Source organism: Flavobacterium proteolyticum, assembly GCF_015223105.1.
GTDB classification, from domain to species: domain Bacteria; phylum Bacteroidota; class Bacteroidia; order Flavobacteriales; family Flavobacteriaceae; genus Flavobacterium; species Flavobacterium proteolyticum.
This window is the reverse complement of the sequence record NZ_JADFTZ010000002.1, coordinates 1-115,343: the sequence shown is the minus strand read 5'-3', so window position 1 is coordinate 115,343 and position 115,343 is coordinate 1. Positions and strand designations below refer to the sequence as shown.

Genomic DNA, 115,343 nt, shown 5'->3' with positions numbered 1-115,343 from the left:
ACAGTATAAAGACGAAGAAGAGAATGTTGTGTTCATGTATAACACTAGAAAACTTCGCTTGATTTTTTATAAAGAAGAAGCTTTTAGATTAGGCTACATGACAACGACAAATCCAATTGTAAAGTTGTTTAATACAACTGTAATTGGTAAGAATTGGAGTGATGTTTTTCCTCTTTTAGAAAAAAATAAAATTAAACCATTTGAAACGGATACAGTAGAAGGAATGATTAGTTATTTTAATGAAGAAAACTGGTTGTTTTTCCACGTAGATTATAACGAAATTGTTAAAATTGAAGTAGGTGCCGTTTTTAGTGATAAAGACGAATTTGACTGGAGATTTTAATTCAACAGAAATAATAAAAAAAGCCGCTAAGTTAATTTTAGCGGCTTTTTTATTTTATTGGTTTATCTTAATTAATTCTATTTCAAAAATTAAATCAGCGTTAGGTGGAATTACTCCGCCAGCACCCCTTTCACCATATGCTAAATTAGAAGGAATATAGAATTTGTATTTAGAACCTTCAGACATTAATTGAACACCTTCTGTCCAACCTTTAATTACTTGGTTTAAACCAAAATCGATAGTTTCTCCTCTTTGAACACTACTGTCAAAAACTTTTCCATCTAAGAACATTCCTGTGTAATGTACTTTTACATTACTTGTAGCAACTGGTTTGTTTCCTGTTCCTTCTTGTAATACAATATATTTTAAACCACTAGGTGTAGTTGCTGCATTTGCAAATTCTTTTAAAGCTTTTTCTTTGGCTTCTTTTTGTTTTTCTACAGCTAATTTTTCTGCGGCTTCTTTTTTCACGAAGTAATCTGCAAACGTTTTTTCGGCATTGAATTTTTTAGCTTCTTTTCCTACTCTAATAATCTTTACAGAAGTAATTATATCATCTTGTACAATTTTATCAACAATGTCTAATCCGCTAGTTACATGTCCAAAAACGGTATGTTTTCCATCTAACCAAGGTGTTGCTTTGTGAGTGATAAAAAATTGACTCCCGTTTGTAGCAGGTCCCGCATTTGCCATTGATAAAATTCCTTTTCCTGAATGTTTTAAATCTGGTACAATTTCATCATCAAATTTATAACCCGGTCCACCAGCACCGGTACCTTCAGGGCAACCACCTTGAATCATGAAATCAGCAATTACCCTATGAAATTTTAATCCATTATAAAATGGTTTTCCTTTGTATTTAGCATTTGTTTTTTGGTTTTTTCCTTCGGCAAGAGAAATAAAATTAGCTACTGTTATTGGTGTTTTTTTGTATTCAAGTTCAACTACAATTTTACCTTTTGTAGTATTTATTTCTGCAAAAACACCTTCTTTACTTTTGTCTTGAGCAACTGAAAAAGTAATGCAACTTATTGCAATAAGTACTATATTAAAAATATTCTTCATTGTATAAATATTAGTTTATTGGTTTGTTTTCTAAAAGCTCTACTTCAAATACAATATTTGCATTTGCAGGAATAACGTCGCCCGCACCTTGTGGTCCATAACCCAAATCAGAAGGGATGTATAACATCATTTTATCTCCATAGCTCATCATTTCAACTCCTTCGTTAAAACCTGGAATGAAAGGTAAACTGCCTATAGTTACTGGATAACCCGCATATCCATTTTGGTTGGCTCTGTTTTGATCAAATTTTCCGTAAAGTTTAGCAACATCTTCATAACTAGTATCAAAAAGTTGGCCATTTTCTAAATAGCCTGCATAATGAATTAAAACTTGTGTTCCATTTGTTGGTTTTTTACCTGAACCTTTTTTGATAATTTGATAAATCAATCCTGATTTAGTTTTAGTGCCTGTAGCTTTAAGAGAAGTAATTTCTTTTACTTTATTTTCGATATTTTGTTTTGCTTTTTCTTCAGCCTCTTTAATTTCTTTTTCAACAGAAGAATAATAGTTTTTAAAAATTTTTACAGCATCAAATTTCTTGGCATCATTTCCGATTCTGACAATTGTAATTTTTTCAATAATATCGTCTGCTTCAATTGTATTGATTACTTCCAATCCTTCAACTACTTCTCCAAAAACGGTATGCATATTATCTAACCATGGTGTTTCTTTATGTGTGATAAAAAATTGACTTCCATTGGTACTTGGTCCAGCATTTGCCATCGACAAAATTCCGGCTTTTGAGTGTTTTAAATCGGGATGAAATTCATCTTTAAATTTATAACCTGGTCCTCCAGAACCATCACCATTAGGATCTCCACCTTGAATCATGAAATCTGAAATTACGCGATGAAATTTTAATCCATCATAAAAAGGTTTTCCTTTAAATTCTTCACTCACAAAAGGATTTTTTCCTTCTGCTAAGGTTACAAAGTTAGCAACGGTATTTGGAACTTTTTCAAATTCTAACTTTACAATAATGTTTCCTTTTGCAGTTTCAATATCGGCATATAAACCTTCTTTTAGGTTGTCGTATGATTTTGAACAAGAAGCAAAGAAAGTAGCAATGCTTAGTAGTAAAATTGAGGTAATCTTCATTTGTATTTAGTTTTTAGCTTGTGTGTCTAATTTAATATCGTTTAAACTTACAGTGCAAATAAGAGGTTCGTTTGTTCCAATTTTTTTATCATCGCCATGATAACCATATGCCATATGAGATGGGAATAAAAAGGTAACTGTTTCTCCTTTTTTCATTAATTTAATACCGTCACGTAACCCCATCATGATGTTTTCTTTATCTACATAATAGGTTTGTGGTTTTGTTTCGGACATGCTATAAATGATTCTGTTTTTTAAATCTTTTATTTCATAATCAAAGAAAGCAATATCACCTCTTTTTGGAGATGGTGTTACTTCTTCCACTTTGGTTTCGTATTTGTACCAATAGCCTTTATTTGAAGCTATGTATGATTTAAGTGAATCGTTTTTAATAATTGCTTCAATTAAATCTTCTTCATCTGCGATTAAAACTTTATTTCGCTCGATTGATTCTTTTATAAAAGTTCCTGATGTATGTGAAATAGGTTCTCTGGCTTGTTGCTGTTGTGAACAACTTGCTAAGAAAATCATCGATCCAAAAAGGAATAAATTTTTAATTTTCATTTGGTTACTTTTTTTCTTTTGCTAAAATAGCAATAAATTGTTGTACAGTTTCTTCTAATGATAAAAAAGATTTTCCACCTGCAGCATTGATGTGTCCACCGCCATTAAAGTGATTTCGTGCAAATTGGTTCACATCAAAATCTCCCTGTGAGCGGAAAGATATTTTGATAATGCCTTCTTCTTTGTTTTCGATAAAAATAGCGGTAAATTCAATTCCTTTGATACTTAGTCCATAATTTACGATGCCTTCAGTATCTCCTTTTTGATGTCCAAATTCGTTTAGTTCATCTTGCGTTAAGGTGATGTAAGTTGTTTTGTATTCAGGAAGCATTTTTAGGTTTTGAAGTGCTTTTCCTAACAATAGCAAACGGTTGTAAGAAGAATTATCAAAAAGTAAATTGTGAATTTCACTATTATTGATGCCTTGGTCAATTAAATCGGCAACACATTTGTGCGTTTTGCTTGTTGTTTTTGGAAAACGGAAACTTCCAGAATCAGTAACAATTCCTGTATATAAACATGTTGAAACTGTTTTGTTGATTAGATTTTCAAAACCTAATTGATGAATAAAATCATACACCATTTCACAGGTAGAACCATAAGTAGTGTCTGAAAAAGTATAGGTTGCATAGCCATCTGGCGCTTGGTGATGATCAATCATTACACTTGGAACGGTTAGTGTTTTTAACACATTTTCCATTTGGTCACCAGTACGATGCAATGCATTAAAATCTAATGTAAAAAGTAATTCTGTTTTTTCTAAAATGGCTTTACAAGTATCAAAACTACGTTCAAAAATGATAACTTTTTCGCTTTCGGGAAGCCAAGCTAAGAAATCGGGAAATTCGTTTGGAGCCATAACAATTACTTCGTGTTGTAATTGTTTCAGGGTGTGATATAAGCCTAAAGTTGAACCCATAGCGTCTCCATCAGGATTTCTATGAGGTACAATTGTAATTTTTTTTGGTGTAGCTAAAAGCGATTTTATAGCTTCAATTTCGTGTATTTGCATCATACTGCGAATATATTATTTTGTAAGCTATTCTGCAATTATTATGCCTAACGTTTTAATGCGAAATGTCCTTTAATGGTTTTACCGTTTGTTAATTCGATTGTAAACCAATAATCGGTTGATGGAAGAATTTCTCCATTGAAAGTGCCGTTCCAACCTTCATTTGCTCCAGAGACTTGTTTTATTAATTTTCCATAACGATCAAAAACAGTGATAATACTATTTTCTAAATTTCGTTTATCTAGATTTTTAATATTCCAAGTATCGTTATATCCATCACCATTTGGTGTGAAATATTTTGGATAATCTAAAATGTAAAACGTTTCGAAAACTATACCACAACCTTTTTTATCTTGAACATAAACGGTGTATTCGCCAGCGCTTAAATTGCTAAAAACATTAGAATCTTGATAGTTAACGCCATCTAAAGAAAATTCATAATCGCCTAAACTTGAAGCGGCAACTTGAATAATTGCTGAATTATTTTCTTGAAAATCGTTAATAATTATGTCTTCAATTGTTGCAATTCCTGATGCTTCAATAGTAAACGTTTTTGTTTTAGAACAGTTTAAAGCATTGGTAAGTGTTACTTCATAAATTCCACCTGAATTTACAGTAATTTGCTGAGTGAATTGAGGCGGATTTGTATTCCATTCATAAGATGAAAATCCACTTCCTGCATCTAAAATTAATGACTCATTTTCACATAATCCAATGGTTTCATCTACTAAAACAGTGTCAAAAGTGTTTACTCTTAAATTCACAGGATAATCTGAATAACAGCCTTGAACATTCATTACTCTTGCATATATCGTTTGGTTGTAAGCAATTGTATTTGTAAAGTTGGAAGGTAATTCTGTTGTGCTTGTTGGTAGTTCAAAAAATGAAACTATATAATTTGAAGGAAGATTGATAAATAATTGATTTTTAATTGTATCTAAATTGAAAATAGTTTTTCCGTCCTGAGTAGTATCTGCATCACATTCTGTAAATGTGTTTTGATTAATGGTTAATACTTCTGCGTATTCAATTTTTATAGCACCTGTTGTTTGACAAGTTGGGCCATAATTGATTTCAACCGAATAATCTCCTGCAGAAGTAATGTTATAAGTTGCGCTTGTTGCACCAGGAATTGCGATGTTGTTTTGAAACCATTGGTAGCCAGTTGCTCCAACTTGCGTAGCATCAACTACTAAATTTTCACCTTGACATAAAGGGTTTCCATTTGCTATTAAACGGTCATCACCAATATCAATTGTAAAATTAAAACTTCCTCCTCCAAGGAATATGGCTGAATCATAACGATAATTTCCTTCATCTGCTATAACTAATTTAATATGATAAGTTTGGCCAGGAATTACATCTGATTGTGCAGTTAAAACGGTAGTTTGGCCATTAAAATTGGTAGGATGAGTAGTTCCGTTAAAAGCATCAAAATAGGCTGCATTAGCTGGCGGACAAATTGTTCCAGGGCCACGAACAGTATTCACTTTAACAGGGGTTGTGGTTCCCGGAATAACGGCTAAATTTTGATAACTAATATCTCCATTTCTTTTTAGTAAAAAAGCAAATCCATCTGTAAAATTACATTGATTAGAAGATGGGTTTGTTAAATATTGTTCTGATGAAAAAATGTAATCAAAGCTGATTTTGTTTCCTAAAGGAATAAAATCAAACTCTAAAACAGTAGCATTAAAAGTATTGCTTAAACCTAATGCTTCGTTTAAGTCTGCATCGCCATCCCAACCCATGCTTCCACCATCATCTGATAGGTAGGAATTTGGTCCTGGCGCATTATTGATTTTTCCTGTTGAAAGAATAATTCCGTTTTGAAAAGGAAATGTAGTTCCTGTAGCATCAAAATAGCCAAAACTTTTTTCGCCAGAAGCAAAATTTCCTCCTGAAACACTAACATTAAAAACGTTAGCACAAGGGCTGTTAATTAATATATCTTCAACTAAATCTTGTGGGGTATATCCTTCATCAACCGAAATATTTTGAGCGTTTCCAAATTGGAATCCAAACCCAATAATTATAGTAAAAAAAGTGTATTTTAATCTACTCATAGCATCGGCAAAGATACTACAAATCGCGCTTTTTAAGAATGTAATAAGATGTTAAAATAAATATAAAAGTCCAGACTAAAACAATGCTAATTTGTGAGAAATGAATGCTGTAATCTTTTGCGGTTTGGGCACCTCCAACTGCATTTTCAATTGTTTTAATAGCGCTTAATCGAGTGATAGGTTCTTTTATTAAATTACTCATCGATTCTATAGGGAAGTACTGAATAATAGTGTCTCCAAAGTTTTTATGTTTGTCATCACCTCCTAAAATTACAAATTTTAATAACCAATAAAAGATGTTTTCACCTACGAACCAAACGAACAAAAAACCTAGAGCAAAAGCACTTCGCTTTACTAAAATTCCTAAGAACAAACAGAAAGAGAAAAAGGCAAAAAGTTTGATAAAAAATGCTAACAAATATTCTAAATCACTTAAAACGATTGATAATTCATTGTATGATGAGAAGGAATAACCTAAAATTAAAGACATTATGAATACAAAAATTGTTGAAGCAGCAGCGAAAGAGCCAACAACTAGAAATTTAGAAAGTATAAATTCTTTTTTGCTTAATCCGTCAATAAGGTTTTGTTTTAGTGTTCCGTAAGTGTATTCGTTTGCCATCATCGAAACAATAACTATGGCTAAAAATATTTTGAAAAATGCCGCAACATAAGTGTTAAAATGCCATATGTAGGGAAAGTTGAAAATCCCTTGGTCAGCAATTCTAATTTCGAAAGTTCCAATACTAAATTTTATTGAGGCAATTAAGGCAATGAAACTTAGTAAAATAAAATAGGTTAGTAGTAAAACGCGGCTGGCTTTGTTTTTCCAAATTTTTTGAAATTCTATAGAAAGTAATCTTTTCATCAGATGGTTAGTTTTTTGTTAATTCAAGGAATTGTTCTTCAAGGCTGTTTTTTCTTTTTACCAAATGTTCTAAAACAATTTTTTGCTCAAATAAATAGGAATTCAAATCTTGAGCGGCAATGTCTTGTTTTAAGTATACCAATAGTTTCCCATCTTCTTCAATAGTGTTTTCTACAAAAGAGTGTTCGTCTAAAACGGTTTTTAATCGAAGCATATCGTTTGATTTTAGTTCGAAGAAACTGTTGTTTTCAATCATGTTGTGCACGGTTCCTTGATACAACATTTCGCCTTTTCGTAAAACTACCACATGACTACACACTTTTTCTACTTCGTCTAATAAATGCGAAGCCAATAGAATTGTTGTTCCTTGTGATGCAATTATTTTAATAATATCTCGAATTTGACGAATTCCTTGCGGATCTAAACCGTTGGTAGGTTCGTCTAAGATTAAAATTTCTGGGTCGTTTAATAGGGCAGAAGCAATAGCCAAACGTTGTTTCATTCCTAAAGAAAAGGTTCTGAATTTATCGTTTTTGCGTTCTAAAAGCCCTACTAATTCTAACTTTTCATCCACTTTTGAAAATGGCGTTCCTTTGATTTTACAAACTAATTCCAAATTTTCTTTGGCAGTCATGTACGGATAAAAGTTGGGTCTTTCGATGATGGCACCTACTTTTTTCAAGGCGTCATGTGTTGCAACTTTTCCTCCAAACCATTCAAAATCGCCTGAAGTTTTGTTTACAACATTTAATACAATTCCTAAAGTGGTTGATTTTCCTGAGCCGTTTGGACCCAAAATACCGTAAACATTTCCTTTTTTGATTTCGAAAGAAACATTTTTAACGGCGTGTAAGTGTTTATTGAAAATCTTGTTGAGATTCGAGATTTTTAAAATGGTTTCCAAGTTTGTTCGTTTTTTGATTTATAAGTAAGACGAACGAATTTTAGATTTGTTACGGATTGAAGTGAATGTCAATAAAAAATCCCTAACATTATGGCTTAGTTAGGGATTTTAAGGTATTGCTTGGGGCAAAAATTAATATTGAATAAAGTTGTTGATTTTAACTTTTGTAGCTTTTAAATCGTGCATTAAATTGTACAAACCAAAGAAAGTTCTGTTGATATAAATAAAATGCTTCGAACCGCGATTTCCGTTCATGTTACGTAATTCCGTGTTTTTTGAATAACGTTCACCTAAATCGGCAATTTGCCCGAAAAATTCTTCGTCTGAAAAATCAAATTCTTCAACATGGAAAGGTCGTGCAAATAAGCTTAATAATTCATGGAACATTTCGGTGAAGAATTCAATTTCTTCTTTTGTGTCTTCTTTTCTTAAAATTTCTAATTCGTATAATTTCGATTGGAAGAATTCTGGATTGTTCAAGTTTTCTTTTTTCGCTAATTCGAAATACGGTACATAAAAATCATTTGGAACTTCTTTGATACAACCAAAATCTAAAGCTACTAATTTCGTGTCTTTAGTAATTAAGAAGTTTCCAGGATGCGGATCGGCATGCACTTTTCTCAAATTGTGCATTTGGAACATATAAAAATCCCAAAGCGTTTGGCCTAAAATATTCGATTTCTCAGCATCAGTATTATGAGCGGTGAATTCTGATAAATGTTCGCCCGTCATCCAATCCATCGTAATGATTTTCTCAGAAGACCAATCTGGGTAGTACTTTGGAAAAATTAAATTTGGAATGTTTTGGCAAGCTTCGGCCATTTCCATGCTTTGTTTTACTTCGTTGATGTAATTGGTTTCTTCAATCAATTTATCTTCAACTTCCTTGAAATATTTATCTGAATCTTTTCCTTTAATGTTGAACATTTTTATGGCAATAGGTTTTACTAAAGCCAAATCCGAACTAATACTTTCTGCCACTCCTGGATATTGAATTTTCACAGCAAGTTTTTTCCCATCCTTGGTAGCTTGGTGCACTTGACCAATGCTAGCCGCATTTATAGAAGTGGCATTGAAGGTATCATATATTTCGTTTGGTTGTTTACCAAAGTAATTCTTAAAGGTTTTGTTTACCAAAGGAGCCGACAACGGCGGAACCGAAAACTGCGCCAACGAGAATTTTTCCACGTAAGCTCTTGGTAAGATATTTTTATCCATACTCAACATTTGTGCGACTTTCAAAGCACTTCCTTTTAGTTGCTTTAAGCTGTCGTAAATGTCGGCTGCATTATTTTTGTTGAGTGATTCCTTAGCTTCTTCTTCGGATTTGGTGATTTTATCTCCGTAATATTTGAGATAATTCACACCGACTTTAGCTCCGGTTTGAATTAACTTAGAAGCGCGTTGGATTTTTGATGTTGGGATACTATCGATTGTTTTCATGTGCTTACATTTTAAATGAGCCTCTTTCGTGCCACATGAATTTTCCAAAATCTATAAGACTTTTGAATGGAGTAGTATCCATCAAATCAAAACTGGTATTGACAGATTTTTCGATGAAAATATCGGTTTTTTCGAATGAAATTGATGTGTCCTCAATCCAAAACTTCAAAGTGAATATGAATTGGAACCAAGCCATTTCACTCATGGTTTTCTCTTGAATTTCGATTAACTTTTCTTGTTTTAAATCTATTTTTTCAATGTCTAAAGTATCGTAAAACTGTTTGAAGCTTTTTCTTAATTCACTCAATTTTGACAAACTTTTCAATTTGTTTTTGTCTTCTTTCAATAACGCAACCACGAAACTTCTATTAGCGGTTAACATTTCAAAATAAGTAAAATAGAAACTCAACAATTGCGTGCGAGCATCGTATGAAGCAAATTCTTCACTTTTTCCTAATAATTCTAATGTGTTATCGAAAAGCGAAGTGAAAAAGTTTTGCTCAATTTGGTTAAATGAAGCGTAGTGTTTGTAAAACAAACCTTCTTCAAAACCAGCATGTTTGGCAAACAAATAAACCGATTGCGGTTGCTTGTTGTGTTCTAAGAAATAATCGATGTATAAACTTAAAATGCCTTCTTTGTTTATTTCTTTCTTTTTTGCCATGATTTTAAATATTTTTCTCAAAGGTACAGAATGTTTAATTTAAAATCAAAAAAGTTAAACAAAATATTTTGTTAAAGTTCTTTCAAAAAAAACCTCAATTGCGAATTTGCAATTGAGGTTTAATAATTTGTATGTAAATGGCTTACGATTTCTGCTCTTTATTGAAGTAAACTAAATAATAATACATTTGTTTTTCTTCGTCCCAACCTTTCTCCACGAATTTCTCCGCACTTTCTGGGTTGATGAAATCCAATTTGATTTGGATATTGGTGTCCAATTGAATCGTGTTTTTCAAAGAACGACGCACATCTGTTACTGCAGCATTTGCAATTGGAAAACTTGAAACATCTTCGATGCTGTATTTGGCACCTTTATCCACTTTATAATTTTTGAATTCTGGAATGAATTCAGGATTTTGCATTACTTCGTTTAAGAAAGCCGTTTCTTCAAACTCATCATTTTTTGCAAAGTGATTGATAGCACGGTTCATGAACAACACTTCTTGTTGCTTGTCTTCAGCAGGTAAAACTACTTCTTTGGCAAACTCTTGACAGAATTTCAAGTATTTCTTCGTCATGAAGTTTTCGTCTTGAAACGCATCAACCGATAAGAAATGTTCTAACCAATAGCGTGCATCGTAACGGTTGCTATCTACAGTTAAAATTTTGTAACCTTCTTCTTTTTTGTAATTGAAAATGATACAACCTTTGTCTAATTTATTTAAGTTGATTCCTTGTTGTAAAATCATTTCTAAATTGCTTCCGTTTTCTTCGAATTGTAAAAAATCGGTTTGTACTTCACTTTTGAAAACTCCTATAGCATCTACTACATTATTATCAATAGAAACGTGTGTGAAATAAGCAACATACACTTCTCCATTTTTAATATGAGGATGATTCGATTGTTCAAAAAGGTGTTTTGTGATTTTTTTAGAAACGTTGTGAATTTCGCCTGGGTTGTTAAAAACTTCGGTAGCAAAATTGTACATTTCGTTGTATTCTAAATCTACTTCATGAGCAAACTGAAAGTAGTTTTCTTCTTTTTCTCTAAAAGGTTTAAAGAAAAATTCCTTCAATAAAGGCATAATTTCATCATTCAACCCGTATGGGTTTTCAGATAAGAAAATAGCTTCGTTTCTACTTTTATTTCCTACTCTATGAATCGATAGGTTTTCGATATGTGCGTTAAATAAGTTGATCATTATTAATGTGTCAATTTGTCAATTAGTCTATAAGCCAATTAACATTGTTAGTAATTAAGTTTTATAATTGGCACATTGCCATATTAGCACATTGGCTAATTAATTCCAATTTTCTTCAAATCCCATGTCTTCGAAGCTGTCATCGCCATCAAACATGTCGAAATCATCATCATCGAATTCGTCTTCAAAGTCACCGTAGATATCGTCATTTGATAAATCACCTCTCAATCCGCTTTGACCTGCTTCTGCTGGTAATTCGCCATGAGAAAATAATAACGCAGGATAGGTTTCGCCAGCTTCTTTTTCTTCTTCAATTGCTGCTAATTCCACGAAGAATGTCCACATACTAAAGAAATCATACACATAGACCATTTTTGTATTGTCTTGGTGCATCAAATCATCAATTTTGAAATCCACCATCGTTTTCATTTCGCCAGGAACTTCGCCTGTGTCAAACAATGGAATTTCGTCTTCTTCGTTCCAAGTCCAGTCGTCTTCACAAGTAAAGAACGAACCTGTTTCTGTTCCATCAAAGCCAAAAGCGTTTACGATAGCATTGTGCAAATCTTCTAGCGTGTTGTCGCTTTCAATGGCAATATCTCTAAAAATATCTTCTTCAGCATCGAGAATCACTCGGAATTTGTAAATCATAATCTTTGAAATTTTAAGAACTGCAAAAGTAATTATTATTTACGAGAAACTTTTTTGCTTTTGCGATTTGTTGATAAGATTTTAAAATATGGATAAGGAGGTTTCAGTAGTCAATCGCTCTAAGGTTTCTAAGCCGTAAAACGAATTTCCTTTTTTGTTTAATTTCGGACTCCAAACTGCTACGGTGTAATGATTTGGGAAAACAGCAACCACGCCACCGCCAACACCACTTTTTCCAGGAAGCCCAACTTTAAACGTAAATTCGCCCGCTTGATCATAAAAACCACACATTTGCATTAAAGCGTTCATGCGTTTGCATTTGCTAGTGGAAAGGAATTTTTTATCACTTTTTGGAATTATACCATTATTTGCAAAAACTTGAAAACACTTGGCTAAATCAACGCAACTCATTTCTATTGAACATTGATGATAATAAAAGTCTAAAACTGCTTCAGGTTCGTTTTTGATGTTGCCAAAGGATTTGATAAAGTTAACTAAAGCCGCATTTCTATATCCAAAAGCTTTTTCAGATTGTGCTACATTTTCGTTGTAATTGATATTTGGATTTTCGGTTAGTTCTTTTACGAAATCAAGAAGAAAGGCTTTTGGATTTTCAAAATGATCTAACATCAAATCGGCTACAACTAAAGCTCCAGCATTGATAAACGGATTTCTTGGAATTCCATTCTCATTTTCCAATTGTACCAACGAATTAAATGAATTTCCAGAAGGTTCATAGCCAACACGTTCCCATAAATCGTTTCCAATTTTAGAAAATATAAGCGAAGTCGTAATGACTTTTGAAATACTTTGAATTGAAAATTTTTCTAAAGCATCGCCTTTTGTAAATACGTTTTGATGTTTGTCAACCAAAGCAATTCCGAATTTATTGGCATCAACTTTTGCTAATTCTGGAATGTAATCGGCTACTTTTCCAGTGTTTTCGATTTGGATGACTTCGTTGTAAATTCCGTCTAAAATATCTTGGTATGCCATGAAACTAATTTTGGTAAAAGTAATTAAAATTAGGAAAGCTACAATTCATCCTCAAAAAATGACAGTTCGGTTAGTTTCAATTTTAATCAAGTTTTTTCAGTAGCAACTTTGCTTCATCAAAAACAAATAAGATGAAATCAATTCTAAATTTATTAATCGTATTAACTTCACTAATTTCTTTTGGGCAAACCGAAATCAAAGGGCAAATTGTTGATGAACAAGGACTTGCAGTTTTAGGAGCTAATGTTTTTATTATTGGCACATATGATGGAACTACTTCTGATGAAAAGGGAAATTTTAGTTTCAAAACAACGGCTTCAGGAAATCAGAAATTACAAATTAGTTTTTTGTCGTATGAAACGATAATTTATGATTTTGTGGTTGAAAAATTTCAATCAAAAGTTTTTACAATTAAAGAAAGCCTCAATACTTTAAATGCTGTTGAAGTTACCGCTGGAACCTTTAAAGCTGGCGATAATAGTAAAGCAACAGCGCTAAAGGCAATGGATATTGTAACCACAGCTGGTTCGGCGGGAAATATTATTGCAGCATTAGAAACTTTGCCAGGAACACAAACGGTTGGTGAAAACGGAAGATTATTTGTTCGTGGTGGTGAAGCAGACGAAACCCAAACCTATGTTGATGGGATTCGTGTAGGACAACCATATGGAGCAAGTGCTAATAATGTACCAACAAGAGGAAGATTTTCACCTTTTTTGTTTAGTGGAATTACATTTTCTACTGGTGGTTATAGTGCGGAATTTGGTGATGCTTTGTCTAGTGTGTTATTAATGAATACTATTGATGAACCTATTCAGAATCAAACAGATATTTCAATTATGACGGTGGGTGTCGGATTAGGTAAAACTAATAAATGGGAAAAAAGTTCTTTTACATTTAATACGAGTTACATCAATTTAGCACCTTATCAAAAAATTGTTCCTCAAAACTTAGATTGGAATAAACCATTTCAGTCGCTGTCAGGAGAAAGTATTTTTCGTTATAAATTTAAAAGTGGAATTTTAAAAGTTTATGGTGCTTTTGATTATTCTACATTTGATTTGAATCAGAAAGACATCAATTTTGAGGATAAAATTCGTTTTGATTTGCAGAATAATAACTTTTACTTCAATACTTCATATAAAGGTTATTTGAATGATAATTTACAACTTCAAACCGGATTTAGTTATGGTTACGCACAAAACAAAATTGGAATTTCAGCGGATAAAGTTGCGAATAACGAACGAACATTACATACTAAATTTAAATTAAGAAATTCATTCTCAAATCGATTCAAATTGAGTGTTGGTGCCGATTTGTTTCACACGAATTTTGATGAAAATTTCAATGTTTTTGGTTATGGATATCAAAATAATACTATTGCATTCTTCTCTGAAGCTGAAATCTTATTATCAAGAAAAATAGCTTTTAATCTTGGATTACGTTCTTCAAATGCTTCTATTGTTGATGAGTTTACAGTGGAACCAAGAATTTCTTTCGCTTACAAAGTAGCTGAGAACAGTCAGTTTTCAATGGCTTATGGTAATTTCAATCAAACTGCACGACAAGATTACTTAAAATTTGATTCCAATTTAGATTACGAAACCACATCTCATTACATTTTGAATTATATGTACAACAAACAAGGAAGAATGTTTCGAGCAGAAACTTATTATAAAGACTATAATAGCTTGGTGAAGTACAATGGAACTCAGGCTGGATTTGATAGCAATTATAATAATGAAGGATTTGGTTATGCCAAAGGATTGGATTTGTTTTGGAGAGATAGTAAAACTATTAAAAATTTAGAATATTGGGTTTCCTATTCGTTCATAGACTCCAAACGTGATTTTAGAAATTATGAATCACAAGTTACACCATCTTTTGTTGCCAATCACAATTTTTCATTGGTTACAAAGTATTTTGTGAGTGACTGGAGATCGCAAATTAGTGCTACTTATTCTTATAATTCAGGAAGATCTTTTGATAATCCAAATGTAACAGAATTTATGTCTGAAAAAACAAAATCATTTAACAATTTAAGCTTGAGTTGGGCTTATTTGGTTTCTCAGCAAAAGATACTTTTTTTATCGGTTACAAACTTGTTGGGTACTGAAAATATATTTGGGTATCAGTATGCAAATACGCCAGATTTAAATGGGCAATTTCAACGTCAAGCTATCACACAGCCCGCTAGTCGCTTCATTTTTGTGGGGTTCTTTTGGACAATAAGTGATAATAAAAAGTCAAATAATTTGGATAATTTGTAGTAAAAAGTAAAAATAAAAAGGATTTCTAATTACTATTCACTTATCACTAATTCCTAGAAAAATACAATTCATCCTCAAAAATCAACAATTCGGTAAGAATCAATTTTAAAAGAATAAAATCTGACGGAAATTTGAATCATCAAAATAAAACAATTCAAGAACAAGTGCAATTTCAAAATCAAAAACAAAAAATCATTAACTGTAAAAAAGAATATATCATGACAAAAATTATCACTATCATCGCATTGTTTGTAGCATCATTAGTAAGTGCTCAAGGACAATTTGAACAAGGAATGGGTAAAGCTTTACAAACCTGGAAAGAAGGAAAACCTGCAGAAGCAGTTGCGCAATTAGAACGAATTGCTTCGGTTGAAAAAACAAATTGGTTACCAAATTATTACATTGCTTTCATTAATACTGCACAAGCTTTTGGTGAGAAAGACAAAGCAAAAATGGAATCTTTATTAAGAGTAGCTCAAAAAGCACAAGATGTTTGTAACGAATTAGCACAAGATAATCCAGAAGTTTTAGTAATGCAAGCTATGATTCACACCGCTTGGATTGTTTATGATCCAATGACAAACGGACAAAAATTATCGGGAGATGTAATGTACATTTTAAATAAAGCTTACAAAATTGCTCCTGAAAATCCGAGAGTTGTATTCCAAAAAGCTTCGTTTGAAATTGGAATGGCACAATATTTTGGACAAGATACAAAACCAATGTGTGTTCAAATTGAAAAAGCAATCGAACTTTTTGCTACTTTTAAACCTGAAACAGCTTTTCATCCAAGTTGGGGATTGGATAGAGCACAAGCAGAATTAAAAAAATGTAAATAAAATCAACTATGATTGATAAATTAATAAAACAGTTTCCGAGAGCTACTTTTATTGTGCTACTTGTATTTGTAGTTTTAGTCATCATAAAAGTACTTTCTGGAGGTTCTGTAGAGTGGAATGAAGGATTAGCTTTGCAATTTTTTTACACCATGCTTTATGGATATACACTTTATTATGCCAATGCAATCATTTTTATAAAGTTAGATGATGTTTATCAGACAAGTAGGTTTTCAAGAAATAGAATTTTTTTAGGATTTTCTCTTTCGTTTATTGTATCAGTAATTGTGATTTTTTTACTTCGAATAGTAGAAGATGTAGTAATAGAAGAGAAAACAATTCAAGAATTTTTAGCAAATGAAAGACCTTCTAATTACATTGTTTCAGTCGTAATTACGTTTGTTGTAACCTTAGCCATTCATGCGATTTATTTTTACAAAGCTTATCAAGAAAACAAAGTCAAAGAACAAAAAATTATTGCAGGAACCGCTTCGGCACAGTTTGAAAGTTTAAAAAATCAAATAGATCCACATTTTCTTTTTAATAGTTTAAATGTATTGAGTTCGTTAATTGAAGAAAATCCAGAAAGTGCTCAAAAATTCACAACTTCGCTTTCCAAAGTATATCGCTATGTTTTGGAGCAAAAAGATAAAGAATTGGTTTCGGTAGCTGAAGAATTACAATTTGCCAAAACGTACATGAATTTACTGAAAATGCGATTTGAAAACAGCATCACATTTGAAATTCCGGAAGGTTTTGAAAATGAAGAAGCTAAAGTAGTTCCGCTTTCGTTACAGTTATTATTAGAAAATTGCATCAAGCACAATGTAGTTAGCGAAGCAAAACCGCTTCACATCAAAATTAGTATTGAAAATGGTCAGTTAGTCATTGCTAACAATCTTCAGAAAAAAGAAGTTTTACAAGACCGAAAAGGCGTAGGATTACAAAATATTGTGAATCGCTACGGAATTTTAACCAAAAGAAAAGTATTGGTAGAAGAAAACGAAAAAGAATTCAAAGTCTTGCTACCAATTTTAACCAAACAAATAAATATTATGGAAACAACATACAATTATAATGAACAAACGGCTTATGACCGAGCGTCAAGAAGAGTCAAAGAAATAAAAGAGTTTTACGGAAGTTTAATTTCTTATTGCATCGTAATTCCGGTTTTAGTTTTTATCAATTTTAGAACTTTCTCAGGATTTCAGTGGTTTTGGTTTCCGATGTTAGGTTGGGGAATGGGATTGGTTTTTCATGCTTTCCGAGTTTTCGGTTACGGAAGTTCTTGGGAAGAACGAAAAATTCAAGAGATTTTGAAAAAAGATCAGGAGAAAAACAATAAATGGGAATAATTAAATTTTAAAAAATAAGAAATCATGAGTTTACAAGATAGAATCAATAGTAGAATGGATAAAGAAGCGTTTAAAAACTTTATTCCATCCAATGCCGAAGAAGCAAGATATTATGAAGCAGTTAAAAGAGTTAAGAAAATCAAAGGATTTTATACGCACGCTGTCGTTTATTTGGTCATCAATATTATGATTGTGATTATCAATATTCAAAATTTAAAAGATGGCGAAAGTTATTTTCAAGCGCATAATTTCTTCACCGCTTTCTTTTGGGGATTAGGATTGTTAGCACACGGGTTATCTGTATTTTTGCCTGATTTTATCATGGGAAAAAACTGGGAAGAACGCAAGATTAAGGAATTTATGGAGAAAGAAAAAGCGAATAAGTGGGAATAATTAGTCACAGTTTTCAGTCGCAGTTGACAACACAAGAACTTGAAACCTGAAACTTAAAACCTGAAACAAAAATACAATGAACATATTAATTATCGAAGACGAAAAACCAGCAGCACGATTGTTGCAACGCAAGGTTGAAAAATTAGGTTTGCAAATAAACACAATGTTACACTCTGTGGAAGAAGCTATTGCATGGTTTCAAAACAATCCGCATCCTGATTTGATTTTTTTAGACATTCAATTGTCTGATGGTTTGTCGTTTGAGATATTTGAGTACTTTGACAAAGCTCAGCAACACATCAAAAGTGCGGTGATTTTCACAACCGCTTATGATGAGTACGCTTTGCGAGCTTTCAAATTGAATAGTATTGATTATTTATTGAAACCAATCGATGAAGAAGATTTGGAAGTCGCTGTCAATAAATTTAAAGCTAGAACTCAATCGCAAAATATTTCATTAGATTTTGAAGCGATTAAGCGAATGTTAGTCAATCCAGTGGAAAAGGAATACAAAAAGCGTTTTTCAGTAAAAATTGGCCAACAATTAAAAGTGATTTCCATTGATGAAGTAGAATGTTTTTACAGCGAAAACAAAGGAACTTATATTCACACTTTAGACAACCGTGATTATTTAATTGATTCGACTTTAGAAGTTATAGAAGCAGAAATCAATCCAAAAGAATTCTATCGAGTAAGCCGAAAATTCATAGTTCCTCTGAAAGCAGTGAAGGAAATTCAAGTGTATTCGAATTCAAGATTAAAAATCATTTTACCAACATACAAAGACGATGAAGTCATTGTTGCAAGAGAACGTGTTGGTGATTTTAAAGAGTGGATAGGGTAGTTACTTCAAATTTAGAAAGTCAATTTTATTACCAATTGATTTTTTTTTCATTTCATTTTCTAGTTGGTAAAAATCTGATTTAATCACTCTTTTTGAAATGGAATTGTTTTCAAGAATCATTATTTCGTCACAAGTATCATTTAATGTTGAGAAAATGTGAGAAGAAATAATTATCGTTTTTCCTAGGTCTTTTAATTTATGAATGATTTCGGTTATTATGATATTACTTTGAATGTCAACTCCATTAAAAGGTTCGTCTAAAATGAAATATTTGTTTTCTTGAAGCAAAATAGCTGTTAGGGCTAATTTCTTTTTCATCCCAGTAGAATATTTTGATGCATATTCATTTAGTGGTAAGTCAAAAATTTTATTTTTTTCGAAGTCAATTGTATTGATATTTCTTGCATTACATAATAATTGAATATATTCTTTTCCAGTAATTTTTGGAAAAAAGTAAGGTTCGGTTACCAATAAACCTAAATGATTTTTTAATATAGGTAAGTCAGATTTTATTTCGCCATTATACGTTTCTAAACCTGCAATACAATTAAATAAAGTTGTTTTTCCGGCACCATTTTCTCCAACTAATCCGTATACTTTACCGCTTTCAAAAAGTAAATTTATAGACTGTAATACAACCTTGTTGCCATATTTTTTTGATAAATTTTCAATTTGAATCATTTGAGAAGCTGTTTGAGTTGTTTTAATGATTGAAGGTAAAAATATGGAATTACAATAGCTAACAATGGTGGAAAATAAATGCAAAAGCCAAGTAATACACTTTGAATAATATTCATTTTATCTGGATAGGCGGCATATTTTGCTAAAATAATAGTTATTAGGAATAAGTATCCAAATGCTAAAAAAGTTACAATCGCTTCTATTTTATCGAAAAATAAAATGACTAAAATTGTAGTAAATGGAAGAACTATGAAGGAACTATATAAAATAGAAGTCTTAATTTTTTCGATTAAAAAAGATTTTGGATTTAAATTATAACTCCACACAAAAAACGAAGTTTCGGGAACGGAATAATAAGAAAAAAAGATTAGAAAAACTGAAATTAATGCTGCTATCCCAAGATTTAGATTTGTAACTTCAATTGCTTTAAATAATAAGAATATTGAAATAAGGAAAATATAAAAAGTATTTCTAAAACCAATAGTAAATTCGAAAGGCTTTTTTGAAAAAGGAGTTGGAATTATAAAATTATAAATAGATTTTAAACTTATAAACCCTAAAATGATTGCTAAAATTAAATAAGCAGGAATAAATAGAAAATTATTAAGATAGATTAAAAAAGCAATGAAAGGTAGAGCAATTAGAATGTTTTCGGAAATTCTAATGAGTTTATAATCTGAGGATTTAAAACAGTATTTTAAAAATCTATTTCGAGTAACTTCACTAAGTTTTAGAATCAGAATACAATAGGTTAAAATATAAAGATAATTTGCATAATCTACTTTTTCAAAAAGGGTTTTGGAACCCAAAATGAAAGCAAAAATCAGAATAAAATAACCTAAAATTATAGGCATTCCATATTCAATAAACGAACGATTTATCATTTTATATTGAAGATGGAAATAGTATTTCATTATTTACTAAATCTATGCAAAGTAAATGTCATTGCCGTCAATAAAAAGAACGCCATGATTTGATGTGCTAATCCTAACCAAAGTGGTACATGGAAAAGCAAGGTAAAAATTCCTAAAAGAAATTGGATAAATACAAAAACCAATAACGTTTTAACTCCGTTCTCTTGCGTTTTATCTAAAGTAAATTTTCTACTTTTTATGAATAAGAAAATAATCATTCCCACTACTACATAAGCGAATGTTCGGTGAATGAATTGAACGCCACTTTTTCCTTCTGTAAAAGATAACAATAAATTTGATTGTTCTAATTTTATACTTTCATGAAAGAATTGTCCATCACTCATTAAAGGCCAATGGTTGTGAATTAATCCTGCATTTAAACCTGCAACAAAACCTCCGTAAATGATTTGAATGATTAAAATTACTAAAGCAATACGAGCTATTTTTCGCAATTCTAAAACTGGTAATTTTCGCTCTGGATAAATTAAATCTAAGGCAACCCAAAGTGTATAAGCAAACGTAATAAAAGCAAATGTTAAGTGAATCGCTAATCTGAAGTGACTCACATCGGGCATGTCTTTTAAACCACTGGCTACCATGAACCAACCCAAAAATCCTTGAAAAGCGCCCATTCCTAAAAGAATAAAACATTTTTTGATGGTTTCGTTATCTAATTTCTTTTTGATTAAGAAATAAACAAACGGGATAATGAAAACCACACCAATAATGCGACCAATAAAACGGTGAAACCATTCCCAAAAGAAAATAAATTTATAATCCTCTAATTGAAAATCTTTGTATTGATTTACTTTTTGGTATTCTGGAAATTTCTTGTATTCTTCAAAAGCTTCTATCCATTTTTCTTCCGACATAGGAGGGAAGGTGTCGTTAATTAAATGCCAATCGGTCATGGATAAACCAGAGTTGGTTAGACGTGTAATTCCGCCAACAGTTACCATGATAAATAACAAAACACATCCTGAAAGTAGCCAGTAAATAACTGATTTATTAGTTTTCATATTTCTTGATATTCAAAAAGCACCCCAAATTTACGCAATGCTAATTTGAAAAGTGCTTTAACAGATTATAATTTTTATACTTTTTTCAATCCCATTTTTGAAGCTTTGTTCAAGATAAAATCTTTCGCAGCTTCGTATTCGTTTGGAATTTCGCCTTCTAAAATGGCTTCTTTTACCGCTTCTTTCAAAATCCCAATTTCTCTACAAGGTTTCAAACCAAATAATTCCATAATTTCTTCGCCCGAAATAGGAGGTTGAAAAACACGAACTCTATCTTTTTCTTCCACTTCTACTATCTTCTCTTTTACAATGTCGAAGTTCTTGTGGTATTTTTGAAATTTCTTTGGATTTTTAGTCGTGATATCCGCTTTGCATAAGGTCATCAAACTATCGATATCTTCTCCAGCATCAAAAACCAAACGACGCACTGCGCTATCCGTAACAATATCTTCTGCAATTACAATTGGGCGCGAACTCATCGTAACCATTTTTTGCACAAATTTCATTTTGTGATTCAAAGGCATGTGCAAACGTTCAAATATTTTTTTGACCATTTTTCCACCCAAAAATTCATGTCCGTGAAACGTCCAACCTTGTTTTTTGTTGAATCTTTTGGTTGGTGCTTTGCCAATGTCGTGTAATAAGGCCGACCAGCGTAACCAAACATCATCAGTATTCGGGCAAATATTGTCTACTACTTCTAACGTATGATAAAAATTGTTTTTGTGCGTATGACCTTCGACTTCTTCTACATTATTCAAAGCCGTTAATTCAGGTAAAATAATGTCCAATAAACCCGTTTGATACAAATGTAAAAATCCGATTGATGGTTTATCTGAAGCTAAAATTTTATGCAATTCATCAACAATTCGTTCGCCTGAAATGATATTGATTCTATCTTTATTTTTTGAAATCGCTTCTAAAGATTTTGATTCTATTTCGAAATTCAATTGCGTAGCAAAACGAATGGCGCGCATCATACGCAATGGATCATCAGAATACGTAATGTCTGGATTTAAAGGTGTTTTGATGATTTTATTTTTCAAATCTTCTACACCATTAAATGGGTCAACTAAATCACCAAAGTTTTCAGAATTCAAAGAAAAAGCTAAAGCGTTTATCGTAAAATCTCTTCTTTCTTGGTCGTCTTTTAATGTCCCATTTTCTACTAGAGGATTTCGGCTATCGTGTGTGTACGATTCTTTTCGAGCACCTACAAATTCCACGTCAATATCATCGTAGCGTAACATCGCAGTTCCATAATTTTTAAAAACTTGCACTTTTGGATGAAACGGAATTAATTCGGAAACTTTTAAAGCCAATTCAATTCCGCTACCAACGGCAACGATATCGATGTCTTTTTTGTGGTCTCTGTTGAGTAATATATCGCGAACAAAACCACCAATTACATAACATTCCAAGTTGAGTTCTTGGGCTGCTTGCGAAATGATTTTGAAGATGTTATGTTCTAAATGTTGTTTGTAATTCATTTTCTTAATTAGTCAATTTGACAATTCGGCAATGCGCCAATTAATTATCAAACAACATCATTGGCTAATTGACAAATTGAAATATTGGCACATTTTACTTGCGAATCACTTTTACCTGGCTATCTAAACCTAATTTAATAATCGTAGAAGGATTTTTGCAAACTTTATCGTGGTGCAAATTTACTACATAGTCCACACCTTTTATAATTTCGGGACTAATTTCTTTGAAAGTTTTTGGTGTAGGTTCGCCTGAAATATTTGCTGACGTAGAAACCAATGGTTTTTTCATGCGTTCCATTAGTTTAAAACAGAAAGGTTCCGTAACTAATCGAACTCCTAACGTGTTATCTTCAGCAACGATATTTTTAGCTACATTTCGAGGATTATCTAAGATTAAAGTTGTCGGTTTTTCAGATAAATCTAGAATTTGCCAGGCCACATCAGGAATTTCTTTGAAAACGTTATACATCATGCGTTCTCCGTTCATTAAAACAATCATGCTTTTGGTTTCTTCCCGTTGTTTTAACGCGTAGATTTTTTTTACAGCTTCTTCATTTGTGGCATCGCAACCAATTCCCCAAACGGTGTCGGTTGGATATAAGATAATGCCACCATTTTTAATGACTTCGAATGCGTTGTGTACTTCAGTATTGATATCCATTAATTTTTTAATTTGGTAATTTAAAATAATCTCCAACAATTGTATTCATCTCTTCTGGTAGAAATTTTATTAGTCCATTTCCTGGATAAAAAGTTAATTCGCCAAAAATGATATGGTTTTCAATCAAGTAAAAGTCAACTCGAACAAAAGGGAAATTTTCAGCTAATTTTTCTACAACTTCTATCATCTCTGTTAATTTTTCAGGTCTTGTTGTTTCATCTTCATAAAACAATTTTTTTTCGGTACAAAAATTAAGCTTTTCCCAATCGGTATTATAATAGCACCTGTAATTTTTTATTTGTCTTTCAATATCTATTTGAATAAACTTTATTTTACCATCAAAACAGAAAAATTTGTAATCATTAATTACTTCTTTTTCAAATTCTTCAAGAAATTTTTCGGCAATAATTAAAGGTTTTATGCCTTTATAAGCCCATTCTTTTCCTTTATTATAGAAGTTTTTCTTTTGCCATTTCTCTAATATTTTTTTTGTTTTAACTATATCTAGAGATGATTTGTCTTTTACACAAATATTATAACCACTACCATGAACACATTTTAATACAAATTTATTTGGTAGTTTTTCAAAATCAATTTCATTAGGGGTTTCGTAAACGCCTAGTAAAGTATTTAAATATTTTTCTCCAATTTTATCAGAAACGAATTCTCTAACATTGTATTTGTCAACTAGTTTTCTAAGAATTGGATTTTTATAATTTAATTTATACCACTGAATTTTTTCATTAAAAGTCTTTGGGTTTTTTAAATTTAGTTTATTCCCTGTTACATATTCATATTGTAAAGGGATGTAGATTTTAGGTGGCAAAAATTTAAAGTTTTTTAATAATCTTAAAATTATTTTTTTATAATTTCTCATGTTTAAAAAATGATTGTAAATATATGTTTTTTTACTTAAAATATCTTTTATAAATTAAATAAGAAACTATATTTGTTTTAAAATAAAATAATAATGAGACTTATTCAATTAACTGCCTCAATGGGCTGGAGAGGCCATGAACAAAAAATCATTTATTTATATGAAGCGTTTAAGGAGTATGGATATGTAGAGGATCAATGGATTATATGTCCTGAAAACTCAGAGGTTTTTAAAGTTGCTACTGAAAAAGGAATGAACGTAATTTCTTTTCCATATAAGTCTGAGTATGATTTTAAATTTGCTAAGCAGTTAAGTTTGATTTCAAAAGAAAAAAAAGCAGATGTAATTTTTATTCATAGTAGTCAGTCTCATACTATGGCTGTATTATCTGCAATTTTTTATGGATTAAAAACGCCACTAGTTTTATGCAGAACTTTAATAAGACGAGTAGATACAAATTTCTTACGAAAATGGAAATATAATTATAAAGGAATAAAAAAAATAATTTGTGTTTCAGAACCAGTTGTTGAGGTTTTAAAATATGCAGTTAAAGATCATTCGAAGCTATGTGTTGTGGGAAGTGTTACCGATATTCATAAATTTAAAAAGCAATCTAAGATAGGTGCCTTACATCAAGAATTTAATATTCCAACTGATTACAAAATAATAGGTAATATCGCTGAGTTTACAGGTTTTAAAGATCATAAAACTTGGGTAAATACCGTTGCGGAACTTGTTAAACGTGGTGTTAAAGCAAAGTATATTTTAGTAGGAAAAGGTTCTTTGGAAAATGAAGTTAGAGAACAAGTAGCAGCTTTAGGTTTACAGAATGATATTATTTTTGCAGGTTTTAGAAAAGATATTCCTGAAATTCTTCCTGAATTTGACCTGTTTTTGTTTACATCTAATAATGAGCCGACAGGTGGAGTACTTTTGGAATCCTATGCTTGTAGAGTTCCTATTGTAGCCGCAAAAGCGGGAGGAATCCCTGAAGTTGTGATTGATAATGAAACAGGTTTGTTGGCAGAAGTCGGGAATCCAATTTCATTTGCTGATAAAGTAGAGCAAATGATGAATGATAAACAATTACAAGAAAAATGTAGTACTAATGGATATCAATTCTTAATTGATAATTTCACGAAAGAAGTAATTGCAAAAAAAATGTTTAATGAATTGAATGAAGTGGTACTTTTTAACCAAAAATAAAAATGTTCTTTTTTAAACGTAAGTGTATTAAATTGTATTTGAATTTGCTTAAATTTATTAATGCAAGTGACGAAATGATTTCTATATATCAGTATTACTTAAAAAATGGAAAAAAACCAGATTTAGTTAATCCAAAAGAGTTTATGGAAAAAACTTTATGGCTAAAACTAAATTATTATACTGAAAGTTATGGTAAATATGCTGATAAATATGATGTTCGAAATCATGTTGAAAGAACAATAGGAGGTAAATATTTAAATGATATTTTTGGGGTTTATGATTCAGTTTCTGAAATAAGTTTTACAGATTTACCTCAACAGTTTGTTTTGAAAGGAACACATGGTTCAGGCTATAATATTATTGTAAAAGATAGAGATAATCTGAATCTTGAAAAAGTTAAAAAGAAATTAAACCAATATCTTTCTGAAAATTACTATCACAAATTTCGTGAAAAGATTTATAAAGATTTAAAGCCTAGAATTTTAATTGAAAAATATATCACTGAAATTGATAGTGAGGAACTTATAGATTATAAATTTCATTGTTTTCATGGTAAGCCTAAATATGTATTTGTGCAAAAGAACAAATCGGAAAACATAAGAAAATGTTTTTATGATTTAAATTGGAATAAAGTACTACCCGAGACCTATAATTCTTCTTTTTATAAAGCCGATTTTAAAAAGCCTGAAAATTTTGATGAAATGGTTCAAATTGCAGAAAAATTATCAGAAGGTTTTGTTTTTTTAAGAGTTGATTTATATTCTATAGGGCATAAAATTATTTTTGGTGAATTAACTTTTTTTTCAAATGCCGGACTTATCAGAAGTTCAATAGAAAGATTTAATATAGAATTTGGAGATTTAATTCAGTTGCCTAAATAGTTTTTTAAAAAATTATTTTATTTTTTAAGTTTGAATTGAATCAATCCCCAATTTACTTCAATTCTATTACAGGTTGTTTGAATTCCTAAAATATTTTGAATTCCTTCATAAATAATGCTGCCACTAGCTTTATCTAATCCAAAAAAGAGTTTAAAAAACAAAATCATTTCTTCTTTACTATTAAAAACAAATGGATATTCATTGTATTTACATTCAACAATTTTGTTTTGAATGTTTGGATATTTTTCAAAATAATCTTCATGAAAGAAATCACCTTGATGACCTAAAGAATTATATTCATTAACAAATTGATTTAAAAAGACATCGATTGATGTTTCTTTTTTTACATCTGCAAAAATTAAATTTCCATCAGATTTAATTACTCTTAAACATTCTTCTACAAATTGCGGAACATTTTTTAAATGATGCATGCCACTAAGTGAAAAAACGGCATCAAAACTGTTTGATTTAAAAGGTAGTTTTTCTGGAGAAACGAGTTTTATGTCATTATTTGTAAATCCCTCAGAAAAATCCGTTGATGTTACATTTAAATGATTTGGTAAAAAATGCTTTAAATAACCACCGCCAGAGGGAATATCTAAAATTTCATTTAAAGATGAAAAATTTAAAGATGAAATTAAGTTGTTGAATTCATGAAATCTAACATGTGGATAATTTTGCATTGCAAAATGATAATCTAGTGCTCGTTTCTGAAAAATCAACCTGTAGTCGTTCATTTGTAATTGTATAATATTAGTTGAGTTTTTATAAGAAATGAAAATAAATAAAGTAATCACAAATGTATATTTTTTTTAAATTTTATTCACCTCCTGTTTAATATTTATCTATTTTTTGTTTTTAAAAAAACAATTAAATAATAAATGCGAAAGTATTTGTTTAATACCGATTTTGAATAAATTTGTTTTCATTCTCAAGAAGGTTTTACGATCCATTTTTTTGGTTTAGTATCTTCTTTTTAATCTAGTGTATTAAGATGAGTTTTATTAATCGTATTAATTTGAAACTTAATTCAATATTCTGTTTTTCAGATGTTAAGTTTTGTAAGTGTAAATATTATAAGTATAATAACAAAAAATTGAATTTAGAAAATCCTTCTGAATTCATGGAAAAAATTCAATGGTTAAAATTGAATTTTTATAAAGAAGAATACGGTTGTTATGTGGATAAATTTGAAGTTAGAAAATATGTGGCCAATAAAATTGGTGAGAAATACTTGAATCCTATTTACGGAGTTTTTGATTCATTTAAAGATATTGACTTTTCAATATTACCTGAAAAGTTTATCATAAAAGGAACTCATGGCTCTGGGATGAATATTTTGGTTGTTGATAAATCAAAAATTGATTTAAGTAAAATAGAGAAAAAAATAAAAACTTTTTTAAAAACAGAATACTTTAAAGTAAATCGGGAGTATGTTTATAAAAAATTGAAACCACGTATTGTTGTTGAAGAATTAATCGATTCGGGTAATGAACAATTAAAAGATTATAAGTTTTATTGTTTTAGCGGCGTTCCAAAATATGTTTTAGTTAAAACTTCAATTAATGGCGTTGAAAAAAAATGTTTTTATGATTTAAATTGGACTAAAATTTGCCAAGAAAAGATTACTAAAGACTATTTTGAGCACGAATTTGAAAAACCGGATAATTTCAATGAAATGATAGACGTTGCTACTAAACTTTCCGAGGGTTTTATTTTTATACGAGTTGATTTGTATTCGCATAATAATAGTGTGATTTTTGGTGAATTAACTTTTTTTCCAATGGGAGGAATGAAGCGATTAAAAATGGAAAAATTAAATAAAGAAATGGGAGACGCTATACAGCTACCCTTTCAATAATTTTATCTTGTAAATTTTTAAATAGCCTTTTATTCTGTTTTTCAAAGGAATACGATAAGACAATCCTTTTTTAATAACATCCTTACAAGGATTACATTTGCCACAAGGAATATTGTCTTTTGGACTATGACAAAACCAAGTTAAATATAATATGTCTAGCCAGTTATTTTGTTTGGCAATTTTTAGCATATCTGTTTTTAAAAGATTTATTATTGGAAAATCAAAATATTTAAAAACAATATGGATGTTATTATAATGTTGGTTAGTTTCAATTTTTGAGGAAGATAGCTTGAAATAATTCTTTTCTAAAAAGTAAGCAAAAGATGATTTTTCTAGATTTTTTTCAACGCATAATTCAACGTTTGTTAAATTATTTGAATGACAAAAATTCGCAATCCACTCATATTGACTTCCGATTTTTTGATGACTTTTAATTTCTTTGAAAGCTTTTTCTATTACTGAATTATCTTCTATTTCTTCTTTCTTTACAAACCAAATTGGTTTTAAATAGTTTTTACTTTCTGGAAATTGATTAAAAAGCTTTTTAGTAATATTTTCAATAGCATTAAGTTCCTGATTTAAAGACTTTCTATCGTTATCTATAATATAAATAGGTTGTACTTCTATCTTTTCTGCCAAAACCAACTGAAGAATTCTAAAAGTAGAATCCCATCCACTTGTCCAAAGTATATAGTGTTCTTTTTGCATTTATTTCACCTTGTAAATCCCTAATCCTTTTTTAATTTGTTTGCTTACTAATACCATTTTTACATAAAGGTAATTTCTAAGACTTAAAAACCACCACTTTGAAAATGGAAGTTGAGTAGCAATGATTTCTTTGTTTTTACTTTCTGAAATAATAAAATCAGAATTAATATTGCTCCACTTGATGTTTCCGTAACCATCAAATTCATTGACTTTGTTTTTTCCATGAATTACAGAAAGCCATAATCTTTTTTCAGATAAATGAATAATTCGTGGTTCTTTTTTCCACATGTTGTGCACATAATGCCACACCGTTTTAGGATTGTCGTTTCGTTCAATTAAACTGATAAAAGGATTGAAAATATGTTCCTTTTTACCTAAAATAAAATTGGGTTCTACTTGTAAAGTGTAGCCATTAATATTGTCAATGGCTAAAAAATCTTGTTTATTGAATTGTTTCTGTATTTCGTTGATGAAATCTTTATGAATACAATCATCATTGTCAATACGCGACGTAATTAAATAGTCTTGATCAGCAGCATTTTCTTTTAGATAATTTAAAATCGCCTCATTAAATTTAGGCATTCCATCAATGTAAAAAGGAACGATTAAATCATTTTTTTGAAGGATACTTTCAATTTTTGCTCGATAGGTATCACTTGTGCTACTATCAAAAAACAAGAGCCATTTGAAGTTTTTATTAGACTGATTTATGACAGAAGGCAAGCAATAATTAGAAAATAATTCCAAGCGCTCATCCATCCATTTTTCATCTAAAAGAGCTTCGTTGTTTTTAGTTACATCCCATTCTGGATTTTTTAAATTAAAACGTGTGATTAGAAAGTGATAAAACATGGCTTTTTTTTGGTAAAAATAAACTAAATTAATAAAAAAACTTACTTTTGTAGTTACAAATGAATTTGTCCTAAATGAAAAAAATATTTCACCCTGATTATGAATATCTTCAACCTCAATTTGATTCTCTTTTAGAGAATTTTAAAACTTCGGGTGAATTAATTGGTTCTGAAAAACGAAATGTTATCAAAGTTTTTACTGTAGGAGATTTTTCAGTCAATATAAAATCATTTAAAAAACCGAATTTACTTAATGCTTTTATTTATGGATACATTCGTAAATCAAAAGCACAACGTTCTTTTGAGTATGCTCAAATTTTGTTGAGTAAAGGAATTGGTACTCCTCAACCTTTTGCGTATTATGAAAATAAAACCGTTAAAGGTTTAGAAGAAAGCTACTATTTTAGCTTACAACAAGATGTTGATTTGATGTTTCGCAATTTGATTTTTGAACCAAATTATCCTAATCGAGATGAAATCATTAAGCAATCGGCAAATTTCTTTTTTAAAATTCACAATCTAGGAATCGAATTTATCGATAATACTGCTGGAAATACTTTGATTAAAAAAGTAGGTGAGAACGAATATAATTTTTATTTGGTTGATTTAAATCGAATGAGTTTTCATGAGGAATTGTCATTAAATCAACGCGTTAAGAATATTGCTAAATTAACAAATGATAGTTACATCAATAAAGTCTTTAGTGAGGCGTATGCGCCTTTGTACGGAATTGAATCGGATGTTTTCTATACCCTTTTGATGAAAGAATCGAATAATTTTTTGGATAGTTTTAATAGAAGAAAGAAAATTAAAAAACGATTAAAATTTTGGAAAAAGTAGTATCTTTCGTTTTTTATCATCGTTAATGAAATTATCTGTAATAATTACAACATACAATTCGGAAGATTGGTTACGTAAAGTGCTAATCGGTTACAGTGTTCAAACTGAAACGGATTTTGAATTGGTAATTGCAGATGACGGTTCTACTGAAAAAACCAAACAAGTTATTCAAAGTTTTTCTTCTAAATTTAAATATCCAATTCTTCATGTTTGGCAAGAAGATAATGGTTTTCGAAAATCAGAAATTTTAAACAAAGCCATTTTAAAAGCTAATTCAGATTACCTTCTTTTTACAGATGGTGATTGTATTCCAAGAAATGACTTTGTCGCCACACATTTGAAACACCAACAAAAAGGATATTTTTTATCAGGTGGATATTTTAAATTACCTTTGTCCTTGTCTAATTTTATTTCCGAAGACGCTATTGTTGAACAAAATTGCTTTTCGATTAAATGGTTGGTTAATAATGGCTTGAAGGCTAATTTTAAAGTATCGAAGCTGACTAAGAACAAATACTTTGCAAGTTTTATGAATTGGATAACACCAACGAAGAAAACGTTCAACGGGCATAATTCGTCGGTTTTTAAAGAAGATTTATTGGCTATCAATGGATTTAATCAAGATATGCATTACGGTGGATTGGATAGAGAAGTAGGCGAACGTTTGTTTAATTTAGGAATCTTAGCGAAACAAATAAGATACGAGGCAATTTGCTTACATTTGCATCACGAAAGAGGATATGCCGACCCACAAAAAATAGCGGCGAATTTAGAAATTAGACGTTATAATATAAAACATAATATCATTAGAATTAAAAACGGAATTTTTGCAGAATAAAACCGTTTCTAAAAACATAAAGAATGAAAATATCAGTAGTTGTAAGTACTTATAATGCAGAAGAATGGCTGGAAAAAGTCTTAATTGGGTATAGTGTACAAACTTATAAAGATTTTGAATTAATAATTGCCGACGATGGTTCAAGACCTTCAACAAAAGAATTGATTGATTCTTATGCGAAAGATTATCCTGTGCCCGTTCGTCATTTGTGGCATGAAGATTTAGGATATAGAAGACAAGAAATTTTAAATGTTGCCATTGTAGAAGCGGCTCATGAGTATATAATCATGACAGATGGCGATTGTATTCCGAGAGCTGATTTTGTAGAAGTACATGCACAACAAGCAGAAAAAGGAAAGTTTTTATCTGGAGGATATTGTAAACTTCCAATGAAAACTAGTAAAGCCATTACCAAAGAAGATATACTTACACAAAGATGTTTCGATGTAAAATGGTTGAATAAAATAGAGAAATTAGACTTTTCCAATACTTTAAAATTAGGTTCAGATGGAATTATCGCTAAAATTTTAGATGTTATTTCGCCTACAACACCATCGTTTAACAATTGTAATTCTTCTGGATTTAAAGAAGATATGATTGCAATTAATGGTTATGATGAAAGAATGAAATACGGTGGACCCGATAGAGAATTTGGAGAGCGTTTAGAGAATTACGGAGTAAAAGGAAAACAAATCCGCCACAAAGCGATTGTTTTACACTTAGATCATGCACGTGGTTATAAAACACCCGAATCGTTAGCTGCTAATTTAGCTATCAGAAAAGAAGTGCGCGATAAAAAAATTAAATGGACACCTTTCGGAATTAAGAAAGAAGAAAAATAATAAGTATGCGAATATTAGTAACAGGAGCAGCAGGATTTATAGCGTCACACTTATGTGAAAAATTAGTAGCATTAGGTCACGAAGTGGTTGGATTAGATAATTTTAACGATTATTACAGTCCAGCTTTAAAGGAAATGAATGCTAAAGATTTAGAAGCAAAAGGGGTTTTCATCTTTAGAGTAGATTTGAACGATGACTTATCAAAAGTATTCGAAAAACCGTATGATTATATCTATCATTTGGCTGCCCAACCTGGAATTTCATCTGATACTACTTTAGAGGAATATGTTAAAAATAACATTTATGCTACTCAAAATTTGTTAGATGCCGTTTTAGCTTATAATCCAAATTTAAAATCGTTTGTAAATATTGCTACTTCATCTGTTTATGGAATTGAAGCTACAGTAGATGAAACGATTCCGGCGCAACCTGTTTCTTTTTATGGTTCTACCAAATTAGCAGCCGAACAATTAGTGTTAGGATTACAACGTCTTGGAAAATTGAAAGCTTGTTCTATTCGTTTATACTCAGTTTTTGGACCAAGAGAACGCCCAGAAAAATTATATACCAAATTAATTGAAAATCTTTACAACGATAAACCATTTCCATTGTTTGAAGGAAGTGTAAAACACGAGAGAAGTTTTACATATGTAGGTGATATCGTGGATGGATTAGCTGCAATTATCGGGAAAGAAGCTGCGGTTGATGGTGAAATTATCAATTTAGGTACTGATGAGGTAAATACTACACAAGACGGAATTACCGCTGTTGAGCAAATCATGCATAAAACCTTGATTATTGATAACAAGCCTCCAAGAAAAGGCGATCAGCAACGTACTGCTGCAGTTATCGATAAAGCTAGAAAATTATTGAATTACGAACCTAAAGTAACCTTAAAACAAGGACTTGAAGAACAAATAAAATGGTATAAAGAGAAGTTTATTGACTAATCTTTTTTACAAATTGCTGTAATTTATCAGCAAATAGTTCAGGATTCAATTTATCATACCACTCCAAAGCTTTTTCTTTAAAGTTTTTGGGGTGTTTGTTTTTATATAAGTCAGGAAAATAATCAGATAAGTGTACAATTTCATGTAAACCTGTTTCTTCAAAAATATTCCACGATGTTCGGTTGATCCAAGGAGCATAAATCGTAAAAGTTGGAATATTTAACGCTTTTGACATATTGGTGGCACCGCCTTCATTTCCGACTAAAGCATCACATTGCGATAATACGGCTAAGAATCCGCGTAATCCTTTTACATAAAAATCGAATACAATTTTTGATTGCGCATTAGCATCACACAAATTAAAAATTGCTTTAGCTTCTTCTTGTTGATTTGGCATATAATTAAAAACCAATTGTACATCTGCGGTAGAAGCAATTTTGTTTAATACTTCCGCCATATACGCATTAGGTAAGCTCTTGTTTTTTCCACTTCCTAAAACACTAATCATCACGATTTTTTTTGATACATCTAATTGACTTGCAATTTGATTTTTAGCGTTTTCAATTTCAGATGGAGTCAAATGAATTTTTGGAAAAATCTGCGGAATATCTTTTTTAATAGCGGTTTTGGCTAATAAAATTCGGAAAGCATTTGCTGTTCCATTACATTCCGTATCTGGAATAACAGTTTCGGTTAAGAAAAGTTTGGAATACCATTTGTAAGTTCCAATTCGTTTTTTTGCGCCACTTAAATACGTTGGGATTAAACTTTGAAACTTTCCATAAACATCAATTACGGTGTCGTATTTTTCTAGTTTTAATTCCGTTCCTAAACGGAATAATCCACTTAATCCCTTGTATTTATCTTCTTCAAAAAACAATACTTTGTCAATAAAAGGATTGTTTTCCACCACTGGGAACGTATTTTTTTGAATCAAATAATGCACTTCACAGTTTGGGTGCTGTTTCTTAATAGCTTCACAAATGACAGTACTTGCCAGTACGTCACCAATCATCTTAATTTGTATGACAAGTACTTTCATTTATTATACTGCTACGTTATATTCTCTTAAAGCATCATTCAAAGAAGTCTTCAAATCAGTTGAAGGTTTTCTTTGTCCAATGATTATCGCACAAGGTACTTGATAATCACCAGCAGGGAATTTCTTCGTATAACTTCCTGGAATTACTACTGAACGAGCAGGAACAACTCCTTTATATTCAATTGGCTCATCACCTGTTACATCAATAATTTTTGTAGAACCTGTCAAACATACATTCGCACCTAAAACCGCTTCTTTTCCTACGTGAACTCCTTCTACCACAATACATCTTGAACCGATGAAAGCGCCATCTTCAATGATTACTGGAGCCGCTTGTAATGGTTCTAAAACACCTCCAATTCCAACACCACCCGAAAGGTGAACATGTTTTCCAATTTGAGCACAACTTCCTACGGTTGCCCAAGTATCCACCATCGTACCTTCATCTACATAAGCACCAATGTTTACATAACTTGGCATTAAAATTACTCCCGATGAAATGTAAGCACCATATCTTGCTACCGCATTTGGAACAACACGAATTCCTTTTTCTGCATAATTACGTTTCAACAACATTTTATCGTGATATTCAAAAATACCAGCTTCCCAAGTTTCCATTTTTTGAATAGGGAAGTACATTACAACCGCTTTTTTAACCCATTCGTTTACTTGCCAACCGTTATTTGTTGGTTCAGCCACACGAAGTTTTCCGCTATCTAATAATTCGATAACTTCTCTGATTGCTTTTTGCGTAGTTTCTTCTTGTAATAAAGCACGATTTTCCCATGCTTGTTCTATTGTTGCTTGTAAATTGGTCATAATTTTCAAAATTTGAGTAGCAAAGATAAATCATTTGTTTGAAAGCCAAAACCAATAGTTTAAAGATTGAAGTTCATTTTGTGAAACAAATGCCTTATTTTTGTAAAAAAATGAAATGTCAAGAATTTTAGCCATAGATTACGGAATCAAACGAACAGGAATTGCTGTTACCGATGAAATGCAGATGATAGCTTTCGGGCTAACTACAATTCCATCTGAAACGGCAATTGCTTTTTTAAAAGACTATTTTTCGAAAGAAAAAGTAGAACGTGTAATTGTTGGTGAACCTAAACAAATGGATGGAACACCTTCGCAAAGTGCCGAAATCATCAATGCTTTTGTGACTAAATTTCAAGAAGCTTTTCCTGCAATGCCAGTGGATAGAGTAGACGAACGTTTTACTTCCAAAATGGCATTCCAAACCATGATTGATAGCGGTTTAAAAAAGAAACAACGTCAAAATAAAGCATTGGTTGACGAAATTGCCGCAACAATTATGCTTCAAGATTATTTACATTATAAAAAATAGTACTTTTGCATTCGAAATTTAGAATTCAGAAGTTAGAAATTAGAAAATACCGATTATGATTTTACCAATATACGGATACGGAGAACCCGTTTTACGCAAAGTAGGAGAGGACATTACTCCAGAATATCCGAATCTTAAAGAAACAATTGCTAATATGTATGAAACCATGTATCATGCACATGGCGTTGGTTTGGCGGCTCCACAAGTTGGGTTACCTATTCGCTTGTTTATTGTTGATACCGAACCTTTTAGCGATAGTGATGATGTTTCTAAAGAAGAAGCTGCTTTAATGAAAGATTTCAAAAAAACGTTCATCAATGCAAAAATAATCAAAGAAGAAGGTGATATTTGGGGATTCAACGAAGGTTGTTTGAGTATTCCAGATGTGCGTGAAGATGTTTTTCGCCATGATACGATTACCATTGAATACATGGATGAAGATTTCAATAAGAAGACAGAAGTATATGATGGTTTAATCGCTCGTGTTATCCAACATGAGTATGATCACATTGAAGGAATTTTATTTACCGATCATTTGTCAATTCTGAAAAAGAAGTTAATTGGGAAGAAATTGCAAAACATTATGGATGGTAAAGCAAGACCCGATTATAAAATGAAATACGTAAACAAAAAAGGACGTTAATTACAGTATTCAGTGTTCAGTTTTTAGTATTCAGTTTTTCTTTAAACTTTTTACTTTTTACGTTTCACTTTTTACTTTAAAATAATATATTTGCCAACCTTAATAAGTAAGAAACATGAGCATTCAAAAAATATTAGCTATTTCTGGGAAACCAGGTTTATATGAATTAAAAATTCAAACACGTACAGGATTTGTTGCCGAATCTTTATTAGACGGAAAAAAGATAACTGTTGGAATGAGAGCTAACGTAAGTTTGTTATCAGAAATTGCAGTGTACACGTATTCAGAAGAAGTGCGTTTAGCAGAAGTTTTCAAAGCAATTGCTACGAAAGAAAACGACGGTATGGCAATGTCTCATAAAGAAGACGATGCAAAATTAAAAGCATACTTCAGAGAAATTTTACCAGAATTTGATGAAGACAGAGTATATACTTCTGACATCAAGAAAATCTTAAACTGGTACAATTTGTTACAACCAAAAGGTTTCGTTTCATTAGAAGCGTTATCTAAAGAAATCAAACAAGAAGAAGAAACTCCAGCTGCTGAATAAGCATTGGAAAAATTATACTTTAAAATCCTGCGTTTTCCACGTGGGATTTTTTATTTTTACATAAACAAGTGCAAAAATCAAATTCAAGAACAATTTCAAACTTGAAACCTGAAACTTGAAACAAAAAACAACATCATGAACACACGCCAACAGCAACTACAAGCTTTCAATCGACTTTTAGATATCATGGACGATTTGCGCGAAAAATGTCCGTGGGATAAAAAGCAAACGCTCGAAAGTTTACGTCATTTAACGATTGAAGAAACCTATGAATTAGGCGACGCAATCTTAGACAACGATTTGGAAGAAATCAAGAAAGAGTTGGGAGATGTATTGTTACACATTGTGTTTTATGCGAAAATTGGTAGCGAAACCAATGCGTTTGATATTGGTGATGTAGCGAATTCCATTTGCGATAAATTAATCGATCGTCATCCGCATATTTATGGTGATGTGGTGGTGGCTGACGAAGAAGAAGTAAAGCAAAATTGGGAAAAACTAAAACTGAAAGAAGGCAAAAAATCAGTATTAGAAGGTGTACCAAAAAGTTTACCGGCGTTAGTTAAAGCAAGTCGCATTCAAGATAAGGTTAAAGGCGTTGGATTTGATTGGGAAGAACCGCATCAAGTGTGGGACAAAGTGCAAGAAGAACTAAATGAACTCCAAGTTGAGGTACAAGCTGGCAACCAAGACAAAATAGAAGCCGAATTTGGCGATGTTTTGTTCTCTATGATAAATTACGCAAGATTTTTAAAAGTAAACCCAGAAGACGCCTTAGAACGCACGAATAAAAAATTCATTAAACGTTTCCAATATTTAGAAAGCAAAGCCATCGAATTAGGCAAACCTTTAATGGATATGACGCTAGCTGAAATGGATGTTTTTTGGGAAGAAGCGAAGAAGTTGTAGTGTTCAGTGTTAAGTCTCAGTGTTCAGTTTTATCGCTTAGTTTGTCATGCTGAAAGCATCTCTTGTTTAAACACATAGTCACAATAGAAATACTTTGTGTTAATTTTTAGTCCGAAGCTTCGGACGTTTCACTTGGCATAGAAAACATTAGCGATTCGATAATTTAAAAATTTAATCATGTACTACGCAGTAATTTTTACCTCTACCAGAACCGAAGTGGAAGAAGGTTATGCCGAAATGGCAACAAAAATGGTGGAATTAGCCAAAGCCCAACCCGGATTTATTGGTATGGAAAGTGCACGAAGCGAAATTGGAATTACCGTTTCGTATTGGGAAAGCTTGGAAGCCATAAAAAACTGGAAAGCTAATATGGAACATTTGGATGCACAAGAAAAAGGCAGAACTACTTGGTACAAAAATTACAAAGTAAGAATTGCTAAAGTAGAAAGGGAATATGAGTTTTAAAATGATTAAAAATGATTCTTAATCCTTTATAACCCTCTATTTTTTTGCTTGTTCTTTATAAATAATATGAAACACTTTTTAATATTTTGTCAATTTCAGATTTAGATATTTTCTTTTTTGTTTTAGCAATAATTATTTCTTTAGTGATTGGTGTTTCATTTACTATTTTTTTTAACTTAGGATTAAGCCAATCGGAATTCCAAATTTTAATATTTTTATTTAATACTTTTTGGCAAAGCAATTCGTCATAATTTTCTTTATTGTTAATTTTTAAATTTAATCTTTGAAACCAAATCATAATAAAAGATGAATTTGGTACATCTCTGAATTTTTTTTGGATCTTTTCAACTATTTCTAATTTATTTTTACTGCCTTTAATTTTACTTATAAATATGCTCAAAATAGCTATGCAAGTTGGAACAACTCTTGGATTTTTTAATGCAATTTCTGTTACAATACTTATAAGCGAAATTAAATTATGGTCTTCTTTTTTTGATTTTTCTAGAACTGTTAAAAAATCTCTCATTTGAGAATCAATTGTTCCAGAATTTGGAAATTGTTCTGATAATAAATAAAGTTGAATTAACCATTTTTGTTTATTACCAGTAATAGTTTTATTACTAATCCAATATTTTTTATCTTCTTTAATAGAACTTTTGATTATATTATCAGAGGCCATAGTTTTGTCAGCATTTAATTTTAAACCGATACCTGATAAAATTTCTGAAAGCTCTTTTGTTATTTGTTCAGCTTCAAAGGAATTATTTGTAAAAATTCTATAATCATCTCTATATCTTAAAATGTGATAATCGTTTATTTTTTTTTCTTTTAATTGTTTTGATAAAAGTAAATCAACATAACCTAGCACTATTTCCGCAATAAAATCCATTAAAACACTACCTTGAGGAATTCCATTAGTTTGACCATAACTCATATCTTGTAAGTGATTGTCAATTGCATTTCCTAGTAAAGAATTTTTTCTATCAATCTTAGATTTTTCTTTTGTGTGAATGGCCCAAGGAATAGAATGAGTGTAAATTGAGCTATAGCAATCCGTGATGTCAGAATGTAAAACATATTTGAAATCTAATGACAAAGCAATTGATTTTTGCTCTATCATTTGCCACCAATTTAATATTTGAGCAGACTTGTTTGTTTTGTCAGTTGATTCTGAAATAGCGGGTAAACTATGGCATTCAATTTTTTTATTTTTTTGAAAATTTTCAAAACTTTTTTTAAGTAGTTTCCAATTATTTATTTCGGTTATAGTATGTACTAAAGAGACATAAATAGCTGGATTAATCAATTGAAATGGTCTCCAAGCAAATTTACCATCTTTATTAGAAAGTAGTTTATAATTTACATAATCTGATTCTCTTGGATTTTTAATTCTTAAGTCTGATAACCTTTTATTAGTTAATTCTTTATCTAATTTGTTTAATAACTCTTGAAATGAAAAATACTCAGGTAGACTAATATTACTATAACTCTCTTCCTTTAAAAGTAATGTTTTAGCATCTATATTATTTAATTCTAAAATTTGTTTCATTTATTAAGATTTTTAAAGAATAACTTACAATTCTATTATTTAAAATAGTTATTATCCAAATATATCTAAATTCCTACAACCCATGCTGTAGTTTTTCTACACATTTGCAATAAGTTATAAACAAGCAAAAAAAAATCCCGAGCTTTCACTCGGGATTCTATCTTACATATTTTTAATTTGCTGTAGCTTTTCTTTCCACAATTTCAAGTCGTCTTTGTGGCGTTCAATGCTTTTTTGAACTTCTTTAATAAAAGGATTTTCACCTTTCGAACTACTGCTAATAAACTGAATGTTGTTTTCTAACTGGAAAATTTCGCTTTGTACTTCGTCGATTTTCTTTCTTATGAAGAATTGCTCTTGTTCTAAAGCTCTGCGGTCGTCGCCTTCCGATAATTGCTCTAAACGGTTGCTAAAACGCATCATTTCGGTGTCTTTTTTAGACATGCTTAGTTTTTCAAACAAAGCATCTAAAATCTTATTGAATTTTCCTTCAATGTGTCTTCTGTTGAATGGTACTTTTCCAAAAGTTTTCCAAGTGGCAATATGAGCTTTTATCGCATCTAAATCCGCTTTGTGTTCGCCCGTTAAAGTAAACGATTTCAACTCTTCTAAGAATGCTTTTTTCTTTTCAAATGCTTCTACTTCTTCACTAGTTTCAGCATTTCTTGCTTCGTGCATTCTATCAAAATACGCATTACACGCATCTTTAAAGTCTTTCCAAATACTGTCGGAATATTTACGAGGCACATGTCCAATTTTCTTCCAATCGTCCTGAATTTTCTTCATAATTGGAGTAGTGGCTGCGAAATCGGTACTTTCTTTTAACGATTTTGCTTTTTCAACTAATTCTAATTTCTTAGTTAAATTCTCGTGTTGCTCGTGTTTGATATCTTTATAGAAAACGTTTTTGTTTGCATTAAAAGAACGCACCGCATTCTTAAAGTTAGCCCAAGTTTCCTCCGTTACTTCCGCTGGCACTTTTCCTGCTTTAAAGAACGCTTCACGCAACGCTTCCATTTTCTGAATTTGCGCTTGCCATCCACTGTGCGAATCGATTTTCTCGTTTCCAAAAGCAATGATTTGCGAAATAATTTCGTTTTTAACCGCTAAGTTGTCTGATTCTTTTGCTCTCGCTTCTGCGTATAAAGCTTCACGTTTATCGTGCATTTGTTTGGTGATTTCGCTGAATTCGTTCCAAATCGCTTCTCTGTGTTCACGATCAACTGGACCAATTTCTTCTTTCCAAACGCGGTGTAACAATTGCAATTCACGGAACGCTTTCATTACGTCAGCCTCGTTCAACAATTCTTTTGCTTTGGCAATGATTAATTGTTTTTGCTCTAAATTGTTTTTCAAATCTAAATCACGCGCTTCTTTGTCTAAGTGCATGATGTCGTAAAAACGCTCCATGTGAAAATGGTAGTTGTTCCACAAGATGTTGTATTTATCTCTTGGAATTGCACCTGCATTTTTCCAACGCTCACGAATTTCGTTTACTTTTTTGAACATATCACTAATGCTCGAATCACCAGAATCGATTAAGTTTTTCAACTCTTCGATTAAGCTTTCACGAACAGCGAAATTTTGCTCTAAATTGTTTTGTAATTGTTTGAAATGTTTGGCTTTACTCGCTTTGTATGCGTTGTAAATGCCATCAAACTTATTTTTTAATGGGAAATGATATTCAAACTCTAAACCTTCTTCGTTGTTTTGAGCTAAGAATTCCTCTTTTTTCTCGTCTATAAAATGGTGGTATTTGTCCGAAAAAGCTTTTCTAATGCCTTCTACATGGTCTTTAATTGCCATTACTTTTTCGTTGTTGACTAGTTTTTCTAGCTCATCGGTTAAGGCTTCCATCGACATTGCATCGTAATCCAATACCGGAATTTCGTGCTTTTCTTTTATCGAATCATCTTCGTTTTCTTCTGCATTAGAATTGTCTATTTCCTCTAATACCGATTGACTAATAATGGTAACGCCATCTAATTGTTCCATTTGGTCTTGTCCATCTGCGTTTTGCAGGTTATCATGTGTTGCTTCTGACATTGTGTAAATGCTTAAGGTTGCTAATAAGGTGTGAAGATACTAAAGCACTCCGAAAATTCAAAAAAAATCGTCTAATTATCGCTTATTTTCTTTGAAACGAGTGTTTTGAGCTTTCTTGCCTTCCATTTTCCCGCTATCCGCTGTACAAGGTGTCGCTCCTATCGGGGTTAGGTAGCTATCAAAAGGCTTTCTTGGGATTGATTTTTTGAAGAGTTTTTGGTTTTGTGCTGTTTCAATAAACACACAATTAAATGTGTTCTATGCAAAGTGAAACGCCGAAAATCAACGCATAGTTTTTCTAATGTGTCTATGTGTTTAAAAGAAAAATCAGCTATAATCCGCGCTTGAAAACCCTTGTCATCCGCGTGTTTACTTACTCATTCCAAATTTTCCAAGCCTTCTCAGCCTGTAAAACCAGCATTTCATAACCATTTTTAGTCACGGCGCCTTGAGCCTTAGCTTTTCTTAAAAATGCAGTTTCTTCTGGATTGTAAATTAAGTCGTAAGCAATGTGTTTTTTGGTAAATAAACTGTAATCTAAATTCGGACAATCGTCCACATTAGGATGCGTACCTACTGGAGTGGTATTGATGATTATGGTATATTCTTCAAAAATGGAAGCGTCTAATTCTTCGTATTTGTATTGAAATTCATCGGCTGTTCTAGAAACAAAATCGTATTCGATTTTTAATTTTCGTAAAGCGTAAGCAATGGCTTTGCTTGCACCTCCAGTTCCTAAAATTAATGCTTTTTTATGATGGTCTTTCAATAAAGGTTTGATGGATTTTTTGAATCCGTGATAATCGGTGTTGTAACCTTTAAGTTTTTTCTTTTTGGAAATGGTTATGCAGTTTACAGCGCCAATTTTCTTTGCTGTTTTCGATAATTTATCCAAATACGGAATAATCTCTTCTTTGTAGGGAATGGTAACGTTTAAACCACGTAACCCTTTAATTTCAGTGATTACTTTTGGAAACTCATTGATGTTTTCAATATCGTAATTTTTGTATTCGCAATTATCGAAATGACCAATTTCAAACTTCTCATTGAAATACTTTTTTGAAAAAGAATAGCTAATGTTTCGACCAATTAAGCCAAATTTCAACTGTTTTTTTGTTTTCTTTTTCATATTAAAACCATTTTGATTAAAACAAATTTAGGTAGTTTTTTTTACAATAATGTAAAGTTTTTAATAAGTTTATTTTTTTGCAAATTTCTTTTTTAAAGCTTTGATAATAACTGGAGAAACAGATAAAACGGTAATAATTAATATAACCATGTCAAAATTTTCTTTCACCCAAACCACCTGACCTAAGAAGTAACCTAAAAAGGTTAAGCTGGTTACCCAAATAAAAGCACCTAATACACAAAAAACAATGTATCTTAAGTATGGCATGCTTCCAGCTCCAGCAACAAAAGGGGCAATTGTTCTTAATACGGGTACAAATCGTGCCATGATAATTGCTTTTCCTCCGTTTTTTTCAAAGAAAGTTTCAGTATGAGTGATGTATTCTTTTTTAAGGAAAAGGATTTTCTTTTTTTGCTTTATGAGATTGCCAAATTTATTCCCCACAAAGTAGTTCAAATTATCACCAAGCAAAGCCGCAATAATTAACAACGGAATAATGATTGACATGCTCAATTGTCCTGTTGAAGCCGCAATTACGCCAATAGCAAAAAGCAAGGAATCTCCAGGTAAAAGAGGCATGAATACAAAACCTGTTTCAGCAAAAATAACTAAGAATAAAATGAAGTATACTAGATAATCGTATTGGTGAATTAAATCTTGAATTACAGTTAAAGGGTCACTCAAAAAGGCGGATAAAAAATCGATAATTTCCATTATAATGGTTGGGGTATTTTAAATTTTAAGGTTTGGGCTTGTTTGGGGTAATAGTTTTATTTAAATGCTTGTTTTACTATGATTGGATTTCGGTACCTTTTTTCTTTTTAAATAGTTTAATAATAATTGGTAAAACAGAAAGGATAATGATGGATAAAACTACTTTTTCGAAGTTGGCTTTTACCCAAGGCACTTGTCCTAAGAAGTAACCTAAGAATGTAATACTGGTTACCCAAATAATAGCACCTGTTATGCAATAGAAAATGTATCTGTAATATTGCATACTTCCAGCTCCAGCCACAAAAGGAGCAATAGTACGAACGATAGGAACAAAACGAGCCATAATAACTGCTTTTCCTCCGTTTTTTTCAAAGAAAGTTTCAGTTTGTGTGATGTACTCTTTTTTTAGAAATAGAATTTTCTTTTTCTCTTTAATTAATTCACCAAATTTATGTCCAACGAAATAATTAAGATTATCTCCTAATAACGCCGCAACAATTAGCAATGGAATTATTATTGCCATACTTAATTGTCCAGTAGTTGCAGCAATTACTCCAATAGCAAAAAGCATAGAGTCACCAGGTAATAAAGGCATGATAACAAAACCAGTTTCTACGAAAACAACTAGGAATAAAATGAAATAAATCAGGTTGTCATATTGTTGAATTAATTCTTGAATTACAGTTAAAGGATCTTTTAAAAATTCTAATAAAAAGTGTACTATTTCCATTAATTTGGGGACTATTTTTTAAACTTTGATATCGTGTTCTGAACTTCCGTTCTTTCCCAAACTACTGGGAATAATTCTTGAAACAAAGTTAGGTGTTTTGGTTCTAATTTCATTCCGTTTATTAGGTGAAGATTTCCTTTTGTAACATCGTCCATAAGAAAATACAATCCAGCCAAACGGTATTCGATTTCATATTCATCTGGTAAAACACTACTTGCTTCTAAAAGAATTTCGATAGCGGTATCAAACTCGCCTAAATATTGTAAAACGTCTGTCCAAAGTGTGAATGTGTCTAAATTAATATCTCCACTTTCAAATGCTTTTCGGTAACCATATTCTGCTTCTTCAAAGAAATGTAAAGCGCTATTTACTGCTGCAAAACGCTTCCAATATAACGAATTGTCACCGTCAATTCCAATGGCTTTGTTAACATAGTACAAGGCTTTTTGGAAGTTTTTTTGACGAATATAAAAATCAGTAATAGCAATCCAACCTTTGTCTAATAATGGGTCTTCATGTACTGTTTTTAAGTAATAATTTAATGCGAATTCTGTATTTCCTAATCGCTCATAACATTTTGCCACACGAAGCAAAACAAAGGAAGAAGGATCGTCTAATTCTAATGTAACATTATAGCAATCAATCGCTTCTTGATATTTTTTGAGTTTTTCGTATGATTTTGCTTTTTCCATGTACGCACCTAAGAAGGTTTCGTCAATTAAAGTTGCATAATCGAATGCCCAAACTGCTTTTTCGTAGTTTTTCAATGCGTAATATTGTCGGCCCAACTGATGCCAAGCTACTTCGCTATACGGATTTTTATCAATGAATCGGTTAAGATAAACGATAGCTTCCTCATTCTGATCTAAGAAATCAAAACAATAAACTACATTATAAAGAGCAGAATAATCTTCGGTATCTTCATCTAAACACTTGATGAAGTTTTCTTTTGCCATTTCTAAATTATCCATGAAAAGATATTCCATTCCAATCATAGAATAGACATCAGCATAATCATCAGTATATTTTAAAGCGATTTTTAGAAAAGAAATAGCCTTTTCGTGTTCGTCTCTTTTTGAGTAAATATTAGCTTTTTGAATGTAGATTTCTTCGTTAGTTGGTTCAATAGCGTATAACTCGTTCAGTAACTTTTCAGCAATTTCAAGTTTGTCTTCGTAAACCAACATTTCTACTTGAACTAATTTTAATCCAGTAGATTTTGGATGTTGTTCTAAACCTAATTTAAGCGCTCTTTTGGCCAAATTCATTCGACCCGTATCCATGTAATGAAGAATAATATCTTCAAACTCTTCTGAATCAAAGAAAAAAACTTTGTTGGTTTTTAACATCGATTCAAATTTAGATAAGGACAAGCTGTTTTCTTCTTCTTCGTGACTCAAATTCATAGCGCTTCGTTTTATGATTTTATCCTTATTAAAATTAAGGAATAATATTGGGGTAGTGGTTTTGGGGTTGAATTGTTTTAAACAATTTAATTAACAATTTTAAGTTTAAAATTGATTTTAGATTAAAAAAGTTCTAATTCCCATTTCCAACTTCCTACTTCATTTCTTTTTCTATCTCATTTAATACCTCAATAATAATGCCACAACCTTTTGTAATTTCCTCATTACTAATGGTTAATGGCGGTGTAATTCGAACAGCGCAACCTTCAAAAAGGAGCCAGAATAAAATAACACCTCTTTTATGACAGCGTAAAATTACTTCATTGGTTATCTCAGGTGAATCCGTCATTGCAGCTAACATAAGCCCTCGACCACGAATTTCTTTGATTAACGGATGCACTAAAAGCTTCTTGAAAAGTTGTTCTTTTTCTAAAGTTTCTTGCATTAAATTGGTTTCCGTTATTTCTTGTAAGGTTGCCAGACTTGCAGCCGCTATGACAGGATGTCCGCCAAAAGTAGTAATGTGTCCTAATTTTGGATCATGACTTAGTAAATCCATCATTTCGGCTGAAGCGGTGAAAGCGCCTACAGGCATTCCGCCACCCATTCCTTTTCCCATAACCACTACATCAGGAATAACATCGTAGTTTTGAAATCCGAAAAGTTTTCCGGTACGACCAAATCCGGGTTGGATTTCGTCTAATATCATGATAGCACCCACTTCATCACAACGTTGGCGTATTTTTTTAAGAAAATCGTTTTGAGGTTCAATAAAACCAGCACCACCTTGAATGGTTTCTAATAAAATTCCAGCTGTTCTAGTGGTGATTTTTCCTAAATCCACTTCATTATTAAACGTAATAAAATCCACATCAGGAATTAAAGGACGAAATATTTGCTTGCGTTCTTCGAATCCCATCACACTCATGCTTCCCATAGTGTTACCATGATACGCATTGTGACACGAAATCAACTGACTTCTTCCTGTTACACGACGAGCTAATTTTAAAGCACCTTCAATAGCTTCTGTTCCTGAGTTTACCAAATACGTTTTCGTAAGTGGATAAGGAAGATTTTCGGCTAATAATTTACATAATTCCGTTGCTGGATGTTGGGCATATTCGCCATACACCATAACGTGAGAATACGTGTCTAATTGTTTTTTGATGGCATCATTCACTCGTTGTGGTTGATGTCCTAAAGTGTTTGCTGAAACTCCGGCAACCATATCTAAATAGGCATTGCCATCTGTATCATAAATATAAGAACCCTTAGCGTGAGAAATTTCCATAGCTAATGGGTGAGGTGAGGTTTGTGCTTGGTATTTAAAAAAATCTTCAATCATTTTGTTGTAGAATCGTTAATGTGTTAAATCGTTTAACTGAAAATGAGTTAATTTCTTTAACCATTTAATTGATTATTTTTTTGGGGTTGTTTTTTTCTTTACTTCGGTTTTTTTCTCAGTTTTCTTTTCTTCGGCTTTTTTATTGTCGTCGTATTCCAATGTTTCTTTTTGGATTTCCATTGGTTTTTCAGCAGCAATAGCTTTCTTTTTAGCTTCGATTTGAATTTTATCGTCTAGTGCAATTTCTTCAGCTGGGAAAATATCGTCTTTGCTTAAAATCCTTTCATCGCCGCGCCATAAGAAACCTCTAAGTTTTCGAGCGTTTTCAGGAAAATCGGCTTCTGGATAAATATGACTATCGGTTTTGGTAAAGAATGTAATCGAGTTGATTTTATTCTCTTCTAATTCCAAATTGATTTTACTACAAACTGTTTTATTGATTCCGATAAATTCATTGGCATCGTTGTACATGTAATAAATGACTTCCGCATTTTTAATGACATCAACTTCTTTTAGTTTGCTATCCACAAATTTTCCATACAAATTTTGTCCTTTTATTTGGTTGTAACCATTTTTACTGAGACTATCTTTTTGTATTATAAAGGCGTTATTAAGTACTTTTAATGAATCTAATTTTTGTGTTTTATTATTTCCTATAAGATGCATGATATCGCCTGTCATTTGGTTTTCGTTGTTCCAAAGAATAGGTTTTCCAATCATTTTCGTCAATTGTGTTTTATTATTGGAATGAAGCGAATCACATTTTCCACTCATATCGCTTTTGTAAAAGCGAACATTGTTAAAAGCACGAATCACGCGATCTTCTTGCGGACCTGAAACAATGATTTTTTTTCCATGCATGAACAAAGTGTCTTTTTCTACCAATGTTTTTACCAAAGCTCTTTTGGTTAAAATCATAGAGTCTTTTTTGGTAGCAGCGTTGCGGTACAATTCTGCGTAATGACCAGTAGCGATTACTTTGTTGATGGTATCGGTAATTTTTACATTGTTGATTCCTCTTGAATAGTTTTTCTTTCGGTCGTAATACAAATCATCGCCTTCAATTATTTTGTTATCTAACGTAATTTTGGAGTTTTTGGAAAGTTTACCAATGTCGTTTGTAGTATCGTAAAATCCGTTTTCGGTATAGATTACGTTTTCTTTGCTTGTAATAGTTGAAGGTCCAAAAACATAAGCATGTCCTGAATTTTCGTAATAATCTAAGTTATTAGTTTTGATTGTACTTTCAGGATTCGTAACCGTTACGGCAGTAGTAAATTTATATTTCTTTTGGTCTACATAATAGCGACCTGATTTACTTCTCAACGTGTTTTCTTTGTTACGAATGGTACCGTAGGTGTTGTAAAACGCTTGTTGGTTTTTTTTATCGAAATAAACGGTATCTGTTGTAAGTGTAGATTCTGGTGAACGTAAAACAACATCACCTGTGGCAAAAGCAAATTCTTTATCACCATTGTATTCTGCATAACGGCTGTTCATGGTAATCGTGTCACCTTGATTCATTTGAACATTTCCGAATGCTTTTACATAATTTTCATCTTTAAAATGATAGGCTTTGTTGCAAAACATTCTTACTCCATTGTGGATAATACGAACATTTCCTGTAAATACAATAGCTCCCGGAATTTCGGTCTGATTCATATCTACGAAATCGGAGTTTTCAATAATGATTTTTTTCTTTTCCTGAGCTACCGAAAAGGTAACTGAAAGCACTAAGAAGGCGATATATAAAAGTGTGTTTTTCAAGTCGGATTTATTTTGAGCCAAATTTAAGTAAAAACTCGAAAAGCCATTGATAATTAAGAATATTTTATCATTTAAGAGCATAAAAAAACGCTTTCAATTGAAAGCGTTTTTAGTAATTATTTCATTATCGTTTGTTTTCTGTCTGGTCCAACCGAAATTACTTTGATTGGCACTTCGACTTCCTTTTCAATGAACTCGATGTATGTTTTTAATTCTTGTGGTAATTCATCATACGTTGTCATTCCTGTTAAATCCGCTTTCCAACCTTTCATCTCGGTGAAAATTGGAGTTACATTTTCAGGTTCGATGTTGTATGGTAAATGTTGAATTGCTTGTCCTTTATAATTGTATCCTGTACAAACTTGTAACGTATCAAATCCAGAAAGTACGTCACCTTTCATCATGTATAATTGCGTTACACCATTTACTTGAACCGCATATTTTAAAGCCACTAAATCCAACCAACCACAACGACGCGCGCGTCCAGTAACAGAACCAAATTCGTTTCCTACTTTTGCCATTGTTTGTCCAGCTTCTTCAAAATCTTCTGTTGGGAAAGGTCCGCTACCTACACGTGTGGTGTATGCTTTGAAAATTCCGAAAACATCTTTTACTTTGTTAGGAGCAATTCCTAAACCTGTACAAGCACCAGCAGCAGTTGTATTTGATGAAGTTACGAATGGATACGTTCCAAAATCAACATCTAATAAAGAACCTTGAGCTCCTTCTGCTAAGATTGATTTTCCTTCTTTTAACGCTTTGTTTAAATATTCTTCGCTGTCAATGAAAGTTAATTTTTTCAAGTCTTCTACTGCCGCAAAAAACTCATCTTCCATTTCTTTTAAGTTATATTGTAATTCCACATCGTAGAAAGCAATCATAGCTTCGTGCTTGTCAGCTAAAGCTCTATATCTTTCTTTGAAATCTTCTAATTCGATATCACCAACTCTAAGCCCATTTCTACCAGTTTTATCCATGTAAGTTGGACCGATACCTTTTAAAGTAGAACCAATTTTTGCTTTTCCTTTTGATGCTTCAGAAGCAGCATCTAACAAACGGTGTGTTGGTAAAATTAAGTGTGCTTTTCTAGAAATGAATAATTTAGCAGTTACATCCATGTTGAATTTAGCTAAACCTTCAATTTCTTTTTGGAAAACTACCGGGTCGATTACCACTCCATTTCCAATGATATTAATTGCATTTTTGTGGAAAATTCCAGAAGGAATAGTTCTTAAAACGTGTTTTATTCCGTCGAATTCTAAAGTGTGTCCCGCATTTGGTCCACCTTGAAAACGTGCAATAATATCATATTTTGAGGTAAGAACGTCAACGATTTTTCCTTTTCCTTCGTCTCCCCATTGTAATCCAAGTAGTAAATCTACAGTCATTGTGTTGTTGTTTATTATTTGTAGTTAGTTGTTATTGTTGTTTTTTTGTCCCATAAAAGTAAAGCGAGTGGTTTTGAATATCAATTCCAAACATTTCTTCCATGGTTTGTTTTATTTGCTGAATTCTTGGGTCACAAAATTCGATTACCTCACCAGAATCGGTTAAAATAATGTGATCGTGTTGTTTATCGAAATACGATTTTTCGTAATGTGCTTGGTTTTGTCCAAACTGATGACGACGTACCAAACCACATTCTAATAAAAGTTCGATTGTATTGTAAAGAGTAGCTCTACTTACGCGGTAGTTCTTGTTTTTCATTTTGATATACAAAGATTCGATATCAAAATGTTCGGCAGTATTGTAAATTTCCTGAAGAATAGCGTAGCGTTCTGGTGTTTTACGGTGCGCTTTTTCTTCTAAAAATTTAGTAAAAACGTTCTTTACAATTTCTTGATTTTTGTTTTCCATCGTATTGATAAATCAAATATCGGCAAAGATAGTGTTATTTTTGCTTTGAATAAAATCCTAAATTTAATTAGAAAATTTAGTTATTAACTTTTGTTAATTATTATAAACCCTTGTCACTTTATCAATTCCATCTACTTTTTTGATGTTTTCGATTAACTTTTTTAGGATCGTATTGTTTTGAACTACTACCGCTACTTGTCCATAGAAAATTCCAGCTTCAGTGTTTAAGGCAATGCTCTGTATGTTGACATTCATTTGACTTGAAATAACTTTTGTTAGTTCATTAGTTAATCCTAAAATATCCATTCCAGTAATTTTTAAAACAGCTTTGAATTCTTCTTGCGACGAGTCAATCCATTTTGCTGGAATGATTCGATACGCATAATTGGATTGCATACTTATCGCATTCGGACAGTCTTTTCGATGTACTTTGATTCCTTCATTAATAGTGACAAAACCAAATACTTCATCACCAGGAATTGGATTACAACAGGTGGAAAGTTTATAATCTAATTTGTCTTGTTCCGTTCCAAAAACCAATAAATCGTATTTTTTACTGATTTCGTTTTTATGAATTTGTTCGGGTTGTGCTGAAGGTGTACGCTTAATGGTTTTCTTAAAGAAGTTAACCAAAGTATTGCTTTTTTGAGCCGCGTAATCTTTTAATTGTTGGTTTTCTATGGCGCCAATACCAGCTCTGTAATATAAATCCAAACTAGTTTGTAACTTAAAGAAATTCACCAACTCATTGACCGTACTTTCATTTAAAGTGATTTTTAAATGGCGCAATTTTCGGGTTAAAAGCTCTTTTCCGTCTTCGGCTATCTTTTTAGTATTTTCGTTTAAAACGTTCTTAATTTTATTCTTAGCTCTTGAAGTGGTAACAAAATCCAGCCATTGTGAAGTAGGTTTTTGATTAGCAGAAGTAATAATTTCGACCTGATCACCACTATTTAAAACATGGTTTAAAGGAACTAATTTTCCATTAACTCGAGTTCCTCTGGTTTTTACTCCAATTTCAGAGTGAATACTAAAAGCAAAATCTAACGAAGTAGCGCCTTTGGGTAACGATTTGATTTCCCCTTTTGGTGTAAAGACATAAATTTCCTTAGCATACAAATTCAGTTTGAAATCTTCTACAAAATCAACAGCATTAGCAGAAGAATTTTCCAAAGCCTCTTTCAATTGGTTCAACCAAATTTCCAGTCCGTGTTCTTCGGTTGCGCCATTTTTGTATTTGTAATGAGCGGCGTAGCCTTTTTCCGCAATTTCATCCATTCGTTCGCTTCGAACTTGAATTTCTACCCAACGCCCTTTTGGTCCCATTACCGTAATGTGTAAGGCTTCGTAACCCGTTGATTTTGGTGATGAAATCCAATCGCGTAATCTACTTGGAGAAGGACGATAATGATCAGTCACTACAGAATATATTTTCCAAGCAATGAATTTTTCATCGTGTTGGTTGGATTTGTAAATAATTCGAAGTGCAAATTTGTCATAAACTTCATCAAAAGTAACCCCTTGCGCTTTCATTTTTCTACGAATCGAATAAATTGATTTTGGGCGACCTTTAATAGTGAATTCAATTCCTTCCTCTTGCAGCGATTTACTTAAAACATCAGAAATAGCTTTTATGTATTCGTCTTGTTCTTCTTTGGTTTCTTTTATTTTACTTACAATATCGTTGTAAACTTCGGGTTCGGTATATTTTAAACCTAAGTCTTCTAATTTTGTTTTGATGTTGTATAATCCCAAACGATGGGCGAGAGGAGCATAAATGTATAAGGTTTCGGAAGCAATTTTGGCTTGTTTGTAATCGACCATACTTCCCATAGTTTGCATGTTGTGCAATCTATCCGCAATTTTGATTAGAATTACACGAACATCATCATTTAAGGTCAATAACATTTTACGGAAGTTTTCCGCTTGAACAGAAATTTCTTGATCGGTTTTAACTTTGGCAATTTTAGTTAAACCTTCGACTAATTGAGCAATTTTAGGATTGAACATTTTTTCAATGTCCTGAACCGTAATATCGGTATCTTCTACCACATCGTGCATCAATGCGGCGGCAATAGAAGTTGCTCCCAAACCAATATCTCTAGCTACAATTTTAGCTACAGCAATAGGATGGAAAATATAGGCTTCACCTGATTTTCTTCGTTGGTCTTTATGAGCATCAACAGCTACATCAAATGCTTTACGGATGATTTTTTTGTCTTCATCAGTAAGGGTTTGATAACTGATGCGAAGTAATTCTTTATATTCTTGCGCAATGGCTTTGTTTTCGGCTTCTAATTCTAACTCTGTCATACATTTTCTTTAACCAACTAAAAGTAAACTAATTTTTCTAATTGTGCAAATCTAGAAAATAGAAAAAAGAGAAAAGAAGAAAGACTAAAATCCGCGTTGTCTTTTGGCTTCGAATAACAATATAGCTGCAGCAACTGAAACATTCATAGAATCGATTTCGCCTTGCATTGGAATGATGATGTTTTTAGTGCTTTCAGTTCGCCATTTTTCTGATAAACCAGTCGCTTCTGTTCCTACAACTAATGCAGTTGGAGTGGTGTAATTTTGGGTGTGATATTCCGTTGAATCTTGTAAGGTTGCGGAATAAATACTAATGTTATTTGCTTTCAAATAAGCAATGACTTCTTCTGTGGTTCCAACAGCAATTTGTCGGGTAAACAAACAACCTACACTTGAGCGAACGATATTTGGGTTATATAAATCGCTTTTTGGATTGGCGATAATTACGGCATCAATATTTGCGGCATCTGCCGTTCTTAAAATAGCGCCAACGTTTCCGGGTTTTTCTAAGGATTCACCAACTAAAATCAATGGATTTTTAGATAGTTTTAAATCGGACAAAGCTAATGATTTGGTTTTGGCAATGGCTAAAATTCCTTCAGTTGTATCGCGATACGCTAATTTTTGATAGACTTCTTTTGAAATTTCGATAATCTCGACTTCGCTCGATTTGACAAAGTTTTTTATTTCAATATCAGAGATGATTTCTGGTAAAAATAAAATAGTTTCTAATTCATAACCACCTTTTAGTGCCAATTCAATTTCGCGTTTTCCTTCAATTAAAAAAGTACCCGTTTGTTTGCGAACTTTTGCTTTTTCTTGCAATTGCACCAACGATTTGATAAACGGATTTTGAACTGAGGTGATTTGTTTCATGTATAAGATATTATAGAGCAAAAGTACAAAAAAAGCCTCTCATTTATTGAAAGGCTTTAGGTCTTATTTTTTTTGTTGTTCGAATTTTCCTTTATAACGTTGGTACAATTCGGTGTGGTGACTTTCCAAACTGATTTGTCGTCCATCGATAAATGCGAATGAAATTACATTGGTTTTCATATCTAATGCATCACCTTCAGAAATAAATAAAGTAGCACTCTTACCTGATTCTAACGTTCCATATAGGTTGTCAATTCCTAAAATCTTAGCGGAATTACCAGTGATTAATTGTAACGCTTGTTCTTTTGTTAATCCCCAAGCGGCACACGTTCCAGCATAGAATGGAAGATTTCTAGTTTGCATACGTTCCATGTCACCTGCATTCTGTAACGCAACTAAAACGCCTGCATCAACTAATAATTTAGCGTTTTTATATGGTAAATTTACGTCTTCATCTTCTAATAAAGGTAAACTGTGTACGCGATTCAACAAAACAGAAACATTATTTTCTTTCAATAATGCACCTACTTTAAAAGCATAATAACCACCAACAATTGTCATTTTCTTGATGTTGTTTTTCTTTTTAAATAAAACGGCGTCGATGATTTCTTTTTCGCCATTTGCGTTTACAAACAAGGTTTTTTCACCCGATTGTAATCCTTTCATAGCTTCGTAAGGAATATCTTTTTTATCATTTTTACTTCCCAAATAAGCAAAAGCATTATCAAAATACTCTTGAATTGCTTTTACTTGAGGATCGTAGTTTTTGTTCATTTCAATTCCACCTGGTTCTGCCCACCAACCCGCTCTTGAATAGCTTCTTGGCCAGTTTAAGTGAATACCATCATCTGTTTTTATAGTGGCATCTTCCCAGTTCCAAGCGTCTAATTGAACGATTGATGAAGTTCCAGGAATTCTTCCGCCTCTAGGGGTAATTTGTGCTAATAAAACGCCATTTGGACGCGTTGTTTCTACTAATTTAGATTCTGCATTGTAAGCAATAATACTTCTTACGTGTGGATTGAATTGTCCAATTTCACTTTCGTCATCCGAAGCTCTTACCGCATCAATTTCTACTAAACCTAAAGTTGAATTGGGAGCAATAAATCCTGGATAAACATGTTTTCCAGAAGCATCAATCACAATATCGTGTTTAGCTGGTTTCATTACGGTTGCATCGCCTATATTGGCAATTTTTCCATCGATAATCGAAATTAAACTATTCTCGATTACTTTTCCGTTTCCTAAATGCGCTTTGGCACCTAAGATTAAAATCGATTTGCTTTGTTTTGGAGCTGGCGTTTGTTGGGCAAACCCAAACAAAGAAATAAATAAAAGAACTATATATTTTTTCATGATTAGTTGTATTTGTAGTGAGACTCTTTGCAATATTCTCCTAAAGTATCACAGTGGTAGTGACCGTTTTCTTTTTTCTTAGGCAATTGCGTTTTCATTCCTTTGTTTTTAGCGTCTAACATGAAATTGATTAGCTCAGCACGTTCTTTTTGAATCAATGCTAAAGTCTCTTTTTCTTTTTCTAAATCATAGAAAATGATTCCGTCTACTAACGTTTTTTCAGCTCTTGTGTAGATTGATAATGGGCTATCTGACCAAAGTACCACATCGGCATCTTTACCCACTTTAATACTTCCTACTTTGTTATCTACTTGAAGAATTTTTGCTGGATTTAAGGTTACGAAATTCCAAGCTTCTTCTTCTGTTACGTTTCCGTATTTAACCGTTTTAGCTGCTTCTTGGTTCAAACGTCTTGACATTTCAGCATCATCAGAATTGATAGATACTTTTACGCCTTCATTCATCATAATAGCCGCATTGTAAGGAATGGCATCGTTTACTTCATATTTATAAGCCCACCAATCAGCAAATGTTGAACCAGCAACACCGTGAGCCGACATTTTATCTGCTAATTTGTAGCCTTCTAAAATGTGTGTGAACGTTTGAATTTTGAATCCATAACGCTCGGCTAATTTCATCAACATGTTGATTTCTGATTGAACGTAAGAGTGGCAAGTGATGAAACGTTTTTTAGCTAAAATTTCGCCTAAAACTTCCATTTCGACATCAAATCTTGGCATTTTTTTATTTTTACCTGATTTGTAAGTATCCCACTCATTTTTGTATTCGATTGCTCTAGTGAAATAATCTTCATAAACTTGTTCCACACCCATACGCGATTGAGGGAAACGGCTTCTTTCAAAATCACCCCAATTCGATTGTTTTACGTTTTCACCCAAAGCGAATTTGATGTATTTTGGAGCATCTTTTACTAACATTTCATCAGGAGAATAGCCCCATTTTAATTTAATAAATGCCGCACGACCTCCAATTGGATTTGCAGAACCATGCAATAAGTTAGCCGAAGTAACGCCACCCGCTAAATTTCTGTAAATATTAATATCTTCTGAATTTACCACATCTTCAATTGTAACTTCTGCTGATGAATTTTGTCCGCCTTCGTTAACTCCGTTTGAAATAGCAATGTGTGAATGTTCGTCAATGATTCCAGCGGTTAAGTGTTTTCCTGTTCCGTCAACAACTTTTGCTCCAGCGGTTGGTAAGTTTTTACCAATTTTTGCAATTTTTCCGTTTTGGATTAAAACATCAGTTTCTTTTAAGTTTCCTTCTTTTTCACCTGTCCAAACGGTTACATTTTTGAATAAAATGGTTTCTTGTTTTGGTTTTTCAGCTGTCCCAAACGAAATATTTGGATACGTTACAGCATACATTGAAGGAACTTTTGGTTCGTCTTTTTTGTCGTCTTTCTTTTTATCCTCTTTAACTTCAGTTGCTCTTTTTGTAGCTGTCCAAGAAGTTTCGTTTCCGTTTTCTAAAACAGCTTTTCCTTGCATCATGTCTTTAACGAAAGTTCCTGAAAGTCTTACGAAATTTGCTTTTGTAGTATCTTGGTTTTTGATTACCAAATTCACCCAAGGATCATTGAATTGAATTTTTGTTCCAAAGTTGATGCTGTCTTTAACCGCCTTTGCTTCAAATTTTGAAGTTTCGCCTTCGATTTTTAGTTCAAATTTATGGTTATCAAACACTAAATCATAAGTCCCTCTGATATCAGTTGGATTAATTTTATCGATGATATTTCGATTTCCTTGTACCCAGTTTTCTAAGATGTTGCTTTTATCTTCAAAAATATCACCTGAAACAATGATGAAGTTCGCTAATTTTCCTTTAGAAATAGAACCTACTTTGTCAAATTGATTTACCAATTTAGCAGGATTTTCTGTTAAGGCTAATAACGCTTTGTCTTTTGGTAAACCATATAAAACGGCTTTTCTTAAGTTTGATAAGAATGATTTTGTTTCTTTTAAATCAGCTGTAGAAAGTATAAAAGGGACATTATTTTCAGCTAAAATTTTCAAGTTAAATGGTGCTTGATTCCAAAATTTCATATCGCTCAAGCTTACTTGTTGCGCTAAATAGGGGTCAGAAACATCATAAGCATCTGGAAAATTCAACGGAATAATGAAAGTTGCACCTGATTTTTTGATTTCGTCTATACGTTCAAATTCGTTTCCACTTCCTTTGATTAGATATTTTACTCCGAATTCATCACCTAATTTATCTGCTCTTAATGCATTTAATTTATCGCCAGCATTGAAAATTTGAAGTAATGATTTGTTCGCATTAAAAGCTTCTAAAGATAAATCTTTGTTTGTTGCGTTTCCTTGTGCATACCATTTTGCATCATGAAATACTTGACGAATTAAAGCCATACTTCCCATCATAGAAGAAGGATAACTTTGCTTTGTGAACTTACTTCTGCTGAATGTGAAATGTTGTGATACTTTATCTTTTAGCATTCTATCAGCGTTTGTGCCGAAGTCGTTTAATGTCCAAAGTAAACCAGTTCCTGCAATCACACCATCATTATGGTGACTTAGAACCGTTCCAAAGCCAGCTTCTCTTAGATTTCCTGCTGCTTTTGAATCGTAACTTAGGTTTTCATACGCATTGTATTCTGGTTTAATGTGGTCGTTCCAATAATAGCCTTCACGATTTGTGTCGTATTGTGGTGTGAAATTTCCACTTGGTCTTGGAGTAGGTTTGTTGATTCCGAATTCACTATACAATTCGATGAATGAAGGATAAATTGTTTTTCCAGTAGCATCAATTATGTTTGTTCCTTTTGGAATTACAACATTGATCCCTACTTCAACAATTTTGTTTTCTTTGATTAACAGCGTAGCTTTTTCAATTTTTTGCGTTGCTGATACATAAATAGTGGCGTTTGTAATTGCGGTAAAGTTTTTAAAACTTTGTTTTACGCCATCATTTTTTGGAAAATATTCTTGTGCATTCGTTGAAATAGAAAGCAAGAATACTAACAATAACGATAAGTATTTCATGTTTTTTAGTTTAGTAAAGGTTAAAGATAAAAAATATCTTTATTATTTTGACTTTGTAAGTGTATTTTGATATTTTTTAACGTTTGTTTCTATTAATTATGAAATAAGTAATTGTGGTAAAACTTGCAAAAATCAATGTTTTGATTGTCCAATCTGCAATTATCCATCCAAAAGAAGATTGATACATTGTCCACGAGCTAGGTAAGTAATCGCGATGTAAAGAGGTTACAACGATTACAAACTTTTCAAAGTTAAATAGAAATATAAAACCTATAAGAAATCTAATAATTGAACTTTTTTTAACAAATTTTAGAAGAAATAATAAACAAGCCGATATGTAGGTTAGTTGCTGGGTATAAACAGCAAACCCATAAGGACCATTTAATCTATTAAAAATACTTTTGCTGTTTTCTGAATTTCGATTAGCAAAAATATAAATCCAATCAAAAGTCCAATTAGCCAAATAAATCATACCACAAATTATTAATGTAATGGTAGCTGCTTGGTCAATTTCTTCATACTTAATTTTATTATGGAAAAATTTATTTTTTCTGAAGATTATAAAGAATAAATTATAAATTCCGAAACCAAAAAAGCAATATTGCATTAAATTGTAAAGACTCATGGTTTAAAGAATTCCTCTGGCTTTGATTTCAAGATATTTATTTATGGTATCTAATGTTAAGTTTTCGGGTTGGGTTAAAACTGAATAAATTCCGTATTTTCTTAGTTCGTTTACTATTAATCGTTTTTCGAAAGCAAATTTTTCAGCAATTACCTTGTCGTAAATTTCTTGAACATTATCTGCTTTTTTGTGTATCAGTTCGTTTAACTCTGTATTGTTAAAAAATACAACAACCAACAAATGGTTTTTTGCAATTCCTTTAAGGTAGGGTAATTGTCGATGTAAGCCATCTAAAGTTTCAAAATTGGTGTACAAAATAATTAAACTTCTTTGGTTGATATGTTTTTTTACATCGACATACAAACGGCTAAAATCGCTTTCAAAAAAATCGGTTTTTATGTTGTATAAATTTTCCATGATTTGTTGCATTTGGCTTTGTCTTTTTTCTGCAACAACACGATTTTCAACTTTTTTTGAGAAAGCAAAAATACCGGCTTTATCTTGTTTTTTTATAATTACATTTGATAAAACTAAAGTGGCGTTAATAGCATAATCTAAAAGGCTTAAATCATTGAAAGGCATTTTCATTACTCTTCCTTTATCAATTACCATGTAGACATTTTGTGATTTTTCGTCCTGGTATTGATTCACCATTAATTGATTTTTTTTCGCAGTAGCTTTCCAATTAATAGTTCTTAAATCATCGCCTTGTACATATTCTTTAATCTGTTCAAATTCCATAGTATGACCAATTCTCCTAATTTTCTTTAATCCATATTGGAATAAATTATTAGAGAATGCCATTAAATCGTATTTTCTTAATTGCATATACGATGGATAAGTAGGAACCATTTGATTGTTGTCGTAAGTAAATCTTCTACTTACTAATCGAAGGGGAGATGTAACGTAAATATTAAGATTCCCAAAAAAATATTCACCACGTTCTGTTGGTCTTAAAAAGTAGCGATAGTCATCTTTAGTTTGTGCTTTTATTTTTCTTTTAACCTCAAAATTTCGCTGTTGAAATTGAAACGGAATTTCGTCTATAATTTTTAAACGAACAGGAAATGTAAACTGATTGTTTAAGGCAATATAAATTTCATTTTCATCACCATTTGACAATTTTTCAGACATATTTCTGATACCAATTACTTTTTTATTTGTGCCAAATAGCAATAAGATATCAATTAATACAAATAGTATTAAAACATACAAAACATACCAAACAGCATGATATAATGAGGGGAAAAAATACGCTACTGTGAATAGCAAAATGATTCCCATCAGGCAATAAAAAAGGAAATTATTGAGATAAAGCTGTTTGAAAATGCGTTTCATTTATTTTTTAAAATTTTGTTATTTATGCTAAAGCCAGTTCAGCATGACAAACGTTCTTTAATTTTTCAGAAAATTATCTTGGAATTTCTACCGAATCTACAATTTGTTTGATGATTTCTGTACTGGTGATTCCTTCCATTTCGCGTTCTGGAGTTACTACAACTCTGTGTTGTAAAACCGGAATTGCTGCGTCTTTAATATCATCTGGCGTTACAAAATCTCTTCCGCGTAAAGCAGCAAAACCTTTAGCCGCATTTAAAATAGCTATCGATGCTCTTGGTGAAGCGCCTAAATATAAAAATGCATTTTCGCGTGTGTTTAAAACAATTTTGGCTATATATTCGATTAAGTTTTGTTCGATAAGAATTTGTTTTACTAGTTCTTGGAATTCGATTATATGACTTTGTGAAATAATGGTAGCAATAGCACTCATTTTATCACGACTTTGTAAATCATTTTCTTTTTGAAGGATGTGAATTTCCTCTTCTAAATTTGGATAATCGATATTAATTTTAAACAAGAAACGGTCTAATTGCGCTTCTGGTAAGCGATACGTTCCTTCTTGTTCAATTGGATTTTGTGTTGCAATAACCAAAAATGGTCTATCTAAAACATAAGTAGTTCCATCAGCGGTAATTTGACGTTCTTCCATAACTTCAAAAAGTGCTGCTTGGGTTTTAGCTGGAGCACGATTGATTTCGTCAATAAGTACAAAATTTGAAAAAATTGGTCCTTTTTTAAATTCAAATGTAGACTTAGATAAATCAAATACAGATGTTCCAATAATATCAGAAGGCATTAAATCGGGTGTAAACTGAATTCGGCTAAAGTCTAACGATAATGTTTTTGCTAAAAGTTTGGCACTGATAGTTTTTGCAACTCCAGGAACTCCTTCAAGTAAAACATGTCCATTTGATAAAACCGCTACTAAAAGTTGGTCAATCATTTTGTTTTGACCTACGATTACTTTTGCAATTTCAGCTTTTACTTTTTGAACATTATCTTGTAACGGTTGTAAGTTTAAACGAGACTCAAAGTTTAGATTTTCGTTTTCTTGATTATTGATTTCAAAATTATTTTCCATTATAAATTCAGTTTTTCTAAAAGTTCGTTAAACGTTATTAATTCTTTTTCTGTTGTATTAGATTGATTTCTGAGTTTTTTTATAAAGAATACTACATCTTCAATATCTTTTTTACTTTTTCCTGTTTTTTGATTCAGTCTGTTTACAAAAGTATCATCTAAATTGTAGGTGTCTATATAATACTCATTTCTAATTTTTTCAAGAAAGAATATAATCTTCTTTTCTGCTATATTTTGATGATTTCTTTCTTGATAATATAGATTTCCAATTGTTTTGGTAAAATCTACAGTTGTATTTTTTAGTTTTTCTTTAATTGGTATAATTCGTTGTCTTCTTTTTGCATTGAAAACAATAAAAATCATTAAGGTTATCCAAGCTAAAAACCAAGCCCATTTTAAAGCGGGTTGACTTAATAAATATCGCATTGGCGAACTTGACAATTCTTCGTTATCATATTGTTTTACTTTCCAATAAATGGGATTTTGCGATGGAATGTAGCCTAAAACATCTTCTGTGTATTTTATGTTTTTGTTTAACATATAATAATTGGTAAAGGCTACAGGTTGTAAATGCAAATAGAAATTTCCGTTTTTGTATGGAACTCTAATGAAATTGGCAAATTTTTCTCCTTTAGAATTGATTTGTGTTCCTAAAACTTCTGTTTTGCTACTATCGATTTTAGAGAAATAGGCATTGTTGATTCCTTTGTTAAAATAGAAGTTGTCAAGTTTTGCATTTCTTTCTAATTTGAATTTTAGCGAATCGGAGAAGTCGTTATTGTATGCAATTTCAAAACCAAGCGAATCTGCAAATTTTTCGGAAAAATTAGTATTACTATAAAAAACAGCATTTCCATGACTAGTGAAATAGAAAAGTTCGTTTTCAGAATAATCATCAATATTAGTTTGATGTTCAATTAGTAAGATTGTTCCTTTTATGTTGTATGTTGATTTTTCAACATTATAATTTTTATCAAAATACTCATAAGGAGACTCGTTGAATTTCTTTACTTTTTGAGGGCTAAAAAACGATTTGTGTTCTTCATTAAACACATAAAGACCAAAAGGACTTTTCATGTTTAGCGAATAACTTTCACTCCAATCAATTGGTTTTTCTTTTGTTGCGTCAGCCCAAATAATGCCAATTAAAATTAGCACTAAAAGAAATATGTATATTTTTAAACTCTTTGGCATATTATTTTTTAGTGATTAATTTTAAAAAGGCTATTTCTGTTTTTTCAAAGTCAGTTTCATTCAAATTAAATTCGCCATACCAGCTATATTCATAAACATAAGATAAAAATTGAAATTCATTTTTTAATTCAAGATTTGAAATTTCATTTAAGTAGTCTCCATTTGTTTTTTCAATATCCCATTCAATTATATTGCGATCAGAAAGTGTTTTTAGAAGCCACAAATAATAATATCGGGTTGCCAAACGATAGTTTTTTTCATTTTTAATTTTTGTAATTAATGTATTGAAATCTAATGAATGGATGTTTTCTTCAATGGTTTCTGAAATAGTAATTTTATTTGATGATTTGCTAAATATCCAGCCTCCTTCTTTATTGATAATGGTTTTAACTATTAGATAAACAACAAACAGGATTATTAAAATAGCAATTACCTTCATGGCAATTTCTAAGCCACTTAAACTATTTGGACCATTGCCAAAATCGAATAAGTTACTTAAAAAACGACCTACTGCATTCCAAAATCTATCCCATGCATTTGTGTCAACTTTTACGGGTTTTTCAATATAGTTGAAATCAGAATCAGAATATTTTGCTTTTAAATTTCCGAATTTTCTTGATTCATAAGCAGTAGATTCTATTACAGCAGAATCTATTTGGACTTGTGAAAAACAAACATCCAATTGTAAGAAAAGTATAAAGTAAAAAAATATGAATTTAAGCTTCATCTGTTCCTATTAAATCGATGTTATTATTGATGCTGACGTTTTCCATTTCTTCTTTGCAACTGTAAAAAATGACACCTTGGTTTATTAAAACAATATTTTGTAGTGTGTAATTAAATATGATTGAAATTATTACAATAACAAGAAGTAAAATCATAACAAAAGAAATTGCATTATCAGGATTTTGTTGTAATGATTCTGGATTTGAAAAAACAGTTATGATTCCAATAAAATAAGGTATTAATGTAAAAATTCCAAGTGTTATTTGAACAATCATTTGTACAATAAATGTAGAACCAATGATAGGCCAATATTTGCTTTTTAGCATTAGAACAGCTTTTTTAATTGCTTCAAAATAACCGATTTCTTCTGTTACATAATGAAAATAAGTTAAGGCAATAAAACTTGTTAATGTTGGTAGCAATAAAAAAATCAGAGGAATTCCTATTAAAATAAAAATTGATAAAAAGGTTAGAGCTACAACTATTGCTAACAAAGGCAATAATATGATTAACGATAAAAAATAAAATCCTATGATTCTGACTAATTTACTTTTGAAGTATTTAAATAAATTTTCAAAATTTCTTTCCTTTTTTTCTTCAATTAGTTTTAAATACCCAACAGGAAATGAATAGTTGATGATTGATATTAGCATTATAAGAAAAATCATGGCGATTCCAAAACCAATGAATAGTCCAATATTACCATATATTTCATTAGCCAAACTGTTTTGATTTCCATTTCGAAGTCCCTCAAAAGTACCTTTGATGAATATGTTGGAGAAAAAATAAATCAGCACTACTAGAAGTAATAGCAATCCTCCATTAATGATAAAATAGTTTTTAAAGTAGTTTTTTCCTTCCAACTTAAAAAAGTTAAAAGTATCACCTACAAGAGCACTAAACTCTCTTTTTTTATAAAGTTGAAACATATTTTTTTGCTTTTTTATGAACTATGAAAGGATAAATTAAATAATAAAAACTGATTAATGATAACGTTATCAAAATAATCCCTACACTTAAATAGGTTGGCATTTCCATAGAATATCGTGTTACATACCCTTCTAAAAAACCAGCTGCAAATGTAAAAGGCATGGTGCTTAAAAAGATTTTGAAACTATTTTGAAAACCAATTTTGAAAGATTCTAATCGTGAAAAAGTTTTAGGAAATAAAATACTTGCACCTAAAATAAAACCGGCACCTGCTTCAATTACCATAGCAAAAATTTCCATTGATCCATGAATCCATATTCCTCTAACGCTTTCCCAAAATACGTCTCTTTGGTAAAAAAAATATTGAAATGAGCCTAACATGATACAGTTGTTTAATAAAACATAGAAAGTACCAATGCCTATGAAAATTCCAAAAAAGTAGGAAAGTGCTCCGACTTTTAGATTGTTTAAGGTAATTGCAATGAAGCCTCCCCAGTTGCTGCCCGTTTTATATACGGCGACAGGATTTCCGTCTTCAATGTTTTCTAAAGTCATATTTACATATTGATCGCCTAAAATTAAACGAACAAACGAATCGTCATTTTTGGCAGAGACTACTCCAATAGCAGTTAATACAAAGAATATTAAAAACGCATACATTACGTATCTTCTATATTCATAAACAAGTAATGGCACTTCGGTTAGAAAGAAATGTTTTATCCGATTGGTTTCTGTTCTTTTGGTTTTATAAATTTTTTGATACGTTTGTGCAGCTAAATGGTTTAGATACACAACTGTTTTACTTTTAGGATAATACGTTTGAGCGTAGGATAAATCATTAACTAAATGTATGTACAGATTGGCTAAATCATCTGGATTTTTTTTAGCTTTACCAAAAATTGCTTGTTCAAATTCAAGCCATTTTTCTTTATTTTGCTTTATGAATGCTATTTCTCTCATGAAATGCTAAAATATAAAAATATGACACAATTATCAATAAATACTACACAAAATGTAAATATAAATTTTACGGCGGCTTCTGTTGGTGATCGAATTTTCGCACAACTGCTTGATTTTCTTGTTATGATAGCTTATGCTGTAGTTGTAGGATTTGTTTTAGATTTAACAGGTTTGGCTGCCGCAATTGAAGGTTTAGATAATTGGTCTAAAATGGCAATTTACTTGTTAATCTATTCTCCAATAATGTTTTATACCATAGTGCAAGAAAGTTTGTGGGAAGGACAAACAATAGGAAAACGAATCATGAAAACTAAAGTGATAAAATTAGATGGTTATCAAGCTAGTTTTGGAGATTACTTAGTACGCTGGTTATTTAGATTAGTAGAAATATTCATTGGAAATGGAATTATAGCTTTAATAACTGTAATTGCAAGTGCGAAAAATCAACGCTTAGGTGATATGGCTGCAGGAACTGCAGTTATTACTTTGAAAAATAAAATTAATATCAATCATACCATTATTCAAGATGTTCATTCTGATTATGTTCCTACGTATCCATTAGTAATTAAACTTTCGGATAATGATGTTAGGATTATCAAAGAAACATTTGAAATCGCAATTGTGTCAAGAGATTTTCAAACCATTGTGAAATTAAGAGAAAAAGTTATAGCAGTTACGGGTATAAAAAATCAATCAGGGAATGATCAGGATTTTATCAGAACTCTATTGAAAGATTATAACTATTACACTCAAAACATGTAATTTAATTTTATCTGTTTATGTATAAATACCCAGTTAAAGGCTCTTTATAATTGGGGTCGTTTAAATTAAGTATATAAAAATACGTTCCTGCTGGAGCTAATGTACTTCCAATACCTTCTTCTACATAGCCATTCCAATCCGCTTTGTTGTTATTTCCTGTCCATAAATGTTTGCCCCAACGATTATAAATCAATAACTCGAAGTTTACAAAAATATCGCGAAGACCATCGATGAAAAAAGTATCATTTGAACCGTCACCATTAGGAGAAACGGCATTGTAAACTACTGGCGGGCAATTTTCTGTTAAAAGTTGGAATGAAGTAACAGAAAAGCAACCGTTATCGATACGAACAAAAATTTCTTTTGGAGTTGTGATTGCATCGTAATTAGAACTGTTTCCGATAGGATTTATATTTTGTACAGCATCATTATAGGTTTCATGAAAAGAAATTAAATGAGTAGGATTTGTGCTAACCAATGCAGCATATCCAGAAAAATCAAAAATTCCTCTAGTTAAACCAAGATTACAAGAAGTTAATGAGTTTAGGGGATTGAAAATAGGAGAAACTATCAATTCGATTTCTATTTGGAACGAATTATTATTTTCAATCAATTCAGGTCTAACTCCTGTTCCATTTCCAGTGTCATCAACAACAGCTAGTAATGTAAAATTTAATGGAACAGAACTAGGAATATTTAGTGTTATAGTTCCGTTTTCACTTCCGCCAATTGGAATTGTATTTTGTGTATATGTTGTAGCAACAGCTAGTGTTCCTGCGTAAAAAGTAATCGGAGTATTGGCTTGCAAAACTTCTGTACTATTTAAATTTGAGACAGTAAAATTCAAATTCACATCTCTTGAATCACATAATGTAGAAGGGTTATTAAGTACTATTGTAGCATCGGGTAATTGACTGTTTAGTTTGGTAACAACAGTGTTAATCATAATGAAATCTTGAAAAGAAGTCAATGCAATTGAAGCATTCGTATCTCCTATGGAAATATAACTATCAATATCATAAATGTCCAAATCCATATTGTATAGTTGGTTCGATCCAGTAACTGAGTTTGTACTATTAAATACGTTATTTGGTGGATTAAAAGGGTTACTAATAACTGTTCCATTAACCGTAAAAGTTTCTGTAGGTAATTGTGAATCTCCTTCCCAAGCGATAAATCCGGCTTTAGCATTTGCGTTATTAAGTACATATAAATTTGTCAAATCTATTTGCAAAGCATCAGGAACCCCTTGTAGTCCATCATAAATGTTTAGTTGGTTTAACGGCAATGCTGGGTTTTCATAAACAATTAAAATTGCCCAACCAGCGAAATTTGTCTTTCTACTGTAATGAAGCGCTTCAAAAGGAGAAATGTCTAAATTAGAAAGAGTATAAGTTCCATTTCCTGTTGTTTGAACTAAAGTTGTTATGTCTTTAAAGGCACTGAAGTAAGTAAAAGTACTAGGATTGAAAAATCTCGAATGTGAAAACGTTCTATCAGGAGTTATATTAGTTCCGTTCAGGTCTACATCAAAATCTCCATCTCCACTTCCTGCCCAATATAAATAGGCTCTAATTACGGTATCACTTGGACCAAGATTTAACGTTGCAGATGAAGAAGTATTGGTTACATAGAAATTAGTCGGATTGTTTTCAGCTGTATTCATCGTATTTCCTACAAAAGTAAAGTCATAACGTCCGTTTACTTGAGTGTACAACGAAATATTTTGCCCAAAGAATAAAAATGGTGACAAAAGAAATCCAATAAACAGTAGGAGAGTAATTTTTTTAATCATTTGAGAGCCATTAATTTGGTTCCAATTTACTATATTTTTTTTAAAAAACGATATATTGAATTCAGATAACATAAAAAATTAGTAATTTTCCGAATTATTTAAAGGTTTTAATGAAGTATCAAATTCAAAAGTATTCAAACGAACATTATAAAGAATGGAACAATTTTGTAGCCCATGCTAAAAATGCAACATTCTTGTTTTATCGCGATTTTATGGAATATCATCAAGATCGATTTGAAGATAATTCGCTTTTGATTTTTGATGAAAAGAACTATTTAAAAGCTATTTTGCCTGCTAATAAAGTAGAAAATACATTGTATTCTCATCAAGGATTGACCTATGGAGGTTTGGTTTTAAACCAAAAAACAAGACTTCAAGAAGTAATTGAAATTGTACATTCGGTATTAAAATTTTTGAATGAAAATTCTATTTCGTCACTTTATTTAAAACAATTGCCAAATATTTATCACGAATCGCCTTCTGATGAAATGGAGTATTTGAGTTTTATTTTAAATGCGAAATTAGTTCGAAAAGATAGTTTGTCGGTCATTAACTTAGAAACCGATTTTGAATTTAGCAGCAGTAGGGCAGAAGGAATAAAAAGAGGAACTGATTTTGGATTAGAATTCAAGGAAGAACAGGATTTTACTTCGTTTTGGAATGAAATATTAATTCCTAATTTAGCACAAAAGCATCAGGCAAAACCTGTTCATTCGCTAGAAGAAATATTGTATTTGAAATCTAAATTTCCAAATAATATCAGACAATTTAATGTTTATAAAGAAGGGAAAATCATAGCCGGAACAACCGTTTTTGAAAGTGATTTTGTAGCACATTCCCAATATATTTCTGCAGATGAATCGAAAAATACAACCGGAAGTTTAGATTTTTTACACAACAGATTAATAACGTATACGTTTCGTAATAAAAAGTATTTCGATTTCGGAATTTCCAACGAAAATCAAGGACAAAATATTAATCAAGGATTGCTGTTTTGGAAAGAAGGTTTTGGAGCAAGAACAATCGTTCAAAATTTTTATGAAATTGAAACCAAAAATTACAGACTTTTAGAAAACGTTTTGATATGATACATTTCCTAAATTTAAAAAAACTAAATCAACCTTTTGAAACTGCTTTTCAGAAAAAAATAAAGCAATTTCTAGAAGGCGGCTGGTATATTTTAGGAAATGAAGTCAAACAATTTGAAACTGATTTCGCTACTTATTGCGGAACAAAAAAATGCATTGGTGTTGGTAACGGTTTAGATGCATTGGTTTTGATTTTCAAAGCTTATATTCATCTTGGAAAACTACAAAAAGGCGATGAAGTAATCGTTCCAGCAAACACATATATAGCGAGTATTCTGGCAGTTTTACAAGCTGATTTAGTTCCCGTTTTAGTAGAACCACGATTGGAAACTTATAATATCAATCCAGACGAAATTGAAGCTAAAATATCATCTAAAACTAAAGCTATTTTACCTGTTCATTTATATGGACAATTGTGTGAAATGAAAGCTATAAACGAAATCGCTAAAAAACACAATCTTTTTGTTATTGAAGATGCAGCTCAAGCGCATGGAAGTCAGTTTTCAGAAAATGAAAAAGCTGGAAATTTGAGCCATGCTGGCGCTTTTAGTTTTTATCCTGGAAAAAATCTTGGAGCTTTAGGAGATGCTGGAGCTATTACAACTAATGATGATGCATTGGCAGCAGTTTTGTTTTCGATGCGAAACTATGGTTCGAAAGTAAAATATGAGAATGAAATTATAGGCTTTAATTCAAGATTAGACGAATTACAAGCCGCTTTTTTGAACATCAAACTAAAACAATTGGATTCTGAAAATGAATTTCGTAGAAGTATGGCAAAACGCTATCTTTCGGAAATTAAAAATGAGAAGATTTTAATGCCAAATTGGGATTTATCTCAAAATCACGTATTTCATTTGTTTGTCATCCGAACTTCCAATCGAACGGATTTGCAAAATTATTTAAAAGAAAACGGAATTGAAACCATGATTCATTATCCAATTCCACCACATAAACAAAAAGCATTAGCCAATTGGAATCAGTTATCGTTTCCAATTACAGAGAAAATTCATGATGAGGTTTTGAGTATTCCATTGAATTCGGGTTTAAAAGCCTCAGAAATTCAGCATATCATTACAACTTTAAATAATTACTAAATGGGAATTTTGCATCAATTGAAACAATTTGCTTTTGTAAAGCTTCGCATTTTAAAATATAACAGCTTGTCTTCGTGTAAGCAAGTTTCGGGTCAGCCTAAATTATATCATCCATTGCTTTTAAATGGAAAAGGGAAGATTTCGTTTGGAAAAAATGTTCAAATTGGTGTTGTAAATTCGCCAAACTATTATTCTCATTATTCTTATTTTGAAGCAAGATACTCAGAAAGTGAAATTGTCATTGGAAATAATGTTTCAATAAATAACCATTGTTCTATTGAAGCTTTATCAAAAATCACTATTCAAGATGATGTTTTGATTGGGATAAATTGTTCCATTTTAGATAACGACGGACATTCCTTAGAAATTGATAATCGCCTTTCTGGAACACCAAAATCAGCTGAAATTGTAATTGAGAAAAACGTTTTTATTGGCGATAACGTTACCATTTTGAAAGGAGTCATAATTGGTGAGCATTCGGTTGTAGGAAATGGTTCAGTTGTAACTAAAAGTGTTCCTTCAAATGCAATTGTTGCTGGAAATCCTGCGCAAATCATAAAAGAAATCAAATAGTGTCATTTTTTAACCGACATATTTTATTAAAAGTATTGTCGCTTAATGCGATTGCTGTTTTTGTACAATTTATTTTAGGTCTGATTTCTGTAAACATTGTTTCGGTTTATTTAGGTCCAAGCGGTATGGCTTTCATGGGGAATTTGAGAAACTTCACAAGTATTTTTAAATCGATAAGCATCGTGGGTCTTAAAGAAAGTTTTATCAAGTTGTTTATTGAAAACAAGGAAGCCGAACAGCGAAAAAAGATATTTTCTTCATTTCTTTCTTTCTTTGGAATTATAACCATCGTTTGTTCAGTAATTATCATCAGTTTTGCTTCAAAATGGAGTCAATTGATTTTTCAATCCAATCAGTATTCACACTTTTTAATTTTGTTTGGATTGTTATTACCTTTTTTTACATTACAATCTTTTTTGGCAACGTTGTTGAATGCCCAACAATTTTTCAAGAAATTAATTACATTACAATTGGTTAGCTCCATTGTGATTTTTGCATTTACTACTTTTTTTACTATTCGATATCAATTAGAAGGAGCCATTTTAATTTTGGTGATTTCAGATGTTTTATTGTTGCTTTGTACATTATATTTTTTACGAAAAAATGAAGCTTTTCACTATTTCAATACTTTAAAAAACATAGATTTTACCTATTTAAAAAGTATTCAAAAATTTTTATTAATGGCGTTAGTTAGCGCAATTGTTATTCCATTGACATCATTGTTAATTCGAAATGTACTAATTACAGATATTTCTCTTGATGCAGCCGGAAACTGGGAAGCTGTCAACAGAATTTCAGGATTTTACATGATGTTTTTCAGTGCTGGATTGTCCATGTATTATCTTCCAAAACTTTCAGCTTTAAATACAGATGATGAGTTTAAAAAGGAATTGGGATATTATTTTAAAACCTTAGTTCCGTTATTTATATTGGTTTTATTATTTGTATTTGTCGCTAAAAATTGGATAATTGATTATGTGTTAGCATCGAAGTTTCAATTGGTGAAATCACTTTTAATTTGGCAGTTATTAGGAGATTTATTTAAGATTATGACTTTAGCTTTTGGTTATCAAATTTTGGTAAAAGCTATGGTTAATAAATACTTAATTGTCGAAATTGTATTTAATGTATTGTTTTACATGGGAGTTTTATTTTTATTAAAGTACTTCTCGGTGGAAGGTGCGGTTATGGCTTATTTTTATGCCAATGTGATTACCTTTTTTGTGGTTTTATATTTTTTTAGAAAACTTATTTATGTCAAAGAATCTTAAACTTTTGATCGCAATTGAAGTTTTATTTCGATTGATTTTATTCTTTGTATTTTATTCAACAGTAACTATTTATCCTGATTCTGAAGGGTATCTCAATTTAGCTAAAAGACTATCCAATTTTGATTTATCAAGTTATAACGGATTGCGTTCACCAGGTTATCCATTATTGATTTCTTTTGTTAATTCGAATTTATATGCTTTGGTTTTTATTCAATTTGGATTAGGAATTGTAACTTCTGTCTTTCAATATAAAACGTTGACTCATTTAGGTTTTTCAAAACAAAATAGCTTAATATTTACTCTTTTTATCAATAGTTTTCTAAATGTTTTCTTTTTCGAAACTTGTGTTTTAGTGGAAACTTTGGTGCTTTTTTTAATGAGTGCTTTTGTTTATTTACTTTCTAAAACACCTTTTCAAAATCAAAGTTTTAAGTTCGATTTTCTTATGAGTTTTATATTAGGATATTTAGTCTTTATTAAGTCGTTTTATATTTTTATACCCTTTTTATTATTGGTTTGGTTCTTTCTAAATCAGCCCAATTTTAAAAGTTTTTTTTGCAAAGCATTTGTGATTCTAATTTTCCCAATGCTTGCTTTTTTGAGTTGGTCGTATGTAAATAAAATCAACATTGGTCAATTCTCTTCTTCAGGAATTTCAGGATTATATTTAGCTCAAAATTGTGTTTATTTTGCCGAAGATGCTCCCAAAGAATTCGATTGGATTTCAAAACCGTATGTTGCCTATCGCAAAAAATCTATTGAAGAAAATCGAGATGTGGCAATGGCGATTTGGTATGCTTATGAAGATGGCGCTTATGATGAGTACAATCTAACTTTACCTGAATTTTCAGTAGAGTTGGGAAAATTTGCTAAAGCAGCAATAAAAGAAAATCCATTCGCTTATTTGAAACAAGTTATCACTAAGTCTTGGTTTGATTTTTGGAAACCCACAATGAATTGGAATTATGAAGCGTTCAATTTTAAGTATGCGAATAAACTATTTTTGGGAGTTTGGTATTTGCAGTCTACTCTTATTGTTTTAATTAAAGCAGTATTTCTATTTGTTTTTGGATTTCAACTGATTCAGTTCTTAAAAAATAGAAAATTTGTTATCGAATTTTTATTGTCGTCCATCGTGTTTACGGCTTCTGTTTTGCAAGCTTTGGCAACTTATGGAACCAATAATCGATTTAGTTTTCCGTTTGAATTTATGATGATAATTTCAGTGTTATACTTTCTAAAAATGAACGTTAAGCTTCCCAACAGGCTAAGTACTTGGTTGCAATAGTTTGGTAATGATGTTCTTTTTCAATGAAGTTCCTTGCATTTTTAGAAATTTCAAAAATTTTCTCTGGATGCTCAATTAAAAAGGAAAGCTTTGCTGCAATTTTGTTTTCATTGGGTAAAGCATTGATGCAAACTTCATCTTCATGCAACTGATACATATTTAAAAATTCAGTTTCAGCACCTGTAAAAACCACTTTTCCTTTCGCCATAGCTTCCAAAGCATTATAACCTTGATCATATGCAAACACTTGGTCTAACAAAATATGTGCTTTGTTATATTGCAAAATATATTCGTTATATGGAAGGTTTTCAGTCACAATTATTTCTACTTTATCAGCATGATTTTTTTGAATAATTTCTAAAGCTTTCTCGAAATAAATAATTCCTTTTTTAAGATAACTCAATCGATTAATACCAAGAAAAATGATGATTTTATCTATGTTTTCTAATGGTTGAAAAACAATTTGATTAGTATTTATTGGATTTGGAATAAACGTCGTTGTAAATCCCAATTTTTGCATCGGAATTTCATAATCTAAATCGGAAGTAATCAAATTTTGACAGTTTTCTTTCAGCCAATGAAACGTTTTTCGATAATTTTCTTTTCGATATTTTAAAGGAAATCGAAATTGATTTTCCAAAGAATTGTCCTCAAAATAAGGTGTTAAAACCGAATATTTTAATTCTTTTTGAAACCAATAATCCACGACAGGAACTTCATCACCACAAATTAATAAACTTCGACTTTTGATTTTTTTGAACAGCTTTTTGTATAATAAACGTGATAAAATTGGATATGTTTCTAAAGCATCAGAATTAATCAATTGTACATGATTAAAATCTTTTAACTTTGGTAAAAGTAGATAATAACGAATGGCTTTTTCAATTTTTTCGAAATCTAAACCAAAAACTTTTCGAATGCTTTTAAATAGAAAATTTGCAATTTTATTATTATTACACATTCGAGCATAAATCGAAAAATCAACGGGGAACTTCTTAAATTTATCACCACAACCTACAATTGTTATTTCATGACCAAGCGCTTCCAATCCCTCTTTTAAAGAATTGTGTAAACGACTGTATTCACCTAACAAAAGTATTTTCATGTGATGGTTCTAAATTCTAAATTCTGACTTCTAAATTCATATCTTTGTGTAAATATAGTACAATTGCTAAATATGTATCAAAAATCGGATATTCAAATTTTAATTGCGACGATGAATCGAACTAATTTCGATTTTTTGAAAGCGATGTTTGTATTTTCTGATTTTTCAAATTTTAATTTATTAGTAATCAATCAAACGACTCCCGATAAATTATTACAATCTGATTTTGAAAATGTTGAAGTAATTAATTCTTTTGATAAGGGATTGTCTAATAGTCGCAATTTAGCTCTGCAAAAAGCATCTAAAGAATTACTTATTTTAACTGATGATGATGTGGTTTTTCAACTCGGTTTTGAAGAATGTGTACTTAAAGCCTTCGATGCAAACCAAATGCATGACGGATTTCGATTTCAATTTTTAAATGGTAAAGGTAATCTAGCCAAAAAATATCCGAAGCAGTTTGAAGATGCATTGTCAAATTTAGAAATTTTGAATTCTTCTTCTGTAGAATTAGTTTTTAAACGAAAAAGCATCATAGATTCAAACGTACAATTTGATAAAAATTTTGGTATTGGTGCCCAATTCCCAATGGGTGAAGAAGCCGTTTTTGTAGCAGATGTGATTAAAAAAGGATTAAAAATCGGATTTATTCCTGAAATTTTAGTTGCTCATTCTCATCCATCAACTGGGCATAAAACAGACATCTATTCTATTTATTTTATTCAAAGTGCAGTTTTTTACCGAATATTTCCGAAAATGTATTTATTTTGGGTACTTTTAAAAATGTTTTTCGATTTAAAGCACCGAAAAGTTAGACATAGAAACATTATAAAATTAATTATTCAAGCCAAAAAAGGCAAAAAAGCTTATGTCAACCATACAAAATTGTAAAATACTTTCCATTCCAAAGATTGAAGATCCTAGAGGAAATCTTTCAGTAATTGAAAATGATGTAATTCCGTTTGATATCAAACGCGTTTATTATTTGTATGATGTGCCAAGTGGCGCTGAGCGTGGCGGACACTCACATAAAGAGCAACAAGAATTTTTGGTTGCTTTGTCGGGTAGTTTTGATGTAATTTTAAATGATGGAAGTCAGCAAAAAACAGTAACGCTAAACAAGCCTTTTGAAGGACTTTTTATAACTAATAAAATTTGGCGTGAATTGAAAAATTTTTCTTCTGGAGCGGTGTGTTTGGTAATCGCTTCGGATGTGTTTTTGGAAGAAGATTATATCAGAGAATTTGATGATTTTCTAGCGGCAAAAGTTTAGTGATACACTGAAAATTCAACCCCATATTTTTTTAATAAATGCTTCGTCTTTAATAGGAAACGCAAAATAAAGCTAGGCATAAACAATAAAACTTTTGTTTTGAATGGGATTTCAGAGGTAATGTCTTTTAAATAGAAATTGGATTTTTCTAAATCTCCAGCAATTCTAAATTGCAAAGCATATTCTAAACGGTAAATATCTAGAAAATTTTTCAAACTAAGGTTTTGTTTTTCTGCTTCTGAAAATTGTTTAAAATCCATAAGTTTTTTCTTTGCAAAAGAAGTCTTCGATAAAGAATTTGGCAATTCAAAATTATAAATTGCAGTTATTTGATTGCTAATAGCAACGGTATGTGTTATCCCTATTTTAGTCCAAAGTTCCAAATCTTGTCCACTAGTTACTTCTTTGTTAAAACCATTATTTTGAAGAAGTATGGTTTTAGGAACTAGAATAGAGGAGGATGTTGCAACTCGATTAATTAAACTTGCTTCGAAAAAATCGGGTATAATTCCTTCAAAATCATCGGATATAGAATTTTTGAAACTATTTGTTATAGTTTTATTTGAAGCAATTTTTGTAAGATACCTACTAGCATATATTCCACAATTAATATATTTTTCTTGAAGTTCTATTAAAATAGCTAAATGGTTTGGAAACCAATAATCGTCAGCATCTAAAAAGGCAATCAGCTCGCAATTCGCTTTTTCAATTCCTAAATTTCTGGCTGTTGCAGCGCCTTGATTTTTTTGTTGGAATAATTGAATTCGAGTATCATTAAATTGTTTTACTTTTTCAACACTATTATCGGTTGAACCATCATCAATTATGATAATTTCAAAATCTGTGAAAGTTTGAGCAAATACCGATGCCAAGGTTTTGGTAATGATAAAACCTTTGTTGTAAAGCGGAATTATAACTGATAGCTTTGGCAAAATGTTAAGGATTGAGTAAACAAAAGTAACCTAATTTGTATAAATCCAATACAATCAAACTGGGATTAGAAGACGTGAGGTTAGCAATCATCTGTTTCGAAAGTTTTTTAAACAAGAAACGAATCACACTATCAAGTTGCCAAAACTGAATGATGCTGTATGCTTTTCCAATTTTTGTGTCTTTCAAATCTAATTTTTTATTTTCAATCAATTGATTTAAAGTAGTTATTGCTTTTTCGGTTTTTCCGATAAAAGTTAAACTCGTTTCCGTATTAAAATGAACTAATCTATTTTCAATATGTTGAATAGGAATGTTATTTTCTTTCAATTGTTTGATAAAAACCACATCTTCATATCCATAATCTTTCACATTGTATGGAAAATGATAGTTGGAAAGCAATTCTTTTTTGAGTACTAAATTCCAAGTAAAAACAAAATGGTATTGATTTTTCAATCGTTCTGATAACGGAATGCTTTCGCGTTCATTACCATATTTCCAACGAAGTAATTTATCTTTTTCAGGTTTTTCGTTCGGATAGGTTACGCCACCAAACAACACTTGTGTTTCAGGATTAATCGATTTAATTAGATCTTGTAAATAAGTTTTTTTCTCAGGAAAAGCATCGGCTTCCATAATAAGCACATAATCAAATTGCGCTCGATTATTTAGTAAATTGATGTTGTTTCCTCTACCTAAATTTTCATGATTTAAAGTGTAAGAACAATGCTGTAAAAGATTGATTTCGGTATTTTCTTCTAAAAAAGTTGTACTCACATCATCCTGAACTAAGATTTCATAAGCAATACCTAAAGCATCGGCCTGATATTTTAATTCCGTAACTAATGGATAAACATTGTAGTTATATGTGGGAATTAAAATCGATAACATTTACACCGTTCTTTGAACTACTTCAAACATTTTTCCACCTTCAAATTTCAAGGTTTTTGACGGATATTTTAAAACTAAAGCGTAATCGTGAGTCGCCATTAAAATGGTTTTTCCGTTTGCGTTAATTTTTCTAAGTACTTCCATAACTTCCACACTGGTTTGTGGGTCAAGGTTTCCTGTTGGTTCGTCTGCTAAAATGATTTCTGGGTCGTTTAATAAAGCTCTCGCAATTCCTACACGTTGTTGTTCTCCGCCTGAAAGTTGGTGTGGCATTTTAGAAGCAAAACCTTTCATGCCAACTTTATCTAAAACTTCTTCAATTTTAACATCCATTTCTTCTTTTTCTGTCCAGCCAGTTGCTTTAAGAACAAATAATAAGTTTTCTTTTACGCTTCGGTCAGAAAGTAATTTAAAGTCTTGAAAAACAACACCTAATTTTCTTCTCAAATACGGAATGTCACTTTCTTTTAAAGTAGTTAAATTATAATCTACAATACTTCCTTCGCCATCAGTCAAAGCCAAATCAGCGTAAAGCGTTTTTAAAAAACTACTTTTTCCAGAACCTGTTCTACCAATTAAATAAAGAAATTCACCATGTTTTACATCGATATTTACATCGGTTAAAACTGGATTTTTATCTTGATAAATCGTTACATTTTTTAAGGATAGAACTGATTGCGACATATATAAATTGGATTTTAAAATGTAAAAGTAATAACTTATGCTTCTGTATCAAAATTTTAAACCAATTTCGATTAAAATTATTGTGTTTGGTTAAAAACTATGTTCAAAAATTGTACAATAATATGTTAAGAACCTTCGTTAATACTTACAATAAGCCTTATATTTGGAACTTATAAATAACGAATCACATGATAAAGTATTTAAAACTTTCTTTTTTAATGGTGTTCTTTTCGGGAACACTTTTAGCCCAACAATCTTCTGTTTACACGCACGAATTAACCGAGTTCAATCGCGCTGTTGAATTGTATAAAGACAAACAATATCAAGCAGCCCAAATTTTATTCGACAAAGTAAAATCGAAAACCGATAATATGGAAGTAGAATCAGATTGTGCTTACTATATTGCCAATTGTGCGATTCGTTTGGACCAAATGGGAGCCGATGTTTTGGTGGAAAGTTTTGTAGAAGATTATCCAACAAGTACGAAAACAAATCAAGCATACATCGAAGTCGCTCACTATTATTTTGATCAAGGAAATTATCCAAAATCATTAGAATGGTTTGATAAAGCGGATTCAAACAGTATGTCGCAAGCCGATAGAGAAAAATACAATTTCCAAAAAGGATACGCTTATTTTACAGCTAAAAATACTAAAGAAGCTACAAAATACTTCAACCAAGTAGTAAATTCGAAGACTTTTGGAAGTCAGGCGAAATACTATTTAGGTTATATGTCGTATGAAACAGATGATTATAAAAGTGCGAATCAATACTTCGAACAAGTTTCTGACCAAGAAAAGTACAAAGAAAAAATGGGGTATTTCCAAGCAGATATGAATTTCAAGCTTGGGAATTTCCAAAAAGCCATCGACTTAGGTTTAGAGCAAATGCCAAAATCAAAAGGAGAAGAAAAAAGTGAATTGTCGAAAATCATAGGAGAAAGTTATTTCAACCTAAAACAATACGACAAAGCACTTCCTTATTTATTGGCTTATAATGGTAAAAAAGGAAAATGGAATAACACGGATTTTTACCAATTAGGTTACACGTATTACCAACAAAAAGATTACGAAAACGCGATTTCGCAATTCAATAAAATCATTGATGGAAATGATGCGGTGGCTCAAAATGCCTATTATCATTTAGCAGAAAGTTATTTAAAAACCGATAAAAAGCAACAAGCATTAAATGCTTTCAAAACGGCTTCTGAAATGGAATTTGATTTGAAAATTCAAGAAGATGCGTATTTGAATTATGCCAAATTAAGTTACGAAATCGGAAATCCATACAAATCGGTACCGGAAGTAATGAATGCGTATTTGGCCAAATATCCAAATACTCCGTATAAATCGGAAATTAATACCTTGTTAATTAGTTCGTATATCACTTCGAAAAATTATAAAGAAGCGTTGGTTTTATTGGAGAAAAACAAATCTCCAGAAAACAAATTAGCGTATCAAAAAGTAACGTTTTACAGAGGTTTAGAATTGTATACCGATGGCGATTACAAAGGTGCTTATGCCTTATTTAAAAAATCGTTAGCCGAAAATAAAGATGCTAAATTCACAGCAAGAGCAACTTTTTGGAAAGCAGAAACCGAATACAATTTAGACCAATTCGAAGAAGCAAAATTGAGTTTCAAACAGTTTTTAAATTCAGCTGAAGCTCAAAATACTCCTGAATATGTGAATGCCAATTACAACTTAGCGTATTCGTACTTCAAATTGAAAGAGTATGAAAATGCGATTCAATATTTCGATGCTTACACCAAATCTTCTAAAGAGGATAAAGTTCGTTTAACCGATGCCTATTTGAGATTAGGAGATTGTAATTTCATGGCAGCAAAATATTGGCCAGCTATGGATGCGTACAACAAAGCGATTGACATGAAAAGTGTTGATGCCGATTACGCAGCTTTCCAAAAAGGAATCAGCTATGGATTTGTAAGCAAACCAGATCGTAAAATTGAAGATTTAGAGAAATTCTCAAAAACATTCCCAAATTCACAATATGCAGATGATGCTTTGTATGAATTAGGAAATACTTATGTGAATCAAAATCAAAATGATAAAGGAATTAGTACTTACGACCGATTAATCAGTGGATACAAATCGAGTTCCTATGTAGCAAAAGCGATTTTAAAACAAGGTTTGATTTACTATAATTCGAACAAAGAAGATTTAGCGTTAACGAAATTCAAAAAAGTTGTAGCGGAATATCCAAATTCACCAGAATCTATTGAAGCCGTTTCAACAGCTCGTTTGATTTATGTAGATAAAGGTCAAGTAGATGAATATGCAGCTTGGGTTAAAACCTTATCGTTTGTAGAAGTTTCGGATGCAGATTTAGATAATGACACTTACGAATCTGCCGAAAAACAATATTTGCAAAACAACAGCAAACAAGCGATTTCAGGATTCTCGAGTTACGTAAGCAAATTTCCAAATGGATTACATGCGTTGAAAGCGAATTTCTATTTAGCACAATTGTATTTTGCTGATAATTTAGAAGCAAATTCCGTGAAATATTACGAATTTGTTGTGGCTAAACCAAGAAATGAATTCACTGAACAAGCATTAGCGCGTTTGTGTCAAGTGTATTTGAAAGCTAAGAATTATGATAGCGCGATTCCAGTTTTAAAACGTTTAGAAACCGAAGCTGATTTTCCACAAAATATAACGTATGCGCAATCTAATTTAATGAAATCGTATTACGAAAAACAAGATTTTGTCAATGCCGTTGTGTATGCCGATAAAGTGTTGAAAAACGACAAAATCGACGATAGAATTAAAAGTGATGCTCAAATTATCGTAGCGCGTTCGGCTATCAAAACAAATGATGAAGCCAAAGCGAAAGAAGCGTATGCTAAATTGCAAAAAATCGCTAAAGGTGAATTAGCAGCCGAAGCTTTGTATTACGATGCGTATTTCAAAAATAAAGAAGGCAAGTTTGAACCATCGAACGTTGTGGTACAAAAAATCGCTAAAGATTACTCAGGTTATAAATATTATGGAGCGAAAAGTTTGGTAATTATGGCGAAAAACTTCTACGGATTAAAGGATAGTTTCCAAGCAACTTACATTTTAGAAAGTGTAATTGAAAACTTCAAAGAATATACAGATGTAATCGAAGAAGCGCAAAAAGAACTCGATTTCATCAAAGGAGAAGAAGCAAAACGTAATTCATCAATCACAAAATAATAAAATTTGATAATTGTCATACTGAACTCGTTTGAGTATCTAGCATCTCATTTAAAAATATAGAACATGAAGAAATTAAATATAATCGCCTTAGTTTTAGTTGTATTCGGAATCCAATTTTCTTTTGCCCAAGTAAAAGATGAAAACATTGGTTCTGAAGTGGTAAATATCGTAAAACCATATACACCAACTATTTCAGATGCTTTCAAAGTGAAAGAAACACCTGTTTTAGAAGATGAAGAAGAGCAAAAAAAGGAACCAATTCAATATAATATTTTCTCATTTCCGGTAGCATCAACATTTACACCAGCAAAAGGAAAAGCCGCAGGAGTGGATAAAACCGAAAAAGAAAAATTATACAACAATTACGCTACTTTAGGTTTTGGAAATTATCCAACTATCAATGCGGAATTGTTCATTACTCAAAACTTAAGCCGAAGCAATTATGTGGGCGGAATGTTACGTCATTTATCGTCTCAAGGCGGAATTAAAGATTTGGTTTTAGATGATAAATTCTACAACACCAGTTTAGATGTAACGTACGGAGTTCGTGAGCGTGACATGAGTTGGAATGTTGATTTAGGCGTGAAAAACCAAATTTACAATTGGTACGGTTTACCAACAGAATCAATTGTTTTTGATGATGCAACAATAGCAGGAATCGACTCCAAGCAAACATACAATACGATTGCTCTTGGTGGAAAAATGAGTTTCAAAGACGGAATTTTTAATGATGCAAGCATGCAATTCAAACGTTTTTCTGATGGATTGGATTCGGGCGAAAATCGCTTTTTCATCAAACCTAATTTTGATTTCGAAGTAATGGAACAAAAAATCAAAGCTGATTTCGTAGTGGATTATGTAGGTGGAAGTTTTGAAAGAATGTACGATGTAGATTCGGAATTAAAATACAGCACAATCATCGCCGGAACAAAACCAAGTATTCTATATCAAAAAGATGATTTATCAGTTCAAATTGGAGCTGGAGTATATTATGCAACAGCAAAAATCAACGGCGAAAGTGATGGTAAAATCTTTGTTTATCCAAATATTAAAGCGTCATACAAGTTGGTAGGTGATATTTTAGTGGCTTATGCAGGAGCAGAAGGTGATTTAGAGCAAAATTCGTATGCTGATTTCGTGGATCAAAATCCGTTTGTGTCACCAACAATGTTCATTGCACCTACCGATAATAAGTATGATTTATATGTTGGGATGAAAGGAAAATTAGCAAATTCAGTAGCTTTCAATGTTAGAGTTTCAAATAAAAATCAGGCAGATAGAGCTTTGTTTGTAAGTAACGAATTCAATCCAGCTTACGGAAATACGAATGGTTATGCTTATGGAAACTCATTCGGAGTAGTTTATGACGATTTAAATACGCTAAGTATTTTCGGAGAATTGAAAGCCGATTTCTCTAAAAACGTAACTTTCGGAATCAACGGAACTTATAACAATTATTCAACAGATACACAAGCGGAAGCGTGGAATTTACCACAATTGAAAATTGGTTCAACTGTAGATTTTGATATCAACGAAAAATGGTATGCTGGAGCGAATGTATTTTTTGTTGGTGAAAGAAAAGATTTAATTTCAGTTCAAGACGATTTAACGATTAACCCAGGAACTTTCACTACAACTGAAGTAACTTTAGATAGCTATTTCGATTTAAACGCGCACGTAGGCTACAAATACAACGCAAGATTAACGGCTTTCCTAAAAGGAAACAACTTAGCGAATCAACAATACAACCGTTGGGCAAATTTCCCAGTACAAGGGATTCAGGTGTTGTTAGGAGCAAACTATAAGTTCGATTTCTAAAACTTCTACATTCAATATTCCAAGTTTGTTGTTCAATGTTAAAAAATGTTGAATATTCAATTTTGAACAACGAATTATGAAGTTGAGTAATCGGTTTTATTAGGTTTTTAATCAGTAAAAAATCAAAATGTATTTTAAATTATTTATTCTATCGTCTTTATTTTTTCTTTTTGTTTCTTGTGATGGGTTTCAAGCTGTTGATGGAATGATTGTTGATTCTGAAACACATAAACCAATTACTAATGTTCAGATGAGAGAAATTAAAGAGGTTGATGCTTTAGGATTTTCTGATGAACAAGGATATTTTGAATTTCATGAAATAAAAGGATTTACTTTTGGTGATAAAGAAATGACTATTGTTTTTTTAAAAGAAAATTATTTATCAGATACAATCACTTTTATTAATAATGAAAGTAAGTTAATTAAGTTAGAAAGAATAACAGAAAAAAAATAATCCTTGTGCCCTTAGCGCCTTCTTTGCGAACTTAGCGGTTAATTATTTAAATCATGACATTTAAACAAAAAATAAAATCCCATTATCAAAACCTATTATCGGAGAAAATAAACGAATTACGCTTTATGATTTCCGATTTGGCTCAAGATGCGCAAAACGACGCGAAAGGTTCGGCTGGCGATAAGCACGAAACTGCTTTGTCCATGATGCATTTGGAGCAAGAAAAACTCAATCAAAAATTAGCAGAAATCATCGAACAAAAAAAAGTTGTGGATAAGATTGATGCTGATGCAATTCATAATAAAATAGCACTGGGAAGTTTGGTTCAAATCAATGACATGTTATTTTATATTAGTGTAGCTTTACCAAAAATCCAACTCGAAGATACAACGATAATTGCAGCTTCTCCACAATCACCATTAGGAAGTCAATTAATGGGAAAAAGTCTCGGAGATGAGGTTGAAATCAACAAAAATCGATTTCAAATTAAATCCATCGAATAAAACAAAGCCACTTACTTGAGTGGTTTTTTTATGATTTGTAACCAAAACAAAGGTAAAACAGACTTTCTGATTTACAATATAATTAAAAAATCAATTTTTAGTTTTAAATTATAACTAAAATTAATTTTTAGGTTCATTATTTAAACTTATATATTCAATTTTGCTTCATCAAGTTAAGTGAATCAGTTTTATCACTTAAACAATTAAACATTTCAACGATTAAACTTAAAATTATGTGCGGAATATTAGCCATTATAGGAAAAGGAAAAGAAGAAGCATTAGTGCAGCAATTGTCAAAAAGAATGAGTCATCGTGGTCCAGATGAAAGCGATATTCATGTAACGGAAAAAGGTCACATTTTGGCGCACGAGCGTTTGTCAATTGTCGATTTACACACAGGAAAACAACCCTTTCAAGGAACTGATTCGGCTTGGATGGTGCATAATGGCGAAATATACAATCACAAAAAGTTAAGAGAAACTACGTTGAAACATCATACGTTTAGAACTACATCAGATTCAGAAGTTATAGTGCATTTGTATGAAGAATTTGGTTACGATTTCTGCGATATGTTAGACGGAATTTTCGCTCTAGTCGTTATCGATGGCGATGATTATATCGTAGCTCGCGACCCACTTGGAGTAAAGCCTTTGTATTACGGAATGGATGAAAGAGGTCGTTTGTATTTTGCTTCCGAAATGAAAGCGATTACCGACCAATGTAAGTCATTTTCAACATTTCCTCCGGGACATTATTATACTGAAAAAACAGGTTTCGTAAAATACTACAAACCAGAATGGGAAGCACATGAAAAAGCAGTTGAAAAACTAGATTTACAAGCTTTAAATGCAAGTTTGACTCAAGCCGTTGAAAAACGTTTAATGTGCGATGTGCCATTTGGAGTTTTACTTTCTGGAGGATTGGATTCGTCGTTAATTGCATCCATCACTTCAAGATTGTTAGAAGGAAGCGGACAAGAATTGCATTCGTTTTCTATCGGATTAGATGCTTCGGCTCCAGATTTAGTTGCGGCCAAAAAAGTGGCAGATTTCATTGGAACAACGCATCATGAAATTCATTTCACAGTCGAACAAGGAATTGAGATTTTAGATAAGTTGATTTGGCATTTGGAAACCTATGATGTAACGTCAATTCGAGCTAGTACGCCTATGTATTTCTTGTCGAAAGCCATTACGGAAAAAGGAATCAAAATGGTATTATCTGGCGAAGGTGCGGATGAGATTTTCGGAGGTTATTTGTATTTCCGAAACGCTCCATCAGTATTAGATTTCCAAAAAGAAACTATCGAACGCGTGCAAAAGTTATTTACTGCCGATTTACTTCGTGCGGATAAATCAACTATGGCACACGGTTTAGAAGCAAGAGTTCCGTTTTTAGATAAAGCGTTTTTGGATTTAGCAATTAAAATTCAACCCGAAGAGAAAATGCCAAAAACTTATGACGGAATTGAAAAATATATTTTACGAAAAGCATTCGATACACCCGAAAAACCCTTTTTACCCGAAGAGATTTTATGGAGACAGAAAGAACAGTTTTCTGACGGAGTAGGTTACAACTGGATTGATACTTTAATCGAGTATTGCTCTAGTCAAGTAACTGATGAAGAATTTGAAAAAGCAAAACTGTTCTTTCCTTATAACACACCAGTTACAAAAGAGGCGTTTTATTATAGAAGAATATTTCACAAGCATTTTCCACAAGAAAGTGCGGCACAAACGGTTCGCAAATGGATTCCAAAATGGCAAGAAAACCAAGATCCAAGCGGAAGAGCTAATGCAGCTCACGTTAAAGCAGATGTGTCAATTGCAGTAGAAAAAGAAGTGGTTTAGTATTTTTTATTAGGTTTGTTGTTTTGAAAGACCTCTTTAATTGCATTTTAAAGAGGTTTTTTTTATTTCTTCTATTTTGAGGAAATTAAAAAATTATCAAAAATTAAAAATAAGATGGTTTTTGTTCGATTTAAGCCACTTTTGTCAAAAATTAACAATTGTTGATAACTTGCCTTTGTGTTAAGTTCGTTTTTGTTTCTTCTTTTTATCTAATTACTTATATTTGTTGATATTAAAAATACTTTATTTAGCGTAAATATTATGAGTGAAGAAAATAAAAAAGGTAGTTATTCGGCCGACAGTATTCAAGCATTAGAGGGAATGGAGCACGTAAGAATGCGTCCTTCCATGTATATTGGAGATACTGGAGTTCGTGGATTACACCATTTAGTTTATGAAGTTGTTGATAACTCAATCGATGAGGCTTTAGCCGGACATTGTGATACGATTTATGTAGCCATTAATGAAGATAATTCTATTTCTGTTGAAGATAACGGACGTGGAATTCCAGTTGATATTCACAAAAAAGAAGGTGTTTCCGCTCTTGAAGTTGTAATGACCAAAATTGGAGCAGGAGGTAAGTTCGATAAAGATTCATATAAAGTTTCTGGAGGTCTTCACGGGGTTGGAGTTTCGTGTGTTAACGCGCTTTCTGATCACTTAAGAGCTACAGTTCACAGAGAAGGTAAAATTTACGAACAAGAATACGAAAGAGGTAAAGCGCTTTACCCAGTGAAGCAAATTGGTACTACAGACAAGAGAGGAACAATCGTTACTTTTAAACCTGATGGAACAATTTTTACGCAGACTTTAGAGTATTCTTACGATACATTAGCGTCTCGTTTACGTGAGCTTTCTTTCTTAAATAAAGGAATTACTATCACGTTAACAGATAAACGTGATATTGATGATAAAGGACAACCAAGAACAGAAACTTTCCATTCGAGAGAAGGTTTAAAAGAGTTTGTTAAGTTTTTAGATGGAAATCGTGTGCCAATCATTGGTCATGTAATTTCGATGGAAAATGAAAAAGGTGAAATTCCTGTTGAGGTTGCTTTAATTTATAATGAAAGTTATTCAGAAAATATATTTTCTTACGTAAATAATATCAACACGCACGAAGGAGGAACGCACTTGCAAGGTTTCCGTATGGGATTAACGCGTACGTTGAAAAAATATGCAGATGCTTCTGGATTGTTAGATAAATTGAAATTCGAAATTTCGGGAGATGACTTCCGTGAAGGTTTAACAGCTATTATTTCGGTAAAAGTTGCAGAACCACAATTTGAAGGTCAAACAAAAACTAAACTTGGAAATAGAGAAGTAGTTTCTCCAGTTTCTCAAGCGGTGGCTGAAATGCTTGAAAATTATTTGGAAGAAAATCCAAACGATGCTAAAATCATTGTTCAAAAAGTAATTTTGGCAGCTCAAGCGCGTCATGCAGCTAAGAAAGCTCGTGAAATGGTACAACGTAAAACCGTTATGGGCGGTGGAGGTTTACCAGGTAAATTATCAGATTGTTCAGAACAAGATCCAGCAAGATGTGAGATTTTCCTTGTTGAGGGAGATTCAGCAGGTGGAACTGCAAAACAAGGTCGTGATAGAGCGTTTCAAGCGATTTTGCCTTTACGTGGTAAGATTTTGAATGTTGAAAAAGCAATGCATCACAAAGTTTTTGAAAACGAGGAGATTCGTAATATTTTCACTGCTCTTGGAGTTACTATAGGTACTGAAGATGATAGTAAAGCTTTAAATCTTTCTAAGTTGCGTTACCACAAAGTAGTGATTATGTGTGATGCCGATGTTGATGGTTCTCACATTTCAACCTTAATTCTAACATTCTTCTTTAGATTTATGAAAGAATTAATCGAAGGCGGTCACGTATATATTGCAACACCACCTTTATATTTGGTTAAAAAAGGAAACAAAAAAGAATATGCTTGGAATGATGATCAACGTGATTTAGCTAACGAAAGAATGGGCGGAAGTGCTGCAATTCAACGTTATAAAGGCCTTGGGGAGATGAATGCAGAGCAATTATGGGAAACAACATTAAATCCAGAATATAGAACTTTACGCCAGGTTACAATTGATAGTTTAACTGAAGCCGACAGAGTTTTCTCTATGTTAATGGGTGATGAAGTGCCACCTCGTAGAGAATTTATTGAGAAAAATGCTGCTTACGCAAAAATTGATGCGTAAATCGGTAACTATAATAGGATTGTTTTTAGCTTTCTTTTTTTCTCAAAAAAGTATGGCTCAAACTCCTCAAGAAATTGAACAAATAGGGCATCTGTTATCAGATGCCTTATTGTATTCTGAGCAGTACATTGTTCCTGCCACTGATGCTGCGGTTTATCAAGCATCTGCAGCGTGGATAATGTCTCCTAAAAAACGAAAAAGATGGGATGTAAATTTAGGTTTACATACGAACATTTTTTTTGTTCCAAAGGCGGATAGAACGTTTCAAATTCAAAATTCTGATTTTGAATTTTTTCATATTGAAGGTGCTACTTCAGCTACGGTTCCGACTTCGCTAGGTAATGATAATCAGGTATATTTGGTTGGCGAATTAGGTGGGGAGCAGGTACGTTTTAAAACCCCTCAAGGAATCAATCAAGAAACGGTAATTTATCCCTATTTGCATGGTAGCATAGAGTTGCCTTACGGATTTGAATTTATCGCCCGATATTCGACTAAAACAAAGCTGAAAAGAGGCGATTACCAAGTCTATGGTTTCGGATTAAAACATAACTTTAGTCAGTATTTTCCAAAAGTAGAAACTAAAAATATTTACTTTTCAGCTGCGGCTATTTATTCGAAAGAAGATATCAGTTTTGATTTTTTAGATATTGATACGGCTTACGGAAATTTGGGAATCAATAACTTGAATGGTTTGGTAGATACTTTTCATTTTCAACTAAGTGCTTCTAAAGAATTCAAACGTTTTGAATTGATATGGAATTTTATTGTAAATCATAGTTCGTTTGAATATGTCGTAAGTGGCGAAAAAGGTTCTATCGAAGAAGTAATCCCAATTCAAGAGGTTATTAACGGACTTTTAGAGCGAATTGCAAAGGATAAAACGAATGTCTTAGGAGAAATTTCGGGTAGATATCAAATAAGCAAAATTTATCTGCAAAGTTCAATTGCTTTTGGTAAATTTGTCAACGGAAATATTGGAGTTCAATATCAATTTTAATTTAACAATTTTAATATACACAACAAAATGAAAGTAACAATAGTAGGTGCGGGTAACGTAGGTGCAACATGTGCAGATGTTATTTCGTACAGAGGAATCGCAAGCGAAGTAGTATTAGTAGACATCAAAGAAGGTTTTGCTGAAGGTAAAGCGATGGATATTATGCAGTGTGCTACAACAACTGTATTCAACACACAATTAAGCGGAACAACAGGAGATTACACTAAAACAGCAGGAAGTGATGTAGTAGTAATCACATCTGGAATTCCAAGAAAACCAGGAATGACTCGTGAAGAATTAATCGGAATCAACGCAGGTATCGTTAAATCTGTTGCTGATAACGTATTAACTCATTCTCCAAATGCAATTATTGTAGTAGTGTCAAATCCAATGGATACCATGACGTATTTAACGTTAAAAGCAACTGGATTACCTAAAAATAGAGTAATTGGAATGGGTGGGGCTTTAGATAGTTCTCGTTTCAAATATTATTTATCAAAAGCATTAGACAAACCAGCTAACGATGTTCAAGGTATGGTAATTGGAGGTCATGGTGATACTACTATGATTCCATTAACACGTTTAGCTTCTTACAATGGTGTTCCGGTTTCTAATTTCTTATCTCAAGCTGAGTTAGATAAAGTAGCTGCTGATACTATGGTGGGTGGTGCTACTTTAACAGGTTTATTAGGAACTTCTGCTTGGTATGCACCAGGAGCTTCTGTGGCTTATTTAGTAGACAGTATCTTAAACGATCAAAAACGTATGATTCCATGTTCAGTATTCTTAGAGGGAGAGTACGGACAAGAAGATATTTGTATGGGGGTTCCATGTATTATTGGTAAAAATGGAGTTGAGAAAATCGTTGACGTACAATTAAATGATGCTGAAAAAGCATTGTTTGCTAAGAGTGCAGATGCAGTTCGTAACATGAACGCCGATTTGAAATCAGTATTGTAATTTCACATCAAAATAAAATTGAAAAACTGTCAAGAAATTGGCAGTTTTTTTTTGTTTTAATCATTTTTTAAATACTATTTTTAAATGGTATTTGTTACTAAAGATTGGAGTTTTCAACAATATTTTCTGTTTTGTGAAATACTTTTTTAAGATGCAAGTGTTTCATTTTTAAGGAATAATGTGTTTTTGTAGTGAAACTTAGCTAAAAAGGTTACTTTAATCGAAAATAAAATTGCTAAATCCTATTGTAAATTATATATTTGTCCGTTTTTATAAAATAGAATAAATAAATTTTAGAATAATGCAGAATAGAGGACTTATTAAATTTTTCGCAATTATCTTTGCTTTGGTATGTGTATACCAGCTTTCTTTTACTTTCGTAGCGAATAGTATTGTTTCTGATGCAAAAGCATTTGCAAAAGGAGATACAGCTAAAGAATTACGCTATTTAGATTCTATCGGTAAGGAAGAAGTATACTTAGGGCATACTTACAAAGAAGTTACTAATAACCAAATCAACAAAGGTCTTGACTTAGAAGGAGGATTAAACGTTATTCTTCAAATTTCGGTTAAAGATGTTTTGAAAGGATTAGCTAATGATTCTAAGAATCCAGCTTTCAATAAAGCACTTGCAGATGCAAAAGCAAACCAACAAGGAAATCAAGATTACATCGATGCTTTTTTTGAAGCTGCTAATGCTGCAAATGTGAAATTAGCTGCGGCTGATGTTTTTGGAAACAGAAACTTAGATGAAGTTATTAAGTTTGATATGACTAACAAACAAGTTGAGCCAATCATCAAACAAAAAGTTCAAGAATCAGTAGAGAGTGCTTTCAAAGTATTAAGAGAGCGTATTGATAAATTTGGAGTTACTCAACCTAATATTCAATTATTAGGAAATTCTGGAAGAATTTTAGTAGAGTTACCAGGAGCTAAAGATGTAGATCGTATTAAAAAATTATTACAAAGTACAGCTCAATTAGAGTTCTGGGAAACTTATAAAATTGAAGAAGTTGGACAATATTTGATGTCTGTTGAAGATGCATTAAAGAAAACAGAAGTTGCTGTTAAAGCTGCTCCTACTAAAACAACAGGAATCGATTCATTGTTAACAGACAAAGCAGATACTACTGCAGCAACGGCTAATAGTCCTTTCTTAGGTAAAATGTTAGCTCCAGGTCAGCAAGGTGCTCCACATATTGGAACATTTGCTACTAAAGATACAGCTGCAATCAACGGATATTTAAAAAGAGCTGATATTAAAGCGTTGTTACCTGCTAACTTAGCTAATATTAGATTTGCTTGGGGTAAAACAAATGCAAAAACTCCAGATGTAACAGATTTATATGCCTTAAAAGGAACAAGAGATAATGTTGCGCCTTTAAGTGGTGGTGTAATTGTTGATGCAAGAGATACTTTTGATCAATTAGGTAAGCCAGCTGTTTCTATGCAAATGAATGGAAATGGAGCTAGAAAATGGGAGCAAATTACAGGAGCAGTTTCGCAACAAGGAAATGCAATTGCAATTGTATTAGATAATATAGTTTACTCTGCACCTGGTGTAAGTAAAGGAGCAATTACCGGTGGTCAATCAGAAATTTCTGGGAACTTCACAATTGAAGAAACAAAAGACTTAGCAAACATTTTAAGAGCAGGTAAATTACCAGCTGCTGCAGAAATTGTTCAGTCAGAAGTGGTAGGTCCATCTTTAGGACAAGAAGCTATTGATAATGGTATGTTGTCATTCGTTATTGGTTTTGCTTTAGTATTATTATGGATGGTAGTTTACTATGGTAAAACTGGTTTCTATGCTAACTTAGCGTTATTAGTAAATATTTTATTCATTTTTGGAACATTAGCAAGTTTTGGTGCTGTATTAACATTACCAGGTATCGCGGGTATCGTATTAACCATTGGTATGGCGGTAGATGCTAACGTGATCATTTTTGAAAGAGCAAAAGAAGAATTAGATAATGGTAAATCAGTTCAAGAAGCTACTGATTATGCTTTCACTTGGAAAGGTGCGATGTCATCTATTATTGATGCTAACGTTACTACTGCAATTACTGCTATTATCTTACTAGTATTTGGTACAGGACCAATTCAAGGTTTTGCTACAACATTATTAATTGGTATTTTTACTTCTGTAATTACTGCTGTTTTTGTAACAAGAATGTTCTTAGATTGGAGTTTAAGCAGAAATGAAAAATTAGCTTACTCAACTTCATTAACTAAGACTTGGTTTAAAAATTTAAATATCGATTTCTTAGGGAAAAAGAAAATTGCTTATGTAGTTTCAGGTATTTTAGTAGCATTGAGTATTTTCTCATTAGCAACTAAAGGATTAAATCAAGGTGTGGATTTTGTTGGTGGTAGAACATACCAAGTACGTTTTGATAAACCAGTTTCTGCTCCAGATGTAACGGCTGATTTAGTAGCTGTTTTCGGAAGTGCTGAAGCAAAAGTTTATGGTGGAAACGACCAGTTAAAAATCACTACCAAGTATAAAGTTGACGAAGAAGGTGAGGGAGTAGATAAAGAAGTAAACCAAAAATTATACGAAGGTTTAAAGAAATATTTACCAGCTGATTTAACATATGATAAATTTGCAAACCTTTATGAAGGAAAAAAAGTAGGTATTTTATCATCTGCAAAAGTTACAGGTACTATCTCTAAAGATATTAAGACAAACTCTTTATGGGCAGTTTTAGGTTCATTATTTGTGGTATTTGTTTACTTGATGATTAGTTTCCGTAAATGGCAGTTTGGTTTCTCAGCTGTAATTGCAGTTGCGCACGATACGATTATTGTATTAGGTATTTTCTCATTCTTCTACACCATTTTACCATTCAACATGGAGATTGACCAAGCATTTATTGCAGCAATCTTAACGGTAATTGGTTATTCGTTGAATGATACCGTAATTGTGTTTGATAGAGTTCGTGAGTACTTAGATTACAATTCATCACCTGATTTCAAAGGATTAGTAAACAAAGCGTTAAATACTACATTAAGTAGAACTATCAATACTTCTGCAACAACATTAGTTGTATTAGTGGCTATCTTCATCTTTGGAGGTGAAACGATTAGAGGATTCGTATTTGCTATCTTAGTAGGTATTTTAGTAGGAACTTATTCTTCATTGTTCATTGCAACTCCAGTGATGCAAGATACAATTGGTGAAAAAGAAGGTCGTAAAATGGCTGAGTTTAAAAAAGAAGACTAAGTAATTAGTTTCGATATATAAGAAAAGTCCTGATTTATATCAGGACTTTTTTTATATTTATAATTCTAAAAATGATAAATTATGAAAGCTAAATTTATTTTATTTGCTCTTGTGTTCGTATTAACGTCTTGTAATAAGAATGAAGTGTATGACGAATTTAATCGTGATTTTACAGATAATCGTTGGGAAAGTAAAGATGTGAGGTCATTTGAGTTTGAAAATATGCAATCTGAGGGAATTTGTGAGTTGAAGATACACTTTGGTCATATAAGTGGGTTTCAGTTCAAAGAAGTGCCTTTAGAAGTTGAAATTACAACTCCTGATGGTAAAGTTGAAACTCTTCCAATTGTTTTGAAACTTATTGATGAGTCAGGTAAAGATATAGGTGATTGTTCAGGAGATATTTGCGATGTATTTCAAACCATTAAAACCTTTGATACACTTGAAAAAGGAAAATATAAAGTTGCTGTTAAAAGTGAATTTACAGGACCTTATTTACCAAATGTTCTCGGTATTGGAATTGTAGTTGAAAAACAAAAATAAAAAAGGCGGTTAGAATTTCTAACCGCCTTTTTGTATGTATTATTTCATTATGCTTCTTTAACTTCTTTTGCTTTCCAAACAAAGTAAAATCCAATAAATATAAACGGAATGCTCAACCATTGACCCGTTGAAAGTGCATTAAAAATTGGATATTGCTCAAATCCACCTTGACTTTCTTTTACAAATTCCACTACAAAACGAATCGACCAAAGTAGGATTAAGAACAATCCAAATAAGTAACCTGCTTTGTTTCTTGCTTCAGTTTTCCAATATAAAAACATTAGAATAGCGAAAACAAAAACATAACAGATAGCTTCGTATAACTGTGCTGGATGTTTTGGTGTTACAGCAGCTAAATATTCTGCAAATTGAGGGTTTGTAGCAATAGTATTGTAAGCCTCGTTTTTGTCTCCAATTTGTGTTATTTGCATTGCATCGTTTGCATTGTATTTATCTCTTAAGAATTTAATTCCGAATGCTGAACTAGTTTCAGTTCCAACGATTTCTGAGTTGAAGAAATTACCTAAACGAATAAAAATCGCACCTAAAGAAACCGGAATTACAATTCGGTCTAAAATCCATAAAAACGAACGTTTAATAACTCTTCTTTGGATGTAAAACATGGTAATAATGATTCCAATAGCTGCACCATGACTCGCTAAACCAGCAAAACCTGTGAAATGAAGAGTTGGTTTTGTACTAATTGGCAATAAAATACTCAACGGGTCTTGGTGAAATAATTCGGATTGATAAAAAATTACGTGTCCTAATCGAGCTCCAAGCATTGTAGCTACTAAAGTGTATACAAATAATTTATCTAAAGATTCTACCGATTCGTTTTCTCTCATGAAAATAGGTTTCATAACGTACCAGCCTAACCCAAAAGCCAATACCCAAGAAAGACTATAAAAACGTAATAAGAAAAATCCTAAATCAATCCCTTCCGAAGGATTCCAAACCATATTGAGTGCGTGAATCATAATTTTTGTTTCTGATTAAAGCGTAAAAATAAATATTATTATTGGGAAACTTGTTAAAATTCCGATAAGAAATTTTCAAGTACAAGAACAACTTCAAGTTCAAAATTCAATTTTAGGAACACAGATTGAATAAATTTAAATAATTTTAAAAATTAGAAAAGAGATGCGCTCTTTGAATCTCTATTTAATGCAATAAAAATCAAATAAAATCAGTGTATCTCTGTTTAAAAAAATCAAGGCACTGGATCATAACCGCTTCTTCCCCAAGGATGACAACTAAATATTCTTTTAATAGCTAACCAACCACCTTTAAACAACCCGTGTTTCTGCAACGCTTGAATTGTATAAGTGGAACATGTCGGTTCAAATCGGCAAGTGGCTGGTGTAAAAGGAGAAATGCCAACTTGATAAAATCGCACCAATAAAACAAACGGATAAACAAACCATTGTTTCAGTGTTTTCGGATATTTCGATTGGTGTTGGCTACACATAATTATTGATTAAAAAAAAGAACCTCAATTGAGATTCTTTGTATTGTTAAAAGGTAAAACTAGTTCCTTCTTTTCCGTCTTTTAATTGAATGCCTAACGCTAATAACTGGTCGCGAATTTGATCCGATAAAGCAAAATTTTTATTCGCTCTAGCTTCGTTTCGCATGCCAATTAACATTTCAACTACACCGCTTAATTTTTCGGTAGTATTTGAATTTCCTGAAGCTTCATTGCTAATTCCCAATACATCAAACAAGAAACTTGAAATCGTATTTTCTAAAAGTTGAATATCTTCAGCTGTTAACGTTTCTTTTCCGTCGTTTACTAAATTGATGTAACGCGCTCCTTCAAATAATTGTGCAATTAAAATAGGCGTGTTAAAATCGTCGTTCATCGCATCATAACAACTTTGTTTCCAACTTGCAATATCTAAAGTAGAAGTAGTACTAGCTTTCAACATCGGAATTAATTTGTACGATTCCATTAAACGAGAATATCCTTTTTCACTAGCCAACATCGCATCGTTTGAAATATCTAAAACACTTCTGTAGTGCGCTTGTAAGAAACAAAAACGTACGATATTCGGTTGGAAAGGTTTTTCAAAAAACGTATTTTCACCTGTAACCAATTCCATTGGAAGAATGTAATTTCCAGTCGATTTACTCATACGCAAACCATTCATGGTTAACATATTGGTGTGCATCCAAAAATTAACTGGGGAATGTCCGTTACACGCTTTTCCTTGTGCTACTTCACACTCATGATGCGGGAATTTCAAATCCATTCCACCGCCGTGAATATCGAAAGTTTCGCCCAAGTATTTTGTGCTCATAGCTGTACACTCTAAATGCCAACCCGGAAAACCTTCACCCCAAGGTGAGTTCCAACGCATAATATGTGCTGGAGAAGCATTTTTCCAAAGCGCAAAATCTTGCGGATTTTTCTTTTCGTTTTGTCCGTCTAAATCTCTAGTGTTAGCAAAAAGTTCTTCGATGTTACGGTTACTCAATTCACCGTAATTCATTCCTTTTTGGTTGTAGGCAAACACGTCAAAATAAACCGAACCGTTACTTTCGTATGCAAATCCGGTATCAATCAATTTTTGAGTTAACTCAATTTGCTCTAAAATATGTCCCGTTGCAGTTGGTTCAATCGTAGGCGGAAGAAAATTAAAGGTATCCAAAACTTTATGAAAATCCACCGTATATTTCTGTACGATTTCCATAGGTTCTAATTTCTCCAAGCGCGATTGTTTCACAAAACGGTCGTTATCCACATCGCCATCATCGGTTAAATGACCGGCATCGGTAATGTTTCTAACATATCTAACTTTGTAATCTAAATGTTGTAAATAACGGAAAATCACATCAAAACTCATAAACGTACGTACGTTTCCTAAGTGCACATTGCTGTAAACTGTAGGGCCACAAACATACATCCCAATATTTCCTTCATGAATAGGAGTAAAGGTTTCTTTCTCGCCCGAAAGCGTGTTGTATATTTTTAACGTTTGATTTTTATGTAATTCCATTTTTGTGATTGCTCAATATTTATGATAGTTTATCTTAAAATTCTAATTTTAGAATTTTAAATTAAAACTGTGTATCTAACTTAATATAGTCTAAAAATTCTCTACGAACTTTATCTTCTTTGAATTTTCCACCAAATTCAGCAGTAACAGTACTACTTTCAATATCGCGAATTCCTCTAGAATTTACACATAAGTGTTTGGCATCAATCACGCACGCTACGTCTTCAGTTCCTAGTACTTTTTGAAGCTCTTGAACTATTTGAATATTCAAACGCTCTTGAACCTGAGGTCTTTTTGCATAGTAATCTACAATTCTGTTCATTTTAGATAAACCTACAACGGTACCATTAGAAATATAAGCCACATGAGCGCGACCTACAATAGGTAATAAATGATGTTCACAAGTTGAATAAACCACAATGTTTTTTTCAACTAACATTTCACCATATTTATATTTATTGTCAAATGTAGAAGAACTTGGTTTTTTGTTTGGATTTAAACCGCCAAAGATTTCTTTGACAAACATTTTAGCCACACGATTAGGTGTTCCTTTTAAACTGTCGTCTGTTAAATCTAAACCTAATGTGTTTAAAATATTTTCAACATCTTTTTTAATCAATTCAATTTTTTCTTCATCGGAAATAGCAAAGGCGTCATTACGCATTGGAGTTTGAGCACTCGTTGCAATATGATCGTTTCCTAATTCATCCTGAAAATCCTCGTTTTGTATCATTTTAACTAATTAGTTTTAATAGCAATTTTTAAAGTTTGGCAAAGATAAATAATAAACTTTAGATTTTATTTGCAAATGTTAATTATTAAAAAAAAAGTGTTTAGCTTTAAATTTTTGTTAAATTTGTGGTTCTATAAACTAACTATCAAACTATAAAAAATGAAAAAAGTTTTACTTTTTGGTGTCTTTTTATTGTTTCAATATGGTTTTTCGCAAACTAATTTGGATAAAAATGATGCCGTTTTGAAAGGGGTTAAAATTGAAAACTTTCAAGACCCAAAATTAGATTTTATCAATAACGCAAAAATTTCTTGGGATTTTTCTACACTTGATTTAACTAATAAAAAAATTACTATTGAAGTAGTAACCATTTTCGATTGCTTTAATGGAGAAAATGCTTCTGATTTCAAAGAAACTATTGCCGTTTTAAACAAAGATAATTTTGTTGTAAAAGGAAGTCGTGATTTAATTCACGTTGAAGTGGGAGCAAAGTGTCTTAAATGGAGAGTTGTTGTAATTGAAAACAACGAAACTAAAGTTTCCAATTGGTCTTATTTCTCATTTCTAAAATAATAGGATTATGAAATTACTTTACAAAATATTATTTTTATTAAGCTTTAGTTTTTCATTTGGTCAATCGTCAACTTGTGCGAACGCAGCAGCTATGTGTTCAGGTAATCAAGGACCATTCAATAATACTACGGGTGTTGCGAGTTTTGGTAGCTTAGGGTGTCTAGGTAGTACTCCAAATCCTGCTTGGTTTTATATGCAAGTAGGAACCTCTGGGAATATGAATTTCCAATTGTCTCAAATACGTACTAGTAATGGTGCAGGAATTGATGTGGATTTTATTCTGTGGGGTCCATTTAATTCATTGTCAGGAATTTGTAATAATTTAGCTTTGTATTCTCCAGGTTATACAGGAGCAAATAACGTAGTAGCTTGTAGTTATTCAACGGCAGCTATTGAGAATTTTACAATTCCAAATGCGGTCGCAGGTCAGTTTTACATGTTGTTAGTTACTAACTTTTCTGGACAAGCGGGAACTTATACCTTAAATCAAACTGGTGGAACGGGAGCTTTAAGTTGTGATATCGTTTGCGGTGTTCGTTTAGGTCCAGACAGAATTTTATGTGGAGCTGCCACAAGTGTTACTTTGACAGCTAATTTTTTACAAGCACCTGCAGTTCCTGGTTCTCCTGTTTATTCATGGTTTAGAAATGGTATTTTACAGTATACAACACCTACAAATTCTACAACAGTTAATCAAAGCGGTACATGGCGAGTAAGTGTAACAAGGCCAGGATGTTCGGATGTGGCAACAGACGAAGTGGAAGTTCAATTTATTGGAGCCGTCCCTTTTAATGATATTGGCCCCATAGTGGCAACACCTGGTGCCTGTAACCCAGTAATTGATTTGACTTCTTATCAAGCAGCTTGGGTTGCACCATATGATCCTGCAAGTTTTGTATTTGTTTTTTATGATCAAAATGCAAATGTTATTACAAACCCATCATCATTTACTCCAACTTCTTCATCTTCTGTTTTTGTAGAAATCAATGCAGGTCCTTGTAATGTCGTGGAAGAAGTAAATGTAATTGTAAGTTGTGTGCCTCCTACTTGTTCAATAAATCTGACATCTCCAGCAGGAACTAATAACCAAGTTCTTTGTCTAGGTACTGCACTTAATAATATTATTTACACAACAAGTGGAGATGCTACGGGTGTTACAGTTACGGGGCTACCAACAGGTTTAACAACTAACTATGCTTCTAATAATTTTACTATTAGTGGTACACCAACACAAACAGGAACTTTTAACTATACAGTTACAACTGTTGGTTGTTCAGTAAATGCAACTCAAAACGGTACTATTACTGTTTTTGCAGTTCCAGCAATTCCAACAATTACTCCTATTTCTCCAACATGTTCAGCAGATGGCTCAAGTGTAATCTCTAACTATGATAGTGGAGTTACTTATGTGTTTACTCCAGCTGGTCCTTCAGTAGCAGCGGGTGGTGAAATTTCTGGAATGGTAACGGGAACTAGCTATACAGTTTTAGCAACTAATGGAACATGTTCATCAACAGCTTCATCTTCGTTTGTAAATAATATGATGATCGCTACACCTAACGTTCCGACTGTTTCGATTACAGCGGAAACATGTTCTTCAGCTGGTGTTGCAACTATTTCAAATTATGACGCTAGTGTTTCATATATTTTTACACCTACAGGACCAACAGTAAATGCTGTAGGTTTAATTTCGGGAATGGTAGTTGGAACTAGTTATGTTGTTTCTGCCTCTAATGGAGTTTGTACTTCAGCTAATTCATCATCATTTAGTGTTAGTGCAGTTTTACCAACTCCATCAACTCCTACAATTAATACTGTAGCTCCTAGTTGTGTGGTTGATGGTTCAAGTTCGATTTCTAATTATAATGGAAGTTTAACCTATACATTTACACCAGCCGGTCCTTCAGTTGGAGTAGGTGGTGCTATCACAGGAATGATTACTGGAACGAGTTATACGGTTGTTTCTAATAATGGAACTTGTTCTTCATTATCATCTGCATCTTTTGCTAATGCAGCTCAATTATCTATTCCAGTTACACCTACCATTTCTGTTGCAGCAGCAACTTGTTCTTCAAATGAAGTAGCAACGATAACAAATTATGTTGTAGGCTTAACATATGTATTTACTCCTTCAGGTCCTACTGTTAATGCTAGTGGTGTTATATCGGGAATGACAGTGGGTACAAACTATGTTGTTGCAGCAAGTAACGGAAGTTGTTCTTCTGCGGATTCAAGTTCATTCTCGATAAATGCAATGTTAGCGGCGCCAGCTACACCAACTATTACTTCTGTAGCGGCTACCTGTCTTGTTGCGGGAAGTTCTTCTATATCAAATTACAATGCAACTTTTACATATACTTTTAATCCTACAGGACCAACAGTAGGTGCAGGTGGTGTAATTACTGGCATGACAATAGGTTCGCCTTATACAGTTACTTCTTTTAATGGTACTTGTACATCAAGTGCTTCTTTACCATTCTCTAATGCTAATATTTTATCTAGCCCAGTAGCGCCAACTTTATCTGTAGTTGATCCTCTTATTTGTTCAGGAGAAATCGCAATTTTCCAAATAAATGGAACTGCTAATAATGTTGTTACTTATTCTATTAATGGAGGAACCAACCAAACAGTTACTTTAAATGCTTCAGGTTCTTCAACTGTAGAATTTGAAAGTTCAACAACTAATGTTGTAATTGAATTATCAAATATTAGTAATGGTAATTGTTCGCTAGCTCTTACTGATGTAGCTACAGTTACTGTTGAATCTTGTTCAATTCCAAAAGGAATTTCTCCTAATGGTGACGGTCTAAACGATAACTGGGATTTATCGGCCTATAATATTAAAAAGGTTGAAATCTTTAATAGATACGGAACAAAAGTATACTCTAAATCAAATTATGAAAATGAATGGTTTGGTCAATCTGATAGCGGAAATGAGTTGCCAGATGGTACCTACTATTTTGTAATTGATTTTACAGATTTAGAGACGAAAACAGGTTGGATTTATATAAATAGAGAACGATAATAAAAAAAAGAATAGCTGTTGCGTTAAGTGGCAGTATTCTTAAAAAAAACATATAATAATAATGAAGAAACTATTTTTAGTAACTTTAGGAATAATTGCCTTTTCGGCAGATTTACAAGCCCAGCAAGACCCACATTACACGCAATACATGTATAACATGAGTGTAATGAACCCGGCATATGCTGGTAGTAAGGAGAATTTATCGATGGGATTGTTATACAGAAAGCAATGGGTTGAGATAGAGGATGCGCCGACAACTGGGACGTTTTTTGGACATGCCCCAGTTGGTAAGAATGTAGGTATGGGTTTATCCTTTATAAACGATAAGATTGGTCCTGTAGAGGAGAATAATATTTATGCAGATTTCTCTTATACATTAAATTTAGGAGGGGAACACAAATTAGCATTTGGAATAAAAACAGGTCTTACTTTGCATAAAGTTGGTTTGTATGACGATGTTTATTCAACGTTACCTGATGCAAATGATCCTGCTTTTTCAGAAAACACGAGCAATTCATATTTTAATATTGGATCTGGATTTTTCTATTATACAAATAAGTATTACTTAGGATTTTCGGTTCCGAATTTAATGAAGTCAAAACATTTAGATTTTAATGGAAGAGAATTTGGATCAGAAGTATCGCATTACTTTTTAACGGGAGGATATGTGTTTGATATCAATGATAACGTAAAATTCAAACCATTTTTCATGATGAAGTCAGCCTTTAATGCTCCAACATCATTGGATTTGTCAACAAACTTCTTGTTTAATCAGAAGTTTGAGATAGGCGCTACGTATCGTTTAGAAGACAGTTTTGGTGCGATGGTAAATTATGCAATAACGCCTAATTTAAAATTAGGATATGCTTATGATCATATTGTGTCTGATTTGAACGTAACCACACCATCATCACACGAGATTATATTGTTGTTTGATTTGAACTTCCCGAAAAAAGTATCAAGTTCACCGAGATTCTTCTAACCTAAACCAACCAAAGTACAATGAGAAATTTATATGTAACATTAAGTTTTGTGATGGTAAGTGGAATACTTAGTGCACAAAATCAAAATACAAAAACAGCAGATAAGTTATTCGATAGATACGAATATGTAGATGCTGCTAAAGAATATTTAAAATTAGCCGAAGGCAGTAAAGCGGATAACTACGTTTACAAGCAATTAGCAGAGAGCTACTATAATGTTTTCAATACGAAAGAAGCCGTAAAATGGTACGCTAAAGTAGTAGAGCAAAAGCAAGATGCAGAAACGTATTACAAATATGCCCAAATGCTAAAAGCAGAAGGTAACTTTAAGGAAGCCGACAAACAAATGCAACAATTTGCACAATTGGCACCAAACGACCAAAGAGCAAAAACATTTGTAAGCAATCCAAACTACCTTCCAGAATTGAAAGGACAAACGAAATTATACGACATTGCTAAATCAGATGTAAGTAGCGATAAAACCGATTTTGGAGCAGTGCTTACCAATGACAACAATGTATATTTTGCAAGTGCTAGAAACACCTCAAAAAGAAACAGTAACTTTAACGATGAGCCTTATTTAGATATTTATAAAGCTACTTACAATGCTAACGGAACTATTAGCGAAGCTGTGGCAGTAGATAACTTAAACACTAAATGGCACGATGGACCGGTAAGTATTACAAACGATGGTAATACAATGTACTATGGTAGTGAGAGTTTTAATGAGAAAGAATATGTAAAGGATAAAGCTAAAAAAGCAAAGTTTGGAAAAATTTACTTGTATAAAGCTACAAAACAAGGCGATACATGGTCAAACAGCAAACCACTTCCTTTTAACAATAAAGAATATGATGTTAGAAATCCAAGCATTAGCAAAGATGGAAAAACATTGTACTTCTCATCAAACATGCCAGGCGGTTTTGGAGGTGAAGACATTTGGAAAGTAGCAGTAAACGGTGACGAATATGGTACACCAGAAAACTTAGGAGCAAAAGTAAACACTGAGGCAAACGAGAGTTTTCCATTTATTACAGATGATAATGTATTGTTTTTCTCATCAAACGGAAAAACCGGATTTGGAGGATTGGATGTCTTCAAAATGGATTTAAACAAAGGTTCAGAAGCGATGAATGTTGGCGAACCAGTAAACACTTCAAAAGACGATTTTGCATTCACATACAACGCTACTAAGAAAGTTGGATTTTTCTCAAGTAATAGAGATGGAGTAGATAACATCTACAAAGCGGATCCCGTATGTAACGTACAAGCTTTAGTTCGAGTAAAAGATGCTAAAACAGGAAAAGTTATCGAAGGCGCTACAGTATTGTTAGTAGATGAGAAACAAAAAACAGTTTCAAATCAAGTAACGGCATTAAATGGAGAAACGTTGACAGGCGTTTTATGTAATACCGCTTATAGTGCTCAAGTATCAAAACAAGGATACGAAAGTGGTGTGTTTGAGGTTGCAAAAGCAGAAAATGAGCAAGTGGTTGTGGAAGCTTTGTTAACCCCAATCATGCCAATCATCACAGAGAGAGAAGTTATTTTACAACCTATTTATTTTGAGTTCAACAAAAGCAATATTACAGCAGAAGGAGCAGCTGAGTTAGATAAGTTAGTAATGGTGATGAACGAATATCCAAATATGGTCATCTTCGCAAAATCACATACAGATAGTAGAGGAAGTGATAAGTACAACATGATTTTATCAGAAAGAAGAGCAAAATCGACTGTTCAATACTTAATCAGCAAAGGAATAGCAAAAGACAGAATTTCAGGACAAGGTTTTGGAGAAAGCGAACCAAAAGTAGCTTGTAAACCATGTACTGAAGAACAATATGCACAAAACAGAAGAAGTGAATTCTTAATTGTTAAGAAATAGTTTTTGTTAAATTTTATGATGCACACATTTCTTTATGTTTGATAAAAGAGATGTGTGTATTCTCGTTAAATTATGTATTTAATCTATAAAATATGTATTTCATCGATTAAAACAAATGACGTTAAATAATTGTGTAAATTTGAAATTAAAGAATTGTAATTATAAAAAGAAATAATGAAAAGAATTTTACTTTTAACAATGGTATTTTTTTCTATCTTCAGTTATGCTCAGTTTCCTGAAGGTTTTGAAGGTGCTGCTTTTCCTCCTGCTGGTTGGGTTGTTGAAGATAATGGAGTTGGTACAGCACAAAGCTGGGGAAGAACAAATGCTACTGGTTTTGGTTGGGTACATCAAGGAACCTGGTCGGCGATGGTTAACCGTGATGGTGGTGCAACTTCCGCTGGTTTAGCCCAAGATTGGTTAATAACTCCTCAAGTTACAGTTCCGGCAAATGGACAGATTAGATTTTATTCAAGATCGGGTTCAAACGGGGAGCAAGGAAGTGTGTATAAGGTGTTGATGTCAACAACAACTCAAAATAGAGCCGCTTTTACCACAACATTAGCTACTTATACAGAGCTTGATATTCAAAATTTACCATTTCAACAGTTTTTCATTTTGCTTAATGCTTATGCTGGACAAAATGTTTATTTTGCTTTTGTCATGGAAGTTAATAATGGATTAGGTGATAGATGGATTTTAGACGATGTTAAAGTTGATCAACAATGTTTGGCACCAACAGCTTTAAATGTTACGCCATTTTCAACAACAGCCAATTTGTCTTGGACAAGTCCAAATCCTGCAGGACCATGGCAAATAGAGTACGGACCGCAAGGATTTGTTCAAGGGACGGGAACTATTGTAAATAATATTTTAACTAATTCATATACTTTAACAGGATTATCACCTTTAACATCTTATAGTTATTATGTTAGGACTATTTGTGAGGCTGATAATGTTAGTCCGTGGTCTGTAGTAAGAAATTTTACTACTACCTCTGCACCGCCTATTTGTGGGGGTAATTTTATTGATTCTGGAGGTGCAACTGGTGATTATCAGAATAGTGAAAATATTACAACTGTAATTTGTCCTACGGTACCGGGTGAATTAGTTACTGTTACTTTTACCTCTTTTAATACTGAATCTGGATGGGATTTCTTAAGGATATATGATGGAAATAGTACAGCTGCAACTTTATTAGGAACTTATTCTGGAACTACTTTGCCTCCAACTTTCACAGCAACTTCAGCAAGTGGATGTTTAACATTTAATTTTACTTCTGATACTTCTGTAATAAGATCTGGATGGACTGCGAATATAACTTGTGCTCCTGCACCAACTTGTCCAAGACCAACTGGTATAACAGCGACAAGTATTACATCAAGTTCAATGTTAGTTAGTTGGACAAACAATGCGCCAGCTGCAACATCTTACGAGGTAATTTGGTTACCTGCAGGTTCACCACCTCCAACTTTGGCCTCAGTTGGGCAAATTACAACAGCTACATCTTATACAATTACAGGTTTGAATTCCCAAACTTCTTATGATGTTTATGTGAGAGCTAGATGTCAACCAGGAGGAACTGATATTGGAGATTGGTCTGTGAAAGGAACATTTAGAACCTTACCAAATTATTGTGGTGGTGATCATTACTATGACCCAGGAGGACCAACTGGTAATTATCCAGATAATGTAACTGCTGCAAATGGTACAACTACTATTTGTCCGCAGAATCCAGGAGAAGTAGTTACTGTTTATTTCAACTCATTCAATTTAATTAGTAGTATAAATGATTCACTTACAATTTATGATGGAGATTCTGCAACTGGTACTCCAGTAGGAACTTATTTTGGAACAAATATTATTCCTTCATATACATCAACTTCACCAACGGGATGTTTAACCTTTGTTTTTGTATCAAATGGTTCTCAAAATGCCGCTGGTTGGGATGCTACAATTTTGTGTGGACCACCATGTCCTTCTATTACATCTGTTTTAAATTCTTCTACTCCTGCTGCAGGTGCTGAAAATGTAATACGAGTTTGTCAAGGTCAAACGGTTAATTTTACAGGAAGTGGTATTTTTGCTGCGAGTGGGACAGGTGCAACTTACACTTGGAATTTTGGTGATAATACAACAGCTAATGGACAATCAGTTTCTCATGCCTTTACAAATCCTGGTATTTATTTAGTTAATCTATTTATTACGGATGCAAATGGTTGTAGAAACTCTAATCGAATAAATCAATTAGTATACGTTTCTACTACTCCTACCTTTAGTACTACAGTTTCAGATAATGAAATTTGTTTAGGTCAAAGTGCAACGATAACTGCTTCTGCAACTCCAAATACTTTTACAAAAGAATGTGCTCCTCCAGTAAGTGGAACAACATTTTTACCTGATGGTAGTGGGGTTTCTTATCAAACTTCAATACCTGTGGACTGTTTTCCTTTTGGATCTACCATTACTTCTGCTAGTCAAATAACTTCAGTTTGTATTAATATGGAACATTCCTACTTAGGAGATTTAGAAATTAGACTGGTGAGTCCAACAGGACAGTCTATTATATTAAAAGCTTATCCAGGTGGTGGTGGAACCTATTTAGGATGTCCTTTAGATGATCCAGCTGTTGGACCGGGAACTGGAAGAAATTATTGTTTTACTCCAACAGCAACTACTTTAATGGTGAATGGAGCTACTACAGCTTGTGGAACACCAAGTGTTGGTTCAATAAATGCAGGTAATTATATGCCTGTTAATCCATTTACAAATTTGATAGGTAGTGCTTTAAATGGAAACTGGTCATTAATTGTTACAGATAATTTAGGAATTGATAATGGTTATATTTTTAACTGGAGTATTAATTTTGATAGCTCATTAATACCTTCAGATTACCAATTTACACCTGTTTTATCTAGTGGAAGTTGGACTCCAAATGCAGATATTACTAATGTAAGTGGTAATCAAATTACTGTAACACCAACTACTGTAGGTAATCATTGTTATACGTATAATGTGACAGATGATTTTGGTTGTACTTATTCACGTCAAGTTTGTTTAGATGTAGTTCCTGGTGTTGAATTTACTGATATAACAGTTTCGCCTACTCAAATTTGTAATGGGGGTGATGCAGTATATACTTTTACAGGTACTCCTAATGCAATAGTTACTTATAATATAAATGGAGGAGCTAATCAAACAATTACGTTAGATGGAACAGGATCCGCTACATTAACTTTAACGGGTTTAAATCTTACTACAGACATAAATGTTACTTACATGACAGCTCCATCAGTTCCTACTGCTGGAAATGCAATTGCTGCTGTTGGAGGTGTTAATCCAAATAATTCTACTGGAGCTATATTGGCTGCTGGTACAACTGCTAATACAGCAAATTCAACGACTATTAATTCTTCAAATACAACAGTTACATTAACATTGGCTCATATAGTGCCAGCAGGTACACCAATAACTGTTAGTCTTGCAAAAAACACTACTACAGGAGCTGTTAATATTGTAGATGGTCCTTCGACTCTACTTTTTAATACAGGAGCAATTAATATTTTGCAGCATGTAACTTTTATAAAAGGTACGACTTCAAATACTATTACAATTAATAGAGCAAATGGTACTGTTTTCTTAGATGGTGTTTCATACAATTATAATGAGTTAGGTTGTGATAGACCATTAAATGATTCTGCTTCAGTAGTTGTTTATGCTACGCCTGCTGTTACAGTTTCTCCTGCAACTTGTACTGCAGATGGTTCAGCAATAATTACAAATTATAATCCTAGTTTTACATATTTATTTAGTCCTACAGGTCCAAGTATTGATTCAAGCGGTGCTATTCTTAATGCTGTTTTTGGAACTTCATATACTGTTGCATTAGATAATGTTGCTTGTACGACAAGTCCTTCGCCATTTGTTATTGATGCTATGTTACAAAATTTACCAACACCAATTATAAATAGTACTCCTCCTACATGTTTAGCAGATGGTTTTAGTACGATTACAAATTATGATGGAACTGCAACTTATACATTTACACCTACAGGACCTTCGGTTGATACTACAGGTTTGATAACAGGGATGGTTTTTGGTAATAGTTACACTGTAATAGCTTCGAATACAACATGTGATTCAAATCCTTCGACACCGTTCAGTAATTTAATTATGTTGGTTACGCCAGTTGTTCCAACAGTTTCTGTAACGCCTCCAACATGTGCGGCAAATGGATTTGCTACGATTACAAATTATGATCCAGCAATTACTTATGTGTTTACCCCAGCAGGTCCAACTGTAGATGCTTCTGGTGTAATATCAGGAATGGCATTCAGTACAAATTATGAAGTAGCTGCTTCAAACGGTAGTTGTACCTCTGTAAACTCTGCTATTTTTACAATAGATCCAATTTTAGTAACACCAGCTGTTCCAGTTATTTCAATGACAGCACCAACGTGTTTAGCAGATGGATTTAGTACAATTACAAATTACGACGCTACTCTTACCTATGTATTTAATCCAGCAGGACCAACTGTTGATGCTACTGGTTTAATTTCAGGAATGACATTGAATACACTTTATGAAGTAACAGCTTCAAATGCAACGTGTACATCAGCTGCTTCGGCTCAATTTAATAATTTGGTTATGTTGGTAACGCCAGTTGTTCCAACAGTTTCTGTAACGCCTCCAACATGTGCGGCAAATGGATTTGCAACGATTACAAATTATGATCCAGCAATTACTTATGTGTTTACACCAACAGGTCCAACTGTAGATGCTTCAGGTGTTATATCAGGAATGGTTTTGAATACAAATTATGAAGTGGCGGCTTCAAATGGAAGTTGTACTTCTGTAAACTCTGCTATTTTTACAATAAATCCAATTTTAGTAACACCGGCTATTCCAGTTATTTCAATGACAGCGCCAACGTGTTTAGCAGACGGATTTAGTACAATTACAAATTACGATGCTACTCTTACCTATGTATTTAATCCAGCAGGACCAACTGTTGATGCTACTGGTTTAATTTCAGGAATGACATTGAATACACTTTATGAAGTAACAGCTTCAAATGCAACGTGTACATCAGTTGCTTCGGCTCAATTTAATAATTTGGTTATGTTGGTAACGCCAGTTGTTCCAACAGTTTCTGTAACGCCTCCAACATGTGCGGCAAATGGATTTGCAACGATTACAAATTATGATCCAGCAATTACTTATGTGTTTACACCAACAGGTCCAACTGTGGATGCTTCAGGTGTTATATCAGGAATGGTTTTGAATACAAATTATGAAGTGGCGGCTTCAAATGGAAGTTGTACTTCTGTAAACTCTGCTATTTTTACAATAAATCCAATTTTAGTAACACCGGCTATTCCAGTTATTTCAATGACAGCGCCAACGTGTTTAGCAGACGGATTTAGTACAATTACAAATTACGATGCTACTCTTACCTATGTATTTAATCCAGCAGGACCAACTGTAGATGCTACTGGTTTAATTTCAGGAATGACATTAAATACACTATATGAAGTAACAGCGTCAAATGCAACGTGTACATCAGTTGCTTCGGCTCAGTTTAACAATTTGGTTATGTTGGTTACACCAGTTGTTCCAACAGTTTCTATTACTGCGCCAACATGTACGGCTGATGGATTTGCTACAATTACAAATTATGATCCAGCAATTACTTATGTGTTTACACCAGCAGGACCTACGGTAGGAACAGGAGGAGTTATCTCTAATGCTCTATTGAATACAAATTATCAAGTTGCTGCTTCAAATGGAAGTTGTACTTCTGCTAATTCTTCTCAATTTAGTGTTTTACCTATTTTACCTAAACCTGTTTTAGTAAATATTGTTTCAAACAATGCAATTTGTGAAGGCACTTCTGGTACTATTACAATTACAGCAACTCCAAATTCGGTTGTTACCTATAATATTGATGGAGGAGCAAATCAAACTGTAAATATTAATAATACGGGTACAGTTACTATTGCAACACCTATTTTATTATCAAATAGTATTTACAATGTTGTTTATGTCCAATCAACAATTGCACCATTTTGTGGTCAAAATCAATCGGGAAGCGCTACAGTTATTGTAAATCCGATACCTGATGTAATTATTACTCCAACTCAAACCACTATTTGTTCAGGAACTTCTACGAGTATTAATTTAAGTAGTACGGTTTCGGGTACAACATTTACTTGGGTTGTGGTTCAGCAATCTAATGTAACAGGTGCTTCAAATGGAAGTGGAAATGTTATTTCACAGGTGTTAACGAGTACTTTAACAGGTAACGGTTATGTAGATTACTTAGTTACTCCAACATCAAATGGTTGTGTTGGTCCAGCTCAGTCAATAAGAATTAATGTTACACCTCGACCTAATGTTACAGCAATCAATAATAATCCAACTTTTTGTTCAGGTGGAGTTACTGATATTCAGTTAAGTAGTAATAATGTTCCTGGAGCTGTGTTTTCATGGACAGTAACTGGAGGGAATGTTTTAGGTGCAGCTGGAGGTACTGGTACAAGTATAAATCAAATTTTAACAGTAAGTCCAGGTACTACAACTACTGTGGAAGTCGTTTATACTATAATTGCAGAAGCCAATGGATGTTCAGGACCACCACAAATAGTTCGTGTATATGTGAATCCAATTCCAGATTTAATTTTAGCTAATAGTACTGTTCCTTTATGTTCAGGCGATTCTACAAATATTTCGTTTACAGGTACAGTACCAGGAACAGTATTTAATTGGGTTGTTTTAAATAGTACTGGAGTTTTTGGTGCATCAAATGGAACAGGTACTAGTATTCAGCAAGTATTGACTGCCACAAGTCTTTCACAGGGTTCTGTAACGTACCAAATAACACCTACTTTTAACGGTTGTACGGGAGCTTCACAGACAGTTACAGTTATAGTGAATCCTCGTCCAGAATTGTTTGCAAATCCAATTCATCCGCCAATATGTAGTGGTGTTCTTTCGACTAATATATTTTTATCAACATTTAATGCAAGTACTGTATTTAACTGGACAGTAAATTCTGTTGGAGTTAATGGTGCAACTGCTGGAAGTGCTCCAGGACCTACATATACTATTATTCAAAACTTAACGACTTCAGTTGATAATGTAGCTGGTTATGTAGATTATATAATTACTCCAACATTTGCTGGATGTTCAGGTACACCAATTACTGTAAGAGTAGTTGTTAATCCTTTACCAAAACCAGTTTTAACTGATGGATCAATTTGTGTGGATGAATTTGGTGTTCCATTCCAATCGTATACATTAGATTCAGGATTGGATAATGCTAATTATGATTTTGTATGGTATTTTAATGGAGTAGCTATCCCAAATTCAAATAACTCAACATATACAGCAAATGCTGTCGGTACTTATGGTGTTATAGCAACGAATAGTTCAACTAACTGTGTGTCTTCTACGGTTGCTAATATGGTTACTGCTACAGTAGGTTCAACAGTACCAGCTTCTGGATTAACAGTTACTCAAACTGGTTATTTTAGTGGTAATGCAACATTAGTTGTTAATGTAACTGGAGGTTCTGGTACATTGATGTATTCGTTAGATGAAGGTACATTGCAAACATCAAATGTGTTCACAAATGTTAGTGCTGGACCACATAAGATAACGGTAATTGACACTCAAGGTTGTACATATTTTACTTATGATGTTTTTGTTATAGGGTATCCTCAATATTTTACACCAAATGGCGATGGTATTAACGATACTTGGTACATCGATGGTTTACAAAATACGGATGTAATTTACATTTTCGACCGATATGGAAAATTAATTAAACAATTGAGAGGTATTGAAGGATGGGATGGTACTTATAATCAAGAAAACCTTCCGTCAACTGATTACTGGTTCACTGTTGATTATTTAGAAAATGGAGTTAAAAAACAATTTAAAGCACATTTTGCGTTGAAGCGTTAATTTTATCGATATATATTATTTATAAACCACCTCAAAAGAGGTGGTTTTTTTTGTTAAAAATATTGTTCATTTTGGTATTTGTAATACTTTATCCTTTGTTTTGCTGATATTATTAAATAAATTTAAAATATTATAGTTAAAAATTTGAAAATTCAAAAAATATTTTAATATTTGTTTATTAACAAAACTTTAATAATTAATTGTTTTTTTAACATAATATTAATATTTAAAGGTTTGTTATGAAATTTGAATTCAACCCAAAATAAACGTATTTATGAAAATTTTTTTAATGATTTTTTTCAGTATTTTTTCCTTTTGTGCTTCAGCTCAGGAAAAGGGAAATAAAGTTGCTAATCCAAAAAATAGCAGTGTAAAAAACACAAAAAACGTTGTTGTTTCTAAATCAAATGATGATAATTTGAAGGAGATTAATAGATCTACGGATAAAAAGAGTTATCCAGATAATGTTAAAGCAGCTCCAGAAGAATTTTATATAGTAAATGATAAGCCGGTTGATAGGGTTACTTATTTAAAATATTTAAGAGCCAATAAAAAATAATATTTCTAATACTAAAATATAAGAATATGGGATTTAAAAATTACTTAGCTATTGTAGTATTATTTATATTGGGTAATGTACAAAACATATTTGCTCAACCTTCTAATGATGCGTGTGCAAGCGCAATTCCATTGACGGTTACTAATGGGTCATGTAGTTCAATACTCTATACAAATGTTGCAGCAACAACGGTTGGTTCAGATCCAGCCCCTGCATGTTGGTCTCCAGCTACTAGAAGTCATACAGTATGGTTTTCATTTGTAGCAACAACTGCTGATATAGAATTGTCAACTAATTTTGCTGGTACATTAGCAAATACTCAAATTGGGGTTTATAGCGGTACTTGCGGATCTTTGACTCAGTTAGCATGTCAAGAAGATGTAAATACTGCTGGTGGTTTATTGCATACAAATGTTATTTTACATGGTTTGACAATAGGTAATACTTATTATGTGATGGTTGATGGGAATGGGACTTCTACCGGAACATTTGGAATATGTGCTCAAGAGACTTTACCGGTTGCACCACCATCTCCTATTCAAGATTGTGATACTGCACAATTTTTATGTAACAAGAATAATGTTTCTATTCCTAATGGAACTGGAGGGCCTGGTTTGGTTCAGACAAATCCTTCTTGTTTTGGTTCTCCAGGAGAACGTGCTTCTTGGTGGTATACATTTACAGTTGCAACTTCAGGAACTTTAAATTTTACAATTACACCTAATGGATCTGTTGATTATGATTTTGCTGTTTATAATGTAACTACTGGTTGTCCAGGTACAGAGTTGGTTTGTAATTGGGATGGTACAACAGGGGCCACGGGTTTATGCGGTACTGCTTTTGGATGCGAAAATACAATCACTGTAACTGCAGGTCAAACATATGCTATTTTAGTTGATAGATATACATCAGCTTCTACTTTTGGATTTGTAATGGATTTTACCGGAACAACAGCAACATTTACAAGTCCTACGCCATCTTTCACTGCATCTGCAGCTTGTTTAGGTCAAGCAACAAATTTTACAAATACTACTATTGGTAGTAATACTTACAGTTGGAATTTTGGAGATGGCTTTACTTCTAACTTAGAAAACCCTTCTCATACTTATGCTGCAACTGGTACATATAATGTTACATTATTAGTGACAACTGTTCCCGGAGGATGTCAAAATCAAATTATTATTCCAGTTACTGTTAGTCCAATACCAACTGTAAATGCAGGTTCTGATACATCTACATGTTCAGGTGCTTGCGTAACCTTATCGGGAGCTACTAATGCTACTGGCTATACAGGGCCATTGTCTTTATCTAATACAACATCTTATACAATACCTGATAGTAGTACAACAGGAGTAAGCTCTCCAATTAATGTCACTGGGGTTCTTCCTGCTACAATTGGAGCAGGTTCGATAGCTTCTGTCTGTATTAATTTATCCCATGGATGGGATTCTGATTTAGATATCTTTTTAAGATGTCCTGATGGGACACTTTTAGAATTATCTACAGATAATGGTGGATCTGGTTCTAATTATACGAGTACATGTTTTACTCCAACTGCTGTAAATGTAATAGGCTCTGCAGGAAATACAACCCCGCCTTTTACCGGAACTTATGCCCCTGAACAAGCCTTTTCGACCTTAAATGGTTGTACGGCAAATGGAACTTGGGAACTTTTTGTGCAAGATGATCTTGGAGGGGTAACGGGTACAATTACAGGATGGACAATCACATTTAATAATACATATCCTCCTTTTGTTTGGTCGCCAACTACTGCAATGACAGGAGCTAATACTTTAACACCATCGGTTTGTCCCACATCTACAACGACTTATACATTAACAGCTTATGGAGCAGGTGGGTGTGTAGTAACTGATACTGTCTTGGTTACTGTAACTCCAGGTCCAACATTAACTTTAACATCGGCAGCGGCTACTACTAATCAATCTGTGTGTGCTAATTCTCCAATTACAAATATTACATATTCAGTTGCAGGTGGTGCAACAGGTGCTACAGTATCTGGATTGCCGGCTGGTGTTACAGGTTCTTACCTTGCAGGTGTTTTTACCATAAGTGGAACACCAACGACTCCAGGAACATATAATTATACTGTTACTACTACTGGAGGTGGTTGTACTGCAGCAACAGCAACGGGTGTTATTAATGTAAATAATGCGCCAGTTTTAACTAGTATTACATCAACAACTCCAATTTGTTCAGGGAATAATGCTGTATTTAATCTTACAGGAACTCCTAATGCAATTATTACATATAATATTAATGGAGGAACTTCTCAAACAATAACATTAAGCGCAGCTGGAACTGCGTCGGTAACAGTTCCATCTGTTGTAGCAAATACCACATTAAATGCAACTAATGTTGCAGCAGCAGGAACTTCTGTAATTGGAAATGGATTGTCTGCTTCTGGAGGGATTAATCCAACTAATGCTACTGGTGTAATATCGGCTTTAGGAGCTGCTGCTACTACTACAAATTGTTCCACAATAGATAATGCTAATAATACTCAAACAATAACTTTACAACATTTAGTTCCAGCAGGAACAATTATTACGATTAGTATTGCTAGAGATAATAATCAAGGTAGTGTAAATATATCTGATGGGACATCTAATATTGGAGCTTTTAGTGCTGGTCCAAATGATATTTTGCAACAGATTACTGTTACAACTACGGTTGCAACAAACACAATTGTAATTACAAGAGTAAATGGAACTACATGGGTTGATGGTGTTCAATATACAATAATTTTACCAGGTTGTTCAAATGCAATCACTTCATCAAATACTGTTGTTGTCTCTCCATTAAACACTATTGCAGCAGGAACAAGCCAAACGGTTTGTGTTAACAGTGCAATTACGAATATCACTTTAGCAACAACCGGAGCTACAGGCGCTACCTTTACTGGCTTACCAGCAGGAGTTACAGGTTCATGGGCAGCTAACGTTGTAACTATTAGTGGAA

The 115,343-nt window shown here is 32.3% G+C and carries 96 protein-coding genes (1 of these 96 running past the window's edge); 43 read left to right on the top strand and 53 right to left on the bottom strand.

Annotation, left to right across the window (positions count from 1 at the left end):
* A protein-coding gene (locus IM755_RS05955) for a hypothetical protein (RefSeq protein ID WP_194094729.1) crosses the window boundary here: on the top strand, positions 1–343 show its 3' portion. 89 nt of this gene lie to the left of the window's left edge; only the last 343 of its 432 coding nucleotides appear in the window; the start codon falls outside the window, past its left edge; its stop codon occupies positions 341–343.
* A 54-nt stretch (positions 344–397) separates the two neighbouring features.
* Here IM755_RS05955 and IM755_RS05950 read toward each other — a convergent pair whose 3' ends face one another.
* From IM755_RS05950 to IM755_RS05895, 12 genes are all read right to left on the bottom strand, one after another.
* Complete coding sequence (locus IM755_RS05950; protein WP_194094728.1) at positions 398–1,408, bottom strand: peptidylprolyl isomerase; 1,011 nt, start codon at positions 1,406–1,408, stop codon at positions 398–400.
* A 10-nt stretch (positions 1,409–1,418) separates the two neighbouring features.
* The gene (locus tag IM755_RS05945; RefSeq protein ID WP_194094726.1) at positions 1,419–2,507 is read right to left on the bottom strand and encodes a peptidylprolyl isomerase; all 1,089 of its coding nucleotides are present in this window, start codon (positions 2,505–2,507) and stop codon (positions 1,419–1,421) included.
* Positions 2,508–2,513: 6 nt separating this feature from the next.
* The gene (gene gldI, locus IM755_RS05940; protein WP_194094725.1) at positions 2,514–3,071 is read right to left on the bottom strand and encodes a gliding motility-associated peptidyl-prolyl isomerase GldI; all 558 of its coding nucleotides are present in this window, start codon (positions 3,069–3,071) and stop codon (positions 2,514–2,516) included.
* A 4-nt stretch (positions 3,072–3,075) separates the two neighbouring features.
* Complete coding sequence (locus IM755_RS05935) at positions 3,076–4,086, bottom strand: DHH family phosphoesterase (protein ID WP_228063906.1); 1,011 nt, start codon at positions 4,084–4,086, stop codon at positions 3,076–3,078.
* 44 nt (positions 4,087–4,130) lie between these two features.
* Positions 4,131–6,149 carry a T9SS type B sorting domain-containing protein gene (locus tag IM755_RS05930; protein WP_194094723.1) on the bottom strand — a complete coding sequence of 673 codons (2,019 nt, stop codon included), beginning with the start codon at positions 6,147–6,149 and terminating at the stop codon, positions 4,131–4,133.
* Positions 6,150–6,165: 16 nt separating this feature from the next.
* Positions 6,166–7,017, bottom strand: a complete 852-nt coding sequence (locus IM755_RS05925) for an ABC transporter permease (protein ID WP_194094721.1) — start codon at positions 7,015–7,017, stop codon at positions 6,166–6,168.
* A 7-nt stretch (positions 7,018–7,024) separates the two neighbouring features.
* Complete coding sequence (locus IM755_RS05920; protein ID WP_194094719.1) at positions 7,025–7,921, bottom strand: ABC transporter ATP-binding protein; 897 nt, start codon at positions 7,919–7,921, stop codon at positions 7,025–7,027.
* A gap of 132 nt (positions 7,922–8,053) precedes the next feature.
* The gene (locus IM755_RS05915) at positions 8,054–9,364 is read right to left on the bottom strand and encodes an ABC1 kinase family protein (protein WP_194094717.1); all 1,311 of its coding nucleotides are present in this window, start codon (positions 9,362–9,364) and stop codon (positions 8,054–8,056) included.
* A 4-nt stretch (positions 9,365–9,368) separates the two neighbouring features.
* Complete coding sequence (locus IM755_RS05910) at positions 9,369–10,028, bottom strand: TetR/AcrR family transcriptional regulator (protein WP_194094715.1); 660 nt, start codon at positions 10,026–10,028, stop codon at positions 9,369–9,371.
* A 142-nt stretch (positions 10,029–10,170) separates the two neighbouring features.
* Positions 10,171–11,229, bottom strand: coding sequence for a nucleoid-associated protein (locus tag IM755_RS05905; protein ID WP_194094713.1), 1,059 nt, complete (start codon positions 11,227–11,229; stop codon positions 10,171–10,173).
* 99 nt (positions 11,230–11,328) lie between these two features.
* On the bottom strand, positions 11,329–11,880 hold the full coding sequence (locus IM755_RS05900; RefSeq protein WP_194094711.1) for an IS1096 element passenger TnpR family protein: 552 nt from the start codon (positions 11,878–11,880) through the stop codon (positions 11,329–11,331).
* A gap of 81 nt (positions 11,881–11,961) precedes the next feature.
* Positions 11,962–12,876 carry a glutaminase gene (locus tag IM755_RS05895; protein WP_194094709.1) on the bottom strand — a complete coding sequence of 305 codons (915 nt, stop codon included), beginning with the start codon at positions 12,874–12,876 and terminating at the stop codon, positions 11,962–11,964.
* A 131-nt stretch (positions 12,877–13,007) separates the two neighbouring features.
* Here IM755_RS05895 and IM755_RS05890 point away from each other — a divergent pair, with 131 nt between their 5' ends.
* The 5 genes from IM755_RS05890 to IM755_RS05870 all read left to right on the top strand — a co-directional run bounded on the left by IM755_RS05890 (position 13,008) and on the right by IM755_RS05870 (position 18,574).
* Positions 13,008–15,146 carry a TonB-dependent receptor gene (locus IM755_RS05890; protein WP_194094707.1) on the top strand — a complete coding sequence of 713 codons (2,139 nt, stop codon included), beginning with the start codon at positions 13,008–13,010 and terminating at the stop codon, positions 15,144–15,146.
* Between the two features lie 218 nt (positions 15,147–15,364).
* Complete coding sequence (locus tag IM755_RS05885) at positions 15,365–15,985, top strand: hypothetical protein (protein WP_194094705.1); 621 nt, start codon at positions 15,365–15,367, stop codon at positions 15,983–15,985.
* A gap of 8 nt (positions 15,986–15,993) precedes the next feature.
* The gene (locus tag IM755_RS05880) at positions 15,994–17,337 is read left to right on the top strand and encodes a 2TM domain-containing protein (RefSeq protein WP_194094702.1); all 1,344 of its coding nucleotides are present in this window, start codon (positions 15,994–15,996) and stop codon (positions 17,335–17,337) included.
* Positions 17,338–17,361: 24 nt separating this feature from the next.
* Entirely contained in the window at positions 17,362–17,730 is a 369-nt protein-coding gene (locus tag IM755_RS05875; protein WP_026724644.1) for a 2TM domain-containing protein, read from the top strand.
* 76 nt (positions 17,731–17,806) lie between these two features.
* Positions 17,807–18,574 carry a LytR/AlgR family response regulator transcription factor gene (locus IM755_RS05870; protein ID WP_194094700.1) on the top strand — a complete coding sequence of 256 codons (768 nt, stop codon included), beginning with the start codon at positions 17,807–17,809 and terminating at the stop codon, positions 18,572–18,574.
* Here IM755_RS05870 and IM755_RS05865 read toward each other — a convergent pair whose 3' ends face one another.
* From IM755_RS05865 to IM755_RS05840, 6 genes are all read right to left on the bottom strand, one after another.
* Positions 18,575–19,255 (bottom strand): ABC transporter ATP-binding protein, encoded by a 681-nt coding sequence (locus IM755_RS05865; protein ID WP_194094698.1) that lies wholly within the window; start codon positions 19,253–19,255, stop codon positions 18,575–18,577.
* Positions 19,252–20,169: an ABC transporter permease gene (locus IM755_RS05860; RefSeq protein WP_194094696.1), complete on the bottom strand. Its 918-nt coding sequence runs from the start codon at positions 20,167–20,169 to the stop codon at positions 19,252–19,254. The genes IM755_RS05865 and IM755_RS05860 overlap by 4 nt, the downstream gene beginning before the upstream one ends.
* Positions 20,169–21,188 (bottom strand): COX15/CtaA family protein, encoded by a 1,020-nt coding sequence (locus tag IM755_RS05855; RefSeq protein ID WP_194094694.1) that lies wholly within the window; start codon positions 21,186–21,188, stop codon positions 20,169–20,171. Before IM755_RS05855 ends, IM755_RS05860 begins: the two co-directional genes overlap by 1 nt.
* A gap of 74 nt (positions 21,189–21,262) precedes the next feature.
* Entirely contained in the window at positions 21,263–22,678 is a 1,416-nt protein-coding gene (locus IM755_RS05850) for a CCA tRNA nucleotidyltransferase (RefSeq protein WP_194094692.1), read from the bottom strand.
* Positions 22,679–22,772: 94 nt separating this feature from the next.
* Entirely contained in the window at positions 22,773–23,339 is a 567-nt protein-coding gene (locus IM755_RS05845) for an L-threonylcarbamoyladenylate synthase (protein ID WP_194094690.1), read from the bottom strand.
* Between the two features lie 7 nt (positions 23,340–23,346).
* Positions 23,347–24,216, bottom strand: coding sequence for an ATP-grasp fold amidoligase family protein (locus IM755_RS05840; RefSeq protein ID WP_194094688.1), 870 nt, complete (start codon positions 24,214–24,216; stop codon positions 23,347–23,349).
* A 93-nt stretch (positions 24,217–24,309) separates the two neighbouring features.
* Between IM755_RS05840 and IM755_RS05835 the strand changes: the two genes are divergently transcribed.
* Entirely contained in the window at positions 24,310–25,422 is a 1,113-nt protein-coding gene (locus IM755_RS05835) for a glycosyltransferase family 4 protein (protein WP_194094686.1), read from the top strand.
* Between the two features lie 2 nt (positions 25,423–25,424).
* On the top strand, positions 25,425–26,303 hold the full coding sequence (locus IM755_RS05830; protein WP_194094684.1) for an ATP-grasp fold amidoligase family protein: 879 nt from the start codon (positions 25,425–25,427) through the stop codon (positions 26,301–26,303).
* Between the two features lie 17 nt (positions 26,304–26,320).
* Here the strand turns inward: IM755_RS05830 and IM755_RS05825 are convergent, their stop codons facing one another.
* Positions 26,321–27,040 carry a class I SAM-dependent methyltransferase gene (locus IM755_RS05825; protein ID WP_194094682.1) on the bottom strand — a complete coding sequence of 240 codons (720 nt, stop codon included), beginning with the start codon at positions 27,038–27,040 and terminating at the stop codon, positions 26,321–26,323.
* A 257-nt stretch (positions 27,041–27,297) separates the two neighbouring features.
* Here IM755_RS05825 and IM755_RS05820 point away from each other — a divergent pair, with 257 nt between their 5' ends.
* Positions 27,298–28,164, top strand: coding sequence for an ATP-grasp fold amidoligase family protein (locus IM755_RS05820; RefSeq protein ID WP_317172432.1), 867 nt, complete (start codon positions 27,298–27,300; stop codon positions 28,162–28,164).
* Here IM755_RS05820 and IM755_RS05815 read toward each other — a convergent pair.
* Both IM755_RS05815 and IM755_RS05810 read right to left on the bottom strand, forming a co-directional pair.
* A complete protein-coding gene (locus IM755_RS05815; RefSeq protein WP_194094677.1) occupies positions 28,150–28,872 on the bottom strand; it encodes an adenine nucleotide alpha hydrolase family protein in 723 nt (240 codons plus the stop codon). The genes IM755_RS05820 and IM755_RS05815 overlap by 15 nt on opposite strands.
* A complete protein-coding gene (locus IM755_RS05810; protein WP_194094668.1) occupies positions 28,873–29,724 on the bottom strand; it encodes a glycosyltransferase in 852 nt (283 codons plus the stop codon).
* 74 nt (positions 29,725–29,798) lie between these two features.
* On the opposite strand from IM755_RS05810, the gene IM755_RS05805 reads away from it, so the two are divergent.
* Genes IM755_RS05805 through IM755_RS05790 form a run of 4 tightly spaced genes read left to right on the top strand, consistent with a single transcriptional unit; the run spans position 29,799 to position 33,193 of the window.
* Positions 29,799–30,563 (top strand): Kdo domain containing protein, encoded by a 765-nt coding sequence (locus IM755_RS05805; protein ID WP_194094666.1) that lies wholly within the window; start codon positions 29,799–29,801, stop codon positions 30,561–30,563.
* 25 nt (positions 30,564–30,588) lie between these two features.
* Positions 30,589–31,401 (top strand): glycosyltransferase, encoded by an 813-nt coding sequence (locus IM755_RS05800; protein WP_194094664.1) that lies wholly within the window; start codon positions 30,589–30,591, stop codon positions 31,399–31,401.
* Between the two features lie 23 nt (positions 31,402–31,424).
* Positions 31,425–32,243: a glycosyltransferase family 2 protein gene (locus tag IM755_RS05795; protein WP_194094662.1), complete on the top strand. Its 819-nt coding sequence runs from the start codon at positions 31,425–31,427 to the stop codon at positions 32,241–32,243.
* A 5-nt stretch (positions 32,244–32,248) separates the two neighbouring features.
* Complete coding sequence (locus IM755_RS05790; RefSeq protein WP_194094660.1) at positions 32,249–33,193, top strand: NAD-dependent epimerase/dehydratase family protein; 945 nt, start codon at positions 32,249–32,251, stop codon at positions 33,191–33,193.
* On the opposite strand, the gene IM755_RS05785 is transcribed toward IM755_RS05790, so the two are convergent.
* Together IM755_RS05785 and IM755_RS05780 are read right to left on the bottom strand one after the other, a co-directional pair.
* Entirely contained in the window at positions 33,183–34,235 is a 1,053-nt protein-coding gene (locus IM755_RS05785; RefSeq protein ID WP_194094658.1) for a glycosyltransferase family 9 protein, read from the bottom strand. The two genes, IM755_RS05790 and IM755_RS05785, sit on opposite strands and share 11 nt — an antisense overlap.
* 3 nt (positions 34,236–34,238) lie before the next feature.
* The gene (locus tag IM755_RS05780; protein ID WP_194094656.1) at positions 34,239–35,054 is read right to left on the bottom strand and encodes a 2,3,4,5-tetrahydropyridine-2,6-dicarboxylate N-succinyltransferase; all 816 of its coding nucleotides are present in this window, start codon (positions 35,052–35,054) and stop codon (positions 34,239–34,241) included.
* Positions 35,055–35,169: 115 nt separating this feature from the next.
* Between IM755_RS05780 and ruvX the strand changes: the two genes are divergently transcribed.
* From ruvX to IM755_RS05755, 5 genes are all read left to right on the top strand, one after another.
* Positions 35,170–35,583 (top strand): Holliday junction resolvase RuvX, encoded by a 414-nt coding sequence (gene ruvX / locus IM755_RS05775; protein WP_194094654.1) that lies wholly within the window; start codon positions 35,170–35,172, stop codon positions 35,581–35,583.
* Between the two features lie 55 nt (positions 35,584–35,638).
* Positions 35,639–36,226, top strand: a complete 588-nt coding sequence (gene def, locus IM755_RS05770; protein WP_194094650.1) for a peptide deformylase — start codon at positions 35,639–35,641, stop codon at positions 36,224–36,226.
* A gap of 115 nt (positions 36,227–36,341) precedes the next feature.
* Positions 36,342–36,776 carry a DUF5606 family protein gene (locus IM755_RS05765; RefSeq protein WP_194094648.1) on the top strand — a complete coding sequence of 145 codons (435 nt, stop codon included), beginning with the start codon at positions 36,342–36,344 and terminating at the stop codon, positions 36,774–36,776.
* Positions 36,777–36,911: 135 nt separating this feature from the next.
* Positions 36,912–37,685, top strand: a complete 774-nt coding sequence (mazG, locus tag IM755_RS05760; protein ID WP_194094647.1) for a nucleoside triphosphate pyrophosphohydrolase — start codon at positions 36,912–36,914, stop codon at positions 37,683–37,685.
* A gap of 177 nt (positions 37,686–37,862) precedes the next feature.
* Complete coding sequence (locus tag IM755_RS05755) at positions 37,863–38,150, top strand: antibiotic biosynthesis monooxygenase family protein (RefSeq protein WP_194094644.1); 288 nt, start codon at positions 37,863–37,865, stop codon at positions 38,148–38,150.
* A 55-nt stretch (positions 38,151–38,205) separates the two neighbouring features.
* Here IM755_RS05755 and IM755_RS05750 read toward each other — a convergent pair whose 3' ends face one another.
* The 21 genes from IM755_RS05750 to IM755_RS05650 form a co-directional block, all read right to left on the bottom strand.
* Complete coding sequence (locus IM755_RS05750; RefSeq protein ID WP_194094642.1) at positions 38,206–39,699, bottom strand: RNA-directed DNA polymerase; 1,494 nt, start codon at positions 39,697–39,699, stop codon at positions 38,206–38,208.
* Between the two features lie 162 nt (positions 39,700–39,861).
* On the bottom strand, positions 39,862–41,745 hold the full coding sequence (locus IM755_RS05745; RefSeq protein ID WP_194094640.1) for a DUF349 domain-containing protein: 1,884 nt from the start codon (positions 41,743–41,745) through the stop codon (positions 39,862–39,864).
* Positions 41,746–42,118: 373 nt separating this feature from the next.
* Complete coding sequence (locus IM755_RS05740) at positions 42,119–42,874, bottom strand: shikimate dehydrogenase family protein (protein ID WP_194094638.1); 756 nt, start codon at positions 42,872–42,874, stop codon at positions 42,119–42,121.
* Between the two features lie 69 nt (positions 42,875–42,943).
* The gene (locus IM755_RS05735; protein WP_194094636.1) at positions 42,944–43,588 is read right to left on the bottom strand and encodes a VTT domain-containing protein; all 645 of its coding nucleotides are present in this window, start codon (positions 43,586–43,588) and stop codon (positions 42,944–42,946) included.
* 76 nt (positions 43,589–43,664) lie between these two features.
* The gene (locus tag IM755_RS05730) at positions 43,665–44,318 is read right to left on the bottom strand and encodes a VTT domain-containing protein (protein WP_194094634.1); all 654 of its coding nucleotides are present in this window, start codon (positions 44,316–44,318) and stop codon (positions 43,665–43,667) included.
* Positions 44,319–44,329: 11 nt separating this feature from the next.
* Positions 44,330–45,724 carry a tetratricopeptide repeat protein gene (locus tag IM755_RS05725; protein WP_194094632.1) on the bottom strand — a complete coding sequence of 465 codons (1,395 nt, stop codon included), beginning with the start codon at positions 45,722–45,724 and terminating at the stop codon, positions 44,330–44,332.
* Between the two features lie 154 nt (positions 45,725–45,878).
* Positions 45,879–47,069, bottom strand: a complete 1,191-nt coding sequence (locus tag IM755_RS05720) for an aspartate aminotransferase family protein (protein WP_194094630.1) — start codon at positions 47,067–47,069, stop codon at positions 45,879–45,881.
* A 72-nt stretch (positions 47,070–47,141) separates the two neighbouring features.
* Positions 47,142–48,836 carry an OstA-like protein gene (locus IM755_RS05715; RefSeq protein WP_194094628.1) on the bottom strand — a complete coding sequence of 565 codons (1,695 nt, stop codon included), beginning with the start codon at positions 48,834–48,836 and terminating at the stop codon, positions 47,142–47,144.
* 116 nt (positions 48,837–48,952) lie between these two features.
* A complete protein-coding gene (locus IM755_RS05710) occupies positions 48,953–50,224 on the bottom strand; it encodes an adenylosuccinate synthase (protein WP_194094626.1) in 1,272 nt (423 codons plus the stop codon).
* Between the two features lie 31 nt (positions 50,225–50,255).
* Positions 50,256–50,693, bottom strand: a complete 438-nt coding sequence (locus tag IM755_RS05705) for a Fur family transcriptional regulator (RefSeq protein WP_194094624.1) — start codon at positions 50,691–50,693, stop codon at positions 50,256–50,258.
* 93 nt (positions 50,694–50,786) lie between these two features.
* Positions 50,787–53,006, bottom strand: a complete 2,220-nt coding sequence (locus tag IM755_RS05700) for a RelA/SpoT family protein (RefSeq protein ID WP_194094622.1) — start codon at positions 53,004–53,006, stop codon at positions 50,787–50,789.
* A gap of 84 nt (positions 53,007–53,090) precedes the next feature.
* Complete coding sequence (locus IM755_RS05695; RefSeq protein ID WP_194094620.1) at positions 53,091–53,882, bottom strand: TrmH family RNA methyltransferase; 792 nt, start codon at positions 53,880–53,882, stop codon at positions 53,091–53,093.
* 63 nt (positions 53,883–53,945) lie between these two features.
* Complete coding sequence (locus IM755_RS05690) at positions 53,946–55,238, bottom strand: amidohydrolase family protein (protein WP_194094618.1); 1,293 nt, start codon at positions 55,236–55,238, stop codon at positions 53,946–53,948.
* Between the two features lie 2 nt (positions 55,239–55,240).
* Positions 55,241–58,264 carry an amidohydrolase family protein gene (locus tag IM755_RS05685; protein WP_194094608.1) on the bottom strand — a complete coding sequence of 1,008 codons (3,024 nt, stop codon included), beginning with the start codon at positions 58,262–58,264 and terminating at the stop codon, positions 55,241–55,243.
* Between the two features lie 76 nt (positions 58,265–58,340).
* Positions 58,341–58,889, bottom strand: coding sequence for a hypothetical protein (locus IM755_RS05680; RefSeq protein ID WP_194094599.1), 549 nt, complete (start codon positions 58,887–58,889; stop codon positions 58,341–58,343).
* Between the two features lie 3 nt (positions 58,890–58,892).
* The gene (locus IM755_RS05675) at positions 58,893–60,227 is read right to left on the bottom strand and encodes a DUF58 domain-containing protein (RefSeq protein ID WP_194094597.1); all 1,335 of its coding nucleotides are present in this window, start codon (positions 60,225–60,227) and stop codon (positions 58,893–58,895) included.
* 73 nt (positions 60,228–60,300) lie between these two features.
* Entirely contained in the window at positions 60,301–61,311 is a 1,011-nt protein-coding gene (locus tag IM755_RS05670) for an AAA family ATPase (RefSeq protein WP_194094595.1), read from the bottom strand.
* Positions 61,311–62,504 carry a DUF4350 domain-containing protein gene (locus IM755_RS05665; RefSeq protein WP_194094593.1) on the bottom strand — a complete coding sequence of 398 codons (1,194 nt, stop codon included), beginning with the start codon at positions 62,502–62,504 and terminating at the stop codon, positions 61,311–61,313. The genes IM755_RS05670 and IM755_RS05665 overlap by 1 nt, the downstream gene beginning before the upstream one ends.
* A 1-nt stretch (position 62,505) precedes the next feature.
* Positions 62,506–63,231, bottom strand: coding sequence for a DUF4129 domain-containing protein (locus IM755_RS05660; protein ID WP_194094591.1), 726 nt, complete (start codon positions 63,229–63,231; stop codon positions 62,506–62,508).
* A complete protein-coding gene (locus tag IM755_RS05655; protein WP_194094589.1) occupies positions 63,221–64,159 on the bottom strand; it encodes a hypothetical protein in 939 nt (312 codons plus the stop codon). The genes IM755_RS05660 and IM755_RS05655 overlap by 11 nt, the downstream gene beginning before the upstream one ends.
* The gene (locus IM755_RS05650) at positions 64,143–65,120 is read right to left on the bottom strand and encodes a stage II sporulation protein M (RefSeq protein WP_194094587.1); all 978 of its coding nucleotides are present in this window, start codon (positions 65,118–65,120) and stop codon (positions 64,143–64,145) included. The genes IM755_RS05655 and IM755_RS05650 overlap by 17 nt, the downstream gene beginning before the upstream one ends.
* Positions 65,121–65,141: 21 nt before the next feature.
* Here IM755_RS05650 and IM755_RS05645 point away from each other — a divergent pair, with 21 nt between their 5' ends.
* Positions 65,142–65,882, top strand: a complete 741-nt coding sequence (locus IM755_RS05645) for an RDD family protein (protein WP_194094585.1) — start codon at positions 65,142–65,144, stop codon at positions 65,880–65,882.
* A gap of 7 nt (positions 65,883–65,889) precedes the next feature.
* On the opposite strand, the gene IM755_RS05640 is transcribed toward IM755_RS05645, so the two are convergent.
* Positions 65,890–67,677, bottom strand: coding sequence for a gliding motility-associated C-terminal domain-containing protein (locus IM755_RS05640; protein ID WP_228063904.1), 1,788 nt, complete (start codon positions 67,675–67,677; stop codon positions 65,890–65,892).
* Positions 67,678–67,787: 110 nt separating this feature from the next.
* On the opposite strand from IM755_RS05640, the gene IM755_RS05635 reads away from it, so the two are divergent.
* From IM755_RS05635 to IM755_RS05615, 5 genes are read left to right on the top strand one after another with little or no spacing between them, the layout of a single operon-like run.
* Complete coding sequence (locus IM755_RS05635; protein WP_194094583.1) at positions 67,788–68,765, top strand: GNAT family N-acetyltransferase; 978 nt, start codon at positions 67,788–67,790, stop codon at positions 68,763–68,765.
* Positions 68,762–69,862, top strand: coding sequence for a DegT/DnrJ/EryC1/StrS family aminotransferase (locus IM755_RS05630; RefSeq protein ID WP_194094581.1), 1,101 nt, complete (start codon positions 68,762–68,764; stop codon positions 69,860–69,862). The genes IM755_RS05635 and IM755_RS05630 overlap by 4 nt, the downstream gene beginning before the upstream one ends.
* Positions 69,863–70,435, top strand: coding sequence for an acyltransferase (locus tag IM755_RS12830; protein WP_194094579.1), 573 nt, complete (start codon positions 69,863–69,865; stop codon positions 70,433–70,435).
* Positions 70,435–71,706: an O-antigen translocase gene (locus IM755_RS05620; RefSeq protein WP_194094577.1), complete on the top strand. Its 1,272-nt coding sequence runs from the start codon at positions 70,435–70,437 to the stop codon at positions 71,704–71,706. Before IM755_RS12830 ends, IM755_RS05620 begins: the two co-directional genes overlap by 1 nt.
* Entirely contained in the window at positions 71,690–72,994 is a 1,305-nt protein-coding gene (locus IM755_RS05615; protein ID WP_194094575.1) for a hypothetical protein, read from the top strand. The genes IM755_RS05620 and IM755_RS05615 overlap by 17 nt, the downstream gene beginning before the upstream one ends.
* On the opposite strand, the gene IM755_RS05610 is transcribed toward IM755_RS05615, so the two are convergent.
* On the bottom strand, positions 72,957–74,099 hold the full coding sequence (locus IM755_RS05610; protein WP_194094573.1) for a glycosyltransferase family protein: 1,143 nt from the start codon (positions 74,097–74,099) through the stop codon (positions 72,957–72,959). The two genes, IM755_RS05615 and IM755_RS05610, sit on opposite strands and share 38 nt — an antisense overlap.
* Positions 74,100–74,171: 72 nt before the next feature.
* Here IM755_RS05610 and IM755_RS05605 point away from each other — a divergent pair, with 72 nt between their 5' ends.
* Positions 74,172–74,990: a glycosyltransferase family 2 protein gene (locus tag IM755_RS05605; RefSeq protein WP_194094571.1), complete on the top strand. Its 819-nt coding sequence runs from the start codon at positions 74,172–74,174 to the stop codon at positions 74,988–74,990.
* The gene (locus IM755_RS05600) at positions 74,968–75,372 is read left to right on the top strand and encodes a sugar 3,4-ketoisomerase (protein WP_194094569.1); all 405 of its coding nucleotides are present in this window, start codon (positions 74,968–74,970) and stop codon (positions 75,370–75,372) included. Before IM755_RS05605 ends, IM755_RS05600 begins: the two co-directional genes overlap by 23 nt.
* Here IM755_RS05600 and IM755_RS05595 read toward each other — a convergent pair.
* From IM755_RS05595 to IM755_RS05585, 3 genes are read right to left on the bottom strand one after another with little or no spacing between them, the layout of a single operon-like run.
* Complete coding sequence (locus IM755_RS05595) at positions 75,369–76,304, bottom strand: glycosyltransferase family 2 protein (protein WP_194094567.1); 936 nt, start codon at positions 76,302–76,304, stop codon at positions 75,369–75,371. The genes IM755_RS05600 and IM755_RS05595 overlap by 4 nt on opposite strands.
* A 4-nt stretch (positions 76,305–76,308) precedes the next feature.
* A complete protein-coding gene (locus tag IM755_RS05590) occupies positions 76,309–77,193 on the bottom strand; it encodes a glycosyltransferase (RefSeq protein WP_194094565.1) in 885 nt (294 codons plus the stop codon).
* Positions 77,194–77,877, bottom strand: a complete 684-nt coding sequence (locus IM755_RS05585) for a cell division ATP-binding protein FtsE (RefSeq protein WP_194094563.1) — start codon at positions 77,875–77,877, stop codon at positions 77,194–77,196. It abuts the gene before it with no gap.
* A gap of 188 nt (positions 77,878–78,065) precedes the next feature.
* Between IM755_RS05585 and IM755_RS05580 the strand changes: the two genes are divergently transcribed.
* The 10 genes from IM755_RS05580 to IM755_RS05535 all read left to right on the top strand — a co-directional run bounded on the left by IM755_RS05580 (position 78,066) and on the right by IM755_RS05535 (position 93,636).
* Positions 78,066–81,077, top strand: a complete 3,012-nt coding sequence (locus IM755_RS05580; RefSeq protein ID WP_194094560.1) for a tetratricopeptide repeat protein — start codon at positions 78,066–78,068, stop codon at positions 81,075–81,077.
* A gap of 66 nt (positions 81,078–81,143) precedes the next feature.
* Entirely contained in the window at positions 81,144–82,898 is a 1,755-nt protein-coding gene (locus IM755_RS05575) for a TonB-dependent receptor (RefSeq protein WP_194094558.1), read from the top strand.
* Between the two features lie 127 nt (positions 82,899–83,025).
* Positions 83,026–83,352, top strand: coding sequence for a hypothetical protein (locus tag IM755_RS05570; protein WP_026724700.1), 327 nt, complete (start codon positions 83,026–83,028; stop codon positions 83,350–83,352).
* Positions 83,353–83,405: 53 nt separating this feature from the next.
* The gene (locus tag IM755_RS05565; protein ID WP_194094556.1) at positions 83,406–83,855 is read left to right on the top strand and encodes a GreA/GreB family elongation factor; all 450 of its coding nucleotides are present in this window, start codon (positions 83,406–83,408) and stop codon (positions 83,853–83,855) included.
* Between the two features lie 233 nt (positions 83,856–84,088).
* Positions 84,089–85,705, top strand: coding sequence for an asparagine synthase B (gene asnB / locus IM755_RS05560; RefSeq protein WP_194094554.1), 1,617 nt, complete (start codon positions 84,089–84,091; stop codon positions 85,703–85,705).
* Positions 85,706–85,966: 261 nt separating this feature from the next.
* Positions 85,967–87,907, top strand: a complete 1,941-nt coding sequence (gene gyrB, locus IM755_RS05555) for a DNA topoisomerase (ATP-hydrolyzing) subunit B (RefSeq protein ID WP_194094552.1) — start codon at positions 85,967–85,969, stop codon at positions 87,905–87,907.
* Positions 87,879–88,907, top strand: coding sequence for a DUF6588 family protein (locus IM755_RS05550; protein ID WP_228063903.1), 1,029 nt, complete (start codon positions 87,879–87,881; stop codon positions 88,905–88,907). The genes gyrB and IM755_RS05550 overlap by 29 nt, the downstream gene beginning before the upstream one ends.
* Before the next feature lie 27 nt (positions 88,908–88,934).
* The gene (gene mdh / locus IM755_RS05545; RefSeq protein ID WP_194094550.1) at positions 88,935–89,867 is read left to right on the top strand and encodes a malate dehydrogenase; all 933 of its coding nucleotides are present in this window, start codon (positions 88,935–88,937) and stop codon (positions 89,865–89,867) included.
* A gap of 301 nt (positions 89,868–90,168) precedes the next feature.
* Entirely contained in the window at positions 90,169–93,093 is a 2,925-nt protein-coding gene (gene secDF, locus IM755_RS05540) for a protein translocase subunit SecDF (protein WP_194094548.1), read from the top strand.
* A gap of 81 nt (positions 93,094–93,174) precedes the next feature.
* On the top strand, positions 93,175–93,636 hold the full coding sequence (locus IM755_RS05535; RefSeq protein ID WP_194094546.1) for a gliding motility lipoprotein GldH family protein: 462 nt from the start codon (positions 93,175–93,177) through the stop codon (positions 93,634–93,636).
* Positions 93,637–93,683: 47 nt separating this feature from the next.
* Here IM755_RS05535 and lgt read toward each other — a convergent pair whose 3' ends face one another.
* The 4 genes from lgt to folE form a co-directional block, all read right to left on the bottom strand.
* On the bottom strand, positions 93,684–94,616 hold the full coding sequence (gene lgt / locus IM755_RS05530; protein WP_194094544.1) for a prolipoprotein diacylglyceryl transferase: 933 nt from the start codon (positions 94,614–94,616) through the stop codon (positions 93,684–93,686).
* 233 nt (positions 94,617–94,849) lie between these two features.
* A complete protein-coding gene (yidD, locus tag IM755_RS05525; RefSeq protein ID WP_194094542.1) occupies positions 94,850–95,107 on the bottom strand; it encodes a membrane protein insertion efficiency factor YidD in 258 nt (85 codons plus the stop codon).
* Positions 95,108–95,153: 46 nt separating this feature from the next.
* A complete protein-coding gene (gene cysS, locus IM755_RS05520; RefSeq protein ID WP_194094540.1) occupies positions 95,154–96,638 on the bottom strand; it encodes a cysteine--tRNA ligase in 1,485 nt (494 codons plus the stop codon).
* 61 nt (positions 96,639–96,699) lie between these two features.
* Complete coding sequence (gene folE / locus IM755_RS05515) at positions 96,700–97,371, bottom strand: GTP cyclohydrolase I FolE (RefSeq protein ID WP_194094538.1); 672 nt, start codon at positions 97,369–97,371, stop codon at positions 96,700–96,702.
* Positions 97,372–97,530: 159 nt separating this feature from the next.
* Between folE and IM755_RS05510 the strand changes: the two genes are divergently transcribed.
* The 7 genes from IM755_RS05510 to IM755_RS05480 form a co-directional block, all read left to right on the top strand.
* Positions 97,531–97,944, top strand: a complete 414-nt coding sequence (locus IM755_RS05510) for a hypothetical protein (RefSeq protein WP_194094536.1) — start codon at positions 97,531–97,533, stop codon at positions 97,942–97,944.
* Between the two features lie 7 nt (positions 97,945–97,951).
* The gene (locus tag IM755_RS05505; RefSeq protein WP_194094534.1) at positions 97,952–100,969 is read left to right on the top strand and encodes a gliding motility-associated C-terminal domain-containing protein; all 3,018 of its coding nucleotides are present in this window, start codon (positions 97,952–97,954) and stop codon (positions 100,967–100,969) included.
* A 61-nt stretch (positions 100,970–101,030) separates the two neighbouring features.
* Positions 101,031–101,951 (top strand): PorP/SprF family type IX secretion system membrane protein, encoded by a 921-nt coding sequence (locus IM755_RS05500; protein WP_194094532.1) that lies wholly within the window; start codon positions 101,031–101,033, stop codon positions 101,949–101,951.
* Between the two features lie 20 nt (positions 101,952–101,971).
* Entirely contained in the window at positions 101,972–103,837 is a 1,866-nt protein-coding gene (locus IM755_RS05495; RefSeq protein WP_194094530.1) for an OmpA family protein, read from the top strand.
* A 174-nt stretch (positions 103,838–104,011) separates the two neighbouring features.
* Positions 104,012–111,805, top strand: a complete 7,794-nt coding sequence (locus IM755_RS05490; protein WP_194094528.1) for a PKD-like domain-containing protein — start codon at positions 104,012–104,014, stop codon at positions 111,803–111,805.
* Between the two features lie 274 nt (positions 111,806–112,079).
* Complete coding sequence (locus tag IM755_RS05485; RefSeq protein WP_194094517.1) at positions 112,080–112,364, top strand: hypothetical protein; 285 nt, start codon at positions 112,080–112,082, stop codon at positions 112,362–112,364.
* Between the two features lie 26 nt (positions 112,365–112,390).
* Positions 112,391–115,343: PKD domain-containing protein (locus tag IM755_RS05480; protein ID WP_194094515.1), on the top strand; the 2,953-nt coding region annotated here is incomplete at its 3' end.

Coding starts and splice junctions, on each gene's coding strand:
- IM755_RS05575 (WP_194094558.1), top strand. CDS start 81,144: ATGAAGAAATTAAATATAATCGCCTTAGTTTTAGTTGTATTCGGAATC.
- IM755_RS05755 (WP_194094644.1), top strand. CDS start 37,863: ATGTACTACGCAGTAATTTTTACCTCTACCAGAACCGAAGTGGAAGAA.
- IM755_RS12830 (WP_194094579.1), top strand. CDS start 69,863: ATGGGAATTTTGCATCAATTGAAACAATTTGCTTTTGTAAAGCTTCGC.
- mdh (WP_194094550.1), top strand. CDS start 88,935: ATGAAAGTAACAATAGTAGGTGCGGGTAACGTAGGTGCAACATGTGCA.
- IM755_RS05915 (WP_194094717.1), bottom strand. CDS start 9,364: ATGAAAACAATCGATAGTATCCCAACATCAAAAATCCAACGCGCTTCT.
- IM755_RS05925 (WP_194094721.1), bottom strand. CDS start 7,017: ATGAAAAGATTACTTTCTATAGAATTTCAAAAAATTTGGAAAAACAAA.
- lgt (WP_194094544.1), bottom strand. CDS start 94,616: ATGATTCACGCACTCAATATGGTTTGGAATCCTTCGGAAGGGATTGAT.
- IM755_RS05790 (WP_194094660.1), top strand. CDS start 32,249: ATGCGAATATTAGTAACAGGAGCAGCAGGATTTATAGCGTCACACTTA.
- IM755_RS05865 (WP_194094698.1), bottom strand. CDS start 19,255: ATGATTCAAATTGAAAATTTATCAAAAAAATATGGCAACAAGGTTGTA.
- IM755_RS05765 (WP_194094648.1), top strand. CDS start 36,342: ATGAGCATTCAAAAAATATTAGCTATTTCTGGGAAACCAGGTTTATAT.
- IM755_RS05935 (WP_228063906.1), bottom strand. CDS start 4,086: ATGATGCAAATACACGAAATTGAAGCTATAAAATCGCTTTTAGCTACA.
- IM755_RS05495 (WP_194094530.1), top strand. CDS start 101,972: ATGAGAAATTTATATGTAACATTAAGTTTTGTGATGGTAAGTGGAATA.
- IM755_RS05860 (WP_194094696.1), bottom strand. CDS start 20,169: ATGAAATACTATTTCCATCTTCAATATAAAATGATAAATCGTTCGTTT.
- IM755_RS05820 (WP_317172432.1), top strand. CDS start 27,298: ATGAGTTTTATTAATCGTATTAATTTGAAACTTAATTCAATATTCTGT.
- asnB (WP_194094554.1), top strand. CDS start 84,089: ATGTGCGGAATATTAGCCATTATAGGAAAAGGAAAAGAAGAAGCATTA.
- IM755_RS05875 (WP_026724644.1), top strand. CDS start 17,362: ATGAGTTTACAAGATAGAATCAATAGTAGAATGGATAAAGAAGCGTTT.
- IM755_RS05730 (WP_194094634.1), bottom strand. CDS start 44,318: ATGGAAATAGTACACTTTTTATTAGAATTTTTAAAAGATCCTTTAACT.
- IM755_RS05700 (WP_194094622.1), bottom strand. CDS start 53,006: ATGACAGAGTTAGAATTAGAAGCCGAAAACAAAGCCATTGCGCAAGAA.
- IM755_RS05680 (WP_194094599.1), bottom strand. CDS start 58,889: ATGAGTCTTTACAATTTAATGCAATATTGCTTTTTTGGTTTCGGAATT.
- IM755_RS05890 (WP_194094707.1), top strand. CDS start 13,008: ATGAAATCAATTCTAAATTTATTAATCGTATTAACTTCACTAATTTCT.
- ruvX (WP_194094654.1), top strand. CDS start 35,170: ATGTCAAGAATTTTAGCCATAGATTACGGAATCAAACGAACAGGAATT.
- IM755_RS05565 (WP_194094556.1), top strand. CDS start 83,406: ATGACATTTAAACAAAAAATAAAATCCCATTATCAAAACCTATTATCG.
- IM755_RS05720 (WP_194094630.1), bottom strand. CDS start 47,069: ATGATTGAAGATTTTTTTAAATACCAAGCACAAACCTCACCTCACCCA.
- IM755_RS05665 (WP_194094593.1), bottom strand. CDS start 62,504: ATGCCAAAGAGTTTAAAAATATACATATTTCTTTTAGTGCTAATTTTA.
- IM755_RS05750 (WP_194094642.1), bottom strand. CDS start 39,699: ATGAAACAAATTTTAGAATTAAATAATATAGATGCTAAAACATTACTT.
- gyrB (WP_194094552.1), top strand. CDS start 85,967: ATGAGTGAAGAAAATAAAAAAGGTAGTTATTCGGCCGACAGTATTCAA.
- IM755_RS05725 (WP_194094632.1), bottom strand. CDS start 45,724: ATGAATTTGAGTCACGAAGAAGAAGAAAACAGCTTGTCCTTATCTAAA.
- IM755_RS05795 (WP_194094662.1), top strand. CDS start 31,425: ATGAAAATATCAGTAGTTGTAAGTACTTATAATGCAGAAGAATGGCTG.
- folE (WP_194094538.1), bottom strand. CDS start 97,371: ATGATACAAAACGAGGATTTTCAGGATGAATTAGGAAACGATCATATT.
- mazG (WP_194094647.1), top strand. CDS start 36,912: ATGAACACACGCCAACAGCAACTACAAGCTTTCAATCGACTTTTAGAT.
- IM755_RS05500 (WP_194094532.1), top strand. CDS start 101,031: ATGAAGAAACTATTTTTAGTAACTTTAGGAATAATTGCCTTTTCGGCA.
- gldI (WP_194094725.1), bottom strand. CDS start 3,071: ATGAAAATTAAAAATTTATTCCTTTTTGGATCGATGATTTTCTTAGCA.
- IM755_RS05710 (WP_194094626.1), bottom strand. CDS start 50,224: ATGACTGTAGATTTACTACTTGGATTACAATGGGGAGACGAAGGAAAA.
- IM755_RS05815 (WP_194094677.1), bottom strand. CDS start 28,872: ATGCAAAAAGAACACTATATACTTTGGACAAGTGGATGGGATTCTACT.
- IM755_RS05830 (WP_194094684.1), top strand. CDS start 25,425: ATGTTCTTTTTTAAACGTAAGTGTATTAAATTGTATTTGAATTTGCTT.
- IM755_RS05880 (WP_194094702.1), top strand. CDS start 15,994: ATGATTGATAAATTAATAAAACAGTTTCCGAGAGCTACTTTTATTGTG.
- IM755_RS05690 (WP_194094618.1), bottom strand. CDS start 55,238: ATGAAAAAATATATAGTTCTTTTATTTATTTCTTTGTTTGGGTTTGCC.
- IM755_RS05850 (WP_194094692.1), bottom strand. CDS start 22,678: ATGAATTACAAACAACATTTAGAACATAACATCTTCAAAATCATTTCG.
- secDF (WP_194094548.1), top strand. CDS start 90,169: ATGCAGAATAGAGGACTTATTAAATTTTTCGCAATTATCTTTGCTTTG.
- IM755_RS05855 (WP_194094694.1), bottom strand. CDS start 21,188: ATGAAAACTAATAAATCAGTTATTTACTGGCTACTTTCAGGATGTGTT.
- IM755_RS05740 (WP_194094638.1), bottom strand. CDS start 42,874: ATGAAAAAGAAAACAAAAAAACAGTTGAAATTTGGCTTAATTGGTCGA.
- IM755_RS05610 (WP_194094573.1), bottom strand. CDS start 74,099: ATGAAAATACTTTTGTTAGGTGAATACAGTCGTTTACACAATTCTTTA.
- IM755_RS05705 (WP_194094624.1), bottom strand. CDS start 50,693: ATGGAAAACAAAAATCAAGAAATTGTAAAGAACGTTTTTACTAAATTT.
- IM755_RS05630 (WP_194094581.1), top strand. CDS start 68,762: ATGATACATTTCCTAAATTTAAAAAAACTAAATCAACCTTTTGAAACT.
- IM755_RS05785 (WP_194094658.1), bottom strand. CDS start 34,235: ATGAAAGTACTTGTCATACAAATTAAGATGATTGGTGACGTACTGGCA.
- cysS (WP_194094540.1), bottom strand. CDS start 96,638: ATGGAATTACATAAAAATCAAACGTTAAAAATATACAACACGCTTTCG.
- IM755_RS05550 (WP_228063903.1), top strand. CDS start 87,879: ATGCTGCTTACGCAAAAATTGATGCGTAAATCGGTAACTATAATAGGA.
- IM755_RS05805 (WP_194094666.1), top strand. CDS start 29,799: ATGAAAAAAATATTTCACCCTGATTATGAATATCTTCAACCTCAATTT.
- IM755_RS05825 (WP_194094682.1), bottom strand. CDS start 27,040: ATGAACGACTACAGGTTGATTTTTCAGAAACGAGCACTAGATTATCAT.
- IM755_RS05485 (WP_194094517.1), top strand. CDS start 112,080: ATGAAAATTTTTTTAATGATTTTTTTCAGTATTTTTTCCTTTTGTGCT.
- IM755_RS05605 (WP_194094571.1), top strand. CDS start 74,172: ATGTATCAAAAATCGGATATTCAAATTTTAATTGCGACGATGAATCGA.
- IM755_RS05810 (WP_194094668.1), bottom strand. CDS start 29,724: ATGTTTTATCACTTTCTAATCACACGTTTTAATTTAAAAAATCCAGAA.
- IM755_RS05870 (WP_194094700.1), top strand. CDS start 17,807: ATGAACATATTAATTATCGAAGACGAAAAACCAGCAGCACGATTGTTG.
- IM755_RS05695 (WP_194094620.1), bottom strand. CDS start 53,882: ATGAAACAAATCACCTCAGTTCAAAATCCGTTTATCAAATCGTTGGTG.
- IM755_RS05670 (WP_194094595.1), bottom strand. CDS start 61,311: ATGGAAAATAATTTTGAAATCAATAATCAAGAAAACGAAAATCTAAAC.
- IM755_RS05570 (WP_026724700.1), top strand. CDS start 83,026: ATGTATTTTAAATTATTTATTCTATCGTCTTTATTTTTTCTTTTTGTT.
- IM755_RS05590 (WP_194094565.1), bottom strand. CDS start 77,193: ATGTTATCGATTTTAATTCCCACATATAACTACAATGTTTATCCATTA.
- IM755_RS05735 (WP_194094636.1), bottom strand. CDS start 43,588: ATGGAAATTATCGATTTTTTATCCGCCTTTTTGAGTGACCCTTTAACT.
- IM755_RS05840 (WP_194094688.1), bottom strand. CDS start 24,216: ATGAGAAATTATAAAAAAATAATTTTAAGATTATTAAAAAACTTTAAA.
- IM755_RS05505 (WP_194094534.1), top strand. CDS start 97,952: ATGAAATTACTTTACAAAATATTATTTTTATTAAGCTTTAGTTTTTCA.
- IM755_RS05845 (WP_194094690.1), bottom strand. CDS start 23,339: ATGGATATCAATACTGAAGTACACAACGCATTCGAAGTCATTAAAAAT.
- IM755_RS05580 (WP_194094560.1), top strand. CDS start 78,066: ATGATAAAGTATTTAAAACTTTCTTTTTTAATGGTGTTCTTTTCGGGA.
- yidD (WP_194094542.1), bottom strand. CDS start 95,107: ATGTGTAGCCAACACCAATCGAAATATCCGAAAACACTGAAACAATGG.
- IM755_RS05895 (WP_194094709.1), bottom strand. CDS start 12,876: ATGGCATACCAAGATATTTTAGACGGAATTTACAACGAAGTCATCCAA.
- IM755_RS05780 (WP_194094656.1), bottom strand. CDS start 35,054: ATGACCAATTTACAAGCAACAATAGAACAAGCATGGGAAAATCGTGCT.
- IM755_RS05835 (WP_194094686.1), top strand. CDS start 24,310: ATGAGACTTATTCAATTAACTGCCTCAATGGGCTGGAGAGGCCATGAA.
- IM755_RS05910 (WP_194094715.1), bottom strand. CDS start 10,028: ATGGCAAAAAAGAAAGAAATAAACAAAGAAGGCATTTTAAGTTTATAC.
- IM755_RS05615 (WP_194094575.1), top strand. CDS start 71,690: ATGTCAAAGAATCTTAAACTTTTGATCGCAATTGAAGTTTTATTTCGA.
- IM755_RS05945 (WP_194094726.1), bottom strand. CDS start 2,507: ATGAAGATTACCTCAATTTTACTACTAAGCATTGCTACTTTCTTTGCT.
- IM755_RS05900 (WP_194094711.1), bottom strand. CDS start 11,880: ATGATTTACAAATTCCGAGTGATTCTCGATGCTGAAGAAGATATTTTT.
- IM755_RS05600 (WP_194094569.1), top strand. CDS start 74,968: ATGTCAACCATACAAAATTGTAAAATACTTTCCATTCCAAAGATTGAA.
- IM755_RS05645 (WP_194094585.1), top strand. CDS start 65,142: ATGACACAATTATCAATAAATACTACACAAAATGTAAATATAAATTTT.
- IM755_RS05660 (WP_194094591.1), bottom strand. CDS start 63,231: ATGAAGCTTAAATTCATATTTTTTTACTTTATACTTTTCTTACAATTG.
- IM755_RS05640 (WP_228063904.1), bottom strand. CDS start 67,677: ATGATTAAAAAAATTACTCTCCTACTGTTTATTGGATTTCTTTTGTCA.
- IM755_RS05905 (WP_194094713.1), bottom strand. CDS start 11,229: ATGATCAACTTATTTAACGCACATATCGAAAACCTATCGATTCATAGA.
- IM755_RS05510 (WP_194094536.1), top strand. CDS start 97,531: ATGAAAAAAGTTTTACTTTTTGGTGTCTTTTTATTGTTTCAATATGGT.
- IM755_RS05930 (WP_194094723.1), bottom strand. CDS start 6,149: ATGAGTAGATTAAAATACACTTTTTTTACTATAATTATTGGGTTTGGA.
- IM755_RS05535 (WP_194094546.1), top strand. CDS start 93,175: ATGAAAGCTAAATTTATTTTATTTGCTCTTGTGTTCGTATTAACGTCT.
- IM755_RS05800 (WP_194094664.1), top strand. CDS start 30,589: ATGAAATTATCTGTAATAATTACAACATACAATTCGGAAGATTGGTTA.
- def (WP_194094650.1), top strand. CDS start 35,639: ATGATTTTACCAATATACGGATACGGAGAACCCGTTTTACGCAAAGTA.
- IM755_RS05885 (WP_194094705.1), top strand. CDS start 15,365: ATGACAAAAATTATCACTATCATCGCATTGTTTGTAGCATCATTAGTA.
- IM755_RS05745 (WP_194094640.1), bottom strand. CDS start 41,745: ATGTCAGAAGCAACACATGATAACCTGCAAAACGCAGATGGACAAGAC.
- IM755_RS05650 (WP_194094587.1), bottom strand. CDS start 65,120: ATGAGAGAAATAGCATTCATAAAGCAAAATAAAGAAAAATGGCTTGAA.
- IM755_RS05635 (WP_194094583.1), top strand. CDS start 67,788: ATGAAGTATCAAATTCAAAAGTATTCAAACGAACATTATAAAGAATGG.
- IM755_RS05675 (WP_194094597.1), bottom strand. CDS start 60,227: ATGAAACGCATTTTCAAACAGCTTTATCTCAATAATTTCCTTTTTTAT.
- IM755_RS05490 (WP_194094528.1), top strand. CDS start 104,012: ATGAAAAGAATTTTACTTTTAACAATGGTATTTTTTTCTATCTTCAGT.
- IM755_RS05685 (WP_194094608.1), bottom strand. CDS start 58,264: ATGAAATACTTATCGTTATTGTTAGTATTCTTGCTTTCTATTTCAACG.
- IM755_RS05655 (WP_194094589.1), bottom strand. CDS start 64,159: ATGTTTCAACTTTATAAAAAAAGAGAGTTTAGTGCTCTTGTAGGTGAT.
- IM755_RS05585 (WP_194094563.1), bottom strand. CDS start 77,877: ATGTCGCAATCAGTTCTATCCTTAAAAAATGTAACGATTTATCAAGAT.
- IM755_RS05950 (WP_194094728.1), bottom strand. CDS start 1,408: ATGAAGAATATTTTTAATATAGTACTTATTGCAATAAGTTGCATTACT.